This is a genomic window from uncultured Polaribacter sp. (assembly GCF_947503875.1).
Taxonomy (GTDB): domain Bacteria; phylum Bacteroidota; class Bacteroidia; order Flavobacteriales; family Flavobacteriaceae; genus Polaribacter.
In genome coordinates this window covers 402,858-518,200 of sequence record NZ_CANNFH010000001.1, presented here as the reverse complement: position 1 = coordinate 518,200, position 115,343 = coordinate 402,858, and the positions used below count along the sequence as shown (strand labels likewise).

Below are 115,343 nucleotides of genomic sequence, written 5' to 3'. Positions count from 1 at the left end.
TTCTGCTGCAGTATGCGTACTATTTAATAAAACAAAACCCTTTGTTTTTCTTTTATAACCTCTACTTAAAACACCAACCTTATAATTGTCTTTTAATAAGCGAATTAAGTATTCTATTTGAGGCGTTTTACCTGTACCACCAACACTTAAATTACCCACTACAATAACAGGAATATTAAAAGTAGTTTCTTTAAACACACCAATATCGAAAAAGAAATTACGAATGCGAGTAACTGCATCGTAAAGAATTGCAAATGGGAATAATAAAAAACGAAATATTTTCATTGACACGAAAATAAGTCAATTTTATGAAATGATACATGGAAAATGTTAACTTTGGTTTTTAATAGATTTTTTAATTATGGTTGTAAAAGATATTACAAATTACATAGAGGAATTAGCACCACTTAGTTATGCCGAAGACTTTGATAATGTTGGCCTGTTGGTGGGCAATTATAACAGCAAAATTAATGGAGTTTTAGTAACCTTAGACACTTTAGAAGAAACAGTAGATGAAGCTATTACTAACAACTGCAATTTAATTGTTAGTTTTCATCCTATAATTTTTGGCGGATTAAAAAAACTAAATGGAAATTCTTATGTAGAACGCGTAGTGTTAAAAGCTATTAAAAATGATATTGCTATTTACGCAACGCACACAGCATTAGACAACTCTTTAAACGGTGTTTCTGCAAAAATGTGTGCAGTTTTAGGATTGAAAAATAATCGTATTTTAATTCCTAAAAAAGGAATTATTAAGCAACTAACCACTTGTACTCCTTTAGATAATGCAGATAATTTAAAACAAAAGTTATTTAATGCTGGCGCAGGAAGTTTAGGTAATTATGATAATTGTGCTTTTACTGTAAATGGAAGTAGCACCTATAGAGGCAATAAAAACGCTAATCCTAAGAAAGGCGAAAAAGGGAAAATTCATACAGAAGAGGAAACAAGAATTTCGGTAACTTTTGAAAGCAGATACGAACACGCTGTTTTAAAAGCTTTAAAAAATGATAACGTTTATGAAGAAGTGGCTTACGAATTGATTACTACAGAAAATGTATATCAAAATATTGGAATGGGAATGATTGGAGAACTCCCAGAAGAAATGGAAGAAAAAGATTTTTTGTTATTTCTAAAAAAAACAATGCAAACCAATTGTGTGCGTCACTCTAATCTTATCAATAAAAAAATAAAAAAAGTAGCCGTTTTGGGTGGTTCTGGTAGTTTTGCTATTGATAATGCAAAAAGAGCTGGTGCAGACGCTTATGTAAGTGCAGATTTTAAATATCATGAGTTTTTTAAGGCAGAAAACAGCATCCTTTTAGCAGATATTGGCCATTATGAAAGTGAACAGTTTACAAAAAACCTTTTAGTTGATTATCTTACAAAAAAATTTAGTAATTTTGCAATCATTTTATCAGAAAAAAGTACAAATCCTATATATTACATTTAAACATGGCAAAAAAGAAAGAAATTTCGGTTGAGCAAAAATTAAGAGCATTGTATGACTTACAGTTAATAGACTCTAGAATTGACGAAATTAGAAACGTTAGAGGAGAACTTCCTTTAGAAGTAGAAGACTTAGAAGATGAAGTTGCTGGTTTAAATACAAGAATTTCTAACTTAGGAGAAGATGCTGCTAACTTAGAAACAGAAATTAATAATAAAAAACAAGCAATAGAAAACTCTAAAGCTTTGATGAGCAAATATGAAGAGCAACAAAAAAATGTTAGAAATAACAGAGAATTTGACTCTTTATCTAAAGAAATTGAATACCAAGATTTAGAAATTCAATTAGCTGAAAAAAGAATTAACGAGTACAAAGCTAAAATTGCTCAAAAAAATGAAGTTATAGATGCTACTAAAGAAAAATTAGCAAAGCAAGAACAACATTTAGGGCATAAAAAAGCAGAATTAGATGCAATTTTAAGCGAAACACAAAAAGAAGAAAAGCTTTTAGCTGAAAAATCTGAAGAGTTTGCAAAATCTTTAGATGAGCACTTATTTTCGGCTTATACAAGAATTAGAACCAAAGTTAAAAACGGTTTAGCGGTAGTAGCTATAGAAAGAGGTGCTTCTGGTGGTTCTTACTTTACTATTCCACCTCAGGTGCAATTAGAGATAGCAAATAGAAAAAAAATTACTATAGATGAACATAGTGGTCGTATTTTAGTAGATGCTGCTTTAGCTGAAGAAGAAAAAGTAAAAATGGACAAGCTTTTTTCTTAATCCTTTTTTAAAATAAATTTAAAAAAAACTCGAAACTTATGTTTCGAGTTTTTTTATTTAGTGAGATTTTACGATATATCTAATTTAATAATCTAAACTTTTTAGATATTTTAATTTCTCTTTCCAAGTACTTAAATCTACTTTAAAATCTGCTACTTGTTTCTTAACATTTAGCACTAAAGGGTTATTGTCTTTAGCGTTAGAAAAGAATCCTAAATTGTTTTCTAATTGTTGTATTTCTTTAACAACTTCATCTATTTTTTTTCTTACAAATAACTGTTCAGAATCTAATTTTCTAGCATCATTATTAGCCATTAAACCATCTACCACATTTGTAAACTTTAACATAGACACTTCTTGCTTATCTAAAGACAAACTTTCTAACAATCTATCTATCTGCTTATTAAACTTGCCTTCTAAATGCCTTACATTGTGTGGCAGTCCTCCTATTTTTTTCCAACTTTCTATAGCCTCTAAAACACTTTCTTTTGTATGATTTTTAGTTTCCTTTAATGTTTCTAAAAATGCTTTTTTTGCATCTACAACAGCCTGTTGTTCCGCATTTACTGTTGTTTTTTGCTTATTTAGCCTATCAAAATAATGGTTACAGGCACCTTTAAATTTCTTCCAAATGTCATCTGAAAATTTTCTAGGTACATGACCTATCTTTTTCCAATCGTTCTGTATTTTTTTCAAAGTATTGGTGGCAACCTCCCAATCTTCACTATCCTTTAAAGATTCTGCTACTTCTATTAACGCTAGTTTTTGCTGTAAGTTTTTCTGTTGATTACTTTTCTCTTCCTTGTAAAAAGTATTTTTCGCATTGTTAAATTTCTTGGTAGCCTCTTTAAATTTTTGCCAAACTTCTTCACTCTTGGCATATGGCAATTTACCTGCATTAAAATAATCTTGGCGCAAGCTTTCAATATCCTTTATACTATTTTGCCAATCTTTATGCGTTTTATTACCTGAAGTTTCATAAGCAGCAATACTTTCAATAATTACCAACTTTTTATTTATAATTTCTTGATATTTAGATTTCATTTCACGATAAAACTCGTGACGCTTATCATGTATTTTTTTAGTTGCCGCACTAAATTTTTTCCAAATATCTTCTCTTACTTCACTTGCAACAGGACCAATATCTTCTTTCCAAGTTCTGTGTAATTCTTGCAACTCTTTAAAAGCAACATTAATATCTTTACTTTCTATTAAAGCCTCTGCTTTGGCAATAATTTTAAGTTTTTCTTCTAAATTATTTTTAAAGTCTAAATCTCTAAAATCATTTCTAATATTTAAAAGATCGTAAAAACGTTCTACATGATGATGGTAGGTTTTCCAAGTATCATTATATCTAGTTTTAGAAACTGGCCCAATAGCACGCCAATTTTCTTGAATCTGTTTAAACTCTTTGTACATTGTATCTGCATTTGCTTCTACGATAAGAATTTTGAGATCCTCAATAACTTTTAAACGTTTTTCTAGATTTTCTTTTAACTGATTTTCTAGTGCTTTATAATGGGTATCTCTTTGTTTTTTATAAGTGGATAAAAGTGTATTGTATTCCGTTTTAATAGGACTAGAAAATTTAAAGTCTATAGAGTCTCCTCCCACTTCTAAAAAGGCTGTCTTTTTTTCTGCCAAAAGACTTCCAAACTTAACATTAAAAGTACTTTTAATACTTTCTACCTGATTTTTAATCTTATGCGCAGGGTTTGTTTCAAGCGCACTTTTTAAAGTTGCTACCAACTCTTCTAAACTAAAAGATGTATAATCTACAGTCTTTTCTTCTTCTTGTTTTTCTGTCTCCGCCTCTTCTGCAACAGAATTTTCCATTTCATTAACAGCAGCCTCAGTTTCGTCCTCTAATTGTTTTGCGCTAACCTCTGCTTTTAAATTATCACCTTTTGTGGCCGCTTCATTTTTAATTGAGTTTTTCAACGACTTTTCTACATTCTCATCCTTTATATCTAACATATCTACAATGTTTAAGTTCCTTTAATATCTTCCTGATATTATTTCTATAAAGATACGCACATCTTATAAAATTAACAAAAAGGCTTATTTTTTTTAAATTATTTGGATTCATTCCAAATGCGCCAAGATTCCTCTGCCTGCAACTCTAGCATTTGATAACCATTTTTTACAGCTGCTCCTTTTTCCAATCCTTTAGCTAAAAAAGAGGTTACTTCTGGATTATAAATTAAATCGAACAACAAATGTTTATCCGTTAAATACTGATAAGGTATATTTGGACATAAATCTACATCTGGAAAAGTACCAATTGGCGTAGAATTTACTATAACATTATATTTTTGAATAACTGCTTCTGTTAACTCTTCGTAAGAAATTTGACTCCTATTTTTGGGATTTCTAGACACAAATTTAAACTGAATGTTATTCTTTTTAAACGCATACGCTACTGCCTTAGAGGCGCCACCTGTTCCTAAAATTAAAGCATATTTATGATGTTCTTTTAAAAATGGTTTTAAAGAGTTTTCAAATCCAACAACATCTGTATTATATCCTTTTAATTTACCATCTTTAGTAAACTTAATTGTATTTACAGCACCAATTTCTGCAGCAGTTTCATCCAATTCATCTAAAAATGGCATTACCGCTTCTTTATACGGAATGGTAACATTCATACCAGACAATAATGCTTCTTTTTTAATGGCTTGTGGTAACTCTGCAATGTTTTGTAAATCGAAATTTTTATAAGAATGCCCTTCTAAGTTTAATTCTTTAAATTTATTAGTAAAATATCCTCTAGAAAATGAGTAAGAAATATTTTTACCTAATAAGCCAAATGTTTTATTTTTTCTTTCTTCCATAAAAATCTATAATTAAAATTAAAGCTATTCCTAGTATTATATAAAAAACAGCAAACCAGGTTTCTGTATTCGCAAAATCTGGAATAAATCGTTTGTAATTTTCTACAATTTTGTTGCCATTTTTCCCGATTACAAAATCACCATTATTGGTAAGATATATTGTTTTTTTCCAGGGCCAAACAATACCTAAAGAACCTGTAATAAAACCAATTATAACTGCATTTACAATGCTATAATAACGTTTTAAAACATAGCTTAATACATGGCTAATAGATACCAAACCAAAAAGAGAACCAGCAGTAAACACGCTAATTATTTTTAAATATCTAATTCTTTCAGGATCATTTAACACATCAAAATTACCAACCAACAAATTACTTACTACAAAGAGTAGCTCATTTACAGAGTCTACCAAAAGTAAGACGTAATTGCCCATTAAAATTAAAATAAAAGAACCTGAAAGTCCTGGTAAAGTCATACCAGAAACACCAATAATACCACAAATAAAAACAAACCAGAGATTATCGTTTTCGCCTGCAGGCTTTAAAAAACTAATGGCAATTCCTATAATAGCACCTATTAATAAAGAAATAATGTTCTTAGTATTCCATGTACCAAAATCTTTACTTATGTAGTAAATAGAACCTATAATCATTCCAAAAAACCAACTCCAAACATAAAGTTGGTAGTTTTTTAAAAAATAATCTAAAACTAAAGAGATGCTAAAATAACTAAATACACTACCGCCCATTATTAATAATAAAAATGAGCCATTTATATAGTTATAAAAGCTTTTAAACTTGCCACTTACTAATAATTTAAGCGCTACAAGATTTATCTTTTTAAACGAATAAATTAATTCTTCATAAAAACCAAAAACAAAAGAAACTGTACCTCCAGAAACGCCAGGCACTTTATTTGCAGCACCCATTGCCAACCCTTTTAAAAAAAGGAATAACTTTTCTAAAAAGTTTCTTTCTTTTTGCATTATTTATTCTTGACTGCCAATTTTTCCATAAGTAATATAAGACCAAAACCAAATACAGCTAAAACAATCGCTAGAACTAATTTTGGGTCACCATCAAAAGAAAAAGGAGAAATACTGTTTTCTAAAAGTGGTACTTCTACTCCATGCCTATCTACTCTTGTTGTTAACACCTGTTTCCAAGGCCAAATTTTATTTAAAGAACCAATCATAAAACCAGTTAAAACAGCTAAGGTTAGGTTTTTTTTATTGGCAAACATCCATTTTAAAACCTTAGAAAATAGTTTTAAACCAATTATACATCCTAAAATAAAGGTAAATACTTTTACAAAATTTGTTTTTACCAACTCCCAATTTCCTGCCAATAAAGCCTCTACAAAATTGGTTAATGCTCCTAAAACAATACTATATGAACCCAACAAAACCAATATAAACGAACCTGAAATACCAGGCAAAATCATTGCAATAATGGCAATTGCACCAGAAAACAAATAATAATACCATTCATCTGGTGCTACAGAAGGCGAGGCTATAGTAATATAATAGGCCACTGCTGCGCCTAAAAGAATAGCAACAAAAGCCAAAATATTCCATTTTTCTATTTGTTTACCCACATAAATAATGCTTGCCAAAACCAACCCAAAGAAAAACGACCAAACTAAAATAGGATGGTTTTCTAATAAATAAGAAATTAATTTTGCTAAAGAAACAATACTTACAAAAACACCTAAAAATAAACTTACTAAAAAGCCCAAATTATAGGTGATAAACATTTTTTTAAAACCTTCTTTTTTCCAAGTTTTTAAGATTCCAAAGTTTAAATTATCTATAGTACTTAATAATTCGTCATATATTCCTGTAATAAAAGCAATAGTACCACCAGAAACTCCTGGCACAACATCTGCTGCACCCATAGCCATTCCTTTTACACCAATAGACAAATATTTTTTTATGTTTCTAGCCATTATATTTTGTTAGTTTTGCAAGTGACGAAGATAATAGTTTTTCCCCTAAAATATAATTGTTATTGGGGAATTATATCTCATTTTAGAACTAGAAAAAATGCCTAAAAAAGGAAAAGGAAAAGCAAAAAATACCGTTAACAAGGCAAAACACACCAAATTAATGAATAGAAAAATTAATAAGGTAAAATTAGAGAAACAACTGCATAAAGAGCGGTTGAAAGCCATAATCAAAAAAGCAAACGAACAAAAAGAAGGTGAATAATCTAAAAATTAGATACTTTTTAGGTGTTATACTTGCTATACCTCTTTTGCCTTTATTATATTTTCAAGGAAAAAAGATTCGTAAAAAAGTACCTAAGCTTCCGGAAGCAAGATTGCCTAAAGGCTTTGTAAACGATAATTTTTCTAAAACCTTAAATATTATTACGATTGGCGAAAGCACTATTGCTGGAGTTGGTGTAGATATACATGAAAATGGCTTTACTGGAGCATTGGCAAACCAACTTTCTAAAAATTTAAAATACAATATTGCTTGGCAAGTTTATGCCAAAAGTGGGTACACTGCAAAAAGAATTTCAACCAAAATTATCCCAGAAATTAATAAAAATAACATAGATATTATTGTAATTGGTATTGGTGGTAATGATGCTTTTAAATTAAATTCTCCTAAAAAATGGAATACAGAAGTAGAAAGACTTATTAAAAATCTGCAAAAAAAATTTCCTAAAGCACCTGTCTATTTTACAAATATGCCACCAATTAAAGAATTTCCTGCATTTACAAATCCAATAAAATTTGTAATTGGCAATTTAGTAGAAATTTTTGGTAAGCATTTATCTATAATTATAAAAAACAAGGAAAATGTTTTTTATAATGCAGAAGTAATTACTTTAAAGTCTTGGAGTAAAAGACACAATTTAGCCGAAAATAAAAATAACGTGTATTTTAGTGATGGTGTGCACCCTTCTAAATTAACCTATAAAATTTGGGGTAAAGAAATGGCTAATTTTATTAAAAACAATTATTTCAATTAAACAAAAAACCTAAGCAAAAGCTTAGGTTTATTTTTGTATTTACTGTTGATATTAATTATCTATAGATCCTAAAACACGTTTCATAAAAGTGTTTAAGGCTTCTTTTTTAGGAGTACCTTCCTTTATCATTTTATCTACTTCAACTGCACCATACATATTAGAAATTAATTCACCAATAACATCTAATTCTTCATCTTTTAATGAAGGCACTTCTGTTAATGCTTCTAGGGTTTCTATAGTTTCTAAAACGTAATCTTGATCGTTTTCTTCAATAAAATTGGTTAAATGCTTAATTACAGGTAGTTTCATAATTATAAAACTTCGCTTGTTAATTCCTTTAAAACATCAAACTTGTTGGTTTGTGTTTGGTTTTTTATTGCACCATTTACAAAAGTTGCAAAAGTTGGCAAGTTGCTTACATCTGCCAATTTTCTGCTTTCAGGAAACTTTTCTGCATCAGCAATTACAAAAGTTACATTCTCATTCTCTGAGGCTAACTTCTTAAATTTCGGCTTCATTATTCTACAATTTCCACACCAAGTTGCTGAGTATTGTACAACTACTTTCTCATTATTACTTACAATTTCTTGTAAATTATCTGCTGTTAATTCTTGTAACATAGTATTAGGTATTAAATTAAGAACTACGAATTTTAAATTCGTAATTCTTAATTTGTTATTAATTTTAGTGAGTTGCTAAATATGCTGCAGTTCCTTTTGCATTAGGTGCCATAGCTTCTTTACCTTCTTCCCAGTTTGCAGGACAAACTTCTCCGTTTGTTTGCACGTGAGCATAAGCATCAATTAAACGTAAAAATTCACTTACATTTCTACCAACTGGCATGTGGTTTACACCTTCGTGAAAAACAGTACCTTCTTCATCTATTAAATACGTAGCTCTGTAAGTTACGTTATCTCCTTCTACTTGTACAGTTTGCGTTTCTTCATCAAACGTTTCGTTTGCAATGTCTAAAATACCTAAAATAGAAGATAAATTTCTATTGCTATCCGCTAAAATTGGGTAAGTTACACCTTCAATTCCTCCGTTTTCTTTAGAAGTACTTAACCATGCAAAGTGCACTTCTGGTGTATCACATGAAGCACCAATTACAATGGTATTTCTTTTTTCGAATTCTGCTAAAGCACCTTGAAAAGCATGTAATTCTGTAGGACATACAAATGTAAAATCTTTAGGATACCAAAATAATAATACTTTCTTATTATTCTTAGCTGCTTCTTCTAAAACATTTAATTTGAATGTATCTCCCATATCATTCATTGCATCTACTTTTAAATTTGGGAATTTTTTTCCAACTAGTGTTGCCATCTTTGTTTTTTTTAGTAATTACTTGTTAGTATTCGAGTTTTATTACGACAAAACTATTGCGTTTTTAGGCCTATTAAAACTAAAAAAAAAAGATAAAACTTATTAGCAAATAAGATTTTTCAATATGATGTATTTCACCTTAAAATAAACAAATAAATAACTGTAAATCAAATAACTAAAACCCTAATAACAAAAACTTATCACAAAATAAAAAATATAGATAAAAATGATATGATAATTTATCGTAGATTTGGGGTAAAATAAAAAACATTAACCATGAGTAACAAAGGAAATTATAACATAAATGATAGCGCAAAATGCCCATTTATGAGTGGAAGTCAAAAAAAATCTGCTGGTGGAGGAACTAGTAATAGAGATTGGTGGCCAAATGAATTAAAATTAAATATTTTAAGACAAAATGCTACAAAATCTAATCCTATGGGAGAAGATTTTGACTATGCTGCTGCTTTTAACAGCATTAATTTCGAAGAATTAAAGAAAGACGTAACTAATTTAATGACAGAGTCTCAAGATTGGTGGCCAGCAGATTATGGGCATTATGGAGGTTTTATGATAAGAATGGCTTGGCACAGTGCTGGTACCTATAGAGTTGGAGACGGACGTGGAGGAGCTGCTTCTGGTAACCAACGTTTTGCGCCTTTAAACAGTTGGCCAGATAATGGTAATTTAGATAAAGCTAGATTATTGCTTTGGCCAGTTAAAAAGAAATACGGAAATAAAGTTTCTTGGGCAGATTTAATGATTTTAGCAGGTAACTGCGCCTTAGAATCTATGGGATTCCCAACCTTTGGTTTTGCTGGTGGTAGAGAAGATGTATGGGAACCAGAACAAGATATTTACTGGGGTAGTGAAACAGGTTGGTTAGATAATGATGAGAGATATGATACTTCTGATGGTGATTTAGAAGGACATTTAGGTGCTGTACACATGGGACTTATTTATGTAAACCCAGAAGGACCAAATGGAGAACCAGATCCTTTAAAATCTGCGCACGATGTAAGAATTACATTTGGTAGAATGGCTATGAATGACGAGGAAACTGTTGCACTAGTTGCAGGAGGTCATACATTTGGTAAAGCGCATGGAGCTGCAGACCCAGAAAAATATGTTGGTGCAGAACCTCATGGAGCTTCTATTGAAGAAATGAGTACTGGATGGAAAAATACTTTTCAGTCTGGTGTTTTAGATGATACCATTACAAGTGGAATTGAAGGTGCATGGACACCAAACCCAACACAATGGGATGCAGATTATTTTGATGTTTTATTAAATTACGACTGGGAATTGACAAAAAGTCCTGCAGGTGCACATCAATGGACACCTACAGCATCTTCTAATGCGAAAAGAGCACCAAAGGCAGGTGGAAATGGAACACAGGCTATTATGATGACTACAGCAGATATGGCTTTAAAAATAGATCCTGCATACAGAAAGATATCAGAACATTTTCATAAAGACCATAAAGCTTTTGAAGATGCCTTTGCACGTGCTTGGTATAAACTAACGCACAGAGATATGGGACCTATTCATCGTTATTTAGGGCCAGAAGTACCACAAGAAGAATTAATTTGGCAAGATCCAATTCCTGCAGTTAATTACACATTATCAGATAGCGATATTACTGCTTTAAAGAAAAGTATTTTAGCTTCTGATTTAACTGTATCTGAATTGGTAAAAACAGCTTGGGCATCTGCTTCTACTTATAGAGGATCAGATAAAAGAGGTGGTGCTAATGGAGGTAGAATTGCATTAGAGCCACAACGCAGTTGGGCAGTAAATAATCCTGAAGAATTAAATAAAGTATTACATGTACTAGAAAATATTCAAAAAGAATTTGCGGGTACTATTTCTATGGCAGATTTAATTGTTTTAGCAGGTAGTGCTGCTGTTGAAGAAGCGGCTAGCAAAGCAGGACATACTGTTACCGTACCTTTTACACAAGGAAGAGGAGATGCAACACAAGAACAAACCGATTTAGAGTCTTTTGGATATTTAGAACCAATTGCAGACGGATTTAGAAATTATATGAATCCGAAATTAGATGTTGCTGCAGAAGATTTATTAGTAGATAGAGCGAATTTGTTAACCTTATCTATACCAGAAATGACTGTTTTAGTTGGAGGTTTACGTGTTTTAGGTGCAAATTATGACAATTCTAATCATGGTGTTTTTACAGCAAATAAAGGTAGTTTAACTAATGATTTCTTTACAAATATTTTAGATTTCTCTTTAACTTGGAGTGCTGCTAATGCAGATGAAAAAGAATTTATAGGACGTGATAGAAAAACAGGTGCTATGAAATTTGCTGGAACAAGAGCCGATTTAATTTTTGGATCGAATACAGAATTAAGGGCTGTTGCAGAAGTTTATGGCGCTAATGATGGTGAAGAAAGATTTGTAAACGATTTTGTAAAAGCTTGGACAAAAGTGATGAACTTAGATCGTTTTGATATCTAAAAGATTAAATTCTTTATAAAATTAAAAAGCTGAAAATTCAATTGAATTTTCAGCTTTTTTTATGTCTATTAATGTTTGAACTATTACTTACTCGCAAATAGTTTCACATCATTATCAGATACTATTTTTTCGCCTAAAATAATTAATCTTTCTACTACGTTTCTTAGTTCTCTAATATTACCTGTCCAATCATATTGTTGTAGTAGTTTTATAGCGTCATCAGAAAATGATTTTGCAGCCATACCTTGTTCTGTTGTAATTTTTTTAGTGAAAAAATCTACCAATAAAGGAATATCTTCTCTCCTATCGTTTAAAGATGGTACTTTAATTAAAATAACAGCTAATCTATGGTATAAATCTTCTCTAAAACGGCCTTCTGCAATTTCGGTTTTTAAATTTTTATTGGTAGCGGCTACAACTCTTACATTTACTTTAATATCTTTATCAGAACCTACTCTAGAAATTCTGCTTTCTTGCAATGCTCTTAAAACTTTAGCTTGTGCAGAAAGACTCATATCACCAATTTCATCTAAAAAAATAGTACCTCCATTTGCTGCTTCAAATTTACCAGCTCTATCTTTGTTTGCACCTGTAAAAGAACCTTTTACGTGACCAAAAAGTTCGCTTTCTATCAATTCTGAAGGAATTGCAGCACAATTTACCTCTATCATTGGTGCTTTAGAACGGTCTGATTTTTCGTGCAACCAATGTGCAACTAATTCTTTACCAGTTCCATTTGGCCCTGTAATTAAAACTCTAGCATCTGTTGCCGCAACTTTTTCTATAATTTCTTTAATATGAGCTATGGCATCACTTTCGCCAATCATTTCATAATTCTTACTCACTTTTTTCTTTAGCCTTTTATTTTCTACAACTAAAGTTTTATTTTGTAGGGCGTTTCTAACCGTATTTAATAAACGATTTAAATCTGGTGGTTTTGATATATAATCAAAAGCACCTAAACGCATTGTATTTACTGCTGTATCTAAATCTCCATGACCAGATATCATAACCATAGGTACTTCTGGCTTTATTTTTTTAGCTTTTTCTAAAACCTCAACACCATCCATTTTTGGCATTTTAATATCACATAAAACCAAATCATAATCGTTATTTTTTATTTTTTCTATCCCTAGCAAACCATCTTCTGCTTCCTCTACTTTATAAGCTTCATTTTCTTCAGAAATAATTTTTACTAGAACCCTTCTAATAGCGGCTTCATCTTCTATGATTAGTATTTTACTCATTTTTTATTTGTTTCTAAGTTTTAACCTTTTAAAGTTTAATTGCCTACAATAGTAAACTTTGGTTATCGCCATTAATATATTTTTTATTTTAAAGTGCTGTTTTTATTTTTCTCACTTTCACCTCTTATTCCTTGGCACTAATTATATGCACATCTCTTTGTGGAAAAGGAATTGAAATGTTATTTTCTCTAAATTTCTTATCAATTTCAAAACGTAAATCACTCTTAATTTGCAAATGCGTATAACTGTTATTGATATTAAACAACAGCTTAAATTGCAAAGCGCTATCTCCAAAATCCATAAACAACACTCTTGGTTCTGGCATTTTTAAAATTTTCGGGTGGTTTTTAGCAACATCAACCAAAATTTGCCTAACCAATTCTACATTAGAACCATAAGCAACGCCTATTGCTACACCTTCTGTAGTTTGCACACCATTCTGCGTCCAATTAAATAAACTTTGAGTTAAAAATTTATGATTAGGTATAATTAAAACTTTATCATCTATAGTAACTGCTCTGGTTGTTCTTAGCCTAATCTCAATAATCTTGCCAACTTTTTCATCAACTTCTACAATATCGTTTACAGTTAAGGTTTTATCCAATAAAATAAATATTCCAGAAATGATATCTTGAAAGAGCGTTTGCAACCCTAAACCAATACCTACTAATAATGCAGCAGAACCTGCAAGCAATACACCTACTTCTATACCAGAAGACTCTAAAGCAATAATTAATACTATGATATAAACAAAGTATTGTAAAAAGGTGAAAATAGCTTTAAACTTTCCTTTATCATCTTCACTTAACCTTCTATTTACTAGCTTTATAAATAATTTAAGTAACATTCTAGTAATTAAAATTACCAAAATAATTAGTAGTACATTACTTACATCTAGATGAATTTTATCCGTTATTTCAAATGAAAAATTTAAAAACTCTTTTATGGATTCCATATTTGTTTACCCTTTATATTTTAACCATTTGTATAAATCTTTATAGCTTGCTTTTTTACCATACATTAAAATACCAACTCTATAAATTTTTGCGGCCAACCAAACCATAAATAGAAAGGTAATTACCAATAAAAGCATAGAAATTGCCAATTCTACCCAAGAAACTCCAAATGGTACACGCATTAACATCACTATTGGACTCGTTAATGGTATATGAGAAAAAAGCACCGCAATAGAACCATGAGGATCATTTATTACTGTAGCAAAACCAACGTAAACGCCCAAAACTAAAGGCAACATAATTGGTAACATAAATTGTTGTGTATCTGTTTCATTATCTACAGCGGCGCCAACTGCAGCAAACAAAGAGCTGTATAACATAAAACCACCCAAAAAGTAGAATATAAAAAGCACAAATAATTTTAAAATAGGTAATCTTAAAATCTCTTGAATTACCTGTTGTCCTTTGTCTCCAGAAGTCATTTCTTTAGCCATTTCCATTTGTTCTGTTGGTATATTTGTGGTTTGCATTTCTACAACATCTACACCAAAAATAGAAGATGCTATGGTAATTATAGTAAATAAAATAATACCCCAAATAAGAAATTGTAATAAACCTGCAGAAGCATTACCAATAATTTTTCCCAACATTAGTTGGAAGGGTTTTACAGAAGAAACAATAACTTCTATAATTCTACTTGTTTTTTCTTCAATTACACTCCGCATTACAGAAGAACCATAAATAATTACAAACATCATTAAAAGGTAACCTGCTATAGCACCTAGCCCAATTTTTAACCCGTTTATTAATTTTGAAGATTCTTCTCCAGAAAAATTATACATTTTAATATTAGAAGATATTCTAGATGCATTAATTTTAGCAATATCAATACCAAACGTATTTAATTTTTCATTTCTTAATTTTTTTTCTATTTTATTTTCTATGGAATTCATTACAGACATTCCTGGTGAATCTTTAGAGTAAAATTCTATGCCTTTGGCCAACAACTCTAAGCTATCTTGTTTAGGTATAATTAATGCTCCATAATAATTACCGGCTTCAACTTTCTTTTTTGTAGCTGCAATTCCTTCATCTGTATAATCTAAATAATGTACCGTTTTTGTGTCTTCAAAATCGTTTTTAGAAAACAAACCAGAATTGTCTACAAAAACAATTTCTTTCACTTTTTCATCATTCTTTTGCATTAAAAAATAAATTAATGCGCCCATTCCTATTAAAATTAACGGACTTAAAAAAGTCATAATTATAAAGGATTTATTACGCACCTTGGCAATAAACTCTCTTTGTATTATCAGTTTTAACTTGCTCATTTCTTAACTATTTTTGTTTACGGCTTCAATAAAAATATCATTGGCACTTGGTATTAACTCAACAAAATGTTGCACTTCTCCTCTACTTGTTAAAAACGATAACAAATCATTTGCAGAATTTTCTTTGGTTAACTTTACGTTTAGTGCTAACCCGTTGTTTAACAATTTAAAATCTGGTGCATAAACCTCAAAGTTATTTTTTAAAGCAGTTTCTACCTCTTTGGGGTTTGTTGTATGCAAACCTACTTGAAAAGTGTGTGTTCTAAACTTTCTTTTAATTGCATCTAAATTACCATCTAAAATTTTATTAGATTTATCTATTAAGGCAATATCATCGCACATTTCTTCTACAGATTCCATTCTGTGAGTAGAAAAAATTATAGTTGCGCCTTCTTCCCTTAGTTGTAAAATTTCTTTTGCTATGAGCTGTGCATTAATTGGGTCGAAACCAGAAAAAGGTTCATCAAAAATTAATAATTTAGGATTGTGCATCACTGTAACAATAAATTGTACTTTTTGCGCCATTCCTTTAGATAGTTCTTCAATTTTTTTATTCCACCAAGCTCCAATATCAAATTTATCAAACCAATATTTCAATCTTTTTTTAGCTTCTGTTTTAGATAACCCTTTTAGCTGTGCTAAATATAATGCTTGCTCACCTACCTTCATAGACTTATACAAACCACGTTCTTCTGGCAAATATCCAATTTGTTCTATATGCTTTGGCGCTAATTTTTCACCATCTAAAAAAACTGCACCAGCATCTGGCATTGTAATTTGGTTAATAATTCTAATTAGCGATGTTTTTCCTGCTCCATTTGGGCCTAGTAAACCAAAAACACTTCCTTTAGGTATGTGCAAAGACACATTATTTAATGCTGTATAATCTTCATATTTTTTGGTTACATTATTAATTTCTAAAAAATTTTTCATTTGATTTTTATTGATTTCTAAAGTGTACAAACTAAGGCAAACAAATCTACATAATTTATAAGCATTTGTAGTGGCTTTAAATCATGTGTTACAATAATTTGTTAAAATTTACTATGCATGCATAACTTTTTTTCAATTTACTATGCGTGCATAGTAAATTTTTATATATTTGAAACAATGAAAAAAACACAATCTATAGACCATCAGTTAAGAGCTACTTGGCAAGCGGTAGCAAAATTGTATAATGAGCAGGCATTAGCGCATAACAGTACTATGGCCACAGCTTTTGTTTTATTAAATATTGATAAAGAAAATGGAACACCTTCCACTGCTTTAGGTCCTTTAATGGGTATGGAACCAACTAGTCTTTCTAGAATTTTAAAAACTATGGAAGACAAAGGCGCTATTTCTAGAGAAAAAAACCCAGAAGATGGCAGAAGTGTAATTATTAAACTAACAACTTATGGCAAAGAAATGCGTAAAGTCTCTAAAGGCCATGTAATTCAATTTAATGAAAGTGTAATTAATAATGTTTCTGAAAAAGATTTAGAAGGTTTTTTTAACGTAACAACAACTATAAATAAATTAATTGCCGACAAAGAAATTTATTCGGAAACGAAAAACAAGGCAATATAAAAACAAATCAAATGACTAGAAGAATTAAAAAAGCAGCAATTATCGGCTCTGGAATTATGGGAAGTGGTATTGCTTGTCATTTTGCCAATATTGGTGTAGAAGTTCTTTTATTGGATATTATTCCAAGAGAATTAACCGATAAAGAAAAAGCAAAAGGACTAACATTAGAAGATAAAGTTGTTAGAAATAGATTGGTAAATGATGCTTTAACAGCGTCTTTAAAATCGAAACCTTCTCCTATATACAATCAGAAATTTGCCAACAGAATTACTACAGGTAATTTAGAAGATGATATTGCCAAAGTTGCAAACGTAGATTGGATAATGGAAGTTGTTGTAGAAAGACTAGATATTAAACAATCGGTTTTTGAAAAATTAGAAAAATACAGAACTCCTGGTACTATTATTTCTTCTAATACCTCTGGTATTCCTATTCAATTTATGAATAAAGGCAGAAGTGAAGATTTTAGAAATCATTTTGCAGTAACACACTTTTTTAATCCACCTAGATATTTAAAGCTTTTTGAAGTTGTTCCTGGGCCAGATTGTAAGCAAGAAGTTACCGACTTTTTAATGAGTTATGGTGAAAAATTCTTAGGCAAAACTTCGGTTTTAGCCAAAGATACACCTGCATTTATAGGAAATAGAATAGGAATTTTCGGAATTCAATCTTTATTTCACCAAGTGAAAGAATTGGGTTTAACTGTTGAAGAAGTAGACAAATTAACAGGTCCCGTAATTGGTAGACCAAAATCTGCAACTTTTAGAACGATTGATGTTGTTGGTTTAGATACTTTGGTGCACGTGGCAAATGGTATTTATGAAAACTGTCCAAGTGATGAAGCCCACGAGCTGTTTAAATTGCCAGATTTTATCAACAAAATGATGGAAAACAAATGGTTGGGAAGTAAAACTAAACAAGGTTTCTACAAAAAATCTGTTGATGCCAATGGTAAAAAAGAAATTCTAACACTAGATTTAGATTCGATGGAATATCGTTCTAAGAAACGTGCAAAATTTGCAACCTTAGAACTCACAAAAACGATTGACAAACCAATTGACCGATTTAAAGTATTAGTTGGCGGAAAAGACAAAGCTGGTGAATTTTACAGAAAGAATTTTGCAGCAATGTTTGCTTATGTTCAAAATAGAATTCCAGAAATTTCTGATGAATTGTATAAGATTGATGATGCCATGAAAGCTGGTTTTGGCTGGGAAAATGGTCCATTTGAAATTTGGGATGCAGTTGGCGTAGCAAAAGGAATTGAATTGATGAAAGCTGAAGGGAAAGAACCTGCAACTTGGGTAACAGAAATGTTAGCAAGCGGAGTTTCTTCTTTTTATTCTGTAAAAGAAGGCGCAACTTATTTTTATGATATTCCTTCTAAATCTCAAACTAAAAAACCAGGTCAAGACGGATTTATCATTTTAGATAATATTAGAAAATCAAACGAAGTTTTTAAAAATTCTGGAGTTGTTATTGAAGATATTGGGGATGGAATTTTAAATGTAGAATTCCAATCTAAAATGAACACCATTGGTGGCGATGTTTTAGCAGGAATTAATAAAGGAATTGATTTAGCCGAGAAAGATTTTCAAGGTTTAGTTGTTGGTAATCAAGCCGCAAATTTTTCTGTAGGTGCCAATATTGGTATGATTTTTATGATGGCTGTAGAGCAAGAATATGACGAATTGAATTATGCTATAAAATACTTTCAAGATACCATGATGCGCATGCGTTATTCTTCAATACCAACAATCTCTGCACCTCATGGTATGGCTTTAGGTGGTGGTTGCGAAATTTCTTTGCATGCAGACAAAGTAGTTGCAGCTGCAGAAACCTATATGGGATTAGTAGAATTTGGAGTTGGTGTAATTCCTGGTGGTGGTGGTTCTAAAGAAATGGCTTTAAGAGCATCAGACTCTTTTAATAAAGGTGATGTTGAATTGAATATTTTACAAGAAAACTTTTTAACTATTGGTATGGCAAAAGTATCTACTTCTGGTTACGAAGCCTTCGATTTGGGATTATTGCAAAAAGGAAAAGATGTAATTGTGGTTAATAAAGACAGACAAATTGCTACTGCAAAAGCACATGCAAAATTAATGGCAGAAAGTGGTTATACACAACCTGTAAAACGTAAAGATGTAAAAGTTTTGGGTAAACAAGCCTTAGGAATGTTTTTAGTAGGAACAGATTCTATGGAACACTCAAAATACATCTCTGAACACGATCAAAAAATAGCCAATAAATTGGCTTATGTAATGGCTGGTGGAGATTTATCTGAGCCAACATTGGTAACAGAACAATATCTTTTAGATATTGAAAGAGAAGCGTTTTTATCTCTTTGTACAGAAAGAAAAACCTTAGAAAGAATACAAGCCATGTTAAAAACTGGGAAACCATTACGTAACTAAAGTTACGAATGCTATTAGCCTTTAGCTCTTTTGCTATTGGCAAATAATAAATAACAAATAGCTAAAAGCCAAAAGCGATTAGCCAAAAGCTAAAAAAAATGAAAACAGCATATATAGTAAAAGCATACAGAACTGCAGTAGCAAAAGCACCAAAAGGAGTTTTTCGTTTTAAAAGAGCAGACGAGTTGGGTGCAGAAACCATTCAACATATGATGAAAGAATTACCAAATTTAGACGTAAAGCGTATAGATGACGTAATTGTAGGAAACGCAATGCCAGAAGGTTCTCAAGGATTAAACATGGCACGTTTTATTTCTTTAATTGGTTTAAATTCTGTGGATGTTCCTGGTGTTACCGTAAATCGTTTTTGTTCTTCTGGATTGGAAACCATTGCAATGGCTGCAGCCAAAATAAGTGCAGGTATGGCAGATTGCATTATTGCAGGTGGTGCAGAAAGCATGAGTTCTGTACCCATGACAGGTTTTAAACCAGAGTTAAACTACGATACCATTAAAGGTGGGCATGCAGATTATTATTGGGGAATGGGAAATACTGCTGAGGCTGTTGCAAATCAATTTAAAGTTTCTAGAGAAGACCAAGACGAATTTGCATTCAATTCTCATATGAAAGCGTTAAAAGCACAAGCAGAAAATCGTTTTCAAGATCAAATAGTTCCTATTGAAGTAGAACAAACTTATTTGGATGAAAATGGTAAAAAAGCTACAAAAAAATATACCGTAAATAAAGATGAAGGACCTAGAAAAGGAACTTCAAAAGAAGTTTTGGCAAAACTTCGTTCGGTTTTTGCCGCTGGTGGAAGTGTAACTGCGGGTAATTCTTCTCAAATGAGTGATGGTGCCGCTTTTGTAATGGTAATGAGTGAAGAAATGGTAAAAGAATTAAATATTGAACCGATTGCAAGAGTTGTAAATTATGCTGCAGCTGGTGTAGAACCAAGAATTATGGGAATTGGCCCTGTGGCTGCAATTCCAAAAGTATTAAAACAAGCTGGTTTACAACAAAATGATATCGATTTAATTGAATTGAATGAGGCATTTGCCTCTCAATCTTTGGCTGTGATGCGTGAATTAGATTTAAACCAAGAAATTGTAAATGTAAATGGTGGAGCCATTGCATTAGGGCATCCTTTAGGTTGTACAGGCGCTAAATTATCTGTGCAATTGTTTGATGAAATGCGCAAACGCGATATGAAAAATAAATATGGAATGGTAACCATGTGTGTTGGAACAGGACAAGGTGCTGCTGGTGTGTTTGAGTTTCTTTCTTAAAAAAGAATCAAGACGTTAAGAAACAAGAATCAAGACAATGCACAACTTCAAAAAATTAAAAATATGGTCTACAAGTATGGAACTTGTTACTGAATCATATAAATGAACAAGAAATTTTCCAAAATTTGAGACTTATGGATTAATGAGTCAAATGAATAGATGTGCAGTTTCTATCCCATCGAATATCTCTGAAGGAACAAGTAAAAGTTCTGATAAACATTTTAGTAATTACTTAGAGCATAGTTTAGGTTCTGCTTTCGAATGGGAAACCCAATAAAATGTAGCGTTTAACGAAAATTATGTTACGGAAGAAAAATTTAAAGAGTTAGAGCAAAAAATAAAATAAATACAAAAAATGATTTCGAGTTTCAAATCTAGACTTAAACAATCTTGATTCTTGATTCTAGAAATCTTAAAATCCAATAAAAATGGCAGAATTATTAAGAGGTGGACAATTTCTTGTAAAAGAAACAAATTGTGAAGACGTTTTTACACCTGAAGATTTTACAGAAGAACAGCAAATGATGAAAGAAGCTGTTATGGAATTTAATGACAGAGAAATCATCCCACACAAAACACGTTTTGAGGCTAAAGATTATGCATTAACTGAAGAAGTTATGCGTAAAGCTGGAGAACTAGGCTTTTTAGGTGTTGCTGTTCCTGAAGCCTATGATGGTTTAGGAATGGGCTTTGTATCAACTGTATTAACCTGTGATTATATTTCTTCTGGAACGGGTTCTTTTAGTACTGCTTTTGGAGCACATACTGGTATTGGAACAATGCCAATTACTTTGTACGGAACAGAAGAACAAAAACAAAAATATGTACCAAAGTTGGCCACTGGAGAATGGTTTGGTGCCTATTGTTTAACAGAGCCAGGTGCTGGTTCTGATGCAAATTCAGGAAAAACAACAGCAGAATTATCTGCTGATGGAAAATCTTATAAAATTAACGGTCAAAAAATGTGGATTTCTAACGCAGGTTTTTGTCGTGTAATGATTGTTTTTGCAAGAATAGAAAATGATAAAAATATTACAGGCTTTATTGTTGAATACGATAAAGACAATCCAAATGGAATAACTTTAGGTGAAGAAGAGCATAAATTAGGCATTAGAGCAAGTTCTACGCGTCAAGTATTTTTTAACGATACTGTTGTTCCTGCAGAAAACATGTTAGCAGGACGTGGTGAAGGCTTTAAAATTGCCATGAATGCTTTAAACGTTGGTCGGATTAAATTAGCTGCTGCATGTTTAGATTCTCAAAGAAGAATTATTACAACTGCTGTAAAATATGCTACAGAACGTAAGCAATTTAAAACACCTATTGCAAATTTTGGCGCTATTAAAATAAAATTAGCAGAAATGGCAACAGATGCTTATGTTGGAGAATCTGCAACTTACAGAGCGTCTAAAGACATAGAAGACAGAATTGCTCTAAGAGTAGAAGCTGGAAATACCCACCAAGAAGCAGAATTAAAAGGTGTGGAAGAATATGCGATTGAGTGTTCTATCTTAAAAGTTGCCGTTTCTGAAGATGTACAAAATTGTGCGGATGAAGGTATTCAGATTTTTGGTGGAATGGGCTTTTCTGAAGAAACACCAATGGAATCTGCGTGGAGAGATGCTAGAATTGCAAGAATTTACGAAGGAACCAATGAAATTAACAGAATGCTATCTGTTGGCATGTTAATTAAAAAAGCAATGAAGGGACATGTAGATTTACTTGGTCCTGCAACAGAAGTTGCCAATAGTTTAATGGGAATTCCTTCTTTTGATACACCTGATTATTCAGTATTATTTTCTGAAGAAAAAGAAATGATTGCCAAATTAAAGAAGACCTTTTTAATGGTAGCTGGTGCTGCATTGCAAAAATATGGTCCAGAAATAGAAGAACATCAACAATTATTAATTGCTGCTGCAGATATTTTAATTGAAATTTATATGGCAGAATCTGCAATTTTAAGAACAGAAAAAAATGTAAAACGCACTAGCGAAAAGGAACAATCTGTACAAATTGCAATGTCTAAATTATATCTATATCACGCTGTAGATAAAATTGAAGAAAAAGGTAAAGAAAGTATTATTTCTTTTGCTGAAGGAGATGAACAACGCATGATGTTAATGGGTTTAAAACGTTTTACCAAATACGCAAACTACCCAGATATTGTAGATTTACGAAACGAAATTGCAGAAAAAGTAAAAGCTGAAAATAAATATTGCTTTTAAAAGAAGAAGAAAATTTAAAACAATACTGTTTTAAATTAAGTTAGTTGTTTGTTTAAAACCATCATTTTTTAATGATGGTTTTTTTTTGATATTAAATTGAGTTCAGTTGATATCTTTATGTAGATAAAATAGTTAATCTATGCTTCATGTCATTCCGATTGAAACATTAGCGAAACAAAGGAATCTCTCTATTTATGATCGTTATAATTTAAATTTCTCCATAAGGTTGAAATGACAAAACTTTGACTCATAATAATTTATCTGTAAAATTACAATCTAACTCAGGTTATTAAATTGATGTTAATGCGTGTCTTTAAGTTTAAAATTCTTCAGTTTTATCGTAAATTAGTATTTTATAAAACCATTTAAAATAAAACGAATGTTCAAAATATATAGTTCTTTTATATTTAGCTTTTTATTCCTTTTTTGTTCAAATCCTGAACCTAAGAAAGCAGCTGATTTGACTTCCAAAAAGTTAAAAGTTGCTGAAAAACACCCTGATTTTAATGCATATTGGTATGTAGGAAAAGCAGAAATTACTTCTTATAAACTAGATCAAGTTCGATATGGGCAAATGTACAAAGGAACTGCAGTAAACATTTTTGTAACTGAAGATTTTTTGCCCAAAAAACAAGTAAAAGCAGATTATCAAAATAAAAATAATGTATCTGTTTTAAAATTAAACAGTACTAAAAAATATACCACTGGTATTTATCCATATTCTATAATGACCAGCACCTTCTCTCCTATTGATATAAATAAACAGGCTTTAAAAATTTCTTTTGCCGCACAAGAATGGTGTGGCAATACTTTTATGCAACTTAATAATAGAGAGAAATTCGACATTAATTTTTTCTCTTATTTTGAAAGTAACGCAGATAGAAAATTAATGCTAGCAAAAGAAGTTTTAGAAAATGAACTTTGGAATCAATTAAGAATAAATCCAGAAAGTATACAACAAGGAAATTATAAGATTGTGCCTTCTTTTGAGTTTTTAGCCTTAAATCATCAACAAATAAAAGCGCATAATGCTGAAGTAAGTCTTAAAACACAAGACGATTTTCTTATCTTTTCTATAAATTATCCAAACTTAAAAAGAAGATTAAGCATCACTTTAACTAAAAAGTTTCCTCATACAATAGAAAGTTGGGAAGAAACGATTACACAAAGAGGAAAAGAAATGACTACAAAAGCTACCAAAATAAAAACGATAAAATCTGCTTATTGGAGCAAAAATGGAGTTACAGATAAAGCGGAACGAAAAGCGTTGGGTTTAAACTAAGCTAACAATCTAAATATAAGCTTTATAAATTGGTAATAATTTTAGTTTATTATTCATTTAATAGTACTAGTTTTGTGCGCATTTAAAAAACTAAGAATGAAGCGCATAAAGCAATATAAAAAATTGTTTTCTATAGAAGGTGATATTAATTTAAAAGATTTAAAAACCTCTTATAGAAAACTAGTGAAAGAATGGCATCCAGATAAATTTCAAGATGAAACTAAGAAATTGGAGGCTGAAGAAAAAAGTACAGAAATTATTGACGGTTACCATTTTTTAGTAAGTATTGCTCCAGAAACAAAAGCGGCAAATTTAGAAGCGTACAAAAAAACCATTACAGAATTTCAAGTTGCAGATTGGCATCATAAAAGTATGTTGTTAGAAGTTACGTTTACAGATGGTAATAAATACGAATACTTTGGCGTTAGCAAAATACTTTTTGGCAAATTTTTAAACGCAAAATCGATGAACAACTTTGGTAAAAGAAATATTTTTAACAAGTTTACCTATAGAAAATCTATGAAAGCTTCTGTAGAAGTTTAAGATTTATTTTTATTTTAAGAAAAATCCCAAGTTTTAGCTTGGGATTTTTTTTGTTTTGTATTCAAAAAAACGAGGAATGCTGTTTGTTATATGCGTTGTTGTAGCTAGTTTTTTATTATATCCATTTATTTTGTTTACAGAAAACAACTCTAAATTCGTTTCCTTCATATTTTATTCCTTTATTATCTTTTGTCATCGGAAATGCTCTTGGATTGATTTCTAATTTAGCATTATTAAATTTCAATGTTTTAATTATTCTATACATACCAATTCCTAATCCTTTTTCGTTAATTTTTCTGGCTATTTTTGAACGATAATTTCTTTCTGTAATTAAGTTTCTTTCAGATTCTTTTATTTCTATAGATACCATAGTAATAATAATATCAAAAGAATCTTTTTCTTCGGAAAAACGAATCTTAAAATCTGTTCTAGGGCAACAATATTTCACTCCATTATCAAAAATATAATATAAAGAAACAAACAAAGAGTCAAAATCTATTTCAAGAACTTTTTCTGTGCCACCAAGATGTACCTCTATATTTTTTTTATCAAAATCCGAGATAAATATTTGTAGAATTGATAGAACCACTGGTCTAATAGAATGTTCTGTTTTTTGAAGAACACTTGTGTTTTTAAGAGTTCTTTCAAATACTGAAAATTCAACTTTTGTTGCTAAACTATATTTAATTTGTTTTAATAAAGTATCAACTGTTACGTTAGGTTTCTCCTTTATTATTTGTCTTATTATATCTTTCTGTTTATTGATGTTACCTATTAAACGGTCTTGGGGAATTAGAAAAAATAAATCTTGAATACTGTAAGTATTTAGAGATGTTGCATTATGTATGAATTCTTCTACTATTTTTTCGTGTTTATCTTTTAAATCTTGCTGTAAGCTCAAAAGTGGTTTGATAAAACTGGAACTTGAGTTTACCAATTCTTTAAAAAATTTAAATCTGTTTATAAATTTACTTTCAGTTGTTAAAACATAAACTTGGAATTCTGAGCTTTTTTTTAGTCCTATTCTTGCTTTTAATTCTTTTCCACCTATAGAAATGTTAATTGTATTTCTACATTCTTTAAAATTGATTACTAAATACTTTAATTCAATTGGAAAGTTGTCAAATAGGTAGTCACCATTTAATTGCTTTACATAATAGTAAGTTTTTTCCATATTACTTATAGTATTCTAGACTGTAATTTTCTACTAAGTTTTGGAATTGGTATGGTAAAGCACTTTTTTCAAGTCTACCATCAATAATATCCCAAGCTTTATGAAATGAGTTACTATTTTTATTCGCAGAATAAATAATTATTTTCTTTTCTGGGTATTTTTGTTTTAGCATTAATGCCAAATCAAGTCCTTCATATTCTAGGTTTAATATTTTTCCAACACCATTTATATCAACAAATATTATTTCAGAATTTTGCACATAACTGACATCTAGACTTTTTATATCTGTAACAGTTTTTGTGTTTTTCCAATTACTATCTTTCAATATTTTTACTATATTAAATTTTTTATCATCGTCTATAAAAAGAATTCCAATTTTAGTTTTTTTTGAATCTATTAAAGCATTTCTGTTCTTTTTTTCGATTGATGGAACATCATTATTATTTGAAGTAAAATTATTTACGGTAACTTCAACTTTCTGCTTATTTGTATTTTTTGATTTATTGGAAATTTCTTTTTCTTTTTTCTTTTCTTTTGGAAGAGTAAAATATGCAATTATTTCTAAGAATGATATTGCAGATAAAATAATAGGTTCAAATTCCCATTTTGAATAATAACCCCAAATTAATCCGCCAAAAAGTCCGACTATTCCAATAAGTAAGGTCACTATGTTATGAATTATTTTTTTCATTTTTCTCAAATTAGCTACAACGTGATTGTATAAGATTTGTTGCGTTGGTTTAGCGTAAAGTTAGTAAATATTTACTGAATTAAAAGTGTGCGAAACCTTTCCCAAATAAGCCAGAAATAGCAATAAAATTTATACGCTGTTAGGTGCAGGCACTTATTCTTTCTTATATGGAAATCCTACTTTGTCAACAAGTTCGTATTTCCATTTATTTTTTTCATTATTCCACCTTTTTGTATGACTTCTTAATTGAGCCACATCATCTCTGTATTTTTTTAAGACTTTTGGATTTTGCTCTCTAAACTCTTTTATTTTTCCTTCGTTTTTTAGTTTTTCTACAATTTGCCAACTTTTAATTTTACTTTGAATACTTTCTCTTTCTTTTTGTTTTCTCCATTCCCATTCTACACCATTTTCATTAAGAAGTTTTCCTAACATTTTTTCTTTTTCACTACTCAATAAATCATTTCTGTTTTCTCTGTCTTGTCTTGTTTTAAATGACATTTGGTCGCTTAACCAATGACCAATGTATGTTTTTTGAGATGGAACTGTTTTGTAGTTTTTTTTGTTTGAGTAATAATCTTCTAATTCTACATAAGTATCTGACCATTTATCTTCTGTTGTTCTGAAACCTAAAGTAGAAACATCCCAAACAAAATTTATAGAATTCATTTTGTCTTCCTCAAATTGACTCCATTCCATTCCATAATTCTTGTTTCCTTTTCTTCTCTGTTTTTGTTGAGCACACCATAAACCAACTTCATAATATTCATTCGATTTATTCTTAAATTGAGGTACGTATGTGTATTTTTTATCTAGGTCAACTTTGTTCTTGTAGTCAAGAACTTTTTGAAAATCTTCTTTCCATTTAAGTAATTGTTTTCTTTTGCGACCTATACCATCAAAAGGAAAATCAGCTTCTAATAGTCTTTCGAAATAGTCAAAAGGAAGTGAATTTGTATCTTGATTGTATAAAGCGTGCATTTTTTGATACCATCTAAATAATTCTCTGTCTTTTGCGTGTTTACTTACTATTCCATCAGGTCTTTTAGTTTGTTTATATAAAAGATATCTCTCTAATATTGTATTAAATTTTTCTTTATCACTTTCAGTAAACTTTTTGTCATATTCATATTTCTTTTTAGTTCTATGGTCATCATCGTCATTCTCTTCTTCATCATTATCTCCATTAGATAGTAGACCTTGTTTTTTTAAAAGTTCTAAATACTCGTTTGAAAGTAATTTTAAGTTAGGTGAAGAAAGGTCTAAAAGACTTGAATAATAGTCTTTAATTTCTGTAAGTGTATTTAAGTCATCTAATTCAAGGTCTAATTGGATTGATGCTTCTACATTGGAATAAAGTGCTTGATGAGTAAGGTTTGAGGATCCTATGATTATTCTTGAAGTATTGTTACCTTCAAACAAGAATAATTTTGGGTGGTAAATTTTTCGATGATTATCTTCATCGTAATAGATATAAGTTTCTATATTTTCTTTCAATAAAAATTCAAGTGCATCTTCGCTAGTAATTTTATGGTCAATACCAATAAAGAATTTGATTTCTTCGTAATTTGATTTCGCTATTTCAAGCTTTGATATAAAAGGTTTAAATCCTGAAAGAGTTGCGAAAGCAACAAAACCATAAAATTTCTTATAATCTTTACTTTCAAAAGATTTAGCAAGTTGTTTTCCGACATTATTTTTTTTACCTGAATCGAGTCCGTTTCCGAGGAAAGTTGTTTTCATTTACTGTCGTTTGTTTTTGCTTGCACCTAACTCGTTATATAACAACTTTCATTAACGATATCCAGTAAGTTTTACATACAATCATAAGGTATAGTTATTATTTTGTAAATATACCTTTTTTCTCTTTTAATTTGCTGTTTTTAAAATCTAAAAAAGAACACTTCTGCATTAAATATTACATACGTTTTAATAGGCTATGAAGTTGGCAAAAACGCTTAGCCCAGATTGAAACGGCATCCTTTTTACTAGCTCCTGAGTGAAATTCTGGAGCTAGTAAAAAGATATAGTGGAAAGCTGGAAATAGCTTCAAAAAAAAAAAGAGATTCCATTGCTGAAATCCCTTTTTTTATATAAAATATAACTTAGTTGTTTATTCTAAAGCGCCTAAATAACGTTCTGCATCTAAGGCTGCCATACAACCTGTACCTGCTGCTGTTACTGCTTGCCTGTAGTCTTTGTCTTGTATATCGCCTGCTGCAAAAACTCCTGGTAAATTTGTTTTAGTTGTTTTGCCTTCAGTTATTAAATAACCGGTTTCATCCATATCTAAAACTCCTTTAAATAAATCTGAATTTGGTTTATGACCAATGGCAATAAATACACCAGTTACAGGAATTTCTTGTGTTTCTTTGGTCTGATTGTTAATGGCTCTAACACCTTCTACCACATTACTACCTAAAACCTCATCTATTTCTGTGTTGTATAAAACGGTAATATTTTTAGTTTTATTTACTCTATGTTGCATGGCTTTTGAGGCTCTCATGTAATCTTTACGTACCAACATAGTAACTTTACTACAAATATTAGCCAAATATGTTGCTTCTTCTGCTGCTGTATCTCCTGCACCAACTACTACAACGTCTTGTCCTTTATAAAAGAAACCATCGCAAGTTGCACAGGCAGAAACGCCACCACCAATTAAACGCTGCTCACTTTCTAAACCTAAATATTTTGCAGTAGCTCCTGTAGAAATAATTATAGTTTCTGCTTCTATATGCTTAGATTCATCTACCACAACTTTATGAATACCACCAACTTTTTCGCTTAATTCTACTTTAGTAACCATACCAAAACGTACTTCTGTACCAAAACGTTCTGCTTGATGTTTTAAATCGTCCATCATTTTAGGACCTTCTGTACCATCTTTATAGCCAGGAAAATTATCTACTTCTGTTGTGGTAGTTAATTGACCGCCCATTTGCATACCTGTATACATTATTGGTCTCATATCTGCTCTTGCTGCATAAATTGCGGCAGTATAACCTGCAGGTCCAGAACCAATAATTAAACATTTTATTTTTTCTATAGTGTCTGACATAATCCTTCTTTTATTTTAGAATACAAATGTATTTTTTTTGATTTATTTAAGTAGCAAATTTAAATGATTAATTACAATTTACATATAACAAAAATTGATAAAAGCACTAAAAAATAATTAGTCTTCTTTTTTCTGAATTTTCTTAACTTCTTTTTCTGTTACCATCTTTGGATTTTTATTTCCCCAAGAATTGGTGATGTAATTCATAACATCTGCAACTTCATCTTCGTACAAACCTAAGTTAGCCATCATCCCTTTATAAGTTACGCCATTAACCACTATTTTACCTTTAAGACCATATTTAATTGCGCGTATACTCGCTTCTCGTTTTTCCATTAAATAGTCAGATTTCGCCAAAGGCGGATAAACTTTAGCTACACCTTCTCCATTTGGTAAATGGCAAGTGGCACACATATCTGCATAAATTTCTTTACCACGATTTATACTTTGTTGTAAATTCGTTTCTTGCGTTACCTTTACATAGTTTTGTTTTGTTTCTTTTGTTGATAAGAAAAACAAATTTACTACTATGCATAAACTAATAATTTTCATGTTAATTTGGTATTATTTTTACAATTCCTAAACCTTCTATTCCTACATACAAGTAACCATCTATGCCTTGTTCTATGGCTCTTACTCTTCCTAAATCTTGTAGAATTTTTTCTTCTCTTACTACTTTGCCATTTTCTAAATAACAATTGGCAATGTATTTAAATTTTAAAGAGCCCACTAGTACATTTCCTTGCCAAGTAGGATATTTGTCTGAATTTACAAAAGCCATACCACTTGGTGCTATTGAAGGATCCCAATAATGCAAAGGTTGCTCCATACCTTCTTTTACGGTAATATCTGTAAATTTTGTACCTGAATAATTAATTCCGTAGCTAATTACTGGCCAACCATAGTTTTTACCTTTTTTAATAATATTAATTTCATCGCCACCTTTTGGACCATGTTCGTGCGCCCAAATTTCTCCTGTAAAAGGGTTGGTTTCCATTCCTTGTGGATTTCTATTTCCGTATGTAAAAATGGCTTCTTTTGCATTTGCTACGCCAACAAAAGGATTGTCTTTTGGAATAGTTCCATCGTCATTTAATCGGTAAATTTTACCACAATCTCTTGTAATATCTTGCGGATTTACATCTCTATTTCCTCTATCTCCAACAGAAAAATAAATTCTATTTTTTGAATCGAACGCAATTCTAGAGCCAAAATGTTGTCCTTTTCTGCTATTTGGTGCTGCTTTATACAATACTTTTTGGTTTGATAAAACTCCGTCTTTAAAAACAGCTCTCATTAAAGCTGTATTTACACCTCTTTCTGTACCTTCTGCAGAAGCATATGTAAAATAAATAAAATTATTTTCTTTATAATTTGGATGCAATTCAATATCTAACAAACCACCTTGCCCTCTAACAGTAACTGCTGGCATACCTGCTATCTTTGTTTTTTTACCATCTTTAAAATGAATTAATTCTCCAGATTTTTCTGTAATTAAAATGGAATTGTCTGGTAAAAATGTAAATCCCCAAGGAATATTAAGTTCTGGCACAACAACTTCTGTTGTGTATGTAAAAGGTTTTGATTTTTCTGATGTTATTTTTTGCGCGCATGAAAAACATGCAATCAAAAGAAATAAAAATAAAGTAGAAGTATGTTTCATTTTTTTGTTTTTAAAAATACGTTAAAAAAGATAATTAAAATTTATTCCTGAAAAATAATTTATGGGGTTTCCTGGATAAAAATATCTTGGTGCATTGCCACCAAAACTACTGGCATTAATTAAAATTTGTGATGCATAGGTTTCATCAAATACGTTATTCACGCCAAAAAAAGCATTTACTTGTATGTCTTTTAGAAAATGAAACGCATAACCAACTTTAAAATTAGTTAAATTATAGGCTTCTGTATACAAACTATTTGCATCTGTAATTGGCATACTACCCACAAATTGATAATTTACGTTTCCATAAAAACCATTGGCAAAATTAAAATCTACACCTGCATTTAAAACAGAGGAAGGCACTCCTGTTAAGTCATTTCCAGAAAAATCAGCTTCATCATCTATAAATTCTTTAAAAACAAAGTTGTTCAGCGTATAATTTGTAAATAATTGTACGGCAACATTTTTGTTTTCTATCCATTTATACAAAAGGTCTAACTCCAAGCCATCATGTTGCGTTTTACCAGCATTTATCCCAATAAATTCATCTGCTGCTGTTCTTCTAGAAACCAAAAGGTTTTCTATGTTAAGGCGATAAATTGAAGCGTTAAATAACAACTTCTTATTGAAGAAATTACTTCTTGTGCCAACCTCATAATTCCAACCTGTTTCAGGTTCTAAACTGGTATTAATTTGTCCGTTTGGTAATAATGTTTCTTCTAATGATATGGGAGAAAAACCATGACTTATACTTGAAAAAAGACTAATATTGTCTGAAAATAAATGCGATAATCCTATTTTTGGTGAAGCAATAGTATTGAATGAAAAATTACCAGATTGATCTGGATTGTCTTGGGAAACTTCAAAACGATCATCTAATGTATACCTTGTTTCATTTATATTTAGTCCAATAGTTAAGGTTGTGTTTGTTGTAAACTCGTAATTTGCTTCTGCAAAAATATTGTAATAGTTTCTATTTTCTTGAAAGTCAGATAAATTATCGCCTTGCACACTTCCTGTTCCTTCAGAGAAATCTCTATATAAATTTGCAAAGGTTTTCGATTTATAAATATCATTAAAAACTTCTGCTCCAACTGTCCACTTAAAAGTTTTATTTAGAAATTGATAATTCCCTAACAAACGAGTTCTTGCACCCACTGCCAAAGTACTTTCCTCTAAAATATTAAATGGTCTAGGTTCGTAATTATCTCTAAAAGAAGTAAAAACACTTGTTACTTGTTTAATTTTATCATTATAAACATGATTCCAAGACAAACCAAAAACACCTCTTTGTGAATCTTCAAAACCCCTTGCTTGTTGCCAAGTAAAAGCTGCAGATTGTGGTCTTTTCATAAACGTTTCTTCATTTATAGAACTTGGTATAAATGCTTTTAAATTTGCATAACTGGCTAAAAAAGTAAGTTCATTGTTTGCATCTAAATAGTGATTCGAATGTACTGTAAATGTTTCTCTATTATAATTGTTATTTTCTCTAAAACCGTTACTTTCTGTATTGCTATAAACCGCTTTAATTGCGTGCTTAGCAGCACCATAATTAGCGGTTAAAATTTGTTTATTTAAGCCAAAAGAACCCACAGAAAATTCTGGTTGTAAGCTCACCTCATTTAAATTTGCTTCTTTAGGATTTAAGTGTATAACACCTCCTAAACCAGCGCCATAAACGCTAGATGCTGCTCCTTTTATAATTTCCATATTCCCAATAGCAGCCAATTCAAAATCTTCTATTGTTGTTGCTCCACTTCCGTTTGTTAGAGGAATATCTTTAAAATAAGCCCTTATTTTTGATGTACCAAAAAGATTTCTTGAACCAATTCCTCTTATGGTTATTCTATTGGTATTTAATGCTCCGTTTTGCATAAAAACACCAGGAGTTCTGTTTAAAATTGGTGCAAAATCTGTATGATTTGAGCGTGCAATATCTTTTGGAGAAATTATAGAAATTGCGGCCGTTACTTTCTTTAATTGCTGTGGAATATGGTTTGCCATTACAACAACCTCGTCTAACGCTAAAGAATTGATTTCTAATTGAATGTTGTAAAACTTATTTGATTCTAAACGAAGAGTTTTTAACTTATAACCTTTGCACTGAAAGGTATAAATCCCTGCTTTTTTAATATTGAAAAAACCCGTTTTATTTACTTGAGTTTCTAATGCATTATCTGCATTAATTATTTTGGTTTTTATTAACGCAATTCCATTTGCGTCAATTACCTTTCCTTCTACAATTTCTTGACTAAAACCTATAACCTTTTGCATAATAAAGGCTAAAAGGAAAAGTTTTTTGATAAGTACCTTCAAATATGTATTTTGAGATTAATACTGCAAAAGTACTGTATTCAAATAATAAATATTTCTTAAATTTTATAGGATACTAATAAATAAAAAAAGTATATTTGCACGCCTTACTAAAAATATAATCGTTAAAAGTTATATTTTATTTTTTCGGGGTGTAGCGTAGCCCGGTCATCGCGCCTCGTTTGGGACGAGGAGGTCGCAGGTTCGAATCCTGCCACCCCGACTATTAAAGCTAAAATCGAAAGGTTTTAGCTTTTTTTATTCTAAAAATATGTTTACCGTTTATATTCTTTTTTCAACAGAAATTGATAAACATTATGTAGGTTATACTCAAAAATCTGCAGATGAAAGACTTAATGAACATCTATATAATCATAAAGGTTTTACGGGAAAAGCTAAAGATTGGAAAATCGTTTATCTTAAAGAAATGACTACAAAACCTAAAGCTTTACTATTAGAAAGAAAAATAAAAAAAAGAGGTGCTAAAAGATACCTGAACGATATCTCGTCACGCTGAAAGCGTGAAGGTCGCAGGTTCGAATCCTGCCACCCAGACAAAAACATTAGTGAAAAATGAGGTTTTTTCGTTTAAAAAATATACGTTTACGATTGGCATACTTTTTCCTAAAAAAATTTAAGAACACTCTGTCTGCTAGAATCAAAAATCCTCAGAAAAAAAGCTAGCAGAACATTTGAATAAACATAAATATTTTATCTAAAAACTAAAGAATGGCAAATTCTTTTACCATACTCTTGTAAGGTTGAGTTATTTTATATAATTTCAAGATTAATAATTTTTAGTCGATTTTAATGCAAATTGACTTTATTTTAAACGTAAAATTATGTTATCCAAAATATTTCTACCTTTTTTTTTAATTTTACTTAGTTCACCTTTAAGTTCTCAAAATAATGAGGAAGAATTATTAACAAGACTTGAAACAGAAATGTCTAAAAGAGTAAGTTATCAAAAGGCAAAAGAACAAAGAATAGAAAACTTAAAAAGACTTTTATCTGACAAAGATATCAGCCTAGAAAACAAATACTTTATTAAGAAAAAACTAATCTCAGAATATGAATATTTTAGTTTTAATGCTTCACTTTTTTACATTGAAGAAAATTTGGCTTTGGCCAAAAAAATTGGAAATGATCTTTTTATAAGAGAATCTACTATAAGATTAGCTAAGTTATTAGCAACTTCTGGAAGGTATGATGAATGCATAAATCTTTTGGAAGAAATAAACTCATCAAACTTAAGTAAAAAACTTCTTTACGAATATTATATTATTTTTAAAAGATGCTACTATGAACTAAGAACTATTTCTAGCGTAAAAAATATAAAAGAAAAGTATAATAATCTTTATAGAGTTTATCAAGATTCTCTTAACTCTGAAATAACTAATCTTAAAAAAAAATCTAAGTTGTATTTAGAAATAATAGAACAAAACTATAGAGATCAAGGCAATACAAAAGAGGCTTTAAAAGTAAATAAAAAAAGGTTATCTCAAGCTGAAATGGGAACTAGAGAGTATGCCGTTATAACCTTTTATAGGTCTTTTATGAAGGCTGAAGTAGATGGTAATAGTGTAAATCAAAAAAAGTTTTTAATATTATCTTCAATTTCTGATATACGAGCATCAATAAAAGATAATGCCTCCTTAACCAATTTAGCAATTATTCTTTTTGCAGAAGGAAAAGTTGATAGAGCTCATGATTATATTAATTTTTCTTTTGAAGATGCAAGATTTTACAATTCAAAATTAAGATTTTTAGACATATCCAATGTTTTGCCAGCAATATCAAAAGCTTATGAAATAAAAAACAATAAACAAACCAATAGACTTAAAAAACAATTAATTTTTATTAGTTTACTTTCTTTAATACTAATGATCGCAATCTTTTTTATCATCAAACAAAATAAAAAAATTAATCAAGGTAAGGAATACTTAAAAACAGCTAATCTAAAACTAAAAGATTTAAATGAAAAATTAAGTTTTTCCAATAATGATTTAAAACGATTGTATGAGGAACTTTCTTCTGTAGATGTAATTAAGGAACAATATATTGGTACCTTCTTAAACTTATATTCTGAATACATAGATAAATTAGATGTTTATAGAAAAACTGTAAGCAAGTATATAATAACAAATAAAACAAAAGATTTACTAGAACTTAGTAAATCTAAAAAAATAATTGAGAGTGAATTAAAGATATTTTATGAAAATTTTGACAAATCATTTTTACATATATATCCAAACTTTATTAAAAATTTTAATGCGCTCTTAAAAGAAGATGAAAGAATTATTGTTAAAGAAGACGACTCCTTAACCGTAGAATTAAGAATTTTTGCATTGATTAGATTAGGAATTTCAAACAGTTCTAAAATCTCAAAAATATTAAGATACTCTGTAAACACGATATATAACTATCGTGTAAAAGTTAGAAATATATCTATCAACAGAGAAGAGTTTGAAGATATGGTTAAAAAAATTAAGTAACTAAATTTTGCTTTTACACTTAAATTTATATAATAAATTAACCTAATTATTATCTATATTGATAAAATAAACTACCAAAACACTATAAACATACTACTTTTACAAACAAACAAAAAAATCATAAATACCTTATAATAAGTATTTTGAAATATTTTTTTTAAATAAAAATCCACTTTTATACTACTCTCTATTGTACTAAAGTCATTGCTTCGTTTAATTTGTTAAATAATTCACAAAAACTGTTTTAGATTAATTCTAAAAAAGTTTAAAGTTAAAAACATAATTAAACTTAAACATGAGAAAAAATCAATTAAATTTTAAGCTATTTATCATTTTATCTCTTATTACAACTTTGGTTTCTTGGGCCCAAGAAACCACAATAAGAGGTACTGTTTTAGATGAAACTGGAGAACCTGCACCTATGGTTAATATCCTGTTAAAAAACACCACTAAAGGAACAGCCACAGATTTTGACGGAAAATTCTCTATAAAGGCTAAGAACGGAGATACCTTAATATTTAGTTATCTTGGCTACGCTACCCAAGAAATTAAAATTAACACAGAAACTAATTTAACAATTAAGTTATTGCCTGACAATGATTTAGATGAAATTATTGTTGTTGGTTATGGTACACAGAAAAAAAGTGTAATTACTGGAGCAATTTCTGGCATTAAACAAGAAGAACTTGAAGATTTACCAATTACAAGAGTTGAACAATCATTACAAGGTAGGGTATCTGGTGTTACAATTGCTGCTAATTCTGGGCAACCTGGTTCATCATCTACAGTAAGAGTAAGAGGTATTACAACATTAGGAAACAACGAACCGCTTTGGGTTGTTGATGGAATTGTAGTTGACGCTGGAGGAATTGGTTTTTTAAACCAATCAGATATAGCATCAATAGAAGTATTAAAAGATGCAGCCTCTCAGGCAATTTATGGTGCTAGATCTGCTGCTGGGGTAATTTTAATTACCACTAAAAAAGGTAAATCTGGTAAACTTAGTGTGAACTATAATGTTTTTATGGGACTTTCTACTGCAGCCAGAAAATTAGATCTTTTAAATGCTAATCAATATGCTACTTTAATAAATGAAAAATCTATTGCTGGTGGCGGTAATACTATATTTTCTAATCCTCAGTCTTTGGGCGAGGGTACAGATTGGCAATCAGTAATTTTTAATACCGCAAAAAGAGAAAGACATGAAATTAGCTTAAATGGAGGTAATGATGTTTCTAAATATTTTGTTTCATTTGGGTATTTAGATGAAGAAGGTATAGTTATGAAAAATATTTCTAATTATACAAGAAAAAACATCCGTTTAAACTCAACTCATAAAATTTCAGATAAATTTACTTTTGGACAAACATTGGGCTATTCAAATGAAAAAAATGTTGGTTTGGGTAATACAAATAGCGAATTTGGAGGTCCTTTATCATCTGCAATAAATTTAGACCCAATTACACCAATAGTTGAAACAGACCCAATACTTGCCAATCAAGCACCATACACAAATAACGGAATATGGAGAGATCCTAATGGTAATCCTTATGGTATTTCTAACTTAGTTGCACAAGAAATGTCTAACCCATTAGCTTATGAACAAACACTTTTAGGAAATTATGGTTGGTCAGATAATTTTGTTGGTAATGCTTATCTTGAATTTAAACCAATAGAAGGATTAGTATTCAAAAGCACAGTAGGAGCTAAATTAGCATATTGGGGTTTTGATAGTTTTACCCCAGTTTCATATTTAAATGCTGCTACTATTAATATACAAAATAATATCTCTAGAGGAAGAAATAAAGGATTTGGCTGGAATTTAGAAAATACGGTTTCTTATTTTAAAGAAATTAAAAAGCATGATTTTAATATATTATTAGGCCAAGGAGTTTATGTAGATAATATTACTAGTGGTGAAAATGTAACCTATTTTAATATCCCTGTAGATAATTTTCGAGATGCTTCATTTAATTTTGGAGTACCTACAGATCAAATTAATGCCTTTGCATTCTCCGGAAATGAGCATAGAGTAACTTCAATATTCTCTAGATTAAATTACAACTTCGATGAAAGGTATTTGCTTACAGCTATCATAAGAAGAGATGGCTCTTCTCGTTTTGGTGCTAATAATAAATTCGGGTATTTTCCTTCATTTTCTGCTGGTTGGGTTCCTTCAAAAGAAAGTTTTTGGAAAGATAACGACGTTATTAGCCAATTAAAAATTCGTGGAGGTTATGGTGTAACTGGTAATGATAATATTGGTGATTTCCAATTCCTTTCTACAATAGGAGGTGGTAGAAATTATACGGTTGGTACTTCTGGTTCTGTAACTATTGGAAATAGTCCTAATGCACCTTCAAACCCTGATCTTAGATGGGAAGAAACAAGTCAATTAAACATAGGTTTTGATACAAGGTTATTTAACAATGTATCTGTTGCCTTTGATTGGTACAAAAAAGAAACCACGGGTATTTTACAACCTGTTACTATACCTGGTTTTGTTGGTGCTATTGGAAATCCTACAGGAAATGTTGCTGACATGGAAAATAAAGGAATTGATTTAGAAATTGGATACAGCAACAATATAAATGAAGTTAATTTTTCTTTAAATGGTAATGTATCTTATTTAGAAAATGAAGTTACTTTTTTAGGAAATGGTGTAGACTTTTTATCTGGAGGAGCAACTATACAATCTAGTACGTTCCCGATAACCAGAACACAAGTAGGACAACCCGTAAATTCATTCTTTGGTTTTAAAACAAATGGTATTTTTCAAAACCAATCAGAAATTGATAATTATGTAAACTCTACAGGGGCTATTATTCAGCCAAATGCACAACCAGGAGATTTTAGATGGGTTGATATAGATGATGATGGTGATATTGATTCTGATGATAGAGATTTTCTTGGAAGTTCAATTCCTAAATTTACATATGGTTTTACATTAAATGCTGATTACAGGAATTTTGATATTTTAGTATTTGGTCAAGGAGCTGCTGGTAATAAGATTTTTCAAGGTTTGAGAAGGTTAGATATAGAAAATGCAAACTACCAAACAGCAGCCTTAGGAAGATGGGTTGGTGAGGGTACTTCAAATTCTTACCCAAGATTAACAACAAATGACACGAACAACAATTTTTCAAACCCGTCTGATTTCTATTTAGAAGATGGCGATTATTTTAGAATTAAAACTTTACAACTAGGTTATTCTTTACCTTCTAATGTACTGTCAAAATATGGAATCAGTAAATTAAGAATTTTTTATACTGGTGAAAACTTATTCACCTTTACAAAGTATAGTGGATTTGACCCAGAAATTGGTGGTGGTATTTTTGGAATCGATCGTGGATTTTATCCACAAGCAAAAACAAACCAAATTGGTATTAATATTCAATTTTAATTATAAAAACTAATAAAAAATGAAATTAAAAAATGTAAAAAAAATAAGTATAGGGATTCTTTTTTCTATTATGGCAATCTCATGTAGTGAAGAATATTTAGAAGTAGAGCCTAAAGGAACTGCTTTAGAAGAAAACTTTTACACAAATGAAACAGAAGCGTTCTCTGCATTAATTTCTGTTTACGATGTAATTGGCAAACAATCTAGAGGTTTTGAAAATATGATTGCTTTGTTAAATTCAGGTTCAGATGATCATTTCACAGGTGGTGGTAGTTCTTCAGATGGGGTTCAATTACAATCTTTCTCTAATTATAGTATTAGCGAGTCTAATATAGCTACTAGTTATTGGAATGATTTTTATCAAGGTGTTTTTAGAGCAAACGTTTTATTAACAAAATTACCAGACATTGATATGTCTGCTGTAACTAAAGCAAGATTTGAGGCAGAAACAAAAGCTTTAAGAGCAATTTATTATTTTGAATTGGTGCGTTTATTTAGAAACATACCACTTATAACTGCGCCAATACCAACATCAGAAATTTTTAATATAGAACAAGCAGATCCTAATGATGTTTACACTCAAATAGAAACAGATTTATTAGAAGCTATACCAAACTTACCAATTTCTTTAGATATTTCTAATGAAGGAGGTAGATTAAGCAGAGGAGCAGCTAAAGCACTTTTAGGGAAAGTCTACCTATATCAAGGAAAAAATACTGAAGCTGCCACACAACTGGCAGAAGTAAATGGTACTCCTGGAGGAACTAGTCCTTTTGGTTATAAGTTATTAGATAATTTTTCAGATTTATGGGAAATAAATAATATATATAATACAGAATCAATTATTGAAGTTGCACATACAAATCAAAGTAATGCAGACTGGGGATTCTGGGGTTCTGGCGCAGATGAAGGCAATAGTTTAGCTCAAATGATAGGTCCAAGAGGTTTTGTTAATTCTTCTGGTTCAGCTGCTACAGATTTAGCTGGTGGATGGGGTTTTAATGTTATTACACAAAATTTGTATGATGTATTAAATGGAGACCCAAGATTTGATGATACCATATTAGATGTTGGAGCACTTGCAAATGCAGGTCAGGTAGAATATGAACAGGGTTTTCAAGATACGGGATATTTTCTTAAAAAGTTTTTGCCATTTGCATCTGATAGAACAACAGGTGGAGGAGTTACTGAATTAAATTTCAAGCAAAATACCTATATGATGCGTTTAGCGGATACTTATTTATTAGAAGCAGAAGCTTTAGGCGGTTCAGGTGCTCGTGCACAAGCATTATTAGATGCAGTAAGAGCAAGAGTTGGTTTGCCATCTATTCCAGTATCTATAGATGCTATTTTAAATGAAAGAAGATTAGAGTTAGCTGGCGAGGGCCATAGATGGTATGATCTTGTTAGAACTGGTAGAGCAGCAGCAGCATTAGCATTCAAAGGATTTACACCAGGAAAAAATGAAATATTACCAATTCCATTAGCTGAATTAGAAAACACAAAAATTGTTCAAAATCCTAATTATTAATCTTCTAAATTAAATTATTATGAACTTAAATACAAAATTAAAAAACGGTATTAAATATTTACCATTAGTTGCAATGGGATTAATTTTTACATCTTGTCAGCCAGAAGAATTAGGCGAAGGTAATGGGTTAATTGCAGATAACTTAAATGCAGATTTTACAATAACTGAAGTATCAGAAGCAAATAATACATATACATTAAGTGCCAATAATAGCTATATAACCTCTAGTTGGGATTTGGGTAAAGGTGCTGGGTTTTCTTCTGGAAGCAGTTCTGCAGAAGTGTTTTTTCCTGATGCTGGTACATATACAGTACAACACAAAGTAACTGGTATAGGTGGTGTTGCTGCAATATCTTCTCAAACCGTAAATGTTGCAACTTCAGACCCAGTTGCTGGTAATATTGTTAAAGGTGGAAAATTTGAAGATGCTAGTGCGCATAATGAATGGACTGTTTTAAACATCAGCGGTTCTGGGGCAGGTTGGACCTTTAATGAGGGCAGTGCTACTATTGTTGCAAGTGGTTTTAATCAACAAGGGATATATCAACCTATTGAGGTTATTGCAAATAAAACATATACTATAGATATGATTGTTTCTGGTGATGGAAATAATGATACTTGGTTTGAAGTGTTTGCAAGTACAGTAGAACCAGTGCAATGGAATGATTACGGAAATAATATTGTAATGGGTTTAAATACTTGGGGAGGCTGTGGCACAGGTGCTTTTAACGGAATACTTTCTTCTGTTGGTTGTGTAGACAATTCTTACTCTAGTTCTAGAAGTAATGAAGTAACTTTTGATACTTCTGGAACCATATATTTAGTAATAAAATGTGGTGGAGGCCAAACTTCTGGAATTACCATTTCTAATGTAGAAATGCGAGGAAGCAATTAAAATAAGTTAGTTTTTTTTTAAGTTTAATTTGGATTAATGTAGTTAGAGCCCATATTTTAATATCATATGGGCTTTAATGTTCTTAATAAATAAAAATAATTCATATGAGATTTTTTACTATAATAATTTTAACATATTTCATAGCTAGTTGTACTAATAATGGTACAAATGTAGAAAAAGAAGAGGTTATTTCAGATGTACCTGCTGTTACTACTTTCAGTAATGTAGATCTTTATTTAACAAATGCTGATAAATCAGAATTATTTCAATTTTATGAAAAAAGCATCCCAAACTTTTCGGCAAATATTAATTTTTCTATTAATGTAAACCCTAACATATCATATCAAGAAGTAGACGGATTTGGCTTCTCATTAACAGGTGGTAGTGCTTTACACCTTAACAATATGTCATCTTCTGAAAGGTCAAAAATATTAAACGATCTTTTTAGTGAAAATGGTATTGGAGTAAGCTATTTAAGAGTAAGTATTGGTGCATCAGATTTAGATGCTGAAGTATTTTCTTACAATGATTTGCAACCTGGTGAAACAGATGTTAATTTAAATCAATTTTCTATAAATAAAGACAAAGAAAACTTAATTCCTATCTTAAAGGAAATTTTAGCCATAAATCCAGCTATAAAAATAATGGGTTCTCCTTGGTCTCCGCCTATTTGGATGAAAGATAACAACAATTCTATTGGAGGTAGTTTAAAACCAGAATACTATGAAACTTATGCAAATTACTTTGTTAAATACATAAAAGCATATCAATTAGAAGGTATTTCTGTTGATGCAATTACCATACAAAACGAACCTCATCATGATGGAAATAATCCAAGTATGTATATGGAGGCTAAAGAACAGGCAGAATTTATAAAAAACAATTTGGGACCTAAATTTGCATCAGAAAAAATAGAAACAAAAATTATTGTTTGGGATCATAATGCAGACAATACATCTTATCCTATAAGCATTTATAATGATGCTGAGGCGAACAAATATATAGATGGTGCAGCTTTTCATCTTTATGCTGGTGATATAAATAGTTTAAGTAATGTTCATAACACATATCCTGATAAAAACTTATATTTTACAGAACAATGGGTAGGCGTAAATAGCAAATTTGCTGAAAATTTACGTTGGCATACAAGAGAATTAATTGTTGGCGCTACCAGAAATTGGTGTAAAACAGTATTAGAATGGAACTTAGCCTCAAACTCTAGGTTAGAACCTCATACTCCTGGAGGATGTACAGAATGTTTGGGAGCTCTTACAATAGATGGTAATAATGTAATAAAAAATGATGCTTATTATATTATAGCACATGCTTCTAAATTAGTAAGACCTGGCTCTATTAGAATTGGCTCTAACTACAGTAACGATTTTCCAAACGTTGCTTTTAAAACTCCCAATAATGAAATTATTGTGATTGTTCTTAACAATACTTCGATAGATAAATCTTTCAATATAAATGTACTAGACCAACCCATAACTACTTCTCTAAAAGCAGGGGCAGTTGCTACTTATGTTTGGAAATTATAAAAAATAAAAAAATGATAACAAAAAGCATTAAAATAATAACTTTAATTCTATTAATCGTCTCCTGTAATAGCTCAAAGAAAGATGCTATTATAGAGGGAAATCTAAAATCAGAAAAAATAACACAAAAGTCTTTATTAAATAAAAAAGCTATAATTTATACAACAGCTAAAGACACAGATTTAAGGTTATCTCTAACTAAAGAAAACATATTTAAAAAATCTAATCAGCCTAAAGAAACAGAAGTAGCTGTTTTTGTAAATCCTGAAAAAAATTTTCAAGAATTTTTAGGTATTGGAGGCGCAATAACAGATGCATCTTCAGAAGTTTTTTCAAAATTAAGTAAAGACAAACAAGAAGAATTCTTAAAAGCTTATTTTTCTGATGAAGGTATAAATTATAACATTATTAGAACAAGTATCCATAGTAGCGATTTTGGTTTAGGGAGCCATACTTATATAAAAGAAGGAGACGCAGAACTTAAAACATTTTCTATAGAAAAAGACAAACAAAAACGTATTCCTTTAATTAAAAGAGCACAAGCATTAATCAAAGATGATTTGGTTTTTTATGCAAGTCCTTGGAGTCCTCCTGCTTTTATGAAAACTAACAATCATATGTTACAAGGTGGTAAATTATTGCCAAAATACTACCAAACTTGGGCAGATTATTTTGTGAAATTTATAAAGGCTTATGAAGCAGAAGGTATTCCTGTTTGGGGTGTAACTATACAAAATGAACCAATGGCAGTTCAACGTTGGGAATCTTGTATTTACACCGCAGAAGAAGAAAGAGATTTCTTAAAAAACAACTTAGGACCAACTTTTGAAAAAAATGGATTAGCTGATAAAAAAATCGTAGTTTGGGATCATAATAGAGATTTAATATCACACAGAGCAAATACTATTTTTGAAGATAAAGAAGCTATGAAATATGCTTGGGGAATAGGATTTCACTGGTATGAAACTTGGACAGGTGGTGAGCCTAAATATGACAACTTAAAGAATATTAAAGAATCTTTTCCGGATATTAATTTACTATTTACAGAGGGTTGTCAAGAAAAATTTGATGCAAATGAATACCAAAGATGGTCTAATGCAGAACGTTATGGAAATTCTATGATTAATGATTTTAATAGTGGCACCGTTGGTTGGACTGATTGGAACGTTTTGTTAAATGAAAATGGAGGTCCAAACCATGTTCAAAATTTTTGTTTTGCTCCAATTCATGCAAATACACAAACCAATGAATTAATATATACACCAACCTATTATTACATAGGTCATTTTTCAAAATTTATTAAAAAAGGGGCTTTAAGAATTAGTACAACTACAAGTAGAAGCACTATAGAAAGTACTTCATTCCAAAATACAGATGGCTCTATTGTTACTGTGGTTATGAATAAAACTGATAGTAAAATAAACTATAATTTGATAGTTGGAAATAATGAAATTTCTTTGGAAATTGAACCACATGCAATGCAATCAGTAATATACTAATGTATGAAAAAATTAATCTTAATTTGTTTGGCACTTTGTTTTTCCTGCAAAGTTTCAGAAAATAAGACCAGTCTATCACAAAAGAGTTACACTAAAAATTCTATAAACTTAAATATTGAACAAAGTATTGATAGCTTACTATTAAAAATGACCTTAGAAGAAAAAATAGGTCAAATGAATCAATACAATGGTTTTTGGGATGCAACTGGTCCAGCACCTAAATCAGGCGATTTAGCAGCACAAAAATACGAACATCTAAAAAAAGGTTTAGTAGGTTCTATGCTAAATGTAAAAGGTGTTAAACAAGTTAAAGCGCTTCAAAAAATAGCTGTTGAAGAAACTAGGTTAGGAATTCCATTAATTTTTGGGTTTGATGTAATTCATGGACACAAAACAATTGGTCCTATACCTTTGGCAGAATCTGCAAGTTGGGATTTAGAAGCAATTAAAAAAGCAGCGCAAAATGCAGCCGAAGAAACAGCAGCCTCTGGTATCAACTGGACATTTGCTCCAATGATAGACATATCTAGAGATGCGCGTTGGGGACGTGTTATGGAAGGTGCAGGCGAAGACCCATATTTAGGCTCTAAAATTGGGGTGGCAAGAGTACAAGGTTTTCAAGGGAACGATTTGTCATCTCCTAAAACAATAGCTGCCTGTGCAAAACATTTTGCAGGCTATGGATTTGCAGAAGCTGGGCGTGAGTATAATACTGTAGATGTAGGTACATCAACCTTATACAACATCATCTTCCCTCCTTTTAAAGCAGTTACAGATGCTGGTGTAAGAACTTTTATGAATTCTTTTAATTTACTGAATGATGTCCCTGCAACCGGTAATGAATTTCTACAGAGAGATATATTAAAAAAAGAATGGAATTTTAATGGATTTGTAGTTTCTGATTGGGGTTCTATAGGTGAAATGGTACCACATGGTTATGCAAAAAACAATAAACATGCAGCAGAATTAGCCGTTAAAGCAGGTTCTGATATGGATATGGAATCTAGTGCTTATGTAGCAGAATTAGCAAATTTGGTAAAAGAAGGTAAAGTTGATGAAATACTTATTAATGATGCAGTAAAACGAATTTTAAGAGTAAAATTTGAACTCGGTTTATTTGATGATCCTTATAAATATTGTAACCTAGAAAACGAAAAAAAGACCATTGGTAAAAAACAATTTCATGAAGATGCTTTAGATATCGCTAAAAAATCAATTGTATTACTTAAAAATGAAAACAATTTATTACCTCTAAAAAAAGAAAATCAAAAAATAGCATTGATTGGTGCATTAGCCAACGACAAAACGAGTCCTTTAGGTAGCTGGAGAATAGCTAGCGATGATGGAACAGCAGTTTCTGTTTTAGAAGGATTACAACAATACAAAGGCAACACATTAAAATACGCAAAAGGTGCAGATTTACTTACTAAAGATTCTAAAGTAACTTTTGTAAATGAACTTAAAATAAATGAAACAGACACTTCTGATTTTGCAGAAGCCATACAACTAGCTAAAGAATCTGATGTTGTTGTGTTGGTTTTAGGAGAACATGGCTATCAAACAGGTGAAGGAAGAAGTAGAACAAATATTGATCTTCCTGGTGTTCAACAAGAACTTCTAGAAGCAGTTTATAAAGTTAATAAAAAAATTGTTCTTGTATTAAACAATGGTAGACCACTTGCAATTACATGGGCAGATAAGAATATACCTGCAATTGTAGAAGCATGGCAACTTGGGGTACAAAGTGGTAATGCAATTGCACAAGTATTGTATGGCGATTACAACCCAAGTGGTAAACTACCTATGACATTTCCTAGAAGTGTTGGGCAGATACCTATTTACTATAATTATAAAAACACAGGACGTCCTTATGGAGAAAATAATGATGTTGTTTTTTGGTCTCATTATAGTGATGAAAGTAATAAGCCATTATATCCTTTTGGCTATGGTTTAAGTTACACAACATTTTCTTACACAAATCTAAAAATAAACACGTTATCAGATAAAAAAATTAATATTTCTGTTGATATAACTAATACAGGAAACATTAAAGGAAAAGAGGTAGCACAACTTTACATTCAAGATAAAGTTGCTTTAGTTGCTAGACCTGTTAAAGAATTAAAAGGTTTTAAAATGGTAACACTAAACCCAAAAGAAACCAAATCAATTCAGTTTACCCTTACAAAAAAAGAATTAGGATTTTACACACAAAAAGGGCAATTTATTGTGGAACCTGGTGAATTTAATATAACTGTTGGTGGTAGTTCAAATGCTAAACTTTCAGCTAAATTTAATCTAAAATAATTGACTTTACCTAATATCCTTAAAAACTAAAAACAATGAAAAATATATTATTTACATTACTAACTTTCTTGAGTTTATCTTTAATTTCTTGTAATAGTGATGAAAACGAAATTGAAAGAGTGAGTGCTCCTACAAACTTATCTATAGCTGCAGTTAAGGTTGGTGCTGATGGTAATAACCCTAATGGAGATGGTAGTGGCGAAGTTAATTTTACAATAACTGCAACAAATGCAACTTCTTACAGAGTATTAATTAATAATGAAACTTTAGAACTTTCTCAAAACAGGTTTAGTTATACTTTTACACAAGGTGGTATTAATGAATATGACATTATAGTTGTAGCAGATAATTCAGGAGGAAATATTAGTGTAAATTATTCTTTAACCGTATTTGTAAAAACAGAATTAAAGTTAATTTGGCAAGATGAGTTTGATGCAAATGGTGTCCCAAATTCAACTAAATGGGGTTACAATATAGGAATTGGTAATAATGGTTGGGGTAATAATGAATCTCAATATTACACAGATAGATTAGATAATGCTAAAGTAGAAAATGGTGTATTAAAAATTACTGCGAAGAAAGAAAATTTTCAAGGTTCAGCCTATACTTCTGCAAGACTTTTAACTGCTGGTAAATTTGAGTTTACCTATGGCAGAGTTGATGTAAGAGCTAAACTGCCTGCAGGTGGTGGTGTATGGCCTGCTATTTGGATGCTTGGAGCAAATTTTGATTCTGTAGGTTGGCCAGCTTGTGGTGAAATTGATATCATGGAGTATGTTGGTAATAATCCAGGGCAAATATCATGTGCTTTACACACAACATCTAGTTCTGGAAATACTGTAAATTACAAAGCAACTTCTATTAGTAATGAAACTACGGAATTTCACATTTACTCTACTATTTGGACAGAAAGTAGTATTACTTTTTTGCTAGATGATGCTGAATTTTACAACTATAATCCATCAATTAAAAATGATGATACTTGGCCATTTTACAACAATCAATTTTTAATTCTAAATATTGCTATGGGAGGTAATTTAGGAGGTGCAATAGATCCTAATTTTAGTACTTCTACAATGGAAATAGATTATGTTAGAGTTTATCAATAAAAACTTATCAAAAAAACATAATCCAATTTTAAATTCAAAAATTTTAGACCAATTAGAAATGCGTTTACTGTCAAAAAAATTAAGATATTAAATCCTTATGTTTAATTATCTAATAGGTATGATAAAACTATTATCTTTTTTTCTAAAAAATATGATAGTGTAAAAACAAAAAAAAAGAACCCAAATAGTTGCAAAAAAATAAAAATTTACATCTTTTTCGTTAATCAATATTATGTACAACAAAAAATACTAATTGAATAAATACATAATTTTAGGGTAATATTTTTAAGAAGTAGAATAAAAAATCTAAAGCTATTTCTCCAAAAAAAACGCTAAATTAAGCAGCAATTAAAAATGCCAACGTTCTATAGGCTGTATCATTTAAGTTTATATAACAACAGCATAATAATTGTGTAACGGTCATAATTAATCACCAATTCACAGTAAAAAAACACCCTTGAAATAAACTTTATCAAGGGTGTTTTTTTGCAATATCTCCATGTATATTATTCTTGTAAAATTTTTAAATAACACACAAATTAGACTTTTACTTTCATGGACTTTCTTTACCTAAAGTACCCGTATAACTGATAACAAAACAATGCTAGTCCAATAATAATCAAATAGGTATTTATTGCTTTGTAAAAAGCAGGATAGCTTTTTTTATTTCTCCAACTTGTTATTAAAAATACAATAGGAATTAACGCTAAAATTTGACCGATTTCTACGCCTAGATTAAAACTAAAAATCTTTAACAAAAATTGTTCAGAACCAATATCAAAAGATTGTAGTCTTGTTGATAATCCAAAACCGTGAATTAAACCAAATAAGAATAACATAACTAATAAATTTGGTACTTTTAATTTCATCTTCTTAAACCCCTCTAAATTTTCAAATCCTTTGTAAAGCACACTTAAGGCAATTACTGCATCTACAAGATGCTCATTTGCACTTATACCTAAGTAAGTAGCTCCTGTTAAGGTAACGCAATGTGCAATGGTAAAAACAGTAATAAACTTTACTATATCTTTAAAATTTTTAAGATAAAAAACTACTCCTGCTAAAAACAGCAAATGATCGTAACCTGTAAGCATGTGCTTTGCTCCTACATATATATAAGAGCATAAACCTCCATTAGTTAAAATAGTTTGATCTACTGAACTAACACCATGAGCAAAAGTGCTTAATGGAATCAAAAAAAACAATACCAAAAAGACTAATTTAATTACAAACTTCATTAACAAAAATTATTTTTCACGATTGAAAAAGAAAAACAAAATAGCAACAAAAATAATACTTCCCACAATAAAAATATACATAGGCAAACCATCTTCTTTTGCATGATTGTGATGCTCTTCTGATCTGTGATGATGTGTAACTTCAAAAGTTAGAGTAGCCCAATTAGATTCATGGGTTAATCCTTTTTCCTCTGAGTTTACCAAGTGAATTGTTCTTAGATACCAAATTCCATCATTTGTTAAGTTCACAGTAGCTATTCCATTTGAGTCAGTTCTTAGCTCTTGGCCTGTTGTATGCGTGTGATCATCAGCAGCATTGTTGTCTTCATGAGAATGTTTTTCATCTTTTTTATGAGAATGTGTTTTTTCTCCATGACTATGTTCTTCAGTTGAGTTATGATGATGACCATGCTTTGATGCTCTATAATCTGCGTAAACCAACTGATTTGCTAAAGGAACTCCATTTCTTAATAATTTAACTTGTAAATTATCTCCTGTATAAAGATTATAAGGGTTTTCAACAGGCACAAACTCTATTGGGTACCCTAAAATTGTTTTCCAATCTGCTGTCTTTTTATCACCCACCTGAAAAATAGCTTTTACATGTTTCGAGTATTTTTCTACAGCGTCTTGGTTTAAGGTTTTATTTTCTGCCCTTTCAGTTAGCATATCTTTAACACCATCATGTTTTAAATATTTATTAAAAGCTTCAGCTTTCATTGCTATATTTCTTGGTCTAGTAGATACTCCTACAATCCAAGTACCTGAATTGCCAGCTGTAAAGCTTAAAATGGTAGTACTATCTATTTCTTCCCATTGCGCATCTTCAATTTTAGTGCGAACTCCGTTGCCCAACAGACTTGCGTCTAGCATTCTATCTCTGTCTATTGTATTTTCACTTTTGTCAAAAGTGCCATTAAATAACTGAATTTTTGATTTTTGATTCGGCTGTAGTATATAGCTATCTAGTTTAAGATACATATCATGACTGCAAAAAACAACAATACATAATAGTGTTAAAATTCTTTTTTTCATCTTCAAAAAATATTTGTAATACTGAACAAAAATAAAACAATTTAGTTTTAATCTAGATTATAGATTCTTGTATTCATCAAAAAGCAGTAAAATGCTCAAATTATTTCCCATTCATTAATATTAAAAATATGTAAACTATTTTGAACATGAATAAGTTTAAAAATTTTAAATTTTTATTTTAACACATTAATGCGCTTTATGATTAACATTATTGATATAAGTAAAAATATATAAATATATTTGAGCAACTTTGCAATCTAACAAATCAATCAGCAAACAAAATAAAAAAATGAATTCTGAGAAACAACTAAGCACACTGCAAGCAAATTCTAATGCAGAAAAGAACAAAACTTCCATCTCTGTAATTGTAAGCGTGTTTTTATGGTTACTATTTGCGGGTAATCTAACCTATCTTATTTTAAATTTCTCTAAAATACCAGAATGGACTTATGGGAATCTTCTAAAAATAAATGGTTTTACAATTTTAATCTGGACAACAGTAACTTTTTTTAGCGCAATTGTAAGCACGTATGCATCCTCTTACCTAAAAGGGTTCAAATATCATTCTAAATTTATGCTGCTTTGCTTACTATTCACCTTATCTGTAATGTTTTTAGTAGTATCTAATAACATTTTACTTTTAATATCTAGCTGGTTAATTATGGGTGTTTTTATGTCTCAATTAATTGGGATTGATAAAGATTGGGGAGAAGCTAGAGAAGCATCAAAATTTACACAAAAATATTTTTTAATTGGCTCTTTATTTTTAGCTGTTGGCTTACTTTTATTAGCTTTTAAAAGTGGAGAATTTACAGTAAGTGGTTTGTCTTTAGCTGTAACAGATTTACCAAATTACATTACTATGATTGCTGCTTTGTGCATTATTGCAGCAGCCATTGTACAATCTGCAATTTACCCTTTTCATCGTTGGTTATTATCTGCAATGACATCCCCTACTCCTGCATCTGCACTTATGCACGCAGGTTTTGTAAACGGAGCAGGAATTTTATTATCTCTTTTTGCAACCTTATTACTTACTTCAGATACGTTAACCATACTTTTTGCTGTTGGGGGTTTTACAGCAATACTGGCTCAGTTTACAAAATTGTTACAAGTAAACGTAAAACAAAAACTAGCTTGTTCTACCATTGCACAAATGGGATTTATGATAATGCAATGTGGATTAGGCTTTTTTAATGCAGCTGTTGCTCATTTAATTTTACACGGCTTTTACAAAGCTTATTTATTTTTATCTTCTGGGGAAGAAATAGAACAAACAAAACCAAAACAAGAAACATCTGTAAAAATAAAACCTTTGTTGGCATTTTTAGTTTTGATCTTTGGGTTATTTGGCGCCTACCTTTTTACAGTTTGGACTGGAAAAGGAACTGAAAGCAACAGTAGTATATTTTTAACCTTAGTTGTTGCCATTACTGTTGGTCAAGCAACTTATAATATTGTAAAAGAACAAAGTTTATCTCTAATTCAAAAAATAGTGGTTCCTGCCTTAGTATTTATTGCAGGTATTGGTTTATACGCATTAATGTACAATGGTGTTACTATTTTAATGAATGATATGCCTATGATAGCTCATCCTACCCCACTGTCTTGGGTACAAATTATCTTCGGCTTTATTTTCTTAATTGGCTTTTTCCTGATGAAGTTTAGCGTTTACAAAAAAATTCCATGGATGTATGTAAAATTATTAAACATTTCTCAACCCACTAAGAAATCACTTTTAATGTATAAATCTAAATAATTATGAGCCAGCAAATTTTAAATACTATTGATGAAGCTTCCAAAGTTATTGGAAAAACTTGGCCTTTATATACTTTTGTTGCCTCTAACCCATTATCTGGTTACGAAAACTCTTCTTTTAAAGATGCAGTAGAAACTGCTAAAAACAACTTTAACGCAAATGCTTTTCCCGCAACAAAATTGTATCAACAAGCCTGGAAAAAAGGCGATATAGATAAAGGTATTTTAGCTACTCTGCTACAAGAAAATAATTTAACTGAATCTGCGGAGTTTTACCTAAATCATCTCATAAATCTGCCTAAAGGTGAAGTAATTAACCAAAATCATGCTGTAGATACTATTGTTGCAAAATGGTTAGCTTCTTTTATGGATGAAGGCTTAGCAGAATGGGAGATGCCATATAAAACAGAGGGTTTTTACAATGCTTGGAGACTTTTGGTTATTTATGATTCTGAAACAGGAAAAACAAATTTAAAAGACATTCCAAAAAATAGTAAAACAGCCTTAGAAGAAATTTTAAAAGAATATAATGAAAGTGACTATCTTAAAATTTTCACCTATCATTTAGCTGCACTTCCTGGTTGGACAGGCTATATTAATCATAGAACGCAAGCAAGCACAGATTGGCATCAAGAATACCCAATTGATATTATTGACTATTTAGCAGTAAGACTTTGGACCACCCAAAAACTAAATCTTCCTATTCTACCCAAAGAAAAGGACAAAAGTAAAGAAAATTTAACATCTAAAATTCAATACGTCTTTTTAAAAGCTTGGGAAAAAAGTTGGCAAAAGCAGTTAGTTAGTGCTTTAGAAAAAGAATCTATAGCGCAACCATCAACAGCAAATAATAGACCAGATGCACAAATGGTATTTTGTATTGATACAAGGTCTGAATTAATTAGAAGACATATAGAATCTAAAGGAAATTACGAGACTTTTGGTTACGCTGGTTTTTTTGGAATTACTATGGATTACCAAAGTTTAGATGATGGTATTACTAGAAAATCTTGTCCGCCAATTGTAGACTCTGCCTATAAAGTTTCCGAAATTGCACAAGATCAAAAACAAGAACTGCTAAATACTTACAAAAAGAAAAATAATGTTTCCACGTTTAAAAATCAATTTTTAAAGCGAATGAAAAACATGATACCTTCTGCTTTTGGTTATGTTGAAGGTTCTGGTTTTTATTATGGTTGGTCTTTAATTGCAAGAACCTTAATACCCAGAAAAATGTATCAAATGGACGATAAAAAAGCTTCTAAAGTAGAAACTATTTGTCAGCCAGATATAAACAAATGTAGCGACAATGACGCAATTGGTATCCCCCTAACAGAAAAAGTTGCCATTGTAAAATCTGCTTTTGATTTAATGGGATGGAAAAAATTTGCACCTTTAGTTATTTTTGCTGGTCATGGAAGCCATTCTGCTAACAATCCATTTGGCTCTAGTTTAGATTGCGGTGCTTGTGCGGCAAGTCCAGGAAGACATAATGCAAGAATGTTGGCGAAGTTAGCAAACCAACCAGAAGTTAGAAAATCTTTAGCAGATTTAGATGTATATATTCCTGACGATACTATTTTTATTGGAGCAGAACACAATACCACAACAGATGATATTGTAATTTTTGATGCTGAAATTCCAGAAACATTTAAAGCAAAAATTACAGCATTAAAAACAGATTTACTAAAAGCGCAAAAAACAGCAACTACAGATCGTTTGGGAACAAAAGGAAATAGTGTTGCTAATGCAGAAAAAAAAGCCAATAATTGGGGTGAAACCAGACCTGAATGGGGGTTGGCAAAGAACGCAGGTTTTATTGTTGGACCAAGAAATTTAACAAAAAACACCAACTTAGACAGCCGTTGTTTTTTACATTCTTATGAATGGGAACTAGACCCTGAAGGAAAAGCGCTTGAAGGAATTATGCTAGGACCAATGACGGTTACACAGTGGATAAACAACCATTATTACTTTGCTACAGTAGATAATAATATTTATGGAGGTGGATCTAAAATAACACATAATATTACAGGGAAATTTGGAGTAGTTCAAGGAAATGGTGGTGATTTAAAAATGGGATTGCCCTTACAATCCTTATATGGTTCTGATGAAACTATGTACCACCAACCTTTGCGATTATCTGTTATGATACAAGCACCAATTGCAAGAGTTTCTGATATTATTGCAAGAAATGCAGGTACAAAAACATTATTAGATAACGAATGGATTTATTTAATGGTAATGGATCCAACAAGTAATAATGAGATTTTTAAATATAAAAATTCAATTCAATGGGAAGCCATAAGTTAACTTGAATATCTTTAAAAAAAAGCCTTAAGAATAAAACTTAAGGCTTTTTTTTAATTTAGTTAGCTAACATCTCTTTAGTTGCAACAGTTCTAAAACCAATATGATCTGAACTAGAACTTGGCTCCATGCCCATTCTTGCAGAAATTCTAAAACTTGCGCAATACGAAGCATGACATAAAAAAGAACCACCTTTCATTACATACTCTGTTTGATATGGGTTTGTAGGTGAACGTGATTGTTTTGCTCCTTTAGGGTTTGTATAAGTTTTATTTACATCTAAAGTTTTGTAATACGTTGGATCAAAGAAATCTGTGGTTATTTCCCAAACATTACCTGCCATATCATAAATACCAATATTATTTTCCGGGTATGATTTTATTGGAGAAATATATTCAAAATTGTCTTCAGAAATATTTTCTGTTGGAAAAGTTCCTTGCCAAGTATTGGCGTTTTTATTTAGTTCTGCTAAATTATTACCCCAAACATATTTATTATCAGTATTACTTCCTTGTGCAGCAGATTCCCATTCTGCCTCTGTTGGCAACCTTCTATTCGCCCACTTACAATATGCCAAAGCATCTTCTAAACCAACATGCACAACAGGGTAATTCTCTTTACCTTCAATAGAGCTCCCCAATCCTTCTGGCTGCCTCCAATTTGCACCTACTTTCCAAGTCCACCATTGTCCATAATTTTCCATAGAAACCACTCCCCTTGCTTGCTTGTTAAAAATTAAACTTCCTGGTTGCAAAATAGAATCGTCTGGTTTTGGCGTTCCTGGTGGTAAATCTTTTTTTATTTCATCCCAATCTAAAGGTCTTTCTGCAACAGTTATGTATTTTGTTTCTTCAACAAATTTTTTAAATTGTCCATTAGTAACCTCTGTAGCATCCATAAAAAAACCAGATACTGTAACTTTATGTGCTGGTTTTTCTCTAGGCATTGCATATGTATCTCCTGGTTTTGCGCCCATTAAAAATGTTTTGGTAGGTACCCAAACCATTCCAACAGGGCTTTCTACAATTTCTTTTGCGTTACTCGCTTTTTCTTCCTTTTTATTGGTTTTATTAGTGCAAGCGAACAAAAAAACAACAACAAAAGCAAATAATGATTTTAAAAATATAGATTTCATACTTAGTTAAATATAGGTAATTTTATTATTCAATTTTTAGCCTAAAACAAGCTTTGCATGTATTAGCCTTAAAACAAAGGTACATATTACATCCAAAATATAATCTTGTTGTTTGTCAATTTCTTATCAGTTATAAAAATATTAGCATACATAAATTACATCTAAAATATGAATTTGTGTAAATACAATTAATAATGCTAATTTTTTATGAGCACTTTTTAACAGTATGCTAAGAATTAGTACAAGTGTTTTTTTATAATTTGGAGGCCAAATTCAACATTCCTAATTATGAATAAAAATTACCTATTCCTTTTTGCTTTTCTCGTATTTATTGGCTGCTCTCCTAAAAGTAGTTCACTTTTAAAAAGTGCAAAAAAAACAGCACCAACAAAAACTAAAAAAACCTCATCTAAAAATTACACTGATTTTGTTAAAAAAAGTACCAAAACAGACAATGGTTTGTTTAAAGTACACCAAAACAAAAACCAATTTCTTTACGAAATACCAAAAACATATTTGGGTAAAGAAATGTTATTAGTAACAAGAATTAAAGAATTACCTGCTGGTTTGGGTGGTGGTTATGTAAATGCAGGATCAAAAATAAATACACAAGTTATTGTTTGGGAATCTTTTAAAGATAAAATCTTACTAAAAGTAAAATCTTATAATGCTATTGCAAATGATTCTTTGCCAATATATAAATCTGTTAAAGCAAATAATTTAGAACCTGTAATTTATGCATTTGATGTAAAAACACAAAACCAAGATTCTACCGCTGTTTTAGTTGATGTTAGCAAATTCTTTTCTACAGATGTAAAAGCAATAACTGGTTTACCTTCTTACTTTAGAAAAACGTATAAGGTAAGAAGATTAGACGCCTCTAGAAGTTTTATTAACTCTATAAAAAGTTATCCTGAAAACATAGAGGTTATACAAGATTTTACGTTTGATGCAGATGCACCTCCAAGCAACTCTTCAACAAATACTATAACGATGCGCATTAATCAATCTATGATTTTATTACCAGAAAACCCAATGATGCCAAGAATTTATGATAAGAGAGTTGGTTATTTTTCTATTGGTAATGTAGATTACAGTTCTGAAGCTTTAAAAGCAGATAGTAAAAGATATATTAGAAAATGGCGTTTAGAGCCAAAAGACATTGCAGCCTATAACAGAGGCGAATTGGTAGAACCTGTAAAACCAATTGTCTATTATTTAGATCCTGCAACTCCTAAAAAACTAAGAAAATACATTCAGCAAGGTGTTAATGATTGGCAAAAGGTTTTTGAAACTGCAGGTTTTAAAAATGCAATTATGGCAAAAATGCCACCTACCAAAGAAGAAGATCCAGAATTTAGTATGGAAGATATTAGATATTCTTCTATTAGATATGTTGCTAGTACAACTAGAAACGCTACAGGCCCAAGTGTTTCTGACCCAAGAACAGGAGAAATTTTAGAAAGTGATATTATTTGGTACCACAATCACTTACGTTCTTACAGAAATAGATATTTGCTAGAAACAGGTGCTGCAAATCCTTCAGCAAGAACTTTAAATACACCAGACGAAGAAATTGGAGACATGATGCGCATGGTAATTGCTCATGAAGTTGGGCACGCTTTAGGTTTACCGCACAATATGGCTGCAAGTTTTGCGTATAATACAGAAGATTTACGTAATGGAGATTTTACGCAGAAAAACGGAATTGCAGCAACAATTATGGATTATGCACGCTACAATTATGTTGCACAACCTGGTGATAAAAACATTCGTTTTATAAGACAACTAGGGCCTTATGACCATTATGCAATTAATTGGGGTTACAGACAAATAGCAAATGCTACAACACCAGAACAAGAAGTAAAAACCTTAGATAAATGGATTGAAGATAAAGCGGATAACCCAATTTACAGATTTGGCGGGCAACGTTTTGACCCATCTGCACAAACAGAAGGAATTGGTAACAACCAGGTAAAATCGAGTACGTATGGTGTTAAAAACCTTAAAATAGTTGCAAAAAACTTACCAAAATGGACTTCTTCTGAAACCAATAATTATGAAGATTTAGATGAATTATATGGCGAATTATTAAGTGTTTGGGGCAGATATGCAGGCCATGTTGCAGGTAATATTGGTGGTGTTTATGAATTTAATAAAAAACCAACGCAAGCAGGCAATGTTTATATAGCTGTGCCAAAAGAAATGCAAAAAGAATCTTTAAACTGGTTACAAAACAATGTTTTTGAAACCCCAAATTGGTTATTAGATAAAAATATTTTAAACAAAATTGATGAAACTGATTATACAGACAAATTAGGACGTTTTCAAAAAAGAATTTTAGGTAGTATTCTAAATACAAGAACCTTAAAAAGGTTAATAGAAAGTGAGGTTATTACACCTAACAATTATGAAGCTGTAAACATGATTTCTGATTTAAGAAAAAGTGTATTTTCTGAGCTTAAAACTACTAAAAACGTAGATCTATACAAAAGAAACTTACAAAAGTATTTTACGAGTAGAATGGCGAGTTTAATGAATGATTCCACTGCAAAAAGCACAGATATTTCGTCTATAATTAGAGGTGAATTAAATGTTTTAAAATCACAGTTAAATACTGCTAGCAAAAGACGAATTAACACCATAACTAAATACCATTATCAAGATATTATTAAGGGGATAAACAATACTTTAGATCCTAAATAAATTTATTTTTTTCTCGATAAAGCTTCAAAATTAAAAATTTTGAAGCTTTTTTATTTACCCAAAACTTTTACGCCAATTGCACATTCTAAACAACGTTTTAGCAAACAATAATTATTTTTTAATTCTAATAAAGCCTGGGTATCAAAAGCATTTTTTGCGAAAATTTTATGCACTTCAAACTTAGTTATGATGCTATTTTTTTCTGGTTTTATATTTTCTAACAACTCTAAATAGAAGGTTTCATCAACTTCTCCCCTAGCTTGTTCATAAAGAAATTTTAACGGAATTATTGTATTAATAATCAGCAAATCTATAAACGATTTGGTTAGCTTTTTTGCTGATGTTTTAGAAGTGGATTCAAAATTATAATGAGTTTTCCAAAAAGAAGCTACATCAATAGAAAACAAAGTATAAAAATCATCTAACTTTTGCACTGCTAGCACTTTAGAAAATAAATTTTGATGTTTGTGAAACAAACCAATCAGCTGTGCTATTCTAATGGTTGGAAAATTATTGGGTCGCATTCTAAAAAATGAAAATGTATTTTTAGACATTGATTCTAAACCAAACTTATGCTTTAAATAGTTGTATTCTTTTTTTAAAGTTGCATGATATTCGTGCGCTAAACTTGTTTCTAAAAAACCTGCTTGTCCAAAAAGCAAAGCAGCCAACTCTAGCCCTTTAAAACTACATTTTTTAATTATTGCAAAATCTACAGATTGGGCTAGTCGTAAAAAGGCATCACCATTAATTTTTAAACCAAAATTTTTAGCTAAAAGTTGAAATAACACCGCTTCAAAATCGTTATTTTCTTTTGCTAACAACTGTTTAATAGTTGTTGCTTTTCTTTCTAAACGATCAAAAAACAAACGCTCTTTCCAATTAGATAAGGTAAAACTATCCACATCTTTAATAAAATCTTCACAAGGAATCCATTTTTGAGGCGCAAATAATAAACTGTTATAATTCTGTAAAATGGTATTAGACACCAAACCATTTAAAACCAAAGTAGGCAAAGGTTGGTTGTTTTTCATGTAAATATTGGCATCATTTTCCCATACTACATGCAAAATTACATTATCGTAATTGGCATCTGTTTCGTGGTTGTGTGCATACCAATCAGAAGATTTTATATGAATTTCTACATTACCTGCCCAAAGTTGATTGTCTAGTTTCAATTGAGCATTTAAAAAATCTGGACCTGCATTTTTATTATGAATACCTGAGTTTACAATAGTGACAACCTCTTTATTTACAGTTTCTAAATTAGTTAGTGAAAACAATTTATACTTCCATATATAATGTAAAAAATCCTCTTTCATCTCTTTTTGTTTTAAATTTACAAAAAATTGGCACTTTATTCTAATGAACTACTCTCATAAAATTTAAAATGCGCTTGTAATACACTATTTTTGCACTTCAAAATAAAAACAATGAATATTATAGAGAGTTTACAATGGCGTTATGCTGTTAAAAAATTTGATAGCAATAAAGAATTATCTAAAAATCAAATAGAAACCTTAAAAGAAGCATTTAATTTAACGGCCACTTCTTATGGTTTACAACCCTTAAAATTATTGGTTGTAAAAAATAAAGAAATTCAAGAAAAATTACTAGAACACTCTTGGAATCAAAAACAAATTGTACAAGCGTCTCATGTTTTGGTTATTTGTACAAAAGACAATTACACAACCCAAGAAGTAGAAGACTATTTTAATTTAACCAAAAAACTAAGAAATACTTCTGATGAAATTATAAAGCCATTTCAAACTTTTTTAACGGAAGAAATTGCAAAAAAAACACAAGAAGAGTTGTTTGTTTGGAATAAAAACCAAGCCTATATTGCCTTGGGTAATTTAATGACTGTTTGTGCAACAGAAAAGATAGACGCCTGCCCAATGGAAGGTTTTTCTCCAGAAAAATATGACGATATTTTAAATCTTAAGGAACACAATTTAAAATCAGTTTTAGTAATGCCTGTTGGTTTTAGAGCTGCAGATGATTATATGAAAGACCTTGTAAAGGTTAGAAAAAACATATCTGAAACTATTATTGAATTCTAACTAAATAAAATTTAATATTAATTTACAAACATCTTTAAAAGAATAAATACAATCTTTTTAAAGATGTTTTCATTTTTAAAACAAATCAAATACCGTATTTTTGATTATCTAATTTTTAATTAAAAACAATGAGTTTAGCAGTAAGAAATCAAGAGCCAAAAGAAGTCTGGAATATGTTTGCCGATTTAAATGCGGTACCTCGTCCTTCAAAAAAAGAAGAACGCATTATTGCCTTTATGGTAGCTTTTGCTAATAATTTAAATTTAGAAAACTTTGTTGACAAGGTAGGTAATGTTATTGTTAGAAAACCAGCTACAAAAGGCTTAGAAGACAGAAAAACCGTTGTACTACAAAGCCATTTAGATATGGTACACCAAAAAAATAACGACACTGTTTTTAACTTTGAAAAAGAGGGCATAAAAATGCTTGTAGATGGAGATTGGATAAAAGCAGATGGTACAACTTTAGGCGCAGACAATGGTTTAGGGGTTGCAGCAATTATGGCTGTTTTGGCGTCTAAAACTATAGCGCATCCCAATTTAGAAGCACTTTTTACTATTGATGAAGAAACAGGAATGACTGGTGCCATGGGTTTAGAAGCTGGAGTTTTAAAAGGAGATATTCTTTTAAATTTAGACACAGAAGAAGATGACGAAATTGGAATGGGCTGTGCTGGTGGTGTAGATATTACTGCCACAAGAAATTACAAAGAAGAAGAAATTCCTAAAAATACTGTGACCTTTAAAATAACTGTTAAAGGTTTAAATGGTGGGCATTCTGGTATGGATATAATTAAAGGTTTAGGTAATGCCAATAAAATTATGAATCGTTTGCTGTTTGATGGTTTTACCAACTATGGACTAAGAATTGCCGCTATTAATGGAGGTAGTTTACGCAATGCAATTCCTAGAGAAAGTGTTGCTGAAGTTTGTGTAGATCAAATTTCTAAAGCCCCTTTTATTTTTGAAACCAAAGAATTGGTAAAGACAATTCAAGAAGAATTTAAAGCGTTAGAACCTAATTTAACTGTAACAATTGTTGAAATAACAGAACTGCCAAAAATAATGGAACTTGGTGTGCAAGAAGGTTTACTAAAAGCTATGTATGCTGCTTTAAATGGGGTATACAGAATGAGTCCAGATATTGAAGGCTTAGTAGAAACCTCTAATAATATTGCCAGAGTAATTGTTAAAGATGGCGCAATAAAAATTGGCTGTTTAACACGTTCTTCATCAGAAACTAATAAGTTAGATCTTGCTAATTCTTTAAAATCTAGCTTTGAATTAGCTGGGTTTCAAGTAGAATTTTCTGGCGAATATCCTGGGTGGCAACCCAACATCAAATCAGAAATTTTAGAAGTTGTAGCACAATTATATGAAAAAACACATGGTGAAAAGGCCAAAGTTGAAGCTTGCCATGCAGGTTTAGAGTGTGGTATTTTAGGGCAAAATTATCCAAAAATGGATATGGTTTCTTTTGGTCCAACAATTAGAGGCGCACACTCACCAGACGAACGCGCGAGTATTAGTTCTACTCAAAAATTTTGGAACTTTTTAAAAGAAATCTTAAAAAACACACCAAAAAAATAGTAAAAGTTAAAAAGTTAAAAAACATAAAACTCACGCTATTTTTCTATCTGACAATTTGTGTAAAAAGAAGTAAAAAATATATTTAACACATTAAAAATCATTATTTTAAAAAATTATTGATTTATTAACATCTTTGACTTTTAAAAGTAATAAAAATATGTAATTTTACAATTACAAAAGTAGTGGAATCATATGGGGAAAATTATTGCAATAGCAAATCAAAAAGGAGGTGTTGGTAAAACAACAACAAGCGTTAATTTGGCGGCTTCTTTAGGTGTATTAGAAAAAAAAGTATTGCTAATTGATGCAGACCCACAAGCAAACGCTTCTTCTGGTTTAGGTATAGATGTAGAAACTGTAGAAGGTGGCACCTATAATGTATTAGAGCATTCACTATCTGCAAAAGATGCTGTTGTAAAAACAGATTCGCCAAATGTAGATATTATTCCTGCACATATTGATTTAGTGGCTATAGAAATTGAATTAGTAGACAAGCAAGAAAGAGAATATATGCTAAAAAAAGCTTTGGCAGCTATAAAAGATGATTACGACTACATTTTAATAGATTGTGCACCATCTTTAGGTTTAATTACGCTAAACTCTTTAGTAGCTGCAGATTCTGTAATTATTCCTATTCAATGTGAATATTTTGCGTTAGAAGGTCTTGGAAAACTTTTAAACACAATAAAAAGTGTACAAAAAATACACAATGCAGATTTAGATATTGAAGGTTTATTGTTAACTATGTTCGATTCTCGTTTACGTCTATCTAACCAAGTGGTAGATGAAGTTAGAAAACATTTTTCAACCATGGTTTTTGATACAATTATTAGAAGAAATACACGTTTAGGAGAAGCACCAAGTTATGGCGAAAGTATAATTGCTTATGATGCTACTAGCAAAGGAGCCGTAAATTACTTAAATTTGGCGCAAGAATTATTAAAAAAGAACGCGTAAATGGCAAAAGCAACAAAAAAACAAGCCTTAGGAAGAGGATTGTCTGCTTTATTAAAGGAAACACCTAATATTAACAGTGCATTAGATAATAATGCAGATAAAGTAGTAGGTAGTATCATAGAAATAGAACTAGATTTAATTGAAGTAAATCCTTACCAACCTAGAACTTATTTTGATGAAGAAGCGCTAAGAGAACTTGCTGGTTCTATAAAAGAATTAGGGGTTATACAGCCAATTACCGTAAGAAAATTAGAAGGCAATCAATTTCAATTAGTTTCTGGTGAACGAAGATTTAGAGCATCTAAATTAATAGGCAACAAAACAGTACCTGCATACATTAGAATTGCAAACGACCAAGAAATGCTAGAAATGGCGCTGGTTGAAAATATTCAAAGAAAAAATTTAGACCCAATTGAAGTTGCCCTTTCTTACCAACGTTTAATTGATGAAATTGCCTTAACACAAGAAGAGTTAAGCACAAGAGTTGGTAAAAAACGTTCTACAGTTACCAATTATTTGCGTTTATTAAAATTAGACCCAATTTTACAAACGGGTATGAGAGATGGCTTTATTTCTATGGGACATGGGCGTGCAATGATTAATGTAGACAATACAGAAGATCAATTAGCTATTTACGAGAAAATCTTACGTGATAAATTATCTGTGAGGCAAACAGAGGAACTTGTAAAAACCTTAAAAACAGGTAAAATTGCAAAACCTAAAAAGAAATCAACACCTGCTTTTATAAAGAATAGTAATCAAGAAATTAGTGATTTCTTTGGTCAGAAAGTAACTATTAACGTGGCTAATAATGGAAAAGGTAAAATAACCATTCCGTTTCATTCTGAAGAAGATTTTAATAGAATAAAAAACTTATTAAAATAAGTGTTTTTAAAAAAAACCATATTCCTATTACTCCTTAGTTTTTTTAGTTTCAATATTTTTAGTCAAAAAGATACTACAAATATTAAAATTAAAAAGACTATACCTTTGCAACAGGGTACTTACGCACCTTTAAAACCAGCAAGAGCTGCATTTTATTCTACAATATTACCAGGAATGGGTCAAATTTATAATAAAAAATATTGGAAAGCGCCTATTGTTTGGGGTGCCCTTGCTGTACCTACTTATTATTACCTCATAAATAATAAAGAATATAAGAGATTTAGAACCGCATATAGGTTAAGAAGAACTGGTTTTCAAGACGAATTTACAAATGATTTAGGAGTAGAAAGTGTTTCTTTAGAAACACTTGAAAGAGCACAAGAACAACTTAGTGAAAACAGAGATATGTCTTTACTTTCTGGTGTAATAATTTATATTTTACAAATTGTTGAAGCCAGTGTAAATGCACATTTAATACAATTTAATACAGACGATAATTTATCTATAAGACCAACTTTGATGCAAGATCCAATACAATTTGATACGCCTAAAGTTGGTTTTAAATTAAAATACACTTTTTAAAAATGAAGATTGCACTTTTAGGTTACGGAAGAATGGGAAAAGAAATTGAAAAAATTGCAATTTCTAGAGGCCACGAAATAGTTATAAGAAAAGATGTTGATGACGAAATAGATATTAGTTTAGCAGATGTTGCTATAGATTTTAGTATCCCTAATTCCGCTTTCTCAAATATTTCTAATTGCTTACAAAACAATGTGCCTGTAATTTCTGGTACTACAGGTTGGCTAGATAAATATAAAGACGCGGTAGCACTTTGCGAAAAAGAAAAGGGAGCTTTTATTTACGCTTCTAACTTCAGTCTAGGCGTAAATATATTTTTTGAACTGAATAAACAATTGGCAAAAATGATGCAAAATTTAGAGGATTATGATATTTCTATGGAAGAAATTCATCATACCAAAAAATTAGATGCACCAAGTGGAACAGCCATTACTTTAGCTGAGGGAATTATAGAAAACTCGGCTAAAGAAAAATGGGAACTAGACAAAAAAACTGCTGAAACAAACATACCAATTGTAGCTAAAAGAATACCAGAAGTCCCTGGTACACATTCTGTTTGGTACAATTCTGTTGTAGATTCTATAGAAATAAAACATACGGCCCATAACCGCCAAGGTTTTGCCTTAGGTGCTGTTGTTGCCGCAGAATGGATTATTGGCAAAACAGGGGTTTTTAACATGAAAGATGTTTTAAACTTACATTAAATTGTAACACAATTCAACTTATAGTTACTAACTAGCAATAAGATTTTACTTTTTTATAAAATTAGTATCAAAACAAAATATTATGACTTTTACAGAATGGTTTATTTTCTTTATTTTCATACAAGTAATTCACTTTTTAGGAACGTGGAAATTGTATGTAAGAGCAGGTAGAAAAGCTTGGGAAGCAGCCATACCAATTTACAACGGTGTTGTGTTAATGCAAATTATCAATAGACCAAAATGGTGGATTTTTTTACTTTTTATACCTGTAGTAAATCTTTTAATGTTTCCTGTAATTTGGATTGAAACCATAAGAACATTTGGGTTTTACAAAAAACTAGATTCATTTTTAGTGATTGTAACTCTAGGTTTGTACATTTTTTATATCAACTATAAAACAGATGCAAAATATAATGCCGAAAGAAGTTTAAAACCACGCTCTGAATTAGGTGAATGGGTAAGTTCTATAACATTTGCAATTATTGCTGCAACTTTAGTGCATACTTATTTTATGCAGCCTTTTACCATACCAACTTCATCCTTAGAGAAATCTTTGTTAATTGGTGATTATTTATTTGTAAGTAAATTTCATTACGGTGCAAGAGTACCGTCTACAGTAATTGCTGCACCTATGGTACATGATTCTTTACCATTTACTGGAACAGCATCTTACCTTAAAAAGCCACAGCTGCCCTATACAAGGTTACCAGGTTTGCAAAACATAAAAAATAATGATATAGTTTGTTTTAATTGGCCTGCAGATTCTTTAGCAACTATGTGGGGCGATACCTCTGGGAAATTCACTTATAAGCCTGTAGATAAAAAAACCAACTACGTAAAACGTTGCGTGGGTATTGCAGGAGATTCCTTAGAGATTAAAAACGGTTATGTCTATATAAATGGTAAGAAAAACGAACTGCCTTATAGAGCCAAAATTCAATTTTACTATACTTACACAGCTAAAAAAGCGATTGATAGAAATACATTTCCTAAGTTTTTAATAAACAAAGAGAGAACAGGCGTTTACAAAATTGCTAACGATTATTGGAATGATTCTAGAGTGCAAGAAGCTTTTAAAAAAGGTGCAAATTTAACAAAAATAGGTGCTGATTCTTTATTTACAGAAGTTGCAGGCGGCGTATCTCAAAACCTAGCAACCCGTTTAAAAATGGAAAATGTTGCCAATAAAATAAATATAAATTTAACAGAAGAAGAAGTTATTCTTTTAAGAAAACAACCAAACACACTTTCTGTTACTAAAATAAATTATGCGGCAGATAATGCAATTTTTCCCCATATAGAAAGCAATAATTGGAGTCAAGATAATTTTGGACCTATTTATATACCTAAAGCAGGTGCTACAGTAAAACTAGATGCAAAATCTTTACCATATTACGAGCAAATTATTAAGAATTACGAAAACAACGACTTAACTTTTGTTGGCGAAGACATTTACATTAATGGAGAAAAAGCAGATTCTTATACCTTTAAACAAGATTATTACTGGTTAATGGGAGATAATAGACACAACTCTTTAGACGCACGTTATTGGGGTTATGTACCTTTTGATCATGTTTTAGGTAAACCTGTAATGATATGGTTTAGCTGGGATGCTAATGCAAGTAGTTTTGGTGAAAAAATAAAATCTATACGTTGGAACAGAATGTTTACCACAGTTGGTGGAGATGGAGAGCCTGTTTCTTACAGATATATTGTTTTTATATTAATTGCTTTATACATTGGTTATAGCTTTTTTAAAGCTAAACGTAAAAAGGCAAAATAAACAAGCATCATTGCATAAAAAAAATAAAAGGTCATGTCTCTATTTATACCTACTTATTTTTCTCCTATAGCACAATACCAAGAAATTATAAGAGCAACAGAAGTTGCTTTTGAAATGGAAGATAATTTTCAAAAACAAAGTTATAGAAATAGATGCTATATTTATAACACCAATGGGAGACAGCTATTAAATATACCTGTAAAACACCCAAAAACTTCGTTTAGAAAAAAAACGAAAGACACATTGATTGAAAATGCACAAAATTGGCAAGATCAACATTTTAAAAGCTTGAAAACTGCTTATAGAAATTCGCCTTTCTTTGAATTTTACGTAGATGATTTAATCCCTATTTTTGAAAAAAAATATAAATTTTTGCAAGATTTAAATATAGATACTTTTTTATACATTAAAGATGCTTTGCAATTAGAAAATAAGGTGGTAAAAACAAAGGCATATGCCACAGGTAGTCTCTCTAAAGATTATAGGCATTTGGCAGATGCGAAAAAAACGCCTGCTAGATTTTACAAACCTTATACTCAAATGTTTGATGAAAAGTACGGTTTTATACCAAACTTATCCGTTTTAGACTTACTTTTTATGGAGGGACCTAATAGTATTAGTTTTTTATAAAATTATGAAGTATTTTCGCATTTTTACACAACACTACCCAAAGTAAAATATAGAGCTAACCAAATCATGCAAACATTAATAGAGTATTTAGACAACTTTCAAAAACTACCCCAACTATCCAAAGACTCATTACTTAGTTTAATAGATCCTGTTTCTTGTAAAAAAGGGGATATACTAGGTAGAGAAAAAGAAAGACCAGAACATATTTATATTTTAGAATCTGGAGTTGTAAGATCTTCCTTTACTAATAGTAAAGGAAAAGAACTCACAAGAAATATTTATGTAGGACAAAAGCTTATTGGTTCTTTAGGAGCTCTTGTACTAGATAAGCCCTCAAAATTTACGTTTAGCTGTTTATTAGATTGCGAAATATACATTCTAAATTTCAGAGGATTTAAGGCATTAGCAGAAACAGACATAGCAATATCTAATTTGTACAATAAAATCCTAGAATATACTTTTTTAGAATTAGAGAGTAAAATATACAGGCTCTCTGCTTTAAATGCTACAGAACGCTATTTAAAATTATTACAAGAAATTCCTGTAATTGAGGATCTAATACCTCAATATCACATTGCTTCATTATTAAATATTACGCCCGTACAATTAAGTAGGATAAGAGGAGAATTGTTAACGAAATAATTTTTTAAGCTATTACTTGGATATTGTGTTTTAAAATGTTGCAACCTTCTTTTTTAATTCATTATAGTTTGCATTTTATTGCGCCGTTAGGCATTGCTTTACTTTTTTATAAAAAAAAATGGAGAGTAGCTTACCTTATCTTTTTAGCATCTATGCTAGTAGATGCAGATCATTTACTAGCAAATCCCATTTTTGTTGAGGATAGGTGTAGCATTAACTTTCATCCGTTACATTCTTATCTAGCTATAGCTTTTTATTTTTTAGGATTGTTTTTTAATAAAACTAGAATAATTTGTTTTGCTTTATTATTTCACATGTTTACAGACTATTTAGACTGTCTTTTGTAAAACTTTTGGAGCAACACATCAATTTCATGTGAAATTTTAAATTTTAAAACTAAATAAACGTAGGCTATTGTAATTAAAATACTTTTTAAAGCAATATTAAATATAGGAGTAATAGTAAAGTTAAATATTTTAATATTAGGTATAGAAAAATTCCAAAAATAAAAAGTGCCAAATAAAATAATAATTATAAGCACCATTTTCCATGAATTACTAGTAAAAGGTGTAATTGCAAATTTTTGGTTCACAAACCATAGTTTAATCGTATTAAATAAAACAATAGTAATTAATGTTGCAAGCGCTAAACCATCTGTACCAAAATTTAAATTAAAATAGAATATTCTGTTTAAAGAATATACAGAAACTGACATTCCTAAAGCTAAAGGAAGTGCTACTCTATAAAATTTAGAATTATTAATTATAGCACCATTACTACCTAAAACCATAGTATATAGCTTTGCTAAAGAAATCATTAAAACCACATATTCGCCACCTGCATAGCCTTTTTCTGGCATTAATTTAAAAAGTTCGCTTACACCACAATTTACAAGTAAGAAAAACAAACCACCTACTAAAAGTAAATTTATAGAACTTTTTTTGTATAAATTTTCTACTTCTTTTGTATTAAACTCATTTAAAGATTTTGATGTTAAAGGTTGTAAAATTTGAGTCATTGCTCTGCTTGGAGCTTCAATAAAAGAACCTATAAAAACAGCCACAGAATAATAAGCAGCTTTTTCTATAGTGTCTTTTCCAGGAATCATAATTTTATCTATATCTAATAAGATTGCACCTGCACTTCCTGCCAGAATAATGTAACCTGAGTATTTTAAAATTTCCAAATAATTTGTTGGCAACCTAAAATAAAATTTAGGCAAATACATTTTAAACGCATAAAACATCATTACAAAAGCTCTGATAATATAGGCTATTGTTAAATAGAAAATAAACTCAGGCTTTGTAATAAAATCAAAAAAAACAGCTAATAACAGCAGCATTACTACAACTCTATTCCATAATTCTTTTAAAATATTACCAAAAACAGTTTGCAATTGTACTTTTGTCCAAGAATAAAACAACTCAAAATAAGCACATGCAATAGCAATCAAATAGATAAAAAATGTATAATTTTCTATGTTCTGATTCTCTTCTGTAACACGACTCATAATACATTCATGAAAATAATCCCACAAAAAACCAATGGGCAATGCAATAAAAATGGGTAAAAAAATTACGGAAGATAAAAACTTATCTTTTTGCTCTTTTGTTTGATAAGAAGAATAAAATTTTACAATAGTATACTGAATACCAAAAGCTGTTAAAGGCATTATTAAATTAGAAGCAGACAGAAGAAACGTTACCATTCCGTAAAATTCTGATTCTAAAATTCTAGGGTAAAACACAATAGTATTTATACCGCCAATTAAAAAAGCTCCATAAATAATTATTGTATTTCTAAAAGATTGTTTTAAAACAATACCCATCTTTTTATACGTTTTTTATGATAAAAGCCAACTGTTCTGTTAGCGCTTTTCTATGATATCTTTGGATATTTTTAGAATCTAATTTTAATTTATTTGCTTTAAATAGCGTGTATAATCTTAAAATTTCTTCTTTCATTTTTTGATGATCTTTAAAATCTATAACAGTACCAGCATTTGTATCTTTTAAAACAGCAGCCAAATCTCCATTTTCTGGACCTATGGCTAAAATAGGTCTTTTTGCTTTTAAATACTCAAATAACTTTCCTGTTAAAATTCCTTTATTATTGGGCACATTAGGTATCAATAACAATAAAACCTGACTTTTATTTTGAAAAGCTATCGCCTTTTTATGCGAAACATAACCTTTAAAAGAGCTCTGCTCCTCTAAATTATTTAAGTTAATTTCCGTTTTTATTTCTTCAGAAATATCGCCAATAAAATTAAGTGCTAAATCTTTTTTAAAGTCTAAATTTTCTTTGGACATTTCTCTTAAAACTTTAAATAAAAGTTTTGGATTACTTTGCTTTGGCAACAACCCAATATAGGAAATAGAAAATTTAATATCTAATGCTGTTTTTAAGTTATCAGAATTTTCATCATCAAAACCATTAGTAACTACTTTTACGTTTTTAGCAAACTTTACAAACCCTTGTTTTAAATGGTTGCTTACCGTTAAAACACAATCTGCTTCTTGCAAAACACTTTTTTCAAATTTAAAATTCTTTTTTTTTGCAAAAGAAAGTTGTTTAAAATCGTTATTGTAATACAAGTTACTCCAAGGATCTCTAAAATCTACCATCCACTTTAAACCCGTTTTATTCTTTAATTTTTGTGCAATTAAATGCATGCTATGAGGCGGTCCTGTAGAGATTATTAAATCTATTGTATTTTTAGAAATATAGTTTTCTAAATAGTTTACAGATTTGTTAACCCAAAAAACTTTAGGATCTGGCACAAAAAAATTACCACGTATAAAAGATAAAAATCCACCTTTACTAACATTAGCAATCCCCTTTTTGTTTGCGCTCTTTTTTTTCCAAAAGAAAAGATCTGTTGGTTCCCAAATGGGTTGCTTTAAAATAGTTACATTTTTGGGTATTTCTTTTATTAGTGAAACGTCTTCTTTAGGATAATTGGCATTTGCTACCGTATAAATTATTGGCTCAATACCAAAATCTTGTAAATATTTTACAAATTTTAACCAACGCTGTACGCCAGAACCGCCTGCAGGAGGCCAGTAATATGTAATTATTAATACTTTCAAGATTTTAAATTATCGTATAAATGCAATAGTTTTTTAGAAGTTTGTTCCCAACAAAATTCTTTTTCTATAAATTCTTTTCCGTTTTCACCCAACTGTTTTCTAAGACTCTCATCTTTAAAAAGCTGCAACACTTTTTTAGAAAAATCTGTAACATCTCTGTCCTTATGCACTAAACCTGTATTATTTGTTTCTACTAAGTTTTTTTGAGCTGTAGCGTTACTTACCAATAAAGGTTTACCAAAACTCATATACTGAAAAATCTTATTGGCGTAAGCAACGTCATGCTGTAAATTTCTATGTAAAGGAGAAATACAAATGGTACTAGATAAAATATAAGAAGGAAATAAACCTACATCTTGCCAACCTTCAAAATCTACAAAACGATTTAATTGTAACTCTTGCACTTGTTTTTTTAAGATATGGTCTGTGCTATTTTTACCTACAATAACCAATTTTATATTGGGTATATCTTCTTTAATGCTATCTATTGCTGCAATTGCAGTTTGTAAACCTCTTCTAATATTGGTATCTCCCAAGTACAAAATAACAAAATTGTCTTTATACTTTTTTAAAATGGATTCTTTTCTTGTATATTCAGTAAAAAAAGACTTTCTAATAGTATTAGGTACTAAAACTAACTTATTTTTTGCTTGCGGAATTCTATGTGCTAAATTTTCTAAAAATTCTGGAGATACTGTAATTACAGCATCAGCTTTTTCAATAAAAGTTTTCTCTTTCTGTTTCCACCTTTCAGGTGAAATGATATACTTACCAGGAAACTTTTGCAAATGCGGATAAAGCTTCATTACCTCAGGCAAATTATCATGTAAATCTAAAACAATTGGTAAATTGTATTTTTTATTCGCATTAAATACGGCTTGCGCAATTCTAATATCATGAATATGCAAAGCTTCAATTTGTGTTTCTTCTATAAATTTTCTGATTTTTTTTTTCATTAAAAAAGTATAGAAAGGCACTGTATATGCCAAGGCAGACAGTTTATATTCTAAAGTATTAGAAGCATATCTTTTTACTTGAATTCCATTAATTGTTTCAGTTGTTTTTTCATCTGCATATTTTAAACAGAATAAAAAAACTTCATGACCATGATTTACCAAGGAAACTGCCTCATTTTCTACCCTAGGATCTGGGGGAAATGGAGCATCTAAAATCATTCCTATTTTCATGCTTGTTTTTTCTTCTTTTTCTCATCGTAAAAAAACCAACCTACAGAAACAAAAATAAGTAACGCGTAAGATGTTAATGAAAATACTTTACCATTTTCAATTACTTTGGGCTCAAATTTAAAGACAATTTCATTAGAACCTGCTGGAATTTTCATTCCCCTTAGTACATAATTTACTCTAAAATGTGGCTGTAACTCGCCATTAATGTAAGCATTCCAGCCATTTTTGTAAAATATTTCAGAAAAAACAGCAAATTGTGCGGAGTTTGTATTAGAAGCATATACCAACTTATTTAATTGATATTCTTTTAAAGTAATACTAGCCAAACTATCACGTTCAATTGGCAACTTTAAACCTAGTTTATTAAAATCACTATTCAAAATTACCGCAGAAGATTTTGTGTCTAAAGAATCTAACATCTGCATTTCTTCATTAGCGTTATTTACACCAATTAAGTTTTGTACAAACCAAACGTTTCCATTTGCTTCTATATTCTTTTGCGCTTCTAGCTTGCCTTTTTCATTTGGAATAATTAAATATTTGGTGTTCAACATATTTAAAATTGGCATATTATTATTTGCTATTTGATACTCAAACAACTCATTATACCTGCCTAATTTAGCTGCATGATAACCACCTATAGAATTATGAAAGTAAGAAGTGCTTCCATCATTCATAACATCTATAGCAAAATTAGCAACTCTGTAATATCCTTTATCTTCTAATATTTTTTTATCAGCTTCTGTGGCAATAAACGGTTTTTCAATTTTTTTAGATGCTTTAAAATCGTCTGCATTTACGTATCTTTTATTTACAGAAATTAAATCGAAAAGAACTACTGCTAGAATACCTAAAATTACAAGTACTTGTTTTGCTTTTTCTTTTATAAACAACCATAATAAAACACTCGCAACTAAAACTAAAAATAAAGCGCGTAAGCTATCTTTTAATAACATTGCTTTTCTATCTGCCATTACAGCATCTAAAAAACCAGGAATTTGTTTGTATTGCTGTGCATCTCTTAACCCTTCAAAAGTGCCAAAAACATGCGCAAACATGAAACCAACAACTACCAAACCTGCAAAACAAATTACAGCTTTCTTTAAACCATTTAATTTTTCTTTCTGAGTTAACTCTTTAGAGAAGAAGGCTTTTAAACCTAAAACGGCCAAAATAGGTACGCATAATTCTGCAATTACTTGTATAGAAGATACTGCTCTAAATTTGTTATAAAGTGGTACATAATTGATAAAAAAGTTGGTTACTATTTCAAAATTTCTACCCCAACTTAACACAATAGAAAAAATAGTGGCAGCAACTAACCATTGTTTTAATCTTCCTTTTACTAAAAATATGCCTAAGAAAAATAGAAAGAAAAGTACTGCACCAATGTATGCTGGCGCTTCTACTATGGGTTGGTCTCCCCAATAGGTTAACACTTGTTCTGAATATTCTTTAGCTACTTTTTTACCTGCTTTTGCCTCTATAAATTGATAAAAATTAGAGTTTTCTCCTAAAGATTCTACTGTGCCACCTCCCATGAATCTTGGGATTAATAGATTAAAAGTTTCTAGTTTCGCATAACTGTATTGAGTAATATAAGCCTTATCTAAACCTTTAGTAGCTTCTTTTTTAGAACCATCTACATTAATGGTAAGTTCAGATTTTCCTCTGGTACTTACTTCAGAATATTCTTGCATTGCCAAAATACGCGGCGCATTTGCACCAATACCCAAAAGTACAGCAGCAATTATAACCGCTGTTTGCTTTATAAAACTTGGTAAAGTTTTTTCTTTTATGGCGTTTACACCTTCTACAATACCTAAAATAAGCAAACAAAAACCTAAATAATAAGTCATTTGTATGTGGTTTGCATATATTTCTAATGCCATTGCTAGGCCAGTAACTAGAAAACCAAGCACGTATTTTTTTCTAAAAATCCATAAGACACCTGCTAAAACCAAAGGCATATATGCAATTGCATGTGCTTTTGCATTATGGCCAGCGCCAAAAATAATTATTAAATACGTAGAAAAACCAAAACCTAAAGCACCTAAAATAGCCAACCTATACTCTACTTTTAAAGCTAACATTAAAACGAAAAAACTTAAAAAATATAAAAACGTATAATCTGCTGGTCTAGGTAAAAAGCGTAATAATTTGTCTAAACCTCGTACAAAATCGTTTGGATAATATGCACTTATAGCGTAAGATGGCATTCCACTAAAAGAGGCTCCTGTCCAATAAGGTTCTATGTTATTTTCTGCTCTAAAATCATTCATATCTTTTACCATTCCCCTAAATTGGGTAATGTCTGATTGATTTAATTTTTGTCCTTTTAAAACGGGATGAAAGTAAATTAGAGATGCCAGTACAAAAATAAGTAGGGCAAATACATAAGGCAGTATTTTAGAAATTTTCACTTGGTATTTTGGTTTTGATTGATTTATTTTGGGTGAAGGATTAGGTGCTACTCTATTTCCTCAAAATCTACATACTCTCCAACAGAGTTTTTACTTTGCTGTGTTTGGCTTGGTTTTTTATCTATAATGGTTTCTCCTTCCCTAACATCTGCTTTATTACTTTGCTTATTTTGACCACCAAATTGTTGTGATGCTTTTTTCTGCATGGTTTCTGCCGCTTTTTTAATTAAAAAGGGTGCAAAAAGCCTTGCTAAAAACTTAAAGCCATAATAAATAATTAAGATCCAAAAGATGGTTTTTAATACTCCTGCCAACATATTTTGTTTTAAAAAATAAATCAAAAATAACAATTTGAAAACAATTGTTGCGTTTACTTTCTATAAAACTTTCTTAAACCTAAAAAAGTAGGGTTTGCCTTTAAAAAGTTGCTTTTTTGTTCTATGTTTGTTTATACCTAAGTAAAAAATTAATCTGTATTTATGCATCTCTTAAAAAAAGCGTTTTTTGTATTGTTTTTACTCGTACAAAGCAATTTAGTATTTGGGCAATATACAGAAGTAATAAACTCCAACAAACCTGGTTTTTCTGAAAGTCCATACAGCGTAGGAACTGGTGTTTATCAATTTGAAAGTAATATCTTTTTTAGAGATATAAGTGTAGAACCTACTTTTTCTCGACCACAATCTTTTGGTGCAGATGTACTTTTTAGAACCAGTTTTTTTCTAGAAAAACTAGAATTAAATGCACAATTTACGTTGCAAAGAGATAGAGTAGCTTTTAAAAATATTTTTGTTTCAGATTACTTTACTACTGGTTTTAGTAGAATGACTTTAGGTGCTAAATATTTAGTTTTTGAACCTAAATATGAAGACAAATCCAAAGAAATAAAAAGTTGGAAAAGAAGAAATGCCTTTGATAAAAAAAGATTAATACCTTCTGTAGGAATTTATGTAGGCATAAATACAGATGTTGTAAATGAAATTCATCAAACAGGGCAAATAACTCCAAAAGTTGGTCTTTTATTACAACATAATTTAACCAATGATTTTAATATTATAACCAATGTTTTTTATGATAACATAGGTACAACACTTTCTGAGTTTTCTTACATAATTACAGCTACAAGAAACTTTAACAATGCTTGGTCTTATTTTTTTGAGAATCAAACCGTCTATCAGCAAACTCAAACCAATACCAACTTAGGTCTTGGCCTTGCCTATTTATATAATAAAGACTTGCAATTGAATGCCTCTGGTAGAATGTTGTTTGAAGGCCAAGCACAAGGTTTTTATGCAGGTATAGGTGTTTCCTATAGAATTGATAATCACAAAGATTCTTTCGTAAATTTAAATGATAATGGCAGCAAACTAAAAGACACACCAATTTCACGTTACAATAGAAAACAAAACAACTTTTTTAATCGTTTTTTAAATTTATTTAAAAAGAAAAGTAAAAATAGAACAAGACCAACTAGAAGTAGAACTCGTAAAACGAAAAAAAGTAATGGTAGCTTTTTAGGATTATTTAAGAATAAGAAAAAACCAAAGACCAAGAAATCTAAAAAAATAAAAAAAGAAGAAACCGAAATTGAAAAATTAGAACGTGAGATAAAAGAGCTAGAAGAAGAAATGAAAAAAGATGAAAAGAAGTCGAAGAAAAAGAAGAAAAAAAACAACAATTAAGCTTTTTTCTAAAAATGATTGCACTTAAAAAAATAACTACAGAAAAGGAAATGAAACAGTTTGTTACATTTCCTTTTTCGCTATACAAAAACAACAAATACTGGGTACCTCCTATTATTAAAGATGAAGTAGCTAATTTTAATCCGAAGAAAAACCCAGTTTTTGAAAACGCAGAAGCCCAATTTTTTGTAGCTATAAAAGATGGTAAAATAGTAGGTAGAATTGTAGCAATAATAAATTGGTTTGAAGTTGAAAAACAACAAATTAAAAAAATGCGTTTTGGTTGGTTTGATGTTATTGATGATATAGAAGTTACCAAAATACTTTTAGAGAAAGTAAAAGAAATTGGTTTAAAAAATAATTTAGAATATATAGAAGGACCTGTTGGTTTTAATAATTTAGACAAAACCGGTGTTTTGGTTGATGGCTTTAATCATATAGGCACAATGATTACTTGGTACAATCATCCATATTACAAAGAGCATTTAGAACAATTGGGTTTTGTAAAAGAGAAAGAATATTTAGAAAACAAGTTCAAATTTAAAAATGTAGATGCTGTTTATTTTAATAGAATTAGTAAAATAATACAAAAACGTTTTGAGCTAACACCTTTAGATTTTACCAAAACCAAAGATATTTTACCTTATGTAGATGAAATGTTTAAAGTCTTTGACAAAAGTTACTCAAAACTATCTACATACGTACCAATTTCTGATGCTCAGATTGCTTTTTTTAAGAAAAAATACATTTCTTTTATCAATCCAGAATACATAAAATTTGTTGTTGATAAAAACAATAAGTTAGTTGCTTTTGCCATTGTAATGCCTTCTTTTTCTGAAGCCTTGCAAAAAGCAAAAGGTAAATTATTTCCTTTTGGATTATTCCATTTATTAAGCGCTAGAAAAAATGCCAAAGACGTTACTTTTTACTTAATTGGTGTAGATCCAGCACACCAAAACAAAGGAGTTACTGCCATAATTTTTGACCAATACACCAAAACTTTTACACCATTAGGAATAGAAAATTGTATTAGAACTCCAGAATTGGAAGACAATGAAGCTATAAAAAAACTGTGGGAAAATTTTAAACCAGAAACGCATAAAAGGAGAAGAACTTATAGAAAGAATATTTAGTTTTTAGTTTTTAGTTTTTAGTTTTTAGTGGAAATTAAAAATTTCTAACAAATGCCATTTCGACTTTATGGAGAAATCTCACCTTCGAAACCTTTCACCTTTCAAACTTTATAACTTTATAACTTTATAACTTTATAACTTTAAAAACTAAATCAGAAAAAACAATATTAATCCCTAACTTTGAATTCTAAACTCTAAACTTTAAATTTCTAGTGCAACTTTTTTACAACTCAGAACTTTCTAAAGAAACACAACAAATTACTTTTGATAAGATTGAAAGCAAACACATTGTGCGCGTTTTGCGCAAAAAAGAAGGCGATATTCTAAAAATTACAAACGGAAAAGGTTTTTTGTTTGCTGCTGAAATTAGTTTTGCAAACGATAAAAGGTGTGCTGCAAATATTATTAAGGTTGAAGAAAAGCCAAAACCTTGGAATTACTATTTACACATTGCTATTGCGCCTACTAAAAATAACGACAGGTTAGAATGGTTTTTAGAGAAAGCAACAGAAATAGGTATAGATGAAATTACACCTATTATTTGCGTAAACTCTGAACGTAGAGTTGTAAAACTAGAACGATTTGAAAAAATCATTCAATCTGCTATGAAACAGTCATTAAAATTTACGTTACCAAAATTAAATGCACCTATAAAATTTAACGAGTTTCTAAATCAAGATTTTGAAGGACAAATTTGCATTGCACATTGTGAAGATCAAATTAAAAATCCGCTAAAAGCCATTGTAAAACCCAAAGAAAAAACAACCATTCTTATTGGGCCAGAAGGAGATTTTTCTACTAAAGAAATAGAAAAAGCTTTGTCTCTTAATTTAACACCTATTTCTTTGGGCGAAAGCAGATTAAGAACAGAAACTGCAGGTTTGGTTGCTGTAAACATTGTTTCTTTTGTAAATCAATAGCTTTTCTTATCTTGCTTGTGCAATTAGATTACTTTAAATGAAAAAATTAGCTGTATTTTTATTTCTTTTCTCTTCTTATTTTTTGAATGCTCAAGATGTTGCTATCCTAAAATACAATGGTGGTGGAGATTGGTACAGCAACCCTACTGCAATACCAAATTTAGTTGAATTTACAAATAATACCATAAAAACCAATATTTCTAAGAACCCGCAAACGGTAGCTGTTTCTAGTGAAGACATTTATAATTTCCCTATTGTTTTTATGACAGGCCATGGAAATGTATTTTTTTCTGATGATGAAACTGAAAATCTTAGAAATTATTTAATTTCTGGTGGATTTTTACATATTTCTGATAATTATGGATTGGATAAATTTATAAGAAAAGAAATACAAAAAGTATTTCCAAAATTAGAGTTTCAAGAAATTCCTAGCAATCATCCAATTTACAATCAGACTTTTAAATTTCCAAACGGAATTCCTAAAATACACGAACACGATAAAAAATCCGCACAAGGTTTTGGAATATTTTATGAAGGGAGATTAGTTGTTTTTTACGATTATGAAACCGATTTAAGTGACGGCTGGGAAGATGCAGTAATACACAATAACCCAGAAAAGGTAAGAGAAAAAGCCTTAAAAATGGGCGCCAATATTATTGAGTTTGCTTTTAAGAATTAGTTTTTGGTTTTTAGCTTTTAGCTTTTAGCTTTTAGCTTTTAGCTTTTAGTCAAAAAAAAAATAATAATCCCCTTTTAAAACCATAAACAAATAAACTTCTAAACATTTTTAACATTACAACTTTATAACTTTATAACTTTATAACTTTATAACTTTAAAACTAAAAAAAACCTTAAACCAAAAAAAATGCAAAATCCCATACAAATAGACGATATTCAAATCAACTTTGATGAAAGTGGTCTTTGGGTACTAAACATTGCAATTGGTGTTATAATGTTTGGGGTTGCCTTGGGTATTACAATCAAGGATTTTAAACGTCTTTTTAAAAATCCTAAAATTCTTTTTGTTGGCGTTTTATCGCAGTTTTTTTTATTGCCCTTATTTACTTTTTTAGGAATTTTAATTGTGCAACCACATCCTAGTTTTGCTTTAGGTATGCTTATGATTGCTGCTTGTCCTGGTGGTAATGTGTCTAACTTTTTTAGTAAAATGGCAGGTGGTAACGCAGCGCTTTCTGTAAGTCTTACCGCTTTTGCTACTGTAATTTGTATTTTTATGACACCCTTTAATTTAAAGTTTTGGGGCAGTTTGTACCCACCTACAGATGCTATACTTAAAACAGTTGCTTTAGATTGGGTAGCCTTATTAAAATTAGTTATTCTTATTTTAGGTATTCCTTTGTTTTTGGGGATGCTCTTAAAACACTACAACACCAAATTAGCAGCTAAATTAGAAAAAGTTTTAAAACCACTCTCTATGCTAGTGTTTATTGTTTTAATAATTATTGCATTTTCTAACAACTTAGATGTGTTTTTAAATCACATTCATCATGTGGTGTTTTTGGTGATTTTTCACAATATTTTTGCCTTTATACTTGGTTATTATACGGCTAAAAGTTTTAAGTTAAATACTAAAGACACCAAAACAATAGCCATGGAAACTGGTATACAAAATGGTGGTTTAGGTTTGTTACTAATTTTTGGCTTTTTTAATGGTTTGGGAGGCATGGCTTTATTGGCTGCGTTTTGGGGTATTTGGGATATTTTTTCAGGATTACTTTTAGCGAGTTATTGGGGCAGAAAATCTAAAAAAGAAATGGCTACAACAAATAATACAAATTAAAATATTTTAAAATTTGAAAACGCTTTGGTATTATTTATTTAAACTTTTTCTAAAAACTAGCCTATTTTTTTACACCAAAAAAATAGTTGTTTCTGGTAAAGAAAATATACCTAAAAAAGGAGCCGTTTTATTTGCAATAAATCATCCAAATGGATTGATAGATCCTCTTTTAGCAACTACAAATATTCCTAGAGTAAATCATTTTTTAGTGAGAGCTGCTATTTTTAAGAAACCAAGTGTAAAATGGTTTTTAAGCACACTAAATCTAATGCCCATTTACAGAATTAGAGATGGTGTAAGCAACTTAGGTAAAAATCAAGCTATTTTTGAGGACTGTTTTACTATTTTTAAGAAAGGAGAAACTTTAATGATTTTTCCAGAAGGTAGTCATGACAAGAGGAGAACTGTTAGAGTTTTAAGCAAGGGCTTTACACGCATAGTTTTTGGTGCAATTGAAAAATATCCTGAAATTAATATTAGTATAATTCCTGTAGGAATTACCTACCAACAAGCATCTAAATATCCTGCTAAAGTTGCTATAAATTTTGGAAAACCGATAAATGCAAATTCTTTTTTAGCAAAAGATGAATTAACAACTGCTACTGTAAAACTTAAAAATGAAGTGAGTTATCAGCTAAAACAATTAAGTGTTCATATTCCGTTTAATGACGACTATAAAATTACCTTAAAAAAATTAAACAAAGGGCATGTAGATTTTACAGATGTAAAAAAAGTAAATGGTTTTATAGAAAAAAATGAATTTCCTGAAGAAAAAGCACCTCAACAAAATAATTTTAAATGGCTTCTTTTTTTAATTAGAATCAATTGTTTTGTACCCTTGTTAATTTGGCGAATGGCATCAAAAAAAATAGACGAATTGGAATTTATAGACACCTTTAGGTTTGCGCTAAATGCATTTAATTTTCCAATATTCTTAGTTTTACAAAGTGTAATTGTAAACCTGTTCTTTGGTACTACAATTGGGTTGATTTATTTATTAGTTTCTGTGCTATTGCTATGGTGTTATGTAAAATTGGCTCCTACAAATACAGAAAGCAATAATTAAAGCGAATTAAATATAACTATTGCAATTTGTATTTCTTATAATCTTGAAAATTTAGCGCTTGTCATTTAGAATGTAGGAAAGTATAGAAGAAAAATCTAGTATTTAATTTGAGATTTCTTCGTAAAGTTGAAATGACATTAGGCAGAAATATTATAAATAATAACTGACTAACAAACCGTGTTTTTTAAATAGCACTCATATTAATTAATACCGTTAGCTGGCAAACAAGTTTACCCCAGATAGAGGCTTTGTTTGAGCTCTTGCGCTTTTTCTGCGCAAAGCGAGTGCCGAAAGCTGGAAATAGGTTCTCGTAAAAAGTCTAATTTACAATAGCGTCTTGTATTACTTGCTGTATTTTTGTGCGCATATTGCTTGTTACCAATCCGCGGTTTTCCATGGTTGGATAAACTCTGTTAGATAAAAACACGTAAACTAGACCAGTTGCAGGATCTGCCCAAGTGTATGTGCCTGTAAAACCAGAATGCCCAAAACTCTCATTAGAAACGCAACCACAAGTTGCTTTTACACGTTCGTTTAATTGTGGTTTATCAAAGCCCAAACCTCTTCTAACCTTATTACTTTCGTAATATCTGTGGTTAAATTTATCTATAGTTGTAGCTTTTAAATAACGTTTACCGCCATAAAAACCTTTCTGTAAATACATTTGCATTATTTTACCAACATCATTAGCATTTGCAAATAAACCTGCGTGGCCACCAACACCACCTAACATTGCTGCACCCATATCATGCACGTAACCTTGTAATAATTGATTTCTGTAATAGGTGTCCTTTTCTGTAGGTACAATTTCTCTTTTTGCAAACTTTTTTAATGGCAAATAGGTAGTTCTATTGGCTCCTAAAGAACTGTAAAAATTATCTTCTACCAACTTTTCTAAAGGTTTATCATACTTCTGTTCTAAGGCTTCCTTAAAAATATAATACCCTAAATCGCTATATGTATAACCTTTTCTATTTCTTTGGTCTGCATCTTTTATGTACTTATAAATACTGTCTTTATAAGCATGTTTTATGTATAAATTTTTTGCAACCTCTACTCTAAACGCATTTGATTTTTTTGTGCGATAAAAAGTTGTTGAATTTTCACCTGTTATGCTGTCTTGCGTACTTATATAAAAAGGAATCCATGCTTTTAATTGCCCATAGTGTGATAGTATTTCTTGTACAGTAACATTGGCTTTATTAGATTTCGCAAAACTTGGCAAAACCTCTTTTAAAGCCGCATTTAATGGTATTTTTTCTTCTTCTTCCGCTTTCATTAACAAAGGTAAAGAAGCTAAAATTTTGGTGAGCGATGCTAAATCGTAAATATCTGTATTTTTTACAGGTCTTTTTTTATCAAATGTATGATAACCATAACTTTTGTTTAAAACAACCTTACCATTTCTGGCTACAAAAATCTGAAAACCAGGTGCCATTTTTTGTTTTATAATAGTATCTGCCATTTTATCTATAATGGCTAATTTTTGGGCATTTAAACCAGCAGCTGCAGGTATAGTATAGGCTAACCTACTTAATTTATTAGTTATTAAACCTGTACCTTCATTAAAAAAACTACCAATAGAAACCGGTAATTTACCTTTGGCTTCTAGGGCACCAAATAATACTTGTGCACTTATTTCTTGTGCTATTTTACTGTTTTGATAAGACACCAAAACACTTTCTATATTGGTAAAACTTTTTAATTGCAATAAACTATAAGGACTTGTAAATACATCTAAAACCACTGTTTTTTGCCTAGCAATCTCTTGCAACCAAACCAATTCTTTATTGGTAAACTTATAGCTTTTCCAAGGGTTAGCATTAGATTTATGAAAACCCACAATTACATAATTAAAAGGCTTTAACTTTTTAATTAAACCATCTAAATTTTTATCTGCCACTACTGTAACTTTTGCATAGTTTTTAAGCATTTTTACAAAATGTGTATTATTGGCATCACCGATTTTTACATAAGCTATGTTTTGCTTTTCTAAATTTCTTAAAGGAATATTTTGTTGCGTGTCTTTTAAAAGTGTAATGGAACTTTTCACCAATTTCCTATGCAATAAATCGTCTTTTTCTCTATTTAAATCTTCTTGTAAATTTTCTAGCTTCACAGGTTTGTAGTTGTGTAAACCTGCCCAATATTTTGCTTTTAATATTTTTCTAACAGAAAAATTGATTCTTTCCTCTGTAATTGTGCCGGTTTCTAAAGCTTTTTTAATCAATTCAATAGAAGCTGCCACGTCTTGTGGAATCAACAAAACATCATTACCCGCTTGTATTGCAGCGATGTTAATTTCTGCAGAAGTTGCATAGTTTGCAGCTCCTTTCATGTTTAAACCATCTGTAATTATTAAACCCTGAAAGCCTAATTTCTCTTGCAATAAATTAGTTACTACGTTTTTAGATAAAGATGTTGGCAAATTATTTTGTGGCTCTAAACTTGGTATGCTTAAATGGGCAGTCATAACACTGGCTAACCCCACATCAAACGTTTTTTTGTACGGGTACAATTCTATAGAATCTAAACGCGATGCTGTAAAATTTATAACAGGCAACGTATGGTGAGAATCTGAAGCAGTATCTCCATGACCAGGAAAATGTTTTCCATTGGCCAAAACACCTTCACTTTGCATCCCTTTTATAAAAGCCATTGCTTTTTCGGTAACGTTTTCTTTACTTTCTCCAAAAGAACGATTCCCAATAATTGGGTTTTCTGGATTCACATTAACATCTATAACTGGTGCAAAATTAATATGAATACCCATTCTTTTTGCATGTTGCCCTAAATGCTGCCCAAATTGGGTTACCAAATTATTATCTCTAATGGCGCCAATAGTCATATTCCAAGGAAAACGATACGTGTTTTTCAAACGCATATCTAAACCCCATTCCCCATCAAAACCAATTAACAATGGCAATTTGGTAGTATCTTGGTATTTATTGTTTAAAATGGCTTGTTTTTCTGGTGTCCCTTGCATAAAAATTAAGCCACCAATTTTGTATTTGGCAATTAATTCTGTAATAAAGTCTTCGTGTTTTTTATCTGAATTAGAATAAGCTTGCACCATAAAAAGCTGTCCTATTTTTTCATCAACAGACATGTTTTGCAAAATAGAATCTACCCAAACATCTTGTTTTTCAAAATCTGTTGTTCTTAAAGGGTCTGGCCTTTGTGCCCATGATAACACACTAAATGCAATTAATAAAAGGGTGAGTACTTTCTTTTTCATTATAATTTTTTCGGAATATTTTGTGGGCGCTTTAACAGGCTTTCCATTATATCTTTTTTCTTAAAACCTGAATAAAAATTCAGGTTTTAAGAAAAAAGGATGCCATTTCAATCCTTAGCGCAACTTGTTTGTGAGCTGTGTTACTTCATCAAAATCAACTTTTATACCAAAAAGCGTTTGTGCCAACTTTTATCTGCAGTAACTTCCCAATTGTTTTCTAAATCTAATTTGGTATTTACCATATTATTAAAAACAACTGTTTGTGCAGTAATTTTTTGTGTTTTTGCAAATTCTTGAAAATCAGATAATTTTACTAAATTAATATTGTTATTGTCTTTAAAAGTAACATTCATTTTATTCATTAAATCTACCTGCAATTCTTTTTCTAATTCTTGCATAAAACGCACAGAGCTATCTATAGAACAACCAGAAACATTATTAAAACTTTCATCTACAGCTAAAATTAAAAACTGATTGTATTTTATAGTAAAAGATCCTTTTAAATCATCTCCATGTCGTGTCCATTGATTGATAAAGTCTACAGCTTTCGTCGTAATAAATTCAGTTTCCTTAGCAGTAAATGGTCTATCTGCTTGATAAATCCACACACGCGAATTATCTGGTAAATTTTTATATTGGGTAAACATGTTGTTGTTGTTTTGGGTAATTGTTTAATTTGATAAAGTTAATGAAATTGCGGGTTGTATTTGGTTGCCTTCATAAAATTTTTGTGGAAAATAAAAGCTTCTCCATTTTCCACTAGAAAAAACTTGTATTGAATCTTTTGTATAAGTTGCTCCAAAAGATGGCGCTACTTCTATAGCTTTAAATTTTTTCTTCCCTCCTTCTTTTGTGTATGTATATTCATGAAAATTATAAGGTATATGTAATCTCTCTAAACCTATAAAAAAACCTTCTTGTGGAAACTCTAAATCAAATTTTGAAATGTCTATTTTTACCTTACCATCTATTTTTCTTGCTTTTACAATAATATCTTTAGCTATTAAATCTAAACTTGGTTTATTACTAATAGTATCTTTTTTAAAAAGCCTTACTCTAAATTTAGATTTGTGTCTAAATAACAAACCATCAAAATAAACAATAACTTCTTTTAAAAATGGGGTTTCTTTATATTTTTCATCAAACTTAAAAAACTTTGTTACTATCCAAGGTTTTCCTTTAACTGCACCAAAACTACTTTTTATATCTCTACGTTTATATTTATCTATAGTTAATTCTTTTTCTAGTCTCTTTGAAATCAAAACCTCATCCAACTGAAAGTTTTTAGGTTTTAAAAACAACGTTTTATTTTGCAATTCTTTTGCTAAAACAATAGTGTCTTTATAATTTAAACAACTAATATGTATTTTTTTGTAGAGTAGTTTTTTATCAACTTTCAAATTAAAAGTACCATCTTCCAGAGTAGATATGCCTTTATTAGAATCTAAAAAACTAATATTTGCATACACAATTGGTTTTTTTGTTTCTTGATCTGCTAACTTTCCAGAAAAATTTATAGTTTGTGCAGATAAGTTTGCGCTTATTAAAAGTAAAAAATACAGCTTTTTCATGATTGAATAAATAATGAGATTTCTCAATCGCCTAAAAAGGCTCATTTCGAAATGACATACTCCTGTAACTTAGCGTAAATTAAACTTCTGCTGCAAAGCTGCCAATTTATCTTCATCGCTCATGGTGTCTTTTGGAGCGCTCATTCTTTCTTTAATTTCTCTTAAAACCTTTTTTGTATATAAAGGAAAATCTGCATTTTGTATCCAATTATTATAACCTGGGTTTTCTATAAAAACTTCCTCTACAGTTCTCCCTTTGTATTTTCCAAAAGAAAATATTTCCTGATTTTCGTCATTCATTAAAATAAAACCTGCAAAATCTGCTCTTACGCCATGTGTTGAAAACTCACTTAACGTATCTACTGAATTACCAATATCGTCGTATTTATCTACTTGAGCTAACAAAATTTCATAAGTTGCATTGGTATCTGCTTCTGCGCCATGTGCACCTTCCAACTCTTTACCACAATAAAATTGATAGCCAGCTCCTAAAGTTCTTTGTTCTTTTTTATGAAAAATTACTTGCACATCTATCGCTTTTCTATCTTTCATATCAAAGTCTATTCCTGTGCGCATTAATTCTTCTGCTAATAAAGGAATATCAAATCTATTAGAATTAAAACCTGCCAAATCACAACCTGCAATCATTTCGCTAACTTTTGGTGCTAATTCTTTAAAAGTTGGTTCTGTTACCACTTTTTCATTGGTAATACCATGCACATCTGTAGCGCCTTGTGGTATTTCAATTTCCGGATTTACCAACCAAGTTTTACTTTCTTTGTTTCCGTTAGGAAAAACTTTTAAAATAGAAATTTCTACAATTCTATCTGTTGCAATGTTTACGCCTGTAGTTTCTAAATCGAAAAATACAATAGGTTTACTAAGTTTTAAATTCAAAATTTAATGTTTAAGATTCTTATTCAACTTTGAATTTTAAATTCAAAATATTGAACATTTTTAGTTTATTCGTTTTCTAATGCTGCTTTAAAAGCATCTAATTGCTCTGTATCTTTTTTAGACAAAGAGGGTTCTTTAAAATTATACTTTTCTAATTCGTTTAAAACAATAGTGGCTAAGAGTAATCTGGCAGTAGGTTTATCATCTGCAGGAATTACAAACCAAGGTGCATTTTCTTTAGAAGTTCTGTTTAATAAATCTTCATAACAAAATTGGTATTTGTCCCACAATTTGCGCTCTTTTAAATCGCCGGCAGAAAATTTCCAATTCTTTTCTGGAATATTTAATCTTCTTAACAACCTGTTTTTTTGTTCGTCTTTAGACAAGTTTAAAAAGAATTTTAACACAATGGTTCCATTTGCAACCAAATGTTGTTCAAAGGCATTAATTCTATCCATTCTATTATGGTAAAAAGCATCATCTAAATCTGCAAGACTTTTTACATTTGGTATATTTTCTCCAAAAATATAATTTGGATGTACTCTAGTTACCAATACATTTTCATAATGTGTTCTATTAAAAACACCTATTTTTCCTTTTGGTGGCAGTGCAATATAATGTCTCCATAAAAAATCGTGCTGCAACTCTAAGCTAGTTGGCACCTTAAAACTATGCACCTCTACACCTCTAGCATTTACATCTTTAAACACCTCTCTAATTAAACTATCTTTACCAGAAGTATCCATTCCTTGTAAACAAATTAGCATACCATACTTGCCTTCAGCATACATGGTATCTTGCAGTTTACTTATTTTTTTTCTAATGTCTTTTAGTTTCTTTTTAGCATTTTCATTCACCTCTTTTGTTCTTAAATCGGCCAATTTAATGGTTTTAGAAACCTTATAATTATCTAAATTCATAGTTATTATAATAGAAGATTAAAGATAGAAAAAATATAGTTTTTAGCCACTACAATCTATATTGTTTTCTAAAACATTTTAAAACTCGTTTTTATTTAAATAGCAAAACCCCTTCCTATTTATTAATTTTTATCTTTGACAAAATTAACAGCACAGAAAATGATAAAAAAAACAATAACACTTTTTGCGATTGCCCTAGTTTTAATTTCTTGCAATAGTAAAACTAAAAAGCAAAAAGAGAATACAATAGAAACAGCAGGCGTTAATCAAAAATCAATAACATCTGATTTACAAATTATTCCCATTTCACATGCCACTGCTGTTTTAAGGTTTAATGATGAAGTTGTTTATTTAGACCCAACAGGAGGTGCTACAGCTTTTGAAAGATTTAAAAAACCAACTGTAGTGGTAATTACAGATGTTCATGGAGATCATATGGATTTAAAAACCCTAGATGCTTTAGACCTATCTGCTACAAAAATAATTGCACCAAAAGCAGTTGCAGATAAAATTTCAACAGTAAAAGCCAAAGAAGTTGTAATTATAAGCAATGGCGAAGAAAAAGATTTTTCTACTTTTAGTTTAGAGGCTATACCTATGTATAATTTAAGAAAAGAAGCTTTAAAATTTCATAATAAAGGAAGAGGAAATGGCTATGTATTTACCATAAATAACGAACGTATTTATTTTTCTGGCGATACAGAAGACATCCCAGAAATGCGCAACTTAAAAAATATAGACAAAGCGTTCGTTTGCATGAATTTACCTTATACAATGACCGTAGAAAGCGCTGCTGATGCTGTTTTAGCATTTCAACCAACACAAATTTACCCTTATCATTATAGAGGTACAGAAGGTTTAAGCGATGTTGCAAAGTTTAAAGAATTGGTAAACAAGGGAAACAAATATATAGAAGTTGTGCAGTGGAATTGGTATCCACAATAGTTTTTAGTTTTTAAAACTGCATACTCTTTCTCACAAGAATTATTTTTTAAAATTTACTTTTGCAAAATGCGAATAGACATTATTTCAGTAGCACCAGACTTATTAGAAAGTCCGTTTAACCATTCTATAGTAAAAAGAGCTAAAGAAAAAGGGTTGGCAGAAATTGTAATTCACGATTTACGCGAATATGGCTTGGGTAATTACAGGCAAATAGACGACACACAATTTGGTGGTGGTGCTGGCATGGTTTTAATGATAGAACCCATTTCTAATTGCATAAAAAAGTTGCAAAAAGAACGTAAATATGATGAAATTATTTACATGACACCAGACGCAAAAACGCTAAATCAGTATACTGCAAACACACTTTCTTTGCAAGAAAACATTTTAATTTTAACGGGCCATTATAAAGGTGTAGACCAAAGAATTAGAGACTTATATATAACCAAAGAAATTTCTATAGGTGATTATGTTTTAACTGGTGGTGAGTTGGCTGCAGCTGTTTTAGTAGATGCTATTGTGCGCTTAATTCCTGGTGTTATTGGCGACGAGCAATCTGCATTAACAGATTCTTTTCAAGACAATTTATTATCGCCACCTGTTTACACAAGACCTGCAGATTTTGAAGGAAACAAAGTACCTGATATTTTATTAAGTGGAAATTTTCCTAAAATTGATGATTGGAGAAGCGAAAAAGCATACGAAAGAACTGCTAAAATAAGACCAGATTTACTGGAAGAATAGATTATTGGATTATTAGATTGTTGGATAAATAAAATATAAATAATTTTGAATACTATAAAAGCATTTATAAAAAATAACAAAGCCATTTCTTGGGTATTGGGTTTCCAATTATTTAGATTGCTACTTTTACCTTTTATGGGGTTAATGCCTCAAGACGCATACTATTATTTATATGGGCAAAATTTGTCTTTATCTTATTTTGACCATCCTGGAATGATTGGTTATTTTTTGCGCTTTTTTACAGATATTTTTGGTACTTCTGTTTTTGTTGTAAAATTTACCGACTTTTTTATAACCTCTTTAACTATACTTAGTTTTTACAAACTAGCCACATATTTTTTGAGTAAACAAAAAGTAGAAAGCGCATTTATTTTAATGGCGTCTACCATTTTTATTTCTATACTCTCTTTTAACTCTACACCAGATGTACCTTTATTATTGTTTTGGACATTAAGTCTTATTTGCTTGTATAAAGCAATTTTTGAAGAAAAAAAATGGTTTTTTATTATAGGCGGAGTTGCAATGGGACTTGCCTTTGATAGTAAATACACTGCAATTTTGCTACAAATAGGTTTGTTAGGTTTTGTGTGTTTCTCTAATAAATACAGAAAACTACTTCTTTCTCCTTGGTTATGGTTTTCTATAATAATCTCTGTTGCTGTAACCTTTCCTGTTTGGTATTGGAATTACACAAACGATTTTGCATCCTTTGCTTTTCAATCCTCAGAAAGAACAAGCTCTATAACAGAATTTAAAATTTCACCTAAAAATTTCTTTGGTGCAATTGGGCATCAAATGTTATTATTATTGCCCGTTTTATTTTTAGTAATACTTACGTTTACCTTTAAATATATAAAAAGAGCGCTTTTAAAATTTAAAATTCCAACAGCAAAAACCTTATTTCTTTTGGCTTTTTTTATACCAACATTTGTAGGTTTCTTTTTAATTACACCTATTTATTGGGTAAAATTAAATTGGATGATGCCATCTTACTTAACTGGAATTATTATAGCAGCCATGTTTATTAGTAAAAAACTAATAAGGTTACAATTAGTCTTTTCTATTGTTTTTCATGTATTGGCTGCCGTACAAATTATTTTTTATGTTGCTCCAATTAAAAGTGATGATACTTGGGTTGGCTGGAAAGAATTGGCTTTAGCTACCGAAAAATTACAAGAAAAACACAGCAATACTTTTATTTTTTCTAATGATGGCTATAAAACTGCTGCTTGTTTAAACTTTTTTAAAGAAGAAAAGGTTTACGCACAAAATATTATTGGTTTACCTGCTTTGCATTTTGATTATTTAGGCGATGATTTGACCACCTTACAAGGTAAAAACGCATTATTTATAGATTCTGATAAACGATTTAAAACTAATGAAAAACTAGGTAAAACAAATCCTTTGTTAAACAAGTATTTTAAAAATGTAACTGAATTAGAGCCAATTATCATTAAAATTAACGGAAAACCTTCTCGAAAATTTTGGGTTTTCTATTGTACTGACTATCAACCTAAAAAATAGTTGTGTAAATATTTTATCAACAAAAAAAAAGTACTACTTTTGCAACCGCTAAATTAACCTCTGACGAAGAAATCGTGAATGTTGTTTTACAAAATTAATTAAAATTAAAAGATATGGAATCTTTAATAAAATTTGTACAAGACGAATTTGTAACAAAAAAAGAATTTGCAGAATTTGCTGCTGGTGACACGATCACTGTTTATTACGAAATTAAAGAAGGAGATAAATCTAGAACTCAGTTTTTTAGAGGTGTTGTTATTCAAAGAAGAGGAACAGGTCTTTCAGAAACGTTTACTATCAGAAAAATGTCTGGTACTGTAGGTGTAGAAAGAATTTTTCCCGTAAACTTACCTTCTATTCAAAAAATTGAAGTAAATAAAAGAGGTAAAGTTCGTAGAGCTAGAATCTTTTACTTTAGAGGTCTTACTGGTAAAAAAGCTAGAATTACTGAAAAAAGAAGATAATACTTCAAATAGCATAAAACCTAAAAACGTTGTGAAAATTCACAACGTTTTTTTTTTGCAATAAATTCAGCATTTCAAAATATAACGGAGTTTAGCTCTATTTAAAATTTTCAATAATTTAGTATTGTTATTTTTTAAAATAAATACGACTACCCAAAAGTAAAAAGCAAGCTAATTTTTAACTTTAAATAAATAGGTTTAAAATATTATTAATACTGTAATAAAACTTACTAATTTATAGGATTTTACCAATATTAAAATCAACTAAAATTCATAAATTTGCTCGATTTATATTTTATGAACTTTCATTAAACCAAAAGCATAGACATTTCAACGAATAAAAATAAAAATTACATGAGTAATACCGCTAAAATTATATACACAAAAACAGACGAGGCACCAGCTTTGGCTACTCGTTCTTTTTTACCAATTGTAGAAGCATTTACAAAATCTTCTAATATAGAAATTGAAGTTAAAGACATTTCTTTAGCCGGAAGAATTTTAGCCAACTTTTCTGAATACTTAAATGAAGACCAGAAAGTAGAAGATGCACTTGCTGAATTAGGCGAGTTAGCAAAACAACCTGAAGCTAATATTATAAAATTACCAAACATTAGTGCTTCTGTACCACAGTTAAATGCAGCTGTTAAAGAATTACAAGCATTAGGTTATGCAATTCCTAATTATCCTGAAGAGGCAAATACACCAGAAGAAAAAGCTGTTTTGGCTTTGTTTAACAAAGTAAAAGGTTCTGCTGTAAATCCTGTTTTAAGAGAAGGAAATTCAGATAGAAGAGCACCAAAAGCGGTTAAAAATTACGCACGTAAAAATCCACATTCTATGGGTGCTTGGGCTGCAGATTCTAAAACGCATGTTGCTACTATGGAGGCTGGAGATTTTGCTCACAACGAAAAATCTGTTACGTTAGCAAATGCAACTTCTGTTAGCATACAACATATTGCTGCTAATGGAACTGCATCTGTATTAAAAGAAAATATTGCGCTTTTAGATGGCGAAATTATTGATGCTACAGTAATGAGTAAAAAAGCATTAATTAATTTCTTAGAAACAGAAATTAACGATGCAAACGAACAAGGTATTTTACTTTCTTTACACATGAAAGCAACTATGATGAAGGTTTCTGACCCGATCATTTTTGGTCATGCTGTTCGTATTTTCTTTAAAGATTTATTTGCAAAGCATGGCGAAACTTTTACCAAAATTGGTGTTGATGTAAACAATGGATTTGGAAATTTACTTAGAAATTTAGAAGAAGTTTCTGCTGAGAAGAAAGCAGAAATTTTAGCAGATATACAAGAAATTTATAATAATAGACCAGACTTGGCAATGGTTAATTCTGATAAAGGAATTACCAATTTGCACGTTCCTTCAGATATAATTATTGATGCTTCTATGCCAGCAATGATTAGAACTTCTGGGCAAATGTGGAACAAAGAAGGAAAATTACAAGACACGAAAGCTATAATTCCAGATAGCTCTTATGCAGGTATTTATACAGCAACTATAGATTTTTGTAAAAAACATGGTGCTTTTGACCCTACAACAATGGGTACTGTACCAAATGTTGGTTTAATGGCACAAAAAGCAGAAGAATATGGTTCTCATGACAAGACTTTTGAAATTGCTGCAAATGGAACAGTAAATGTTGTTGATGCAAACGGAACAATTTTAATTTCTCACGAAGTTGAACAAGGAGATATTTGGAGAATGTGTCAAGTAAAAGATGCACCAATACAAGATTGGGTAAAATTAGCAGTTACTAGAGCAAAAGCTTCTAACACGCCTGCTGTTTTCTGGTTAGATGAAAACAGAGCGCATGACGCAGAAATTATTAAAAAAGTAAACAAATACTTAAAAAACCATGATACAAATGGTTTAGATCTTCGCATCTTATCGCCTATTGATGCTACACACTTTACATTAGACAGAATTAAGAAAGGTGAAGACACAATTTCTGTTTCTGGTAATGTATTAAGAGATTATTTAACAGATTTATTTCCTATTTTAGAATTGGGTACTTCTGCAAAAATGTTATCTATTGTACCTTTAATGAATGGTGGTGGTTTGTTTGAAACTGGTGCAGGTGGTTCTGCTCCAAAACACGTAGAACAATTTTTAGCAGAAAACCATTTAAGATGGGATTCTTTAGGAGAATTCTTAGCATTAGCTGTTTCTTTAGAACATTTAGGAACTACGAATAACAACGATAAAGCTTTAATCTTATCAGAAACTTTAGATGAAGCTACAGATAAATTTTTAGACAATAAAAAGTCTCCATCAAGAAAATCTGGCGAATTGGACAATAGAGGTTCTCACTTTTATTTGGCTTTATATTGGGCAGAAGCCTTAGCAAATCAATCTAAAAACAAAGATTTACAAGAAGAATTTTCTGCTATTTACAAGCAATTATCTGCAAATGAAAACGCTATTATTACAGATTTAAATAAAATACAAGGCAAAACAGTAGACATTAAAGGCTATTACCAACCTAATGATGAATTGGCAAATAAAGCAATGCGCCCAAATGCATTATTAAATGCTGTTTTAAATAGTTAATTTTTAAAACTTTATAAACATATTAACATAATGAGAGCCAATTGGCTCTCATTTTTATTTAGATTTGATTTTATACTAAATCAATCAAACATGAGTAAGAAAAAAATTGCACTAATCGCTATTGCTATTGTTGCACTGCTATTTTTAGCCTACAATTACTTTTCTCCTTCTGCAGAAGACTCCATTTACTTAACTTCTAAAGTAAAAAAAGGCAATTTTAAAAGTGAAGTAGTTACCTCTGGTGAAGCACAATCTACAAGTCTTAAAAAAATTACTGGACCACCAAATCTTAGAAAATTTAGACTTAGAGAAATTAAAATTCAAGATTTAGTAGCAGAAGGTTCTATAGTAAAAAAAGGCGATTATGTAGGTAAACTAGATCCTTCTGGCGTTAACGAACTTATCTTAGATGCTAGGCTAAACCTAGAAGCAGAAGTTTCTAAATTCACCCAACAGCAATTAGACACTACCCTTTCTTTAAAACAAGAAAGGAACGCATTAAAAGATTTACGTTTTAATATGGAAGAAACCAAATTAGAGCTAAAACAGTCTATTTACGAACCACCTGCAACTATAAAAAAACTAGAAAACCAATTAAACAAATTAGAGAGAGACGTTAGAGAAAAACAAGAAAACTATAAAATTAAAAAAAGGCAAGCCAATGCAAAAATGGTAGAAGTTGGCACCAGAGTTTCTAAAATAAGAAAAGAACTAGATAACCTTTTAAACCTTTTAGAATCTTTTACAATTTACTCTAATGGTAGTGGAATGATAACTTATGAAAGAGAGTGGAATGGTACCAAGAAAAAAGTTGGTTCTTCTATAAGTCCTTGGGAAACGTCTATTGCTACGCTGCCAGATTTAACTAAAATGGAATCTAAAACCTATGCTAACGAAGTAGACATTAGAAAAATTAAAAAAGGCTTGCCTGTTAAAATTGGTTTTGATGCTTTTCCTGATGTTGAGTTAGACGGAATTGTAACAGATGTTGCCAATGTTGGTGAAAACAAAAGAGGCTCTGATATTAAAGTGTTTCAAGTACTGATAAAATTAAACGAAACCAACGAAAATATTAGACCAGGAATGACCACTTCTAACAGAATTTTAACCTTTGAACGTAAAGACGTTTTACATGTTCCTTTAGAAGCAATTTTTACAGAAAATGAAACTACCTATGTATATAAAAAATCAGGCTTTTCTATTGACAAAAAAGAAGTAAAGCTAGGTGATGCAAATAATGACGCTGTTATAATTGAAGCTGGTTTATCTGAAGAAGATGAAGTGTACTTAAACAAACCAGAAGGATTAGAAAAAACAGAAATTGCAAAATTAAACTAGTCTTTCTATGTTCGATAAAATTTATATAGAGAAACTAAAATCAAATTTTAGTGAAGCTGTTCGTGTAATTCTTACCAATAAAGTTAGAACTTTACTTACATCCTTAGGTATTATTTTTGGCGTTGCTGCAGTAATTACAATGCTAGCCATTGGTAATGGAGCAGAAAAAGAAATTTTAGCGCAACTTGAGTTAGTAGGTGTTAACAATATTGTTATTACACCAATACCAGATGAAAAAGAAGAAAATACAGATGAAGAAAGTGAAGATGGCGCTGCTGAATCTAAACGTTTTTCTAAAGGATTAGATTTACTGGATGTAAAAAGTATAGAAAAAAATATACCTTCTATAAAAGTAGTAAGTCCAGAAATTATTTTAGAGACTTATGTAACTAAAAAAGGAAAACAAAACCCTGTAAAATTAATCGGTATTTCTAGTAAGTACTTTAATACTACAAATATATCTATAGAAAGTGGAAAAAACTTTAACAAAACTCAAGAAGAAAATGCCTTACCTGTTTGTATTATTGGTAAAAAAATAGAAAAGAAATTATTTACCGGAGAAAGTGCTATTGGTAAAAGAATTAAAGTAAAAGACGTTTGGCTACAAGTAATTGGAGTTATCGAAGAAAAATTTATTTCTGATTCTGCTCAAGAAAACTTAGGTATTAGAGATTTAAATCAAGATGTTTATATTCCTTTAAAAACATTTTTAGTTCGTTTTAGAGATCGCAAAAACATTATAGACAAACAAAGAAATACCAGCAGTGGTGGTAGTGTGATTTTTATCAGTGGAAACAACCAAGGGCCAAAAGAAAGAATTCCAAGAGGTAATTATCATCAATTAGATAAATTAACGGTTCAAGTAAACAACTCCAATGAACTAAATACAACTGCAGATGTTTTAAGTAGAATGCTAAAAAGAAGGCATAATGATATGCTAGATTTTGAAATTTCTATTCCTATCCAATTGTTAAAGCAACAGCAAAAAACAAAGCAAATTTTTAATATTGTTTTAAGTATAATTGCTGGAATTTCGCTTTTAATTGGCGGTATTGGTATCATGAATATTATGTTAGCCTCTGTTTTAGAAAGAACCAAAGAAATTGGTATAATTAGAGCAATTGGAGCTACGCAAGAAGACGTTATTTTACAATTTTTAACAGAATCTGTTTTGGTAAGTATTGGTGGTGGTATTATTGGTATAATTTTAGGTGTTTTTGCGTCCTATATTTTAGAATTTACTACAGGTATAGAAACCATACTTTCACTTAGCTCTATTTTATTATCCTTTTTTGTAGCTACTTTAATTGGCTTAATTTTTGGAATTGCGCCCGCAAAATCTGCGGCAAGTAAAAGCCCTATTGAGGCTATTAGACATGAATAACATTATGAAAAAATCACTTATATATTGCTTATTGCTATTAACTGGATTTGCTTTTAGTCAAGAAAAAAGATTTATTACTTTAGATGAAGCCATTAAAATAGCACAAGAAGAATCGCCAGAATACAAAGCATTAGTTAACCAAAACCAAGCTAGTTATTGGCGTTATAGAAACTACCAAGCTCGGTTTTTGCCTCAACTGCGTTTAGATGCTACTTTACCACAATTTAGAAACTCTGTAAATAGAATTCTTTTAGATGATGGTTCTGATGATTTTAGAAGATCTAATCAAGTTAGTTTTGATGGAAGTTTATCTTTAAACCAAAATATTGCACTTACTGGAGGTACAATTTCTGTAAGTTCTAACGTAGAAAGAATAGACCGTTTTGAACCCAATGAATCTACAGGATTTGCAGTAATACCATTTTCTTTAAATTATACCCAAAACTCTTTATTATACAACCCTTTTAAGTGGGAAAAAAGAATAGAACCCTTAATTTATGAAGAAGCAAAAAGAGAGTTTATAGAGCGTATGGAAAGAATCTCTTTAAACACGAGCAGAAGATATTTCGCTTTGTTAAAAGCACAAATTCAAGCCAAAATAGCAAAATCTAATCTCTCTAATCAAGATACGCTTTTTCAGATATCTAAAGGAAGGTTTAAAATGGGGAAAATTGCAGAAAACGATTTACTACAAATAGAATTGTCTGTTTTAAACTCAGAAAACGAAGTAATAACGAATGAAATACAGTTTAAACAAGCATCACAAAATCTATCTAGATACCTTGTTTTAGAAACAGAAAATATAGTGTTATCTACACCAAAAGAATTAACCACGTTTACGGTAACCGTAGAAAAAGCGTTAGAAGAAGCCAAATCCAATAGAAGAGCAGTTATAGAATTTAGAAGAAGACGTTTACAAGCAGAACAAGATGTGGCAGAAGTAAAAGGTAATAATAGATTGCGTATGAGTTTGCGCGCTAATTTTGGAATTTCGCAACAAGGCAATCAGTTTGACAATTTATTTAACGACTTTAACCAACAACAAAGCCTTGTTGTATCTTTAGGAATCCCAATTCTAGATTGGGGTGTTTCTAAATCTAGGCGAAAAATTGTAGAAGCCAATAAAGACTTAGTTGAAACCAACATTAAAATTGAACAACAAGAATTTGAACAAGAGATTTACTTACATGTTTTAAATTGGCAAAATCAACGTAATTTTTTAAAAACAACCAAAAAAGCTCAAGAAATTGCCTTAAAGCGATATGAAATTGCAAAAAAAAGATTTATTTTAGGTAAAATTACCATTACAGATCTAAATATTGCTTTACAAGAGCAAGACAGGTCTGTACTATCTTACCTAAACTCTTTAGAAAAATTTTGGAACGATTATTACATTTTAAGGAGGCTTACCTTATATGATTTTGTGCAAAACAGAAAAATAGAGGTAAATGATATTGTATACGATTAAAAAAGAGTAATCTTTTAACGTTTTCTTACCATTATACTGTTGTATTTTTGTTGGATAATTCGAACAAACAATTAAACAAAAATGCTGCAACCAAAAAGATTATACATTTTCTTTTTTTTCATCTCTTTTTTAGGATTTAGTCAAGAAAATGTTACGCTAAGTGGTACTATTTATGACGATGCGAATAACGAAACCTTAATTGGTGTGTCTGTTTACTTTCCAGAATTAAATTCTGGAACTACCACAAACCAATATGGTTTTTACTCGATAACTGTACCTAAAGGAAAATATAAAATTCTAATTAGTTATTTAGGCTTTACAACTATAGCAGAAGAAATAGAACTTGTAGAAAAAACCACTAAAAGTTTTAAATTAAAAGAATCTACAGAAAGTTTAGACGAAATTGTTATTGAGAGTAATGTAGAAAACCTTAACATTAAAACACCTCAAATGAGTGTTAATAGGCTAACCTCTGCAAGTATAAAAAAGATACCCGTTGTTTTAGGGGAAGCTGATGTTATAAAATCGCTTATTCTTTTGCCAGGTGTAACCAGTGCAGGTGAAGGCGCTTCTGGTTTTAACGTAAGAGGTGGTGCTGCAGACCAAAACTTAATTTTATTAGATGAAGCTATTGTATTTAATTCGTCTCATTTATTTGGTTTTTTCTCAGTTTTTAATCCAGATGTTATTAAAGACGTGAAACTATATAAAGGTGGTATTCCTGCAAAATACGGTGGTAGACTTTCATCTGTTTTAGATATTTATCAAAAAGAAGGAAATAGTAAAGAGTTTAAAGCAACTGGTGGTATAGGCTTAATTTCTTCTAGATTATTAATTGAAGGACCAATTAAAGAAGAAAAAATATCATTTTTAATTGGTGGTAGATCTTCTTATGCTCATTTATTTTTGCCTTTGGCAGATATAGACAATACCGCTTATTTTTACGACTTAAATACTAAAATTAATTATAGAATAGATGATAAAAATAACCTTTTCTTCTCGGGTTACTTTGGTAAAGATGTTTTTGGAATTAACGATAGTTTTGTAAATACTTATGGTAATCAAGTGGCTAACTTACGTTGGAATCACCTTTTTTCAGACAAAATATTCTCCAACTTATCGTTAATTTACTCAGATTATTTTTATGGATTAATATTAGATTTTGTTGGTTTTGAATGGGATTCTGGAATTACTAACTATAACGTTAAATACGATATTAACCATTTTGTAAATAATGATTTAGAGCTTTCTTATGGTATTAACAACATTTACAGCCAGTTTAATCCTGGTGAAATAAGTCCAAATAGACCAGATTCTACCATTGAAAATACACAATTAATTCAAAAGTTTTCTAATGAATTTGCAGCTTATATAGATGCAGAGCATACAATTTCCGACAAACTAAGGCTGCAATATGGACTTCGTTTTAGTAATTTTATTCGTTTAGGACAAGATGAATTAAATGTTTATGAAAACGATGAGGCTGTTGTTTATAATGATATTACTAGAACGTATGCATCTGCAAATAGATTAGAAGAGGAAACCCTAACATTTGATAGAAGGGATGTAATTACTTCTTTTAATAATTTTGAACCAAGATTTGCGCTTTCTTATTTAATTAATGATGATAGTTCTTTAAAAGTAAGTTACAATAGAATGGCGCAATATTTACACTTATTAACCAATACTGCCTCTCCTACACCATTAGATATTTGGGCACCAAGTGGCAAATACATTAAACCTCAATTGCTAGATCAGTTTGCTATAGGTTATTTTAAAACTATGGAAAACGGAATGTTTACCATAGAAACTGAAGCTTTTTACAAAGATATTCAGAATAGAATAGATTATATAAACGGAGCAGATTTAGTAGCAAATGATGCTATTGAAACCGTTATTTTAAACGGACAAGCAAGAGCTTATGGTTTAGAAGTATTGTTTAAAAAGAATAAGGGAGATTTTACAGGTTGGCTTGCATATACTTTATCTAGATCTGAACAACAAACACCAGGAAGAACACCAAACGAACCCGGAATAAATGCAGGAGAATGGTACAGCACGCCATTTGATAAAACACATGATGTTTCTTTAAATACAAGTTACAGTCTTAACAAAAAATGGACATTTAATGCGAATTTAACCTACCAAACAGGGCAGCCAACAAATTACCCAGTAGCACTTTATGAAGGTGTAGAAGGAATTGAAGCTCCTTTATTTGATAGTGATAGAAGAAATGCAGACAGATTGCCTGCTTTTCACAGACTAGATGTTTCTGCAATTTTAACACCAACCAAAAATAAAAACAGAAAGTGGCAAGGAGAGTGGGTTTTTGGAATCTATAACATATACAACAGACAAAATGCAGCTTCTATTGTATTTAGACAAAATGAAGAAACTAGAAGAAGTGAAGCTGTACAGACTTCTATTTTTGGTATTGTACCTTCTGTAACTTATAACTTTAATTTTTAACAAAATGAAAAAACTATATATTATTCCGTTATTATTAATCTTCGTTTTTTCTAGTTGTGAAAAAGTTGTAGAAGTAGATTTACCTTCCATAGCACCTAAACTAGTTGTAGACGCAACTTTTGAAGTCTATTTTGATGAAGACCCAGTTACAGCAGACACAAGCGTAAAACTAACCTTAACAACAGATTTTTTTGATGAAAACATTCCACCTTTAAACAGTGCTACTGTTTTTGTAACCAATTTAGTTGACAATTCTGTAATTAATTACACCAATGTAGATGATAATGGATTTTACAATGCAACAACTAATTTTATACCAGAAGATGACGTGGCCTATGAATTAACCATTATCTACAATAATGAAACGTATAAAAGTATTCCTACAAAAAAAATAAAATCGGCACCAATAACCAATATCTTTCAAACAAGTAGGCTGTTTTTTGTTGATGAAGTTATTGAATTACAAATTAGTTTTGATGATGTTGCAGATGAAGATAGTTTTTACTTGTTTAATTTATCTGGTGGTGAATTCTCACTAGTTTCAGATCGTTTATTTACAAACGGTTCTACAATTACAATATCAGAATTTTATGACCCTGAAGATTTTGATTTGCCTGAAACTATTTTACTTAAAATGTCTGGTATTGATGTAGCTTATTTTAATTATTTTAGAATATTATCTAGTCAAGGTGGCACTGGTGGTGGTGGGCCTTTTGAAACGGTACCTTCTACCCTTTTAGGTAATATTCTTAACAAAACAACAGACGCTAATTTTCCTTTAGGTTATTTTCATATTTCTGAGACAAATACGGTTTCTGTAACCTTAAATGAAATAGAAAATTAATACTTTTTTTATTGTTGCTTTACTGTTATAATATTGGTGTTTTTTTTAATTGCAGAGATAAAAGAACACTTAAAATGCAGTGGTAAAAAGTACTTAAAAAAGCACTTGCGCTGGCTTGCGTTAAGGATTGAAATGGCATCCTTTTTTTAGCACCTGATTTTTTTCAGGTTCTAAAAAAAGATATAATGGAAAGCCTGTTAAAACGCCCAAAAAATATTGAAGAAAATATGGTATAATTCTGTATTTTTGAATGATGGATTTTACAAAAACTACAGAACAAGATTCTAATTACAATCATTTAGAAAAAATGACGGTAAAAGAACTCTTAACCAACATAAATACCGAAGATAAAACAGTACCACTTGCTGTAGAAAAAGCTTTGCCGCAAATAGAAAAACTAACCTCTGCTATTGTTGAAAAATTACAAAATGGTGGCCGTTTATTTTATATTGGAGCAGGTACTTCTGGCAGGTTAGGTATTTTGGATGCCTCTGAATGCCCGCCAACTTTTGGTGTGCCTCATGAATTAGTTGTAGGTTTAATTGCTGGTGGAGATGTTGCGATAAGAAAGGCTGTGGAATTTGCTGAAGATTCTAAAAACCAAGGCTGGTTAGATTTACAAGCACACAAAATTACTGCAAAAGACGTTGTTGTAGGCATTGCCGCCTCTGGAACAACACCTTATGTTATTGCTGCTCTGGAGAAATGTAATGAAAACAAAATAATTACAGGTTGTATTGCATGCAATAAAAACAGTCCTTTAGGTTTGGTTGCTAAATTTCCAATAGAAGTGGTAGTTGGACCTGAATTTGTTACAGGTAGCTCTAGAATGAAAGCGGGTACTGCTCAAAAATTAGTTCTAAACATGCTCTCTACAAGTACTATGGTGTTGCTTGGTAAAATTAAAGGCAATAAAATGGTAGACATGCAACTTTCTAACAAAAAACTATTAGAAAGAGGCGAAAAAATGTTAGTTAAAGAATTAAATATAGACCAACAAACTGCAAGTACCTTGTTAAAAAAATACGGCAACGTAAGAAATGCCATAAAAAACTACCAATAATGAGTACCAACACAATTTTATTAGCAAAAGGATTGAAAAACTTAGCTATTTTAGTAGGGTTATTTATTGCCTCTCCTTTGACCTTAACTATGAGTTTTAAGGCGCTCAAAAAATTTGAAAACACACCAAAAGAATGGGTTTCTTACCTACTTTTAGTAGTGGCTGCAATACTAATTATCTTTACCCTTTACTTTGCTTTTAAAACCTTTAAAATTTTACTAAAAGCTATTTTTAACAGTTAGATAATGCAGAATTCAGACGGAATAATTGTTGTGCTTTCTTACCCAGACACCATTGTAAGACCAGCATATTGGGAAATTTTAAGCGGTTTTTGGTCTAAAATTGGTATAGGTAGTAAACATTCAGTACAAGCAGGCCATGCTGCTTTGTTACTTATTAAAAAAAATGAACCAACCATACAGTATTTTGATTTTGGCAGATACATTACCACTTATGGAAATGGACGGGTGAGATCTGAGAAAACGGATGTAGAATTACACGTTCCTTTAAAAGCTGTTTTTAAAGAAAATGAGCTCTATAATTTAGAAGAAATTTTACTGTGGATAGAAAAACACCCAGAAAAAACTCATGGTGAAGGCAGATTAATAGCAACTGTAAATAATGAAATAAATTACAATAAAGCACAAAGTTTTATTACAGATTTTATAGCAAAAAAAGAAATACCTTATGGTACATTTTTGAAAAATGCCAGTAATTGCGCACGTTTTGTTACAGATACAATTATAACAGCTACTACCAATCTTAAAATTAAAAAGAGTTTAAAACAGTCTAATTACTTGACGCCAAGCCCAATTGGTAATGTAATTAAAGCTACTTCTACTAATAAAATTTATAAAGTATATCAGCAGAAAATTACACCTTATCTAAACAGGTCTATTTTAAAAGAATACAAAGCTACTTTTTTTAAAAAATTTAATCACGAACTTAACGTAATTGGCACAGAAGAACCAAATATCTCTCAGTTTGAATTAGATAGTGCAACGTGGTTAGGTGGTATTGGTAGTGGTGCCTGGTTTCATGTAGAAGAACAATTAGACCATACTATTTTTAAAATTGCAAGGTACACGCCGTCTGGAAAAAAAGATTTTGAAGGCAGTTTTACTGTTGATAAAGAAGGTCTAGATCCAGAAATTCCGTATAGTTTTGATTATCCTACAAACTGTTTAGAAATGTACATAAAACAAAATAACACGACGTATTATTTAAAGAACCTTAAGCATTAACTTTATTTGGTGTGGTAGGATTGTAACCAAAACTATTTTTAGGTAGCGTGATATTTAATTGATGTACCAAATAGCCAATTGTTGCATAATGATGTATTGCATGACTTTGCATTTGCATTAAAACGGCACCAATTGTATACGTAACTGTTTCATTACCCAATCCTAAATTGTCGGTTACCTGAATCTTTTTATCAAAATCTTGTGGTGATATTTTCTCTAAATTGGTAATAATCGATTTAAAATAAGTAATTCCTGCCTCAGTTTGTGTTTCTGCACATTCATTTCTTTCTCTAACAGAAAAATCTACGTGATTCTTATCAAGACCGTTAAAAAAACAAGAAAAAACATCTAAAACATGACGCATATGACAACCAATACTAGATTGATAAGGTGCTACAGAACGATCTGAATATTGTGCGTTTGTTATATTTTTTAGTAAATCTACACCTTTCTGTAAATTTTGTGTGATAGCTTCAATCATAAAAAATTACTTTTTGTTTTTAAAGGTCGTTAAAAATAGCAAAACTTTACAACTTTTAAAAATAAATAAATTACTTAAAACCAATTACTTAATTATTAAAAACACATTCAAAATTAAAGTATTATAAGTAATTTATAATTTTTTGGCACACTCTTTGAAATTAATATAACAAATGCGGAAGTTGAAAAGCAAATAGAGTAAACAAAACCCTTAAAACCATATATTATGAAAAAAGGTATACTTGTATTATTAGGAATGTTCTTGATGGTTTCTACTGTTGAAGCCAAAAACGGCAATTATTTACCAAACAACAATAGGGGTATTTATGCTTATGAAAATGCAATTAACTTTATTGAAAACGGAATAGAATTTTTTGTATTTGTAAATGGAGACTTTGACTTTGATACAAGATTAAACAATACGTTTTATACTAGAAACGGTTTTAGAATAAACCACAACAATACCAGAGTTTTTAGAGACTTTAGAGGCAGAATAAACAGAATTGGAAATACTCTAATACGTTATAATATTAGAGGTAATGTCTTTAGAATTGGCAACATACACATGCGTTATTTTGGAAACAGGTTAACTAATGTAGGTAATTTATTTGTAAATTATGATAGATGGGGAAATCCTTTTTTTAATGGAGATGTACGTGGATATTTTCACAACTTTAATGGAGTTAACGTAAATGTAAACGTAGGTAGAATCTTTAATTTTAATGATAACTTTTTTAATAGACCAAATTTTAGAAGAAACTACACTAGATTTAGAGAAGACCATAGGTACTTTTACTACAGAGCAAATAGAAAAGGTGGAAATGGAAATAATAGAGAAATTTTAAGAAGAAGAAAACCATCAAACCTAAATGCGAATAACAACAGGATTAAAAGAAATAGAAATAATACCTATAGAAGAGGAGTTGATAACGCAAGAACTACAAAAAGAAATAGTAGTAATTCTATTAGAAGAAATGCAGATGTACGTAAAAATAACGTCAAAGAAAATAAGAGAAATAGAACTATAGCTAACTCTAGAAACAAGAATATTAGAAAAGCAAATACTGTAAACTCGAGAAGAAATGCTGATTTAAACAGAAAGCCTTCTGTAAAAAGAAAAGGTTTGACAGAAAACAGAGGTATAAAAGCAAATTCTTTAAGAAAAAATAAAACAAAAGAAGTAGTGAAAAGAAGGAGAGCAAACTAAAAACAGGTATTTATACCTATAAATTAAAACAGATATTTAATTAGTTTTGCACTATTATTTTGAATTTTTGATTTATATATTGCTAATTTAAAGGGAAAGTTAAAAGCCTCATTTTGTAAAAAATGAGGCTTTTTAAAATATAAGATTATCTTATTAATTTTTTGTATTTAATTCGCTTTGGCATTAAATCTCCACCCAAACGTTTTTTCTTATTTTCTTCGTAATCAGAGAAAGATCCTTCAAAGAAATATACTTCACTATTGCCTTCAAAAGCCAAAATATGTGTACACACTCTATCTAAGAACCACCTATCGTGACTAATTACAACTGCACAACCTGCAAAGTTTTCTAAACCTTCTTCTAATGCTCTTAATGTATTTACATCTAAATCATTTGTTGGCTCATCTAAAAGCAAAACATTACCCTCTTCTTTTAAAGTCATGGCCAAGTGTAAACGGTTTCTCTCTCCACCAGAAAGTGTACTTACTTTTTTATTTTGTTCGCTTCCAGAAAAATTAAAACGACTTAAATAGGCACGAGAATTTACTTGTTTTCCTCCCATCATTACCAAATCTTGTCCATCAGAAAAGTTTTCCCAAATAGTTTTATCTGGATTAATATCTGAATGTGCCTGATCTACGTAAGCAATTTTTGCAGTTTCTCCCACATTAAAAGTACCTCCATCTGGTTGCTCTTCTCCCATTATCATTTTAAAAATAGTAGTCTTACCAGCACCATTTGGTCCAATAATACCTACTATTCCCGCTTGCGGAAGATTAAAGGCTAAGTTTTCATATAAAATTTTATCATCAAAAGCCTTAGAAACGCTGGTTGCTTCTATTACATTTGTTCCTAAACGTGGGCCATTTGGAATATAAATTTCTAATTTCTCATCGACCACTTTTTGGTCTTGACTCATTAATTTATCGTAATTCTTTAAACGGGCTTTTTGCTTGGTTTGTCTTCCTTTTGCACCTTGTCTTACCCAATCTAATTCTCTTTCTAAGGTTTTTTGACGTTTAGAAGCTGTTTTACTTTCTTGCGCCATTCTATTCGATTTTTGGTCTAACCAAGAAGAGTAATTTCCTTTCCAAGGAATGCCTTCTCCTCTATCCAACTCTAAAATCCAACCTGCAACGTTATCTAAGAAATACCTATCATGCGTTACTGCAATTACAGTTCCTTTATATTGAGCTAAATGATGTTCTAACCAATGTACAGATTCTGCATCTAAATGGTTTGTTGGCTCATCTAATAATAAAATTTCTGGCTCTTGTAAAAGCAGTCTACACAGAGCAACACGTCTTTTTTCACCTCCAGAAAGTACACCTACTTTTTTATCAGAATCTGGTGTGCGCAATGCATCCATAGCAATTTCTAGTTTTGTATCTAATTCCCAAGCATTGGCAGCATCAATTTTATCTTGCAATTCTGCCTGCTGATTCATTAGTTTTTCCATTTTATCAGCATCAGAATACACTTCTTCTAAACCAAACATGTCGTTTATTTTGTTGTATTCATCTAAAATGGCAACTGTTTCTGCAACCCCTTCTTTTACAACCTCTAAAACTGTTTTTTCTGGATCTAATTGTGGTTCTTGCTCTAAATAACCAACTTTATAACCAGGAGAGAACGTTACTTCTCCTTGAAAATTCTTTTCTACGCCTGCAATAATCTTTAAAAGCGTAGATTTACCAGAGCCATTTAAACCTAAAATACCAATTTTAGCTCCGTAAAAGAAACTTAAATAAATATCTTTTAAAACCTGTTTTCCTGTTGATTGATAGGTTTTAGAAACCTTATTCATAGAAAAAATCACCTTCTTATCGTCACTCATCTTTTATAATTTTAAATCTATTTTTTAAAACGAATATTAAACTTTTTAAACCCTACCTTTTAATGCATTAAAAACCCATGCAATTGCAAAAAAGCCAACACCTACAGATGCAAAACCATACCCAGCTACTTCTTGATATTTAAAAGCACCTAAGCAAATAAGTGCAACACCCACAGATATCATAATAAAAGTTGCCCAAGCAAGCACTGTATTTTTATTCATTCCCATAATGTACTAGTAGTTTTGTTAAGTGCGCAAATATCGTTAAAATATCAAGGTTCTCAAAAAAGATTTGATAAGACTATATAAAGATAAAAATCATTTTTAGAATCCTCTACCTCTACCACCAAGACCTCTGCCTCCTCTGCCTATGTTAGAAGGTGGTGCTGTACCTTGGTTTGGACGTTTAGGTCTTTGTGGTAGCAGCTTTCTTTTTTCTGCTTTTTGGTATTTCAACCATTTTTTAAATTGCTTTTTAGATAAAAAAGTTTGTAAAGTATCGTTTAAAGTAGTTTCATAACTATTTACACTATCTCTAAGCGGTAAAATTAGTTTTTCTACTCTTTCTTTAATATTCTCGGCTAAATCTCTATCGGAATATAATTGTTTCCCTAAAGTATTTATGGTTACCTCTAATTCTGTAAGTTTAGGCGTATTTAAAAAAGATATCTTTTTAATTTTATTGTTGTAGTTTCTTAAGGCAGCCACTGTTTTGCTTTTTAAGGCCTTTTTTTTAACTTTTATTTTCTCAGGAGCCTCTGTTAAATTGTAATAAAATAGTTTTGCTGCGTTTTTTGCATTGTATTTTGGTAATTCTGGTTGTTGTTGCCCATTTATTGTAGAAACAACAAAAAGTATCAGTAGAAATAAATAGTTTCTCATTTTATTAAATTTAAGTTACAAAAATAGTTAAACTATTACAATGTTGATGCCAATCTTGCACCCTGATTTATAGCTCTTTTCGCATCTAATTCTCCAGCAAAATCTGCGCCGCCAATTACGTGTACTTTTTTACCTAAATCTAATAGTGGTTGATATAATTCTTTAAACGGAACTTGACCTGCACAAATAACGATATGATCTACTTCTAAAACTTTATTCTCTTCATTTTGAATATAATGCAAACCTAGGTCATCTATTTTTGTGTAAGCAACTTCTCCTATAAACTGAACGTTTTTCTTTTTCAAATTCGTACGATGAATCCAACCTGTTGTTTTACCCAAATTACCACCAAACTTACCTGCACTTCTTTTAAACATAAAGATTTCTCTAGCAGATTTATGAAATTGTGGTTTTAAACCTTCTATTCCTGCTCTGGCTTCTAACGTTTTATCAATTCCCCATTCTTGCAACCAAGCATCAATATTTTGTGAGGTAGATTCTCCTTCATGCGATAAATATTCAGAAACGTCAAAACCAATTCCGCCTGCTCCAATTACAGCAACTCGCTTACCAATTGGCTTTTTATGTTTTAACACATCAATATAGCTTACTACTTTTTCATTATCTATACCCTCTATTTTTAATTCACGTGGTTTTATTCCTGTAGCTAAAATTATTTCATCAAAATCTGAGTTTTGTAAGTCTTCTAAATTAATTTTAGTATTTAATTTTAAATCTACATCATGCAATTCAATTTGTTTGTTAAAATACCTAATGGTTTCATAAAACTCTTCTTTACCAGGAATTTGTTTTGCCATATTAAATTGACCACCAATTGCAGAACTTGCATCAAATAAAGTAACCTTATGCCCTCTTTGCGCAGCAATTGTAGCTGCTGCTAAACCTGCAGGTCCTGCTCCAATAACGGCCAATTTCTTTTTGTTTTCTGTAAGGTTATAATTTAATTCTGTTTCGTGGCAAGCTCTAGGATTTACCAAACAACTGGCTACTTTCTGCTGAAAAACATGATCTAAACACGCCTGATTACAACCAATACAGGTATTAATTTCGTCTGCTTTATCTTCTTTAGCTTTATTTACCCAATTTGGATCTGCTAAAAAAGGTCTTGCCATAGAAATCATATCTGCATCACCTTCTGCCAAAATTTTCTCTGCCGTTTCTGGCATATTAATTCTGTTAGAAGTAATTAACGGAATTGTTAATTCTTCTTTCATTTTTTTAGTTACCCAAGTAAAAGCAGCTCTAGGTACAGATGTTGCAATGGTTGGTATTCTTGCTTCATGCCAACCAATACCTGTATTTATAATTGTTGCACCTGCTTTTTCAATTGCTTTGCCTAATTGTACAACTTCTTCCCAAGAAGAGCCTTTTTCTACCAAATCTAACATAGAAAGTCTGTAGATGATAATAAATTCTTTACCAACTGCTGCTCTTGTTTGTTTTACCAATTCAATAGGCAAACGCATTCTGTTTTCATAGGTTCCTCCCCAATCATCTGTTCTTTTATTGGTTCTTTTTGCTATAAATTGATTGATTAAATAGCCTTCTGATCCCATAATTTCTACACCATCATAACCTGCTAATTTGGCTAGTTCTGCAGAATTTACAAAGTCTTTGATTGTTCTTTTTATCCCAGATTCTTTTAATTCAAAAGGCGAAAACCGATTTATTGGTGCTTTTATTTTTGAAGGCGCTACATTAAAAGGATGATAACCATATCTACCAGAATGTAAAATTTGCATGCAAATTTTACCACCTGCATTATGCACTGCTGCTGTTATTTTTTGATGATGTTTGGCATGCTTTTTTGTAGACATTCTTGCAGCAAAAGGTGCAGTCCAGCCTTGTATATTTGGAGCAATACCACCTGTAACAATTAAACCTATACCACCTTTTGCTCTTTCTGCATAATAGGTGGCAATTCTTTCAATTCCGTTTTTTTCTTCTTCTAAACCTGTATGCATAGAACCCATTAAAATTCTATTTTTTAAGGTGGTAAAACCTAAATCTAAAGGTTCAAAAATATGTTTGTATTTGGTCATCTTTTACGGGTTTTTAAGATAGAATTGAAAATATTTCTTAATATAAGTTTACCAAGAAAACTAATTTACTATGCATGCATAGCAATTTGCAAGGTAACCTTATTTTTTGAGATTAAAAAAGCCATAAATCTTAGCTTAATTAAAAAGCTAAAACTTATGGCTAAATTGATTGTCAAGTGATAAATGCTAAATCATAGGAACATCAACTACCAATAATTTACTGTTTTTAGTAGCTTTTACAATTACTTTTTCAACGTCTTCAATTCCTACTGCATCTCTTTCTTCTAATTTTTCGTCTGCCACCAGAACTGCTCCTTCAATTAAAAAGAAATAAGCTCCATTTTTCAATTCATAATCTATTTCAAAATTTTCATCTAAATCAATTAAAGAAATATAGGCTTGTTGATGAATTGGCAAAGCACCCTTTATTTGTTTATCTCTTGGAGCAACTACCGTTTGAAATTTATTTTTCCTGTCTTCTACAGGAAATTTTTTTTGATTATAATATGGTGCTACATCATCTTGTTCTGGGAAAATCCATAGTTGTAAAAAATTGGTAGGCTCTGTTTTAGAATCGTTAAATTCTGAATGTGTTACACCTGTTCCTGCACTCATAACTTGCACTTCTCCAACTTCTATCGCTCGTTTATTTCCCATACTATCTTTATGAGAAAGTGCGCCAGAAATTGGTATCGAAATAATTTCCATATTTTTATGCGGATGCGTGCCAAAACCCATATTTGGTTGCACTAAATCGTCGTTTAAAACACGTAGCATACCAAAATTCATACGTTCTGGATTTTGATATCTTGCAAAACTAAACGTATGATACGATTTTAACCAACCGTGATTTGCTAATCCTCTTGTGTTTGCTTTGTGAATTGTTTTTTTCATTGTAAACTTATTTACAACCCTGCACTCGTTTCAGGGTCTCATTTTGTTATAACTATTATTTATAAATTGTTAGGTTGATTTGTATGCTATTTTAAAATACCTAAAGTTATGTTTTAAATTGCTTAGCTTTTGCGTTAGTGATTGCAATGGCATCCTTTTTTATGAGACCCTGAATTTTCTTCAGGGTTTTAGAAAAAAGATATAATGGAAAGCACGCCCTTGGTCCTGAACGTTTTCAGGATAAAGGAACGCCCAAATATTAATACAAATACCCCATTTTTCCTGCTTGATAATCTCGCATTGCTTCTAAAATTTCGGTTTGCGTGTTCATTACATAAGGACCATATTGTGTAACTTTTTCGTTGATTGGTGCTCCTGATAAAATTAAAATTGATGCTTTTTCTATTGCTTTTACATGAATTGTATTTCCGTCTTGATTAAAAACCAACATTTGCTGCTTTCCTTTCTTTAATTTATCGGTTTTATTCACTTCAATTTCGCCTTCTAAAAGGTACACTAAAGATTGATGATTTTCTGGTATTTCAATTTCCATTTCGCCATTTTCATCTGCTTTAGCAGTAAAAACATTTACGGCAGTTTGGGTTTGAATTTTACCAAATATTTCTTGTTGCTGTCCTGCAATAATATTTAATTGAAATTTCTGATTGTCAGAAAAAAGCTTAGGAATTTGTTCGTCTTCTAAATGCTGATAGTTTGGTGGCATCATTTTATTTTTAGCGGGTAAATTTAACCACAATTGTATGCCTTCTAAATCGCCTCCTTTTTTTACAAATTCCTTTGTAGGTGCTTCTGCATGTATAATTCCTCTTCCTGCTGTTGTCCATTGTACGCCACCTTCTTTTACAACCATTTCATTGCCCAAAGAATCTCTGTGCAATTGTTCGCCTTTAAAAAGTAAGGTTATAGGCTCAAAACCTCTGTGTGGATGTGGGCCTAAATCAAACGGATTGTTAAATTCTGAAATGGCATAAGGCCCATAATGATGCAATAATAAAAAGGGATCTACGTTTTCTATGCCTTGAGTTGGCAATGGCTGTCGTAATTTTATTGGCCCCATATTTACAAAAGGACTAGCTACTTTAAATTGAATACTTTTAAGTTTTTTCATTATTGATTTATGAATATCTAAATTAATTCTAATTTATGTTAAAAGGTTAAAAAGATTTCTTAATTTTTTTTTTATTCGTAACTTGTATTTCTAAATTTTTAGTCGTGAAAATTAATATAACTATCAATAATAAAGCTTACGAAATAGTAGCAGAAAAAGAGATGCCATTACTTTGGGCAATTCGTGATTTTGTGGGTTTAACAGGTACAAAATTTGGCTGTGGTGTTGCACAATGTGGTGCCTGCTCTGTTTTAGTTAACGGAAAACTAACCAAATCTTGCAGTATTTCTTTGGAAGAAGTTATTGATAAAGAAATTTTAACCATAGAAGGTACTTCTAAAAATTTAGAATATTTAAGAAAGGCTTGGGATGATGGAAATGTGCCCCAATGTGGTTATTGCCAATCTGGACAATTAATTGCTGCAACCGCACTTTTAAATACCATAGAAAAACCAACTGATAAAGATATTGATACTTTTATGAGTGCTAATATTTGTAGATGTGGCACCTACACTAGGATTAGAAAAGCAATACACAAAGCTGTTTCACTTAAAAATGAAGCGATATGAGCAAAATCAAAAAAATAAATAGAAGAGATTTTGTGAAATTATTTGGTTTGGCTTCTGGCGGAATTATTTTAGGATGTGCTGTTTCTAGTGATAAAAAAGATTTTATACCTAAAATAGCAGGTACTTTTCAGCCAAATTTATTTGTACAAATTACAAAGGATGGTTTGGTTACTTTAATTTCTTCACGATCTGAAATGGGGCAAGGCATAAAAACCTCTTTAGCTTCTGCTATTGCAGATGAATTGGAAGCAGATTGGAAATATATAAAAGTTGACCAAGCAATTGGGCACGAAAAATATGGAAATCAAAATACTGATGGTTCTAGAAGTGTAAGAACAAGGTTAGAGCCAATGCGTAAAATGGGTGCTTTAGCAAAAATGATGCTAATTACTGCAGCCTCTAAAAAATGGAATATTGCTGCAAATGAATGTTATGCAGAAAACCACTTTATTATTAATAAAAGCACAAAAGAAAAAATATTCTTTGGGGATTTAGTGGAAAGTGCTGCTGCATTAGAAATTCCTTCAGAAAAAGACATACAACTTAAAAAAGTTGAAGATTTTAAGTTTATTGGTAAAAAACTAAAAAGTGTAGATTTAGAGGCATTTACCACAGGAAAAGCAACTTACGGAATTGACGTTAGAATACCCGGTTTAAAATTTGCTGCAATTGCAAGATGTCCTGTAACTTTTGGTACAGTTAAGAGTTTTGATAAATCGAAAGCTGAAAAAGTAGCTGGTGTTTCTGAAATTATAGCACTAGAAAGATTAAAGCCACCAACAGGAAAATTTTTTGGTATGTTAGGTGGAGTTGCAGTTATTGCTAACAATACTTGGTCTGCTTTTCAAGCAAAATTAGATCTAAAAATAGAGTGGAATTATGGCAAAAATGAGCATTTTAATTCGGAAGAATTCAAAAAAACAATCACTCAAAGAGTTCAAGAAAAAGGCAAATTAGTTCCTGGAAGTTATGGCAATGTAAATGCTGCTTTTAAAAGTGCAGAACAGACTATAGAAGCAACTTATAATGTTCCTTTTTTAGTGCATGCACCAATGGAAGTGCCAAACGCAACTGCTTGGTTTCAAAAAGATAAAATTGAAGTTTGGGCGCCTGTGCAAGACCCACAAACGGCTAGAAGTGAGTTGGCTCACTTTTTTGAAATTCCAATAGAAAATATCACCATAAATGTTACGTTTTTAGGTGGTGGTTTTGGCAGAAAATCAAAATCTGATTTTGTGGTGGAAGCAGTTGCTATTTCTAAAAAAATTAATGCACCTGTGCAAGTGGTTTGGTCGCGTGAAGATGATGTGCAGCATAGTTTTTATCACGCTGCAAGCGCACAATATTTAAAAGGTGGTGTAGACAAAAATGGCAAAATTACGGGTTGGTTGCAAAGAGTTGGTTTCCCTTCTATTGTGTCTTCTTTTAAGCCTTTATCTGACTATGCATCTGGTTTTGAACTTGGACAAGGTTTTACTAATAACCCTTATTTACTAGACAATTTTAGATTAGAAAATGTAAAAGCAGAAGCTAATTTAAGAATTGGTTGGCTGCGTTCTGTAGTGCATATTCATAGTGCTTTTGGTAATAATTGTTTTGTTGACGAATTGGCTTTTGCGTCTAAAAAAGACCCAATTAAACTACACTTAGAACTTATAGGTAAAGATAGACTTGTAAAAGGAAAATCTGATTTTCCTTATGATGCTGCGCGAATGAAAACGGTTTTAAAAGAAACGGCTAAAATGGCAAATTGGGGTAAAAGTTTACCCGAAAATCACGGAATTGGTGTTGCTATTCATTATAGTTTTTACAGTTATGTTGCCACTATCGTGGAAGTTTCCGTAAAAAGTAAAAAAGTGAAAGTCGAAAATATTTGGAC

95 protein-coding genes, 1 tRNA gene and 1 pseudogene (2 of these 97 cut by a window edge) are annotated in these 115,343 nt (G+C 30.5%); 57 read left to right on the top strand and 40 right to left on the bottom strand.

Annotated elements, in window-relative coordinates; all coding sequences use genetic code 11:
• Window positions 1-285, bottom strand: partial view of a tetraacyldisaccharide 4'-kinase gene (gene lpxK, locus Q0684_RS02290; RefSeq protein WP_299012410.1) — the beginning only. Its footprint begins 741 nt before the window's first position; 285 of the gene's 1,026 nt are visible here — the first part of the coding sequence; it begins with the start codon at window positions 283-285; the stop codon falls past the left edge of the window.
• A gap of 76 nt (window positions 286-361) precedes the next feature.
• Between lpxK and Q0684_RS02285 the strand changes: the two genes are divergently transcribed.
• Both Q0684_RS02285 and Q0684_RS02280 read left to right on the top strand, forming a co-directional pair.
• Window positions 362-1,456, top strand: a complete 1,095-nt coding sequence (locus Q0684_RS02285) for a Nif3-like dinuclear metal center hexameric protein (RefSeq protein WP_299012409.1) — start codon at window positions 362-364, stop codon at window positions 1,454-1,456.
• Between the two features lie 2 nt (window positions 1,457-1,458).
• Entirely contained in the window at window positions 1,459-2,232 is a 774-nt protein-coding gene (locus Q0684_RS02280; protein ID WP_299012408.1) for a hypothetical protein, read from the top strand.
• Between the two features lie 84 nt (window positions 2,233-2,316).
• On the opposite strand, the gene Q0684_RS02275 is transcribed toward Q0684_RS02280, so the two are convergent.
• The 4 genes from Q0684_RS02275 to Q0684_RS02260 all read right to left on the bottom strand — a co-directional run bounded on the left by Q0684_RS02275 (window position 2,317) and on the right by Q0684_RS02260 (window position 7,016).
• Entirely contained in the window at window positions 2,317-4,209 is a 1,893-nt protein-coding gene (locus Q0684_RS02275; protein WP_299012407.1) for a DUF349 domain-containing protein, read from the bottom strand.
• A gap of 98 nt (window positions 4,210-4,307) precedes the next feature.
• Window positions 4,308-5,066 carry a shikimate dehydrogenase gene (locus tag Q0684_RS02270; protein ID WP_299012406.1) on the bottom strand — a complete coding sequence of 253 codons (759 nt, stop codon included), beginning with the start codon at window positions 5,064-5,066 and terminating at the stop codon, window positions 4,308-4,310.
• Window positions 5,047-6,054, bottom strand: coding sequence for a DUF368 domain-containing protein (locus tag Q0684_RS02265; RefSeq protein WP_299012405.1), 1,008 nt, complete (start codon window positions 6,052-6,054; stop codon window positions 5,047-5,049). The genes Q0684_RS02270 and Q0684_RS02265 overlap by 20 nt, the downstream gene beginning before the upstream one ends.
• Window positions 6,054-7,016 (bottom strand): DUF368 domain-containing protein, encoded by a 963-nt coding sequence (locus tag Q0684_RS02260; RefSeq protein WP_299012404.1) that lies wholly within the window; start codon window positions 7,014-7,016, stop codon window positions 6,054-6,056. The genes Q0684_RS02265 and Q0684_RS02260 overlap by 1 nt, the downstream gene beginning before the upstream one ends.
• A gap of 97 nt (window positions 7,017-7,113) precedes the next feature.
• Between Q0684_RS02260 and Q0684_RS02255 the strand changes: the two genes are divergently transcribed.
• Window positions 7,114-7,278 carry a hypothetical protein gene (locus tag Q0684_RS02255; protein WP_299012403.1) on the top strand — a complete coding sequence of 55 codons (165 nt, stop codon included), beginning with the start codon at window positions 7,114-7,116 and terminating at the stop codon, window positions 7,276-7,278.
• The gene (locus Q0684_RS02250; RefSeq protein ID WP_299012402.1) at window positions 7,271-8,050 is read left to right on the top strand and encodes an SGNH/GDSL hydrolase family protein; all 780 of its coding nucleotides are present in this window, start codon (window positions 7,271-7,273) and stop codon (window positions 8,048-8,050) included. Before Q0684_RS02255 ends, Q0684_RS02250 begins: the two co-directional genes overlap by 8 nt.
• A 51-nt stretch (window positions 8,051-8,101) precedes the next feature.
• Here Q0684_RS02250 and Q0684_RS02245 read toward each other — a convergent pair whose 3' ends face one another.
• The 3 genes from Q0684_RS02245 to Q0684_RS02235 all read right to left on the bottom strand — a co-directional run bounded on the left by Q0684_RS02245 (window position 8,102) and on the right by Q0684_RS02235 (window position 9,376).
• Window positions 8,102-8,359 (bottom strand): hypothetical protein, encoded by a 258-nt coding sequence (locus Q0684_RS02245; protein WP_299012401.1) that lies wholly within the window; start codon window positions 8,357-8,359, stop codon window positions 8,102-8,104.
• A 2-nt stretch (window positions 8,360-8,361) separates the two neighbouring features.
• A complete protein-coding gene (locus Q0684_RS02240; protein ID WP_299012400.1) occupies window positions 8,362-8,670 on the bottom strand; it encodes a thioredoxin family protein in 309 nt (102 codons plus the stop codon).
• 64 nt (window positions 8,671-8,734) lie between these two features.
• A complete protein-coding gene (locus tag Q0684_RS02235; protein ID WP_299012399.1) occupies window positions 8,735-9,376 on the bottom strand; it encodes a peroxiredoxin in 642 nt (213 codons plus the stop codon).
• Between the two features lie 276 nt (window positions 9,377-9,652).
• Here Q0684_RS02235 and katG point away from each other — a divergent pair, with 276 nt between their 5' ends.
• The gene (gene katG, locus Q0684_RS02230) at window positions 9,653-11,854 is read left to right on the top strand and encodes a catalase/peroxidase HPI (protein ID WP_299012398.1); all 2,202 of its coding nucleotides are present in this window, start codon (window positions 9,653-9,655) and stop codon (window positions 11,852-11,854) included.
• An 83-nt stretch (window positions 11,855-11,937) separates the two neighbouring features.
• Here the strand turns inward: katG and Q0684_RS02225 are convergent, their stop codons facing one another.
• The 4 genes from Q0684_RS02225 to Q0684_RS02210 form a co-directional block, all read right to left on the bottom strand.
• On the bottom strand, window positions 11,938-13,101 hold the full coding sequence (locus tag Q0684_RS02225) for a sigma-54 dependent transcriptional regulator (RefSeq protein ID WP_299012397.1): 1,164 nt from the start codon (window positions 13,099-13,101) through the stop codon (window positions 11,938-11,940).
• A 124-nt stretch (window positions 13,102-13,225) separates the two neighbouring features.
• The gene (locus Q0684_RS02220; protein WP_299012396.1) at window positions 13,226-14,056 is read right to left on the bottom strand and encodes a mechanosensitive ion channel domain-containing protein; all 831 of its coding nucleotides are present in this window, start codon (window positions 14,054-14,056) and stop codon (window positions 13,226-13,228) included.
• A gap of 6 nt (window positions 14,057-14,062) precedes the next feature.
• Window positions 14,063-15,388 (bottom strand): ABC transporter permease, encoded by a 1,326-nt coding sequence (locus Q0684_RS02215; protein ID WP_299012395.1) that lies wholly within the window; start codon window positions 15,386-15,388, stop codon window positions 14,063-14,065.
• Window positions 15,389-15,391: 3 nt separating this feature from the next.
• Window positions 15,392-16,321, bottom strand: coding sequence for an ABC transporter ATP-binding protein (locus tag Q0684_RS02210; protein WP_299012394.1), 930 nt, complete (start codon window positions 16,319-16,321; stop codon window positions 15,392-15,394).
• A 177-nt stretch (window positions 16,322-16,498) separates the two neighbouring features.
• Between Q0684_RS02210 and Q0684_RS02205 the strand changes: the two genes are divergently transcribed.
• The 7 genes and pseudogenes from Q0684_RS02205 (at window position 16,499) to Q0684_RS02175 (ending at window position 24,713) form a co-directional block, all read left to right on the top strand.
• The gene (locus Q0684_RS02205; RefSeq protein ID WP_299012393.1) at window positions 16,499-16,957 is read left to right on the top strand and encodes a MarR family transcriptional regulator; all 459 of its coding nucleotides are present in this window, start codon (window positions 16,499-16,501) and stop codon (window positions 16,955-16,957) included.
• An 11-nt stretch (window positions 16,958-16,968) separates the two neighbouring features.
• Window positions 16,969-19,374: a 3-hydroxyacyl-CoA dehydrogenase/enoyl-CoA hydratase family protein gene (locus tag Q0684_RS02200; protein ID WP_299012392.1), complete on the top strand. Its 2,406-nt coding sequence runs from the start codon at window positions 16,969-16,971 to the stop codon at window positions 19,372-19,374.
• A gap of 98 nt (window positions 19,375-19,472) precedes the next feature.
• Entirely contained in the window at window positions 19,473-20,663 is a 1,191-nt protein-coding gene (locus Q0684_RS02195) for an acetyl-CoA C-acyltransferase (RefSeq protein ID WP_299012391.1), read from the top strand.
• Between the two features lie 118 nt (window positions 20,664-20,781).
• Window positions 20,782-20,940 (top strand): annotated as a pseudogene (locus Q0684_RS13505) (four helix bundle protein); the annotation flags it as partial.
• A 151-nt stretch (window positions 20,941-21,091) separates the two neighbouring features.
• Window positions 21,092-22,888, top strand: coding sequence for an acyl-CoA dehydrogenase family protein (locus Q0684_RS02185; protein WP_299012390.1), 1,797 nt, complete (start codon window positions 21,092-21,094; stop codon window positions 22,886-22,888).
• Window positions 22,889-23,267: 379 nt separating this feature from the next.
• Window positions 23,268-24,170 (top strand): septum formation inhibitor Maf, encoded by a 903-nt coding sequence (locus tag Q0684_RS02180; protein ID WP_299012389.1) that lies wholly within the window; start codon window positions 23,268-23,270, stop codon window positions 24,168-24,170.
• A 96-nt stretch (window positions 24,171-24,266) separates the two neighbouring features.
• A complete protein-coding gene (locus Q0684_RS02175) occupies window positions 24,267-24,713 on the top strand; it encodes a KTSC domain-containing protein (protein ID WP_299012388.1) in 447 nt (148 codons plus the stop codon).
• 115 nt (window positions 24,714-24,828) lie between these two features.
• Here the strand turns inward: Q0684_RS02175 and Q0684_RS02170 are convergent, their stop codons facing one another.
• The 7 genes from Q0684_RS02170 to Q0684_RS02140 all read right to left on the bottom strand — a co-directional run bounded on the left by Q0684_RS02170 (window position 24,829) and on the right by Q0684_RS02140 (window position 33,579).
• A complete protein-coding gene (locus tag Q0684_RS02170) occupies window positions 24,829-25,887 on the bottom strand; it encodes a hypothetical protein (protein WP_299012387.1) in 1,059 nt (352 codons plus the stop codon).
• Between the two features lies 1 nt (window position 25,888).
• On the bottom strand, window positions 25,889-26,578 hold the full coding sequence (locus Q0684_RS02165; protein ID WP_299012386.1) for a response regulator: 690 nt from the start codon (window positions 26,576-26,578) through the stop codon (window positions 25,889-25,891).
• A gap of 153 nt (window positions 26,579-26,731) precedes the next feature.
• Window positions 26,732-28,321: a phospholipase D family protein gene (locus Q0684_RS02160; RefSeq protein ID WP_299012385.1), complete on the bottom strand. Its 1,590-nt coding sequence runs from the start codon at window positions 28,319-28,321 to the stop codon at window positions 26,732-26,734.
• Window positions 28,322-28,691: 370 nt separating this feature from the next.
• Complete coding sequence (gene trxB / locus Q0684_RS02155; protein ID WP_299012384.1) at window positions 28,692-29,639, bottom strand: thioredoxin-disulfide reductase; 948 nt, start codon at window positions 29,637-29,639, stop codon at window positions 28,692-28,694.
• A gap of 117 nt (window positions 29,640-29,756) precedes the next feature.
• The gene (locus tag Q0684_RS02150) at window positions 29,757-30,191 is read right to left on the bottom strand and encodes a cytochrome c (protein WP_299012383.1); all 435 of its coding nucleotides are present in this window, start codon (window positions 30,189-30,191) and stop codon (window positions 29,757-29,759) included.
• A gap of 1 nt (window position 30,192) precedes the next feature.
• The gene (locus tag Q0684_RS02145) at window positions 30,193-31,302 is read right to left on the bottom strand and encodes a PQQ-dependent sugar dehydrogenase (RefSeq protein WP_299012382.1); all 1,110 of its coding nucleotides are present in this window, start codon (window positions 31,300-31,302) and stop codon (window positions 30,193-30,195) included.
• Window positions 31,303-31,323: 21 nt separating this feature from the next.
• Window positions 31,324-33,579, bottom strand: a complete 2,256-nt coding sequence (locus Q0684_RS02140) for a TonB-dependent receptor (protein WP_299012381.1) — start codon at window positions 33,577-33,579, stop codon at window positions 31,324-31,326.
• A gap of 187 nt (window positions 33,580-33,766) precedes the next feature.
• Here Q0684_RS02140 and Q0684_RS02135 point away from each other — a divergent pair.
• From Q0684_RS02135 to Q0684_RS02090, 10 genes are all read left to right on the top strand, one after another.
• Window positions 33,767-33,841 (top strand) — tRNA-Pro (locus Q0684_RS02135).
• A gap of 48 nt (window positions 33,842-33,889) precedes the next feature.
• On the top strand, window positions 33,890-34,135 hold the full coding sequence (locus tag Q0684_RS02130) for a GIY-YIG nuclease family protein (protein WP_299012380.1): 246 nt from the start codon (window positions 33,890-33,892) through the stop codon (window positions 34,133-34,135).
• Window positions 34,136-34,562: 427 nt separating this feature from the next.
• On the top strand, window positions 34,563-36,113 hold the full coding sequence (locus tag Q0684_RS02125; RefSeq protein WP_299012379.1) for a DUF6377 domain-containing protein: 1,551 nt from the start codon (window positions 34,563-34,565) through the stop codon (window positions 36,111-36,113).
• A 295-nt stretch (window positions 36,114-36,408) separates the two neighbouring features.
• A complete protein-coding gene (locus tag Q0684_RS02120; protein ID WP_299012378.1) occupies window positions 36,409-39,516 on the top strand; it encodes a TonB-dependent receptor in 3,108 nt (1,035 codons plus the stop codon).
• Window positions 39,517-39,535: 19 nt separating this feature from the next.
• A complete protein-coding gene (locus Q0684_RS02115) occupies window positions 39,536-41,047 on the top strand; it encodes a RagB/SusD family nutrient uptake outer membrane protein (RefSeq protein WP_299012377.1) in 1,512 nt (503 codons plus the stop codon).
• Between the two features lie 19 nt (window positions 41,048-41,066).
• On the top strand, window positions 41,067-41,942 hold the full coding sequence (locus tag Q0684_RS02110; RefSeq protein WP_299012376.1) for a PKD domain-containing protein: 876 nt from the start codon (window positions 41,067-41,069) through the stop codon (window positions 41,940-41,942).
• Window positions 41,943-42,046: 104 nt separating this feature from the next.
• Window positions 42,047-43,483 (top strand): glycoside hydrolase family 30 beta sandwich domain-containing protein, encoded by a 1,437-nt coding sequence (locus tag Q0684_RS02105; protein ID WP_299012375.1) that lies wholly within the window; start codon window positions 42,047-42,049, stop codon window positions 43,481-43,483.
• An 11-nt stretch (window positions 43,484-43,494) separates the two neighbouring features.
• On the top strand, window positions 43,495-44,979 hold the full coding sequence (locus Q0684_RS02100) for a glycoside hydrolase family 30 protein (RefSeq protein WP_299012374.1): 1,485 nt from the start codon (window positions 43,495-43,497) through the stop codon (window positions 44,977-44,979).
• A 3-nt stretch (window positions 44,980-44,982) separates the two neighbouring features.
• Window positions 44,983-47,283: a beta-glucosidase BglX gene (gene bglX, locus Q0684_RS02095; RefSeq protein WP_299012373.1), complete on the top strand. Its 2,301-nt coding sequence runs from the start codon at window positions 44,983-44,985 to the stop codon at window positions 47,281-47,283.
• Window positions 47,284-47,318: 35 nt separating this feature from the next.
• A complete protein-coding gene (locus Q0684_RS02090) occupies window positions 47,319-48,392 on the top strand; it encodes a glycoside hydrolase family 16 protein (protein WP_299012372.1) in 1,074 nt (357 codons plus the stop codon).
• Between the two features lie 566 nt (window positions 48,393-48,958).
• Here the strand turns inward: Q0684_RS02090 and Q0684_RS02085 are convergent.
• Both Q0684_RS02085 and Q0684_RS02080 read right to left on the bottom strand, forming a co-directional pair.
• Window positions 48,959-49,630 carry a HupE/UreJ family protein gene (locus tag Q0684_RS02085; RefSeq protein WP_299012371.1) on the bottom strand — a complete coding sequence of 224 codons (672 nt, stop codon included), beginning with the start codon at window positions 49,628-49,630 and terminating at the stop codon, window positions 48,959-48,961.
• A gap of 9 nt (window positions 49,631-49,639) precedes the next feature.
• Window positions 49,640-50,665: a DUF4198 domain-containing protein gene (locus Q0684_RS02080; protein WP_299012370.1), complete on the bottom strand. Its 1,026-nt coding sequence runs from the start codon at window positions 50,663-50,665 to the stop codon at window positions 49,640-49,642.
• 289 nt (window positions 50,666-50,954) lie between these two features.
• Between Q0684_RS02080 and Q0684_RS02075 the strand changes: the two genes are divergently transcribed.
• On the top strand, window positions 50,955-52,424 hold the full coding sequence (locus Q0684_RS02075) for a proton-conducting transporter membrane subunit (RefSeq protein ID WP_299012369.1): 1,470 nt from the start codon (window positions 50,955-50,957) through the stop codon (window positions 52,422-52,424).
• 2 nt (window positions 52,425-52,426) lie between these two features.
• Complete coding sequence (locus Q0684_RS02070) at window positions 52,427-54,736, top strand: DUF2309 domain-containing protein (RefSeq protein ID WP_299012368.1); 2,310 nt, start codon at window positions 52,427-52,429, stop codon at window positions 54,734-54,736.
• 55 nt (window positions 54,737-54,791) lie between these two features.
• Here the strand turns inward: Q0684_RS02070 and Q0684_RS02065 are convergent, their stop codons facing one another.
• Complete coding sequence (locus tag Q0684_RS02065) at window positions 54,792-55,868, bottom strand: formylglycine-generating enzyme family protein (RefSeq protein ID WP_299012367.1); 1,077 nt, start codon at window positions 55,866-55,868, stop codon at window positions 54,792-54,794.
• Window positions 55,869-56,156: 288 nt separating this feature from the next.
• Between Q0684_RS02065 and Q0684_RS02060 the strand changes: the two genes are divergently transcribed.
• Window positions 56,157-58,574: a zinc-dependent metalloprotease gene (locus Q0684_RS02060; protein WP_299012366.1), complete on the top strand. Its 2,418-nt coding sequence runs from the start codon at window positions 56,157-56,159 to the stop codon at window positions 58,572-58,574.
• A gap of 50 nt (window positions 58,575-58,624) precedes the next feature.
• Here the strand turns inward: Q0684_RS02060 and Q0684_RS02055 are convergent, their stop codons facing one another.
• Window positions 58,625-59,896 (bottom strand): DUF2851 family protein, encoded by a 1,272-nt coding sequence (locus tag Q0684_RS02055; protein ID WP_299012365.1) that lies wholly within the window; start codon window positions 59,894-59,896, stop codon window positions 58,625-58,627.
• Window positions 59,897-60,007: 111 nt separating this feature from the next.
• Here Q0684_RS02055 and Q0684_RS02050 point away from each other — a divergent pair, with 111 nt between their 5' ends.
• From Q0684_RS02050 to Q0684_RS02005, 10 genes are all read left to right on the top strand, one after another.
• Entirely contained in the window at window positions 60,008-60,637 is a 630-nt protein-coding gene (locus Q0684_RS02050; RefSeq protein WP_299012364.1) for an NAD(P)H-dependent oxidoreductase, read from the top strand.
• Window positions 60,638-60,765: 128 nt separating this feature from the next.
• Window positions 60,766-62,226, top strand: a complete 1,461-nt coding sequence (locus Q0684_RS02045) for an aminoacyl-histidine dipeptidase (protein ID WP_299012363.1) — start codon at window positions 60,766-60,768, stop codon at window positions 62,224-62,226.
• A gap of 192 nt (window positions 62,227-62,418) precedes the next feature.
• Entirely contained in the window at window positions 62,419-63,183 is a 765-nt protein-coding gene (locus tag Q0684_RS02040; RefSeq protein ID WP_299012362.1) for an AAA family ATPase, read from the top strand.
• A complete protein-coding gene (locus tag Q0684_RS02035; RefSeq protein ID WP_299012361.1) occupies window positions 63,184-64,068 on the top strand; it encodes a ParB/RepB/Spo0J family partition protein in 885 nt (294 codons plus the stop codon). It begins immediately after the preceding gene.
• 105 nt (window positions 64,069-64,173) lie between these two features.
• Window positions 64,174-64,650 (top strand): DUF5683 domain-containing protein, encoded by a 477-nt coding sequence (locus tag Q0684_RS02030; protein WP_299012360.1) that lies wholly within the window; start codon window positions 64,174-64,176, stop codon window positions 64,648-64,650.
• A gap of 2 nt (window positions 64,651-64,652) precedes the next feature.
• The gene (dapB, locus tag Q0684_RS02025) at window positions 64,653-65,354 is read left to right on the top strand and encodes a 4-hydroxy-tetrahydrodipicolinate reductase (RefSeq protein ID WP_299012359.1); all 702 of its coding nucleotides are present in this window, start codon (window positions 64,653-64,655) and stop codon (window positions 65,352-65,354) included.
• A gap of 82 nt (window positions 65,355-65,436) precedes the next feature.
• Window positions 65,437-67,137, top strand: coding sequence for a signal peptidase I (lepB, locus tag Q0684_RS02020; protein WP_299012358.1), 1,701 nt, complete (start codon window positions 65,437-65,439; stop codon window positions 67,135-67,137).
• A gap of 33 nt (window positions 67,138-67,170) precedes the next feature.
• A complete protein-coding gene (locus tag Q0684_RS02015; protein WP_299012357.1) occupies window positions 67,171-67,767 on the top strand; it encodes a WbqC family protein in 597 nt (198 codons plus the stop codon).
• 66 nt (window positions 67,768-67,833) lie between these two features.
• Window positions 67,834-68,409 (top strand): Crp/Fnr family transcriptional regulator, encoded by a 576-nt coding sequence (locus Q0684_RS02010; protein ID WP_299012356.1) that lies wholly within the window; start codon window positions 67,834-67,836, stop codon window positions 68,407-68,409.
• 35 nt (window positions 68,410-68,444) lie between these two features.
• Entirely contained in the window at window positions 68,445-68,756 is a 312-nt protein-coding gene (locus tag Q0684_RS02005; RefSeq protein WP_299012355.1) for a DUF6122 family protein, read from the top strand.
• Here the strand turns inward: Q0684_RS02005 and Q0684_RS02000 are convergent.
• From Q0684_RS02000 to Q0684_RS01980, 5 genes are read right to left on the bottom strand one after another with little or no spacing between them, the layout of a single operon-like run.
• Entirely contained in the window at window positions 68,735-70,237 is a 1,503-nt protein-coding gene (locus Q0684_RS02000; protein WP_299012354.1) for an oligosaccharide flippase family protein, read from the bottom strand. The two genes, Q0684_RS02005 and Q0684_RS02000, sit on opposite strands and share 22 nt — an antisense overlap.
• 4 nt (window positions 70,238-70,241) lie before the next feature.
• Window positions 70,242-71,501 (bottom strand): glycosyltransferase family 4 protein, encoded by a 1,260-nt coding sequence (locus Q0684_RS01995; protein WP_299012353.1) that lies wholly within the window; start codon window positions 71,499-71,501, stop codon window positions 70,242-70,244.
• The gene (locus tag Q0684_RS01990) at window positions 71,498-72,688 is read right to left on the bottom strand and encodes a glycosyltransferase family 4 protein (protein ID WP_299012352.1); all 1,191 of its coding nucleotides are present in this window, start codon (window positions 72,686-72,688) and stop codon (window positions 71,498-71,500) included. The genes Q0684_RS01995 and Q0684_RS01990 overlap by 4 nt, the downstream gene beginning before the upstream one ends.
• Window positions 72,685-75,111, bottom strand: a complete 2,427-nt coding sequence (locus Q0684_RS01985) for a YfhO family protein (protein WP_299012351.1) — start codon at window positions 75,109-75,111, stop codon at window positions 72,685-72,687. Before Q0684_RS01985 ends, Q0684_RS01990 begins: the two co-directional genes overlap by 4 nt.
• Window positions 75,112-75,158: 47 nt before the next feature.
• A complete protein-coding gene (locus tag Q0684_RS01980) occupies window positions 75,159-75,428 on the bottom strand; it encodes a DUF4834 family protein (RefSeq protein ID WP_299012350.1) in 270 nt (89 codons plus the stop codon).
• 162 nt (window positions 75,429-75,590) lie between these two features.
• On the opposite strand from Q0684_RS01980, the gene Q0684_RS01975 reads away from it, so the two are divergent.
• From Q0684_RS01975 to Q0684_RS01950, 6 genes are all read left to right on the top strand, one after another.
• Window positions 75,591-76,793: a transporter gene (locus tag Q0684_RS01975; protein WP_299012349.1), complete on the top strand. Its 1,203-nt coding sequence runs from the start codon at window positions 75,591-75,593 to the stop codon at window positions 76,791-76,793.
• A 14-nt stretch (window positions 76,794-76,807) separates the two neighbouring features.
• On the top strand, window positions 76,808-77,926 hold the full coding sequence (locus tag Q0684_RS01970) for a GTP cyclohydrolase (RefSeq protein ID WP_299012348.1): 1,119 nt from the start codon (window positions 76,808-76,810) through the stop codon (window positions 77,924-77,926).
• 212 nt (window positions 77,927-78,138) lie between these two features.
• Complete coding sequence (locus tag Q0684_RS01965; RefSeq protein WP_299012347.1) at window positions 78,139-78,846, top strand: 16S rRNA (uracil(1498)-N(3))-methyltransferase; 708 nt, start codon at window positions 78,139-78,141, stop codon at window positions 78,844-78,846.
• Between the two features lie 37 nt (window positions 78,847-78,883).
• The gene (locus Q0684_RS01960) at window positions 78,884-79,525 is read left to right on the top strand and encodes a DUF4159 domain-containing protein (protein WP_299012346.1); all 642 of its coding nucleotides are present in this window, start codon (window positions 78,884-78,886) and stop codon (window positions 79,523-79,525) included.
• Between the two features lie 186 nt (window positions 79,526-79,711).
• Window positions 79,712-80,647 carry a bile acid:sodium symporter family protein gene (locus Q0684_RS01955; protein ID WP_299012345.1) on the top strand — a complete coding sequence of 312 codons (936 nt, stop codon included), beginning with the start codon at window positions 79,712-79,714 and terminating at the stop codon, window positions 80,645-80,647.
• A gap of 13 nt (window positions 80,648-80,660) precedes the next feature.
• Complete coding sequence (locus Q0684_RS01950) at window positions 80,661-81,713, top strand: lysophospholipid acyltransferase family protein (RefSeq protein ID WP_299012344.1); 1,053 nt, start codon at window positions 80,661-80,663, stop codon at window positions 81,711-81,713.
• Between the two features lie 319 nt (window positions 81,714-82,032).
• Here the strand turns inward: Q0684_RS01950 and Q0684_RS01945 are convergent, their stop codons facing one another.
• From Q0684_RS01945 to Q0684_RS01925, 5 genes are all read right to left on the bottom strand, one after another.
• Window positions 82,033-84,951: a glycoside hydrolase family 3 N-terminal domain-containing protein gene (locus Q0684_RS01945; RefSeq protein ID WP_299012343.1), complete on the bottom strand. Its 2,919-nt coding sequence runs from the start codon at window positions 84,949-84,951 to the stop codon at window positions 82,033-82,035.
• A 161-nt stretch (window positions 84,952-85,112) separates the two neighbouring features.
• Window positions 85,113-85,598, bottom strand: a complete 486-nt coding sequence (locus Q0684_RS01940; RefSeq protein WP_299012342.1) for an ABC transporter ATPase — start codon at window positions 85,596-85,598, stop codon at window positions 85,113-85,115.
• 24 nt (window positions 85,599-85,622) lie between these two features.
• A complete protein-coding gene (locus Q0684_RS01935) occupies window positions 85,623-86,522 on the bottom strand; it encodes a carboxypeptidase-like regulatory domain-containing protein (protein WP_299012341.1) in 900 nt (299 codons plus the stop codon).
• A gap of 69 nt (window positions 86,523-86,591) precedes the next feature.
• Complete coding sequence (locus Q0684_RS01930; protein WP_299012340.1) at window positions 86,592-87,419, bottom strand: 3'-5' exonuclease; 828 nt, start codon at window positions 87,417-87,419, stop codon at window positions 86,592-86,594.
• Window positions 87,420-87,484: 65 nt separating this feature from the next.
• Window positions 87,485-88,339, bottom strand: a complete 855-nt coding sequence (locus Q0684_RS01925) for a PPK2 family polyphosphate kinase (RefSeq protein ID WP_299012339.1) — start codon at window positions 88,337-88,339, stop codon at window positions 87,485-87,487.
• 159 nt (window positions 88,340-88,498) lie between these two features.
• On the opposite strand from Q0684_RS01925, the gene Q0684_RS01920 reads away from it, so the two are divergent.
• From Q0684_RS01920 to Q0684_RS01860, 13 genes are all read left to right on the top strand, one after another.
• On the top strand, window positions 88,499-89,284 hold the full coding sequence (locus Q0684_RS01920; RefSeq protein ID WP_299012338.1) for an MBL fold metallo-hydrolase: 786 nt from the start codon (window positions 88,499-88,501) through the stop codon (window positions 89,282-89,284).
• 66 nt (window positions 89,285-89,350) lie between these two features.
• Window positions 89,351-90,028 carry a tRNA (guanosine(37)-N1)-methyltransferase TrmD gene (gene trmD, locus Q0684_RS01915; RefSeq protein WP_299012337.1) on the top strand — a complete coding sequence of 226 codons (678 nt, stop codon included), beginning with the start codon at window positions 89,351-89,353 and terminating at the stop codon, window positions 90,026-90,028.
• Between the two features lie 45 nt (window positions 90,029-90,073).
• On the top strand, window positions 90,074-91,552 hold the full coding sequence (locus Q0684_RS01910) for a glycosyltransferase family 39 protein (RefSeq protein WP_299012336.1): 1,479 nt from the start codon (window positions 90,074-90,076) through the stop codon (window positions 91,550-91,552).
• A 113-nt stretch (window positions 91,553-91,665) separates the two neighbouring features.
• The gene (gene rplS / locus Q0684_RS01905; protein WP_299012335.1) at window positions 91,666-92,016 is read left to right on the top strand and encodes a 50S ribosomal protein L19; all 351 of its coding nucleotides are present in this window, start codon (window positions 91,666-91,668) and stop codon (window positions 92,014-92,016) included.
• Between the two features lie 354 nt (window positions 92,017-92,370).
• Window positions 92,371-94,593, top strand: coding sequence for an NADP-dependent isocitrate dehydrogenase (locus Q0684_RS01900; protein ID WP_299012334.1), 2,223 nt, complete (start codon window positions 92,371-92,373; stop codon window positions 94,591-94,593).
• Between the two features lie 90 nt (window positions 94,594-94,683).
• Window positions 94,684-95,931, top strand: coding sequence for an HlyD family secretion protein (locus tag Q0684_RS01895; RefSeq protein WP_299012333.1), 1,248 nt, complete (start codon window positions 94,684-94,686; stop codon window positions 95,929-95,931).
• Between the two features lie 7 nt (window positions 95,932-95,938).
• Window positions 95,939-97,315: an ABC transporter permease gene (locus Q0684_RS01890; protein ID WP_299012332.1), complete on the top strand. Its 1,377-nt coding sequence runs from the start codon at window positions 95,939-95,941 to the stop codon at window positions 97,313-97,315.
• 4 nt (window positions 97,316-97,319) lie between these two features.
• Window positions 97,320-98,783 carry a TolC family protein gene (locus Q0684_RS01885; RefSeq protein ID WP_299012331.1) on the top strand — a complete coding sequence of 488 codons (1,464 nt, stop codon included), beginning with the start codon at window positions 97,320-97,322 and terminating at the stop codon, window positions 98,781-98,783.
• Between the two features lie 81 nt (window positions 98,784-98,864).
• Window positions 98,865-101,252, top strand: a complete 2,388-nt coding sequence (locus Q0684_RS01880; protein WP_299012330.1) for a TonB-dependent receptor — start codon at window positions 98,865-98,867, stop codon at window positions 101,250-101,252.
• Window positions 101,253-101,256: 4 nt separating this feature from the next.
• On the top strand, window positions 101,257-102,096 hold the full coding sequence (locus Q0684_RS01875; RefSeq protein ID WP_299012329.1) for a DUF4249 family protein: 840 nt from the start codon (window positions 101,257-101,259) through the stop codon (window positions 102,094-102,096).
• Window positions 102,097-102,349: 253 nt separating this feature from the next.
• A complete protein-coding gene (gene murQ / locus Q0684_RS01870) occupies window positions 102,350-103,159 on the top strand; it encodes an N-acetylmuramic acid 6-phosphate etherase (RefSeq protein WP_299012472.1) in 810 nt (269 codons plus the stop codon).
• Window positions 103,159-103,401 carry a DUF6095 family protein gene (locus Q0684_RS01865; RefSeq protein WP_299012328.1) on the top strand — a complete coding sequence of 81 codons (243 nt, stop codon included), beginning with the start codon at window positions 103,159-103,161 and terminating at the stop codon, window positions 103,399-103,401. Before murQ ends, Q0684_RS01865 begins: the two co-directional genes overlap by 1 nt.
• A gap of 3 nt (window positions 103,402-103,404) precedes the next feature.
• The gene (locus Q0684_RS01860) at window positions 103,405-104,403 is read left to right on the top strand and encodes a DUF6695 family protein (protein WP_299012327.1); all 999 of its coding nucleotides are present in this window, start codon (window positions 103,405-103,407) and stop codon (window positions 104,401-104,403) included.
• On the opposite strand, the gene Q0684_RS01855 is transcribed toward Q0684_RS01860, so the two are convergent.
• A complete protein-coding gene (locus tag Q0684_RS01855; protein WP_299012326.1) occupies window positions 104,393-104,884 on the bottom strand; it encodes a DinB family protein in 492 nt (163 codons plus the stop codon). The genes Q0684_RS01860 and Q0684_RS01855 overlap by 11 nt on opposite strands.
• 225 nt (window positions 104,885-105,109) lie before the next feature.
• Here Q0684_RS01855 and Q0684_RS01850 point away from each other — a divergent pair, with 225 nt between their 5' ends.
• The gene (locus Q0684_RS01850; protein WP_299012325.1) at window positions 105,110-106,090 is read left to right on the top strand and encodes a hypothetical protein; all 981 of its coding nucleotides are present in this window, start codon (window positions 105,110-105,112) and stop codon (window positions 106,088-106,090) included.
• A 145-nt stretch (window positions 106,091-106,235) separates the two neighbouring features.
• Here Q0684_RS01850 and ettA read toward each other — a convergent pair whose 3' ends face one another.
• From ettA to Q0684_RS01820, 6 genes are all read right to left on the bottom strand, one after another.
• Window positions 106,236-107,927: an energy-dependent translational throttle protein EttA gene (ettA, locus tag Q0684_RS01845; RefSeq protein ID WP_299012324.1), complete on the bottom strand. Its 1,692-nt coding sequence runs from the start codon at window positions 107,925-107,927 to the stop codon at window positions 106,236-106,238.
• Between the two features lie 45 nt (window positions 107,928-107,972).
• Entirely contained in the window at window positions 107,973-108,149 is a 177-nt protein-coding gene (locus tag Q0684_RS01840) for a CAL67264 family membrane protein (RefSeq protein ID WP_299012323.1), read from the bottom strand.
• Between the two features lie 102 nt (window positions 108,150-108,251).
• Complete coding sequence (locus Q0684_RS01835; RefSeq protein WP_299012322.1) at window positions 108,252-108,809, bottom strand: hypothetical protein; 558 nt, start codon at window positions 108,807-108,809, stop codon at window positions 108,252-108,254.
• Window positions 108,810-108,844: 35 nt separating this feature from the next.
• Window positions 108,845-110,872, bottom strand: coding sequence for an NADPH-dependent 2,4-dienoyl-CoA reductase (locus Q0684_RS01830; protein ID WP_299012321.1), 2,028 nt, complete (start codon window positions 110,870-110,872; stop codon window positions 108,845-108,847).
• Between the two features lie 186 nt (window positions 110,873-111,058).
• On the bottom strand, window positions 111,059-111,766 hold the full coding sequence (locus Q0684_RS01825; RefSeq protein ID WP_299012320.1) for a pirin family protein: 708 nt from the start codon (window positions 111,764-111,766) through the stop codon (window positions 111,059-111,061).
• A gap of 259 nt (window positions 111,767-112,025) precedes the next feature.
• Window positions 112,026-112,895 (bottom strand): pirin family protein, encoded by an 870-nt coding sequence (locus Q0684_RS01820; protein WP_299012319.1) that lies wholly within the window; start codon window positions 112,893-112,895, stop codon window positions 112,026-112,028.
• Window positions 112,896-112,999: 104 nt separating this feature from the next.
• On the opposite strand from Q0684_RS01820, the gene Q0684_RS01815 reads away from it, so the two are divergent.
• Window positions 113,000-113,464, top strand: coding sequence for a (2Fe-2S)-binding protein (locus Q0684_RS01815; RefSeq protein WP_299012318.1), 465 nt, complete (start codon window positions 113,000-113,002; stop codon window positions 113,462-113,464).
• Window positions 113,461-115,343: the 5' portion of a molybdopterin cofactor-binding domain-containing protein gene (locus Q0684_RS01810; RefSeq protein WP_299012317.1), read on the top strand. It continues 331 nt past the right edge of the window; only the first 1,883 of its 2,214 coding nucleotides appear in the window; its start codon is at window positions 113,461-113,463; the stop codon falls past the right edge of the window. Before Q0684_RS01815 ends, Q0684_RS01810 begins: the two co-directional genes overlap by 4 nt.

Excerpts from the sequence above, each read along its gene's own strand:
- Q0684_RS02240 (WP_299012400.1), bottom strand. The coding sequence starts at position 8,670 with ATGTTACAAGAATTAACAGCAGATAATTTACAAGAAATTGTAAGTAAT.
- Q0684_RS02010 (WP_299012356.1), top strand. The coding sequence starts at position 67,834 with ATGCAAACATTAATAGAGTATTTAGACAACTTTCAAAAACTACCCCAA.
- Q0684_RS02220 (WP_299012396.1), bottom strand. The coding sequence starts at position 14,056 with ATGGAATCCATAAAAGAGTTTTTAAATTTTTCATTTGAAATAACGGAT.
- Q0684_RS01970 (WP_299012348.1), top strand. The coding sequence starts at position 76,808 with ATGATTGCACTTAAAAAAATAACTACAGAAAAGGAAATGAAACAGTTT.
- Q0684_RS01850 (WP_299012325.1), top strand. The coding sequence starts at position 105,110 with ATGAAAAAAGGTATACTTGTATTATTAGGAATGTTCTTGATGGTTTCT.
- Q0684_RS02125 (WP_299012379.1), top strand. The coding sequence starts at position 34,563 with ATGTCTAAAAGAGTAAGTTATCAAAAGGCAAAAGAACAAAGAATAGAA.
- Q0684_RS02285 (WP_299012409.1), top strand. The coding sequence starts at position 362 with ATGGTTGTAAAAGATATTACAAATTACATAGAGGAATTAGCACCACTT.
- Q0684_RS02150 (WP_299012383.1), bottom strand. The coding sequence starts at position 30,191 with ATGAAAATTATTAGTTTATGCATAGTAGTAAATTTGTTTTTCTTATCA.
- Q0684_RS02225 (WP_299012397.1), bottom strand. The coding sequence starts at position 13,101 with ATGAGTAAAATACTAATCATAGAAGATGAAGCCGCTATTAGAAGGGTT.
- Q0684_RS02120 (WP_299012378.1), top strand. The coding sequence starts at position 36,409 with ATGAGAAAAAATCAATTAAATTTTAAGCTATTTATCATTTTATCTCTT.
- Q0684_RS02200 (WP_299012392.1), top strand. The coding sequence starts at position 16,969 with ATGACTAGAAGAATTAAAAAAGCAGCAATTATCGGCTCTGGAATTATG.
- bglX (WP_299012373.1), top strand. The coding sequence starts at position 44,983 with ATGAAAAAATTAATCTTAATTTGTTTGGCACTTTGTTTTTCCTGCAAA.
- Q0684_RS02050 (WP_299012364.1), top strand. The coding sequence starts at position 60,008 with ATGAATATTATAGAGAGTTTACAATGGCGTTATGCTGTTAAAAAATTT.
- Q0684_RS02070 (WP_299012368.1), top strand. The coding sequence starts at position 52,427 with ATGAGCCAGCAAATTTTAAATACTATTGATGAAGCTTCCAAAGTTATT.
- Q0684_RS01990 (WP_299012352.1), bottom strand. The coding sequence starts at position 72,688 with ATGAAAATAGGAATGATTTTAGATGCTCCATTTCCCCCAGATCCTAGG.
- Q0684_RS02055 (WP_299012365.1), bottom strand. The coding sequence starts at position 59,896 with ATGAAAGAGGATTTTTTACATTATATATGGAAGTATAAATTGTTTTCA.
- Q0684_RS02035 (WP_299012361.1), top strand. The coding sequence starts at position 63,184 with ATGGCAAAAGCAACAAAAAAACAAGCCTTAGGAAGAGGATTGTCTGCT.
- Q0684_RS01830 (WP_299012321.1), bottom strand. The coding sequence starts at position 110,872 with ATGACCAAATACAAACATATTTTTGAACCTTTAGATTTAGGTTTTACC.
- Q0684_RS02040 (WP_299012362.1), top strand. The coding sequence starts at position 62,419 with ATGGGGAAAATTATTGCAATAGCAAATCAAAAAGGAGGTGTTGGTAAA.
- Q0684_RS02090 (WP_299012372.1), top strand. The coding sequence starts at position 47,319 with ATGAAAAATATATTATTTACATTACTAACTTTCTTGAGTTTATCTTTA.
- Q0684_RS02130 (WP_299012380.1), top strand. The coding sequence starts at position 33,890 with ATGTTTACCGTTTATATTCTTTTTTCAACAGAAATTGATAAACATTAT.
- Q0684_RS01940 (WP_299012342.1), bottom strand. The coding sequence starts at position 85,598 with ATGTTTACCCAATATAAAAATTTACCAGATAATTCGCGTGTGTGGATT.
- Q0684_RS02280 (WP_299012408.1), top strand. The coding sequence starts at position 1,459 with ATGGCAAAAAAGAAAGAAATTTCGGTTGAGCAAAAATTAAGAGCATTG.
- lepB (WP_299012358.1), top strand. The coding sequence starts at position 65,437 with ATGACTTTTACAGAATGGTTTATTTTCTTTATTTTCATACAAGTAATT.
- Q0684_RS02145 (WP_299012382.1), bottom strand. The coding sequence starts at position 31,302 with ATGAAACATACTTCTACTTTATTTTTATTTCTTTTGATTGCATGTTTT.
- Q0684_RS02080 (WP_299012370.1), bottom strand. The coding sequence starts at position 50,665 with ATGAAAAAAAGAATTTTAACACTATTATGTATTGTTGTTTTTTGCAGT.
- Q0684_RS01860 (WP_299012327.1), top strand. The coding sequence starts at position 103,405 with ATGCAGAATTCAGACGGAATAATTGTTGTGCTTTCTTACCCAGACACC.
- Q0684_RS01900 (WP_299012334.1), top strand. The coding sequence starts at position 92,371 with ATGAGTAATACCGCTAAAATTATATACACAAAAACAGACGAGGCACCA.
- Q0684_RS02045 (WP_299012363.1), top strand. The coding sequence starts at position 60,766 with ATGAGTTTAGCAGTAAGAAATCAAGAGCCAAAAGAAGTCTGGAATATG.
- dapB (WP_299012359.1), top strand. The coding sequence starts at position 64,653 with ATGAAGATTGCACTTTTAGGTTACGGAAGAATGGGAAAAGAAATTGAA.
- Q0684_RS02205 (WP_299012393.1), top strand. The coding sequence starts at position 16,499 with ATGAAAAAAACACAATCTATAGACCATCAGTTAAGAGCTACTTGGCAA.
- murQ (WP_299012472.1), top strand. The coding sequence starts at position 102,350 with ATGGATTTTACAAAAACTACAGAACAAGATTCTAATTACAATCATTTA.
- Q0684_RS01885 (WP_299012331.1), top strand. The coding sequence starts at position 97,320 with ATGAAAAAATCACTTATATATTGCTTATTGCTATTAACTGGATTTGCT.
- Q0684_RS02065 (WP_299012367.1), bottom strand. The coding sequence starts at position 55,868 with ATGAAATCTATATTTTTAAAATCATTATTTGCTTTTGTTGTTGTTTTT.
- katG (WP_299012398.1), top strand. The coding sequence starts at position 9,653 with ATGAGTAACAAAGGAAATTATAACATAAATGATAGCGCAAAATGCCCA.
- Q0684_RS01890 (WP_299012332.1), top strand. The coding sequence starts at position 95,939 with ATGTTCGATAAAATTTATATAGAGAAACTAAAATCAAATTTTAGTGAA.
- Q0684_RS01855 (WP_299012326.1), bottom strand. The coding sequence starts at position 104,884 with ATGATTGAAGCTATCACACAAAATTTACAGAAAGGTGTAGATTTACTA.
- Q0684_RS02100 (WP_299012374.1), top strand. The coding sequence starts at position 43,495 with ATGATAACAAAAAGCATTAAAATAATAACTTTAATTCTATTAATCGTC.
- Q0684_RS02015 (WP_299012357.1), top strand. The coding sequence starts at position 67,171 with ATGTCTCTATTTATACCTACTTATTTTTCTCCTATAGCACAATACCAA.
- Q0684_RS02245 (WP_299012401.1), bottom strand. The coding sequence starts at position 8,359 with ATGAAACTACCTGTAATTAAGCATTTAACCAATTTTATTGAAGAAAAC.
- Q0684_RS01865 (WP_299012328.1), top strand. The coding sequence starts at position 103,159 with ATGAGTACCAACACAATTTTATTAGCAAAAGGATTGAAAAACTTAGCT.
- Q0684_RS02000 (WP_299012354.1), bottom strand. The coding sequence starts at position 70,237 with ATGGGTATTGTTTTAAAACAATCTTTTAGAAATACAATAATTATTTAT.
- Q0684_RS01980 (WP_299012350.1), bottom strand. The coding sequence starts at position 75,428 with ATGTTGGCAGGAGTATTAAAAACCATCTTTTGGATCTTAATTATTTAT.
- Q0684_RS02110 (WP_299012376.1), top strand. The coding sequence starts at position 41,067 with ATGAACTTAAATACAAAATTAAAAAACGGTATTAAATATTTACCATTA.
- Q0684_RS02005 (WP_299012355.1), top strand. The coding sequence starts at position 68,445 with ATGTTGCAACCTTCTTTTTTAATTCATTATAGTTTGCATTTTATTGCG.
- Q0684_RS01835 (WP_299012322.1), bottom strand. The coding sequence starts at position 108,809 with ATGAGAAACTATTTATTTCTACTGATACTTTTTGTTGTTTCTACAATA.
- trxB (WP_299012384.1), bottom strand. The coding sequence starts at position 29,639 with ATGTCAGACACTATAGAAAAAATAAAATGTTTAATTATTGGTTCTGGA.
- Q0684_RS01880 (WP_299012330.1), top strand. The coding sequence starts at position 98,865 with ATGCTGCAACCAAAAAGATTATACATTTTCTTTTTTTTCATCTCTTTT.
- Q0684_RS01975 (WP_299012349.1), top strand. The coding sequence starts at position 75,591 with ATGCATCTCTTAAAAAAAGCGTTTTTTGTATTGTTTTTACTCGTACAA.
- ettA (WP_299012324.1), bottom strand. The coding sequence starts at position 107,927 with ATGAGTGACGATAAGAAGGTGATTTTTTCTATGAATAAGGTTTCTAAA.
- Q0684_RS02115 (WP_299012377.1), top strand. The coding sequence starts at position 39,536 with ATGAAATTAAAAAATGTAAAAAAAATAAGTATAGGGATTCTTTTTTCT.
- Q0684_RS01920 (WP_299012338.1), top strand. The coding sequence starts at position 88,499 with ATGATAAAAAAAACAATAACACTTTTTGCGATTGCCCTAGTTTTAATT.
- Q0684_RS02210 (WP_299012394.1), bottom strand. The coding sequence starts at position 16,321 with ATGAAAAATTTTTTAGAAATTAATAATGTAACCAAAAAATATGAAGAT.
- Q0684_RS02260 (WP_299012404.1), bottom strand. The coding sequence starts at position 7,016 with ATGGCTAGAAACATAAAAAAATATTTGTCTATTGGTGTAAAAGGAATG.
- Q0684_RS01955 (WP_299012345.1), top strand. The coding sequence starts at position 79,712 with ATGCAAAATCCCATACAAATAGACGATATTCAAATCAACTTTGATGAA.
- Q0684_RS02085 (WP_299012371.1), bottom strand. The coding sequence starts at position 49,630 with ATGAAGTTTGTAATTAAATTAGTCTTTTTGGTATTGTTTTTTTTGATT.
- Q0684_RS01925 (WP_299012339.1), bottom strand. The coding sequence starts at position 88,339 with ATGAATTTAGATAATTATAAGGTTTCTAAAACCATTAAATTGGCCGAT.
- Q0684_RS02270 (WP_299012406.1), bottom strand. The coding sequence starts at position 5,066 with ATGGAAGAAAGAAAAAATAAAACATTTGGCTTATTAGGTAAAAATATT.
- Q0684_RS01840 (WP_299012323.1), bottom strand. The coding sequence starts at position 108,149 with ATGAATAAAAATACAGTGCTTGCTTGGGCAACTTTTATTATGATATCT.
- Q0684_RS02140 (WP_299012381.1), bottom strand. The coding sequence starts at position 33,579 with ATGCAAAAGGTTATAGGTTTTAGTCAAGAAATTGTAGAAGGAAAGGTA.
- Q0684_RS02160 (WP_299012385.1), bottom strand. The coding sequence starts at position 28,321 with ATGAAAACAACTTTCCTCGGAAACGGACTCGATTCAGGTAAAAAAAAT.
- Q0684_RS02195 (WP_299012391.1), top strand. The coding sequence starts at position 19,473 with ATGAAAACAGCATATATAGTAAAAGCATACAGAACTGCAGTAGCAAAA.
- Q0684_RS01875 (WP_299012329.1), top strand. The coding sequence starts at position 101,257 with ATGAAAAAACTATATATTATTCCGTTATTATTAATCTTCGTTTTTTCT.
- Q0684_RS01895 (WP_299012333.1), top strand. The coding sequence starts at position 94,684 with ATGAGTAAGAAAAAAATTGCACTAATCGCTATTGCTATTGTTGCACTG.
- Q0684_RS02060 (WP_299012366.1), top strand. The coding sequence starts at position 56,157 with ATGAATAAAAATTACCTATTCCTTTTTGCTTTTCTCGTATTTATTGGC.
- Q0684_RS02235 (WP_299012399.1), bottom strand. The coding sequence starts at position 9,376 with ATGGCAACACTAGTTGGAAAAAAATTCCCAAATTTAAAAGTAGATGCA.
- Q0684_RS02185 (WP_299012390.1), top strand. The coding sequence starts at position 21,092 with ATGGCAGAATTATTAAGAGGTGGACAATTTCTTGTAAAAGAAACAAAT.
- Q0684_RS02165 (WP_299012386.1), bottom strand. The coding sequence starts at position 26,578 with ATGAAAAAAATAATTCATAACATAGTGACCTTACTTATTGGAATAGTC.
- Q0684_RS02180 (WP_299012389.1), top strand. The coding sequence starts at position 23,268 with ATGTTCAAAATATATAGTTCTTTTATATTTAGCTTTTTATTCCTTTTT.
- Q0684_RS01960 (WP_299012346.1), top strand. The coding sequence starts at position 78,884 with ATGAAAAAATTAGCTGTATTTTTATTTCTTTTCTCTTCTTATTTTTTG.
- trmD (WP_299012337.1), top strand. The coding sequence starts at position 89,351 with ATGCGAATAGACATTATTTCAGTAGCACCAGACTTATTAGAAAGTCCG.
- rplS (WP_299012335.1), top strand. The coding sequence starts at position 91,666 with ATGGAATCTTTAATAAAATTTGTACAAGACGAATTTGTAACAAAAAAA.
- Q0684_RS02255 (WP_299012403.1), top strand. The coding sequence starts at position 7,114 with ATGCCTAAAAAAGGAAAAGGAAAAGCAAAAAATACCGTTAACAAGGCA.
- Q0684_RS02265 (WP_299012405.1), bottom strand. The coding sequence starts at position 6,054 with ATGCAAAAAGAAAGAAACTTTTTAGAAAAGTTATTCCTTTTTTTAAAA.
- Q0684_RS01825 (WP_299012320.1), bottom strand. The coding sequence starts at position 111,766 with ATGAAAAAAACAATTCACAAAGCAAACACAAGAGGATTAGCAAATCAC.
- Q0684_RS02215 (WP_299012395.1), bottom strand. The coding sequence starts at position 15,388 with ATGAGCAAGTTAAAACTGATAATACAAAGAGAGTTTATTGCCAAGGTG.
- Q0684_RS01935 (WP_299012341.1), bottom strand. The coding sequence starts at position 86,522 with ATGAAAAAGCTGTATTTTTTACTTTTAATAAGCGCAAACTTATCTGCA.
- Q0684_RS01945 (WP_299012343.1), bottom strand. The coding sequence starts at position 84,951 with ATGAAAAAGAAAGTACTCACCCTTTTATTAATTGCATTTAGTGTGTTA.
- Q0684_RS02105 (WP_299012375.1), top strand. The coding sequence starts at position 42,047 with ATGAGATTTTTTACTATAATAATTTTAACATATTTCATAGCTAGTTGT.
- Q0684_RS02075 (WP_299012369.1), top strand. The coding sequence starts at position 50,955 with ATGAATTCTGAGAAACAACTAAGCACACTGCAAGCAAATTCTAATGCA.
- Q0684_RS02170 (WP_299012387.1), bottom strand. The coding sequence starts at position 25,887 with ATGGAAAAAACTTACTATTATGTAAAGCAATTAAATGGTGACTACCTA.
- Q0684_RS02175 (WP_299012388.1), top strand. The coding sequence starts at position 24,267 with ATGAAGCGCATAAAGCAATATAAAAAATTGTTTTCTATAGAAGGTGAT.
- Q0684_RS01820 (WP_299012319.1), bottom strand. The coding sequence starts at position 112,895 with ATGAAAAAACTTAAAAGTATTCAATTTAAAGTAGCTAGTCCTTTTGTA.
- Q0684_RS02275 (WP_299012407.1), bottom strand. The coding sequence starts at position 4,209 with ATGTTAGATATAAAGGATGAGAATGTAGAAAAGTCGTTGAAAAACTCA.